Raw genomic sequence first — 115,343 nt, 5'->3', positions numbered from 1 at the left:
CCTTGGGGTCGATGCGCGGGAAGGCGTACAGGGCCCCCATTGGCTTCACACAGCTGACACCGGGAATATCGTTGAGCAACTCCCACGTTCGGTTGCGCTGCTCCAGCAGGCGTCCTGGCGGCAGCACCAGATCGTTAATGCTTTGGTAGCCGCCCAGAGCAGTCTGGATGGCATGCTGGCTCGGGACGTTCGCACACAGGCGCATGTTCGCCAGGATGTCGATGCCCTCTATATAGCTCTGAGCATTGTGTTTGGGTCCGGAAATCGCAATCCAGCCAGAGCGGAAGCCCGCCACGCGGTAGGACTTGGACAAGCCGTTGAAGGTCAGGCACAACAGGTCAGGCGCCAACGATGCGGTGCAGATGTGAACGGCGTCGTCGTACAGGATCTTGTCGTAGATTTCGTCGGAGAACACCACCAGATTGTGCTGGCGTGCCAGCTCCAGCATGCCCATCAGCACTTCGCGGGAGTAGACCGCGCCGGTGGGGTTGTTCGGGTTGATGATGACCATGGCTTTGGTGTTCGGGGTGATCTTGGCCTTCATGTCGGCAAGGTCAGGCCACCAGTTGGCTTGTTCATCACACAGATAATGCACCGGGTTGCCACCGGACAGGCTCACGGCGGCGGTCCACAGTGGGTAATCCGGCGCAGGGATCAGCACCTCGTCACCGTTGTTGAGCAGAGCCTGCATCGACATCACGATCAGTTCGGAAACGCCGTTGCCCAGGTAGATGTCTTCGATGCCGACACCTTCGACCTGCTTCTGCTGGTAATACTGCATTACCGCCTTGCGTGCGCTGAACAAACCTTTCGAGTCGCTGTAGCCTTGCGAGGTTGGCAGGTTGCGAATCACGTCCTGAAGGATTTCTTCCGGGGCTTCGAAACCGAACGGTGCCGGGTTGCCGATGTTCAGCTTGAGGATGCGATGGCCTTCCTCTTCCAGGCGCTTGGCGTGCTTGAGCACGGGCCCGCGAATGTCGTAACAGACATTGGCGAGCTTGTTGGATTTGCTGAACTGCATGGTGATTGATCCCGAAAATGGACGGCCCGGCACCGATGGTTGGCGTGGACCGCTGAGCATAACGCCATCAAAATGGGTTTGTATGCGTGAAACGCGGGTGACAGACTGGCGTTCTGACGAGGCGCAATCATACGTGCCACCCGATCCGTGGAAAAGGCACAGGTCGGGCTTTTTCAGTTGTGGAGGTGTACCTGTGGAAAAGCTTTCGAAGACTGTAGAAGAATGGAAAGAGATGCTGGACCCGGAGCAATACAATGTTTGCCGCTTGAAAGGCACCGAGCGACCTTTCAGCGGCAAGTACAACAGCACCAAGACCGATGGCGTCTATCACTGCATCTGCTGCAATGAGGCGCTGTTCGACTCTACCACCAAGTTCGATTCCGGCTGCGGCTGGCCAAGTTTCTACGCGCCGCTCGAAGGCAGCGCAGTGGTGGAGGTGCGAGATATCAGCCACGGCATGATTCGCACCGAAGTGGTCTGCGCCACCTGCGATGCCCACCTGGGTCATGTCTTCCCCGACGGTCCGCCGCCGACCGGCCTGCGTTACTGCATCAACTCGGTATGTCTGGACCTGGTGCCTCGTGCCTGAATGGGCGTGAACCTCCCTGGGTGAGCGCATGGATTCCTATCACGAACGTTGATCAGATGGCGCGCCAATCATTGGCGCGCTACGTTGATGGTTCTACCCACCTTGAGGCACTGCCATGAGCGACAACCTGCTGAGCATTCCCGTTCAGACCATCAAGGGCGAGCAGAAGACGCTTGCCGACTACGCGGGCAAGGCTGTTCTTGTCGTCAACACCGCAAGCAAGTGCGGCTTCACGCCCCAATACAAGGGGCTCGAGACGCTTTGGCAGCGCTACAAGGACCAGGGACTGGTGGTGTTGGGCTTTCCTTGCAATCAGTTTGGCAAGCAAGAACCCGGCAATGACGGAGCTATCTCGCAGTTCTGCGAATTGAACTACGGGGTCAGTTTCCCCATGTTCAAGAAGATCGACGTAAACGGCAGCGCCGCCCATCCGCTGTTCGTACGCTTGAAGAAGCAGGCGCCCGGGCTACTGGGCTCCGAACGCATCAAATGGAACTTCACCAAATTTCTCATTGGTCGGGACGGCAATCTGGTCAAACGCTACGCGCCGCTGACCAAGCCTGAAGACCTGACCGGTGATATCGAAGCATTGTTACGCGTCTGAAATACGTCCCAACGGCTCGCGATTGAGTCGTATGCAGGCAACTGCATTTATTGCGTCTGAGCCACCGGGATCCACTCATCAAGCAGGCTGAGCAGTTCTTCCCGGTGAAAGGGTTTGGCCAGGTAATCGCTCATGCCGGCGGCTTTGCAGTGCTCGCGCTCTTCGGGCATGGCGTTGGCGGTCAGGGCGATGATCGGCAGCTCAGCCCATTTTGGGTTCAGGCGAATCAATCGCGCCGCCTCGTACCCATTCATTACCGGCATGTTGCAATCCATCAGCACCAGGTCGAATTCATCGTGCGCCAGCGCCTCAAGTGCCTCGCCACCGTGCCCGCTGATGACTACCTCGCAGCCCAGTTTACCCAGCATGCCTTTGGCCACCAGTTGGTTAACGGGGTTGTCTTCCACCAGCAAAATGCGCGCGCGATGCTTCAGGTGTTGTTCACGCTGCAACCGATCGTTGTCGAGCTGGCTTTCGGGGCGCAAGATCCGCGACAGGGTCTGATGAAGGCTCAGGCGCCCCAGCGGCCTTGCTTGCTGGTGCAGCGGCGCCAGTGCGGTCACCTGTCCGCTGGCCATGAAGTTGCCGTACGCTGTGACTAGCAGGATCGGAACGGGTGTGGCATTACGCACATCGATCAGGCATTCGGGGCAGTCCGTGATCAACAGGTCTGCTGAGACTTCGGGCTGACCGTCAAGGGCGGCAACCAACTGATAATCGATGCCCCATGCCGGCAGCAATTGGTTTAACAGCTCAACCAGCCCGCTGTTGGCTTTGCTGACTACCACAATCCGGCCGTTCAACAATGGCCAGATCGGAGCCGCAGCATGGGCCGGCAAGGGCAGGTCAGCCATGAAGCGACTTCCTACGCCGCTTTGCGATTCGATGCTCAACCGGCCCTTCATTGCTTCGCACAGGTTGTGGGTGAGCGTCAGGCCGAGTCCGGTGCCGCCGAACTGCCGGGTGATGGCAGCCTCGGCCTGGGTAAAGGGCTGGAAAATTTTCGCCTGCGCGTCCTGAGCGATGCCGATACCGGTGTCGCACACTTCAATCCGCACGTTGCCCTCATGCTGGCTCAGCCGCATGTCCACACGACCGACCCGCGTGAACTTCAGGGCATTGGAGAGCAGGTTGCTGACGATCTGTCGTACACGCGTCGGGTCCCCGAGGACCATGGCAGGGAAGCGCGGGTCAATCAGGCATGTAAGCTCGACGCTCGGCGCTGCATTTTGTGACAGCAGGTTGGCGGTGTCCTCGATCAGTGTGCCGAGGTCGAATGGAATGCGTTCAAGCTCAAGCTGGCCGGCGTCGAATTTTGACAGGTCCAGAATGTCGTTGAGCAGTTCCACCAGTACCTTGCCCGAATCATGGGCAATCAACAGTTGTTGGCGTTGTTCGGCGCTCAAAGGGCCGTCGAGGGACAGCGCCAGCATGCCGAGCAGGCCGTTGAGCGGCGTGCGGATTTCGTGGCTCATGTGCGCCAGAAAGGCCGAGCGGGCGTTGGCCATGTCCAGCGCAGTGCTGCGCGCAATTTGCAGTTCTTCGTTGGACTGGCTCAGGCGGGTATTGCTGTTTTTGAGCTCAAGCGTGCGCGCGGACACGATGTTTTCGAGTTCATTAAGGTGCTCGGTGAGGCGATTTTCCGCATCACGGCGGCGCCCGAACTCAATGGCGACACTCTCGAACTGCCGATTGGCGACCGTCACCAGCACGCCGATTTCGTCTTTCTCATGACCGCGCGGGTAGGGCAGCGGCTGCTGCGTAGGGCTGCGAGGATCATTGGCGCTCAGCGCGCCGATTAACTTGGTCAGCGGTTTGGTCAGCGTGAAGTAAAACAGCGCCATGAGGATCGCGGCAAACAGCAGGCTGCGCACGAAGCCATTGAGCAGGGTGATCTCGGCACGTTGCAGGAAATGGCTGCCGAACGCGAAGGTGTCGACTTTGACGTGCAGGGTGCCGATGGTGTCGTTCGGCAAGTGGTCCAGAAACAACCGGTCCTCGAAGTCACGGCTGTTGCCAAACAGGAAATCACTGGCGATTCGATAGCGGCTTTGCGACACAGGCCTGGACACCGCCGCCAATACCACGTTGTTGTTGTCTACGAGTCTGGCGCCGACTACGGCAGGCGAATGCAGCAGGCCCGAGGTTAGTTCCTGAGCCAGTTCACCATCGATGTTGTACGCAATCCGCGAAGCAGGATTGTGGCTGATTTGCAGAAGAGAGTGAATTTCACGATCGATCGACGCGTCTTCGCTGGCATAATCGATCGCAATTTGTAACAGGCTGAGCGAGGAGCCCAGCACGAAGCCAATCAGCACAATCAAACGGGCTTGTTTGAACGACAGTCTGTTGGTGATCGCTATGTCCATAAAGTATTGCCACTTCTTGTGTCCGATCGCCGGGCAAGCATAGCCGATCAGACACCGCCTTTAATCAGTTAAATCAAGGAGACATTGTGGATTCTCGGTTGAACGCATTTCTGGAGCGCGCCGAATCCGTTCTGGCGCGGCTGGAACCCTTATTGCCGGCTGTCCGTGCGCCGGTGGACTGGAATACGTCGCTGGCCGCGCGCTGGGTTCATGAAGGGCGCGGCGGATACCTCATGCCCCTGGACGTCACCCTCGACATGCGCCTGTCTGACCTGATCGGCGTTGACCGCCAGTGCGATCAGTTGGGTCGTAACACGCAGCAGTTTATCGACGGTCTGCCCGCCAACCACGCGTTGCTCTGGGGCTCGCGCGGGACGGGCAAGTCCTCGTTGGTGAGGGCGTTGCTGGCCGAACACGCGCAGGCAGGTCTGCGCCTGATTGAGATCGAACGTGATCATCTGGGCGATTTGCCGAGAGTCGTCGAGCTATTGCAGAAGCTGCCGCAGCGGTTTGTGCTGTTCTGTGACGACTTGTCTTTCGAGTCGGGCGAAGGCGATTACCGTGTCTTGAAGAGCGTGCTGGATGGCTCGCTCGAACAGGCTCCCGATAACGTCCTGCTCTACGCCACGTCCAACCGCCGCCATCTGGTGCCGGAAAAGGAAAGCGACAACGAACACTGGAAGCGTGGCGAAGATGGCGAACTTCACCCCAGCGAGGCCGTGGAGGACAAGATCGCGCTCTCTGACCGTTTCGGCTTATGGTTGTCGTTCTACCCCTTTACCCAAGAGCACTTTCTGAACGTGGTCGAGCACTGGATCGGCGAATTGGCAAGCAAGTCGGGTCTGCGTTGGGAGCGTAATGAAGCGCTGGAAATTCTGGCTGTGCGTTGGGCAACCGGCCGTGGCAATCGCAACGGCCGCTGTGCTTATCAGTTCGCCCGGTACTGGGTAGGTTTGAAGATGCTGGAGCAACAACCATGATCGATTTGAATGAGGCCGGAAAGGGCCTGGATGGCTACCGTCTGTTGGCGGCGCAGCTGGAGTCTTTGTTGGCGGACGAGCATGATTTCATTGCCAATGCAGCGCAGTTTTCGGCTTTTTTGTTCAGTCAGCTGGATGACCTGAATTGGGCCGGCTTTTACCTGAACCGCAATGAGGAGTTGGTGCTCGGGCCGTTTCAGGGACAGATCGCCTGTGTGCGCATACCCTTTGGCAAAGGCGTTTGCGGCGCAGCAGCGCTAAGTCGTAGCACTCAGCGAGTTGAAGATGTGCACGCGTTCCCGGGTCATATTGCCTGCGACAGTGCTTCCAACAGTGAGTTGGTGGTGCCGTTGGTGAAGGATGGCAAGCTGATTGGCGTACTGGATCTGGACAGCCCGAGTGTCGGGCGTTTCAGCGAACATGATCAGGCGGGGATCGAGCAACTGGTGGCGATATTTTTGAAAGCGACGGATGTTTGAGGTGCAGTCTCAAGCTACAAGCTACAAGCTACAAGCTACAAGCTACAAGCTACAAGCTACAAGCGGGACAGCGGCGCTTGCATGATCAAGGCTTGTAGCTTAAAGCTTGCCGCTTTTGGCTAATCGTAGATCGCTTTTTTCTTCCATTCAGCATCGGCTTCAACGACTTTAAGCCCTTCGGTCAGCTCGTTGTTGTCGTCTTCAGCTGGCGCAATCGTGTCCAGCACCATCGCATTGGCACGCGCCAGTTGCCTCTCCATCGCGGCCAGGTGTGTCTTCCATGGTGCTGGCTCTGCCTGGTTGCGCAGATATTGCACGCCGCGCTCGAAAGCCAGACGTGCCTGACCTGGCTGTTCCGAGGTCATGGCGTGCTGGCCGAGATTGTTGAAGAACTCGATGTGTAGCAATACCAGCAGGTTGCGAATCTCGCGTATCCAGTGCTTGGCTTCGGTCGTTTGCAGAAAACCGTCATGGGCCGCGCGCGTCACCTGGCCGTGCATGGCTTCCAGCAGAAAGCGTACGTCTTTTGCTTTTGCTTCGGTCTGAATCGGTGCGGGCGGATTGCTGACGGTGATTTTGTCACCTTGGTCTACCAGCGCCTGCAGTTCGGTGTCGCGTTCCTGGAGACTAGGATTGCTGCGGCGCTCCAGCTCAATCAGGCGCCTGACCACGTTCAGCTCCAGGCGTACCAGAAGCAGCTTGAGGGCAGGGGTCATGAGCTGGCCGGGGAAGGTCTCTGATAACTCACTGCAACGGCGCAGACGGTCATTGAGTTCGACCATATTGCGGGCGCGCTCAACCTTCTTGTTCTCGTTTACGTGGTTCAGGTAGCCGATGGCAATCAGAAGTACGATGCCCGCTACAACCATCAGCGTGATAATCAGTGGTGTCACCGTATAAGCCTCGATCAAGTAATGTGTGCCGAGTGTAGTGGCTCTGCACTATTGCGGAAAGGTGCGGCGGTCAGCCTGCCTATAGAATGTGGCATCGGCTCAAGTTCCTGTATCGGCCGTCCGCCGGTTAAATAAAGGGCGAAGTCATTGATTTGAATAAATTTTCACATGGGGGTTGACGACCTATCAAAGCATCCATAGAATGCGCGCCACTTACAGCGTAAAGCACATCGCGAGACGCAGGAAGTAGTGAATGTTGTACGTGTGTCCCCTTCGTCTAGTGGCCTAGGACACCGCCCTTTCACGGCGGTAACAGGGGTTCGAGTCCCCTAGGGGACGCCATATTGCGGGAATAGCTCAGTTGGTAGAGCACGACCTTGCCAAGGTCGGGGTCGCGAGTTCGAGTCTCGTTTCCCGCTCCATTTTTAAGCAGTGTTGCCCTCGGGCGACATTGAGTGAAACCAGGACCAATCTTAGGATTAGGGTCTGGGCACTGAAATACACACCATGTGTTTCAGTAGCGTGTCCCCTTCGTCTAGTGGCCTAGGACACCGCCCTTTCACGGCGGTAACAGGGGTTCGAGTCCCCTAGGGGACGCCATTTGCGGGAATAGCTCAGTTGGTAGAGCACGACCTTGCCAAGGTCGGGGTCGCGAGTTCGAGTCTCGTTTCCCGCTCCAAATTCTCAAAAACGCCGCTCATATGAGCGGCGTTTTTGTTCGTGTGCGTTTTGACACCAAGCAAACGATGCCAACTGTGTCCTACCTCTTTCAATGCCTGCCTTCTTTCCGAAACCGGATGTCTGTGTGCGGTCCTGCATGACACCTGCAACTCCGAAAAGTCGTGACCCGAGGTCAAGCCTCTCCCCTGTACTTCCTAATATCCGGTATTGATAAAACGTCTGCCGTTGCATCGCCGCGCGCTGTTCATACTGGTGAAACCCCTGATGCAGAGCGGTTACAGCACCAACCCTAGATATAATTCATTTTGTATTTATCAAAAGTCTGTCAATGGTCTGAAGTGGGAAGTTTCCGAGGTGAAGTGAGAAACTTCCGAACATCACTTTGGGGGATGGAGTATCTCTCTTCGATAACCCACTATTGCTCCGCGGTTCAAGATAAGTGCTTGCGCCACTCATATGTTTAAATATTAAACGCGCAATAAACGCTCGCTATAAACACTGTTTAAACATTTTAAACAATGTGAGTTTTGAAGTGGCGGCAGGGTGTGCCGAATGAGCGGGTTTTCTGTTGCGCAGGTCAGGAGGATATATGGCTTCAAATAGCTTTCAGAATGAAGTGCCCAAGGCGCGGGTTAATATCAAACTGGACTTGCACACGGGGGGTGCACAGAAGAAGGTCGAATTGCCGCTGAAACTGATGGTGATGGGTGACTACAGCAACGGTCGGGAGCAGCGACCTTTATCTGAACGAAGCAAAGTCGATATCAACAAGAACAATTTCGACAATGTCCTTGCCGACTTCGCCCCGGAACTGAAGTTTGCCGTGGAAAACACCTTGCTCGGGGATGCCTCCGACACCCCGGTGGAGTTGAACTTCCAAAGCATGCGGGACTTTGAGCCCGAACAGGTCGCTCGGCAGATACCGCAACTGCGTGCGCTGCTGGCCATGAGAAATCTCCTTCGTGACTTGAAATCGAACCTGCTGGACAACGCAACCTTCCGCGTCGAACTCGAGCGCATCCTCAAAGATGACGATTTGAGTAACGAGTTGCGCGCCGAACTGGCTGCGCTGGCTCCACAAGAAGACCGCTAATTCATCTCGGTTCGCCCACAGGGAAGTTATCCAATGTCTGTAAAACAGTCGTCCGTTCAATCGCACGGTGCCAATGCACAGCTTGAAGACAGCCAAAGTGTCTACAGTGCGTTGTTCAGCAAGATAAACCTCAGTCCGGTCGCAGCCTTTGGCGCGCTCGATAATTTCCAGAGCAATGATGCGTTGTCCGATACCTCCATCGATGAGCGCGTGACCGCAGCGGTCAGTGTGTTTTTAAACTTGCTGAAACAAGCCTCTCGAAAAGTAGACCGGCTGGACAAGACATTACTGGATGACCACATCGCAGCGCTGGATGCACAGATCAGCAACCAGCTCGATGCAGTGATGCACCATCCGGACTTTCAGCGTGTCGAATCGACGTGGCGCGGCGTTAAGTCTTTGATTGATCAAACCGACTTTCGTCAGAACGTCAGAATTGAATTACTGGATATCAGTAAAGATCATCTGGTTCAGGACTTTGAGGACGCTCCCGAGATTGCTCAAAGCGGCTTATATGTACATGCCTACACTCAGGAATACGACACACCCGGTGGCGAGCCGATTGCTGCTGCCATCTCCAACTACGAATTCAACCGCGGTCCGCAAGACATCGCGCTGCTGCGCAGTATTTCAAAGGTCGCGGCGGCGGCGCACATGCCGTTCATTGGCTCTGTAGGGCCGGCGTTTTTTGGCAAGGAGTCCATGGAAGAGGTCGCCGCCATCAAGGACATCGGCAACTATTTCGACCGGGCCGAATACATCAAATGGAAGTCCTTTCGCGACAGTGACGATTCACGCTACATCGGCCTGACCATGCCGCGAGTGCTTGGGCGACTGCCTTACGGCCCCGACACCATTCCCGTGCGCAGCTTCAACTACGTCGAAAGCGTGAAGGGCCCGGACCATGGCAAGTACCTGTGGACCAATGCCTCCTTCGCCTTCGCGGCAAACATGGTCAAGAGCTTCATCACCAACGGCTGGTGTGTGCAGATCCGCGGCCCGCAATCGGGTGGCGCGGTCACGGACCTGCCGATTCATCTGTACGACCTCGGGACTGGCAATCAGGTCAAGATCCCGTCGGAGGTCATGATCCCCGAAACCCGCGAGTTCGAATTCGCCAATCTCGGGTTCATCCCGCTTTCTTACTACAAGAACCGGGACTACGCCTGTTTCTTCTCGGCCAATTCATCGCAGAAACCCGCGCTCTACGACACGGCCGATGCCACCGCCAACAGTCGCATCAATGCGCGGCTGCCCTACATCTTCCTGCTCTCGCGTATTGCTCACTACTTGAAGCTGATACAGCGCGAGAACATTGGCACCACCAAAGATCGCCGCATTCTCGAGCTTGAGCTTAACAAGTGGGTCGGCGGCCTGGTGACTGAAATGACCGATCCCGGCGACGACCTTCAGGCCTCTCATCCGCTGCGTGACGCAAGGGTCACGGTCGAGGACATTGAAGACAATCCGGGCTTCTTCCGCGTGAAGCTGTACGCCGTGCCCCACTTTCAGGTGGAAGGCATGGACGTCAACCTGTCGCTTGTTTCGCAAATGCCTAAAGCCAAAGCCTGATCCGCTCGTAGGGAAACGACGTCATGAAAATCGACCGCCCGCTTTGGGCCGCCGGAACGCTGCTCTCTGCGCAGCAGTTTCAACAACAGGCGCGCTGGGAAGCCTGGACCAACGAACGTATCGCCGCGCTGTCCCGGGTTCACCCTTGGGGTATTGAAGCGGTGGCATTTGATCCCGACGCGCTGCGACTGGGCAAGCTCAAGGCCACTCGACTCTGCCTGCGCATGCCCGATGGCACCTCAATTGACACTGATCGCATTGATCGTCTGCCCCCTGCGCTGGAGTTGGGCGCAATACTCGGTGAAGACATTCAGAGCGCGGTCCTGCTGCTTGCGTTGCCGCTCGAGCATGCCAACGGTGACAACTGTCTGTTCGATGAAACCCGCGCGGAACGTCCGGTGCGCTATCGGCGCGAATGGCGGCAGGTTCAGGATGCTTACGCGCAGGAGGAACAATCAATAGGCGTACTCGAACATGTGCTCAGTCTGCGCCTGGGCAGCGACGACAACGCCGATTTCCTGACCTGCCCGATTGCCCGATTGGTGCGGGACGGGCAGGGCGCCTGGAGCATAGACAGCGCGTACGTGCCGCCACTGCTGACCTTCGCCGCACATTCGGGGCTGCTGGCGCAGCTGGACAATCTGCTGACCCAATTGTCCGCCAAGCGGCAGCGGCTGATGGGTATGCGTCGGGAGAGTAATCAGCGGATGGCGGACTTTGCCGTCGCCGATGTGTCGCTGTTCTGGCTGCTCAATGCCCTGAATACCTATGAGCCGGTCCTCTCGGATCTGAAAATGCACCCTGCGCGACACCCGGAGCAGGTTTATCTGGAGTTGATAAAGCTGGCGGGAGGTTTGCTGACCTTCTCTCTGGACCACGACATCGATCAGATTCCTGCTTACCGACACGACCAGCTGGAGACGGTATTCGCGCCGTTGATGTGCACGATCTCGACGTTGCTCGAAGCCAGCCTGCCGTCGCGGGTCATCGTGCTGGACCTGCAAGAGGCCGGGGCCAACCGCTGGCAAGTCACGCTGAGCGACCCTCGTCTGCGCGAGCCCGACAGCGCCGACTTCTATCTGTCTGTCCGTTGCCGCCTGCCCGCTGCCCAATTGCAAACCCAGTTCCCCCAGCTGTGCAAGGCCGGCACGCCGGATGACGTTGATCGCCTGATCAACGCGGCCCTCGACGGTGTGCCGCTGTTGTCCCTGAGCCATGTCCCTGCGGCCATTCCGCTGCGTCTTGAAAATCAGTATTTCGCGCTCGACCTCAGTCATCCAAAGGGGCTCGCGGTGCTGGCCCAGGGTGTCTGCGCCTTCTACGTGCCGAGCACGCTGGCGGACGTCAAGCTTGAACTGTTTGCGGTACTTCGCTCATGAGCCGGCCGCCATCGAACAAGCACATCGCAGTCGCGACGGATATCGACGTGCTGATGCAGGACACCTATCTGTTGGTGGTCGAGTTGCAGTACGGCGCGACGGTCTCTGACAGTGCCCAGACCTATGCGCTTTGTGCAAGACAGGTCGAGCATGTTCGTCATCAACTGAAAAGTGCCGGGCTGAGCCAGCGCAACATCGACTACATCAGCCACGCCCAGTGCGCCTTGCTGGACGAAACCGTGCTGGGTTGCGCAAAAGAGGATGGCCATGCCCGATGGGCGGCCGAGCCCTTGCAGGCCAGGTTCTTCAACCGACATCAAGCCGGTGATTTCGTCTACGAAGAAATGCGCGAAGTCTTGAGTGAACCTGCGCCAGACCTGCGGGTACTGACAGTCTTCCAGCGGGTGCTGATGCTCGGATTCAAGGGCCGCTATCCGGATGCGAACGCGCCTGAGCGCTTACAGTTGATCGCAGCATTGAATGCCCAGGTGGAACCGCTGGCGGTCAGTGCCGGTGTCTCGACCCAGATCGAGTCTGGCCGGGGCTGGAACGCGCAGCACTGGTTGCATTCGCCCATGACCCATGTGTTGGCGGCCATTCTTCTACTGACGACGGTCTGGTGGGCGCTGGATCGATTATTGGGCGGACTTGTCGCCACGCTGATGCGGGGTGTGGCGTGAGGACCGGGCGATGACACTTAAACTCCGACGCGCACTTTTGCTGTGGGCAGGGGCGCTGACGCTTGCGCTTCTGATCGTCATCCCTCTCTCGGGCGGAACCCGTGCGATGGCGGCCCTGGCGGTCCTCTGTCTGGTGGGACTGGCGTGGTTGCGTGCTGATCGCAGGGCTGCGCATAGCGCTGCCGCGTACGGTCTGGGCGATATCGGTCAGTTGCCACCGCCGGGCTATCGTCATCCCGTTGTGCTGGTGTGTGGTGACGGCCTGCACGCGTTGTTCGGTGCGGTCATCGCCGAGCAGTGGAGGGTTCGCACGACTTCACAGGGTTGCTATGTCCGCGTGCCTGGCCTGGAGCAGTTGCCCGCCGTCGTTGCTGCGCTGGAAAACCTGCGTCCCGATTGGCACGGCCAGATCAGCGTCATGTTCATCGTAAACCCTGGAGCGCACACCGATAACGCCGCGCTTGCCGGGCGAGTGCGCGCCTTTTGTTATCAGGTGGCGTTACTGCGCAAACGTGGCATCGCGTTGCCACTCCTGCTTGTGAGTTACGTTCAGGCGTCTCAGGGTGACGGCCCCTGGTTTGACTGGGAGGGTGACCAGTCCGGTCTCGGTGTCCGCGAGAACGGTACCCATCTCAGCCTTGCCGATTGGCAGCGGCAGCCTGCGTGCCATCAAGACCAGGCGATGCGCGTGCGGACCAGCGTTCAATTGAACAGCGTGGCATCCTGGCTCACCGAGCGCGTGCTTCCCTATATTGTCCCCAGCGATTGCCCGCCACTTGCTTGCGCAATCAGCTTTGTCCCGACGCTGCCTGAAAACGTGCCAGATAATGTGTGGCGCCGATGGCTGAGCGACCGTACCGCCTTGGTCGAGCAGGGTGAGGTTGCGCCCGGCGACAGCGCACGCGTGCCGTTTCCTGATCCGCTGCTGGCGCTGCTGCCTACGCACTTTCGCAATGAGCCGATGATTCGTGCGGGGGTGGTTGCCCTCTGGATTTCAGCGGTCGCGGGAGTCATTGCGCTCACCAGCGCCGCCTGGGAGAACAAGCTCCTTGTGCGCCAGGTCACCGATGACCTGCGGCGTTACGCGGCCATTCCCCAGCCTGATAACCGCAACGAGCCTGATTTTGATCTGCGTGAAGACGCGGTCACTGCTCTGCGTCGGGATGCCATCAGGCTGGACAACTACTACCGGCAAGGTGAGCCGCTGGCGCTTGGGTTGGGCCTGTATCGCGGGGAGCATCTGCGTGTTCCGCTGCTGGACACGATTTCCCGGCATCGTTTGCCGCCGGAGCTGCTATCACGGGCGGCGACTGACAATCCCGTGCGCCTCGACAGCCTGTCGCTGTTCGCTGTCGGCAGCGCCAGGCTCAAACCTGACTCGACCAAAGTGCTGATTGATGCCCTGGTGGATATCAAGGCCCAGTCCGGCTGGCTGATTGTAATCACTGGCCATACCGACGCCACTGGCAACCCCGAACAGAACGTCTTGTTGTCCCGCGCCCGGGCAGCGGCGGTACGTGACTGGATGCAAGGCATGGGAAACATCCCCGGCAGCTGTTTCGCAGTACAGGGCCTGGGCGCGAATCAACCAATCGCCAGCAATGACACCGAAAACGGGCGCACGGCCAACCGTCGCGTCGATATCCGTCTGGTCCCGGAGGTCGGGGCGTGCGCGCCGCTGACTGCGGGGCCGGACCGACAACCCGTCGCATTCCGCGACATTCAATGACCGAGAAAGGAACCTCACATGGCAATTCCCGTTTACCTGTGGCTGAAAGACGATGGCGGCGCAGAAATCAAAGGCTCCGTGAACGTTCAAGAGCGCGAAGGCAGCATCGAGGTCGTCGCTCAGGATCACAGCCTCTACATCCCGACCGACAACAACACCGGCAAGTTGACCGGCGCGCGCATTCACACGCCGTTCCAGTTCACCAAAGAGATCGATGCCAGCAGCCCTTACCTCTACAAGGCGGTCAGCAGCGGCCAGACCCTCAAAAGTGCTGAGTTCAAGTGGTACCGCATCGACGACGCAGGCCAGGAAGTCGAGTACTTCAACACCCTGCTGGAGAACGTCAAGGTGGTGAAAGTCGCGCCGAAAATGCACGACATCAAAGACCCGGCCAAGGAAAAGCACAACCACCTTGAGTTGATTGAACTGCGTTACGAAAAGATCACCTGGACCTACAAGGACGGCAACATCATCCACTCGGATTCATGGAACGAGCGTCAGAGCGCTTGATATGAAAAGACCAGCAGGCGCCTGGCGCCCGCTGGTGCCTGGTGTGCAGGGTTGAGCGTCCGTGCGCGGACGCTCAGCCATTCACACCGAGTTTGATGCACGCGCCGGCAGCGTCGGCCATGCGTTCCGAATCCAGCACAAGGAAGTACCCGAATGGCCCAGAGTTCCTCGCGTTTGCTTCGCCGACTCAATCCCTATTGCGCCCAGGCATTGAGTGCTGCCGCCTCGCTGTGTCAAAGCCGTGGTCATGCGCAGATCAGCATCGAACACTGGCTGCTCAAGCTGCTGGGACAAGGCGGGGGCGACCTGCCCGTGATTGCACGCCGTTACGAGTGGAACGTTGATGCCATCTGGGAGGGACTGATCAGCCATCTCGATGCGCTTCCGCGCAGCGTGCAGAGCAAGCCGCAGCTGTGCGGCAAGTTGCAGCAACTGATCAAGAACGGCTGGTTGCGCGCCTCGCTGGATGACAACAACGACAGCCTGCGTTCGGTTCACTTGCTTGGTGCTTTGCTGGAAACCCCCGATCTGCTGGCCTGCGAGTCAGCCTGGCCGCTGCTCAGTCTGAGTGAGGTCCAACTTCAAAATCTGTTGCCTTTGCTTGATGTTCAGTCGGAAGAGCGGCCTCAGGCGGTACAGGAAACGTTCGGAAGTGAGGCCGGGGAGGCGGCGGAAGATTGCGCCAGTCCCGCGTCTATAGGCGCCAATCCTGCGCTGGAAAAATTCACCCAGGACATCACCGCCAAGGCGCGTAGCGGTCAGATCGATCCGGTTTTCGGGCGCGATGACGAGATTCGTCAGGTCATCGACATCCTCAGCCGCCGACGCAAGAACAATCCGATTCTGGTTGGCGAGCCGGGTGTCGGCAAGACAGCGCTGGTCGAAGGCCTGGCGCTGCGGATTGTCGAGGGCAACGTTCCGGACAGCCTCAAGCCCGTCAGCGTTCGGACCCTCGACATGGGTTTGTTGCAGGCGGGCGCCGGGGTGAAAGGCGAGTTCGAGCAGCGCCTGAAAAGCGTGATCGATGCGGTGCAGCAGGCCGATCACCCGGTGCTGCTGTTTATCGACGAGGCTCATACATTGATTGGTGCGGGTAATCAGGCGGGCGGCGCGGATGCCGCCAACTTGCTCAAACCCGCGCTGGCCCGTGGCGAGTTACGCACCATCGCCGCCACCACCTGGAGTGAGTACAAGCAATATTTCGAACGCGATGCCGCGCTGGAGCGGCGCTTCCAGATGGTCAAGATCGACGAGCCGGATGACGTCAGCGCAAGCCTTATGCTGCGCGGACTCAAGGCGCGATACGCCAGCCATCACGGCGTGCATATACGAGATGAGGCGATTCAGGCGGCGGTCAGTCTTTCGCGCCGTTATCTGACAGGGCGTCAACTGCCGGACAAGGCCGTTGACCTGCTCGACACAGCCAGCGCGCGGGTGCGCATGGGGCTCGATTGCGAGCCGCAGGCGTTGGTGCGCCTCAAGGCCGAGGAGGTCGCCCTGAAACTGGAGCGCGAGGCGCTCGACGAAGACGCGCGTCTGGGTGGCAGTGATTCAGATGAGCGTCTGGCACTGATCGCTGCGCGACGCGAGAGCCTGCGGCAGCAACGGGAGGTTTTGGAAACGCGTTTTCAGCACGAACGTAAACTCACGCAACGATTACTCATTGCGCGTCAGGCCGAATCGCCGCACACCGACACGTGTGCGCAACTGCAACGGCAATTAATTGATGCGCAGGGCAGTCAACCTCTGCTTTCTCTGGATGTGGATGCCCGTAGCGTCGCCGAAGTTATCGCCGACTGGACCGGCGTTCCGCTGGGCAGCCTGCTCAAGGATGAACACGCGAACTTGCTGGCGCTTGAGCAGCAACTGGGCGGACGGGTTGTCGGACAGGATCACGCGCTGAGCGCATTGGCCCAGCGTCTGCGGGCAGCCAAAACCGGGCTCACCGAAGAGAAGGCCCCGCTCGGTGTGTTTCTCTTGGTGGGCACCAGTGGCGTGGGCAAGACCGAAACTGCCCTTGCGTTGGCTGACAGCCTGTTCGGCGGCGAGAAATCCCTGATCACGCTCAACCTTTCCGAGTACCAGGAAGCGCACACCGTCAGCCAGCTCAAAGGCTCGCCCCCCGGTTACGTGGGTTATGGCCAGGGCGGCGTGCTGACCGAAGCGGTCCGGCAACGGCCTTACAGCGTGGTGCTGCTGGACGAGGTGGAAAAAGCTCATCGCGATGTTCTCAACCTGTTTTACCAAGTCTTTGATCGTGGCTGCATGCGCGACGGCGAAGGTCGTGAAATCGACTTCTGCAATACGGTCATTCTCATGACCTCCAACTTGGGGAGTGATCAGCTGCAAGCCTTCTTGCAGCAGCAACCCGATGCGCCGGAGAGTGCTTTGCATGAGCTGTTGCGGCCGATCCTGCGCGAGCATTTCCAGCCAGCGTTGTTGGCGCGCTTTCAGACACTGATCTATCGCCCGCTTCAGGCCGATGCGCTGAAAGCCATCGTCGCGCACAAGCTTGCACACGTCGGCAAACGGCTGCAGCGTCATTACGGCCTGGATTGCCAGGCTGATGAGCGACTGCACGAGGCGTTGGTCGCCGCCTGCCTGCTGCCGGACACCGGCGCACGCAATATCGACAGCCTGCTCAACCAGCAGATTTTGCCCGTCCTTAGCCAACAGTTGCTGCAACGCCAGGCGGCCCACCTGAAAACCTGCGGCGTGTTACTTGGCTTCAGCGACGAAGACGGCATCACCTTGCAGTTCAAAGACACTGAAACAAACACCCACAGCGCCAGGGAGGCCTGAGCATGCTCGATTCACTGCGCACGTTCTTCGACCACAGTCGGCACACACTCACCGTTCAGGCTCTCGATGCCGGGCTCGATGTGCTGGTGTTCGACGGCCTCGAACGGCTCAGCGAACCGTTCAACTACCGCATCGAGTTCACCTCCGGCGATCACGATATTGCTGCCAGGCAAATCCTCGGGCGCCGGGCGCATTTCAGCTTGCATGCCGTGCCGCAAAAGCTGCCCCGGATTCAGCTGGTTCAAGCGCCGGCTATCAAACCGTTACGCACGCTGCACGGGGTGATCACCGGCTTCAAACGCCTGTCCGACTCCCACGATGAAGCGCGTTATGAGGTGGTGTTGCAGCCGCGTCTGGCGTTGCTGGACCGAGGCCGGCAGTTTCGGATCTATCAGGATCAATCCGTCCCGCAGATCGTCGAGAGCATCCTGCGCAATCGCCACGAATTCGAGGGTCAGGACTTCCTGTTCAAGCTGGTCCGCGAATACCCCCGGCGCGAACAGGTCATGCAGTACGGCGAGAGCGATCTGGCGTTTATCAGCCGTTTACTGGCCCAGGTCGGCATCTGGTTTCGCATCACCAGCGATGACCGGCTGAGCATCGAAGTTGTTGAGTTTCACGACGATCAGCGTCATTACCAGTTCGATGTGGCTTTGCCGTTGCGCTCGCAATCCGGGCTCGGCAGCACCGGGCAGGACGCGGTCTGGCAGCTGCAAACCGAGCATCAGGTGGTGGAGCAGAGCGTTCATTTTCGCGCTTACGATTACCGAGATGCGCCGGCTTATCTTCAGGGCGACGTCGACCAGACCCGCGGCGCCGATGCCCTTTACGGCGAGGCCTATCACTACGCCGAACCCTACCGCGTACTGGGCGACGCCATTGATCGAGACGAAGATCTGCTCAGCGAAAGCGGCTTTTTTTATGCGCGCTTGCGGCACGAGCGGTACCTCAATCATCAGACTCGACTGACTGGCGCCAGCAGCAGCGCGACGTTGGCGCCGGGGCAGGTGCTGAACATTTCCGGCGGCGCGCCACAGGCCTTCGCGCCCGGCGCGGTCTTGGTCGAACTCAAAACACGAGCAGCCCGCGACAGCAGTTTCGAAGTCAGCTTCGAGGCAATGCCCTACAGCCTCGACGTCTGCTTCCGACCGCCACTGCTGGAAAAACCGCAGATCGCAGGTACCGTTCCCGCACGCATCACCAGCTCCAAAGCCAATGACCCGTACAGCTTCATCGACATGGAAGGGCGCTACAAAGTCAGCTTTTTGTTCGACCGCGACAGCTGGAAACCCGGCGCTGAAAGCCTCTGGCTGCGCCTCGCCCGACCTTACGCCGGCGACACCCACGGCCTGCACCTGCCGCTGATTGCCGGCACTGAAGTAGCGATTGCTTTCGAGCAAGGCGACCCTGACCGGCCCTACATCGCCCACGCCCTGCACGACAGCCGACACAAAGACCACGTCACCAAAGCCAGGCGTGACTGGACCCGCAACGTGCTGCGCACACCCGCCAACAACAAGCTGCGCATGGAGGACTTGCGCGGGCAGGAGCACATCAAACTCAGCACCGAGTACGGCGGCAAGAGCCAGCTGAACCTGGGGCATCTGGTGGATGCACAGAAGCAGAAACGCGGCGACGGATTTGAGCTGCGCACCGATGGCTGGGGTGCGATTCGGGGTGGGAAAGGGCTGTTTATCAGTGCTGATGAGCAGGGTAAGGCGCTGGGTTCGCAACTGGACATGCAAGCGGCCATTACCCAGCTGGAAAGCGCCTTGTTTCTGGCGCGCTCACTCGCCAATGCAGCCAAGAGTGCCGGGGTGGTACCGAGCGACACCGATAGCCAAACGGCCCTGAACAAGGCGCTGAACGGACTCGCAGAATCAGGCCTGTTGCTGCATGCGCCGGCGGGCATCGGCGTTGTCAGCCCGGAAGCGGTGTGTGTGGCCTCCGGCACCGAGAGCGTCGGCATCATGGCGGCGCATAACACTGATATCAGTGCAGGTCACGACATCACCGCCACTGCTGATAACGCGGTCAGCGTGTTGGCCGCACAGGGCGACCTGCAACTCCATGCCGCGAAGGGCAGGATCGAGCTGCATGCCTCAGGCAACAGCCTGCTGGCGACGGCCAAAAACGACATCAAAATCCAGAGCGTGGACGGCCGGGTAGAAATCAGTGCGCCGCAGGAGTTGGTGTTCAGTTGCGGCGGGGCGTTCATCCGCCTCAAAGACGGCGATATCGAAATCGGCGCGCCGGGCAACATTTACCACAAGGCAGCGGTGGTGCAGAAGTTGGGTGCAACCAGTCTCGACACACCGGTCACGCCGCTGCCTACCGGCTATGCAGCCCGTTACACGGTCAAGGACAAGATGCAGGCGCCGATGCCGTTCGTGCGTTATCAGGTCACGACGCAGCAGGGAGACGTGTTCGAGGGCGTGACGGATGAAGACGGCAAAACCATGAGCGTCCACACCCTGCTGCCGGGGGACTTGAAAATTGACTTTTTGAAAGATGATGACGAGGCGGGCCCTGGGCATTGGGTCACTGTTGATGACGACTATCAGGGCGTAAAGAACACCGTGGTCATGGCGCTCAACCGACTGACTTCAATAAGTGAAGAGGGACGGGTATTTGGCTCCGACGGCAAGGATTACAAGAACACCCAACGAGTAAAAATCCAGGAGTGGAAGCGTCTGCCTGATGGCATAGAAGATCGTGTCGTGCAGAACTCGGCAGTACATGACTACGGAACTCAGAGGCGTATCACCCAAGTGTTTTTAGAGGGCGATGACGAGTGGGCCGTGAGCGGCAGTAGCTGGTACTGGCGACCTGTCACTCCCGACGATGTATATGAAACAAAAATGGAGAGCGTATGAAAGCCAACTGGATCTTTCTGTTCTGGGGTGCGCTGGATCTTTTGTATGTTGGCAGATTCTCATATGTGAGTTATTCACAAGGGAAGATTCCAATCTACACCGACGTGCAATCCTTTATTCAATTAGCCGCTGAGCATGGGGGGCTGTCGGGTTTGATATTTGCGTTGTATCTTCTGCTCAATATGTCGATGCTGATATCTGCCGTGTTACTGCTCTGCAGGCACCGGGTCGCGCCCTGTCTTGTCTATATTCAGACACCATTGCGTCTGCTGTTGGCTGTGCCTTCGTTGTCATTTATACCTTTGTTAGTGCAAGGGATGGAGGTGAGGTCTGTTGATTTGATCGCAGGATTAGTGATCTTTTCCGAAGTCATCAAAGTGAGCTCGGTTTTGTTTAGAGGGAAGTTGGAGCGATGGCGGATTATTTTCAATAAATAATATTCGCAGCCTCCGATGGGGCGCTCGTCGTGCGCTTTTTGATCACTTGAGAGCAGCGCGACCTTAATTCTTCTGGATGACGCATGGAGATGTTGAGCCTGAGTCAAGGCCGGTCTTCGACCGAATATCTCCACAACGGCAACTAACAGCATCAAGGACCGATATGAACGACAGACTGCACCGCACCGACACGGTTAATCCGAACCAGGATGTTTATTGCCGTCCCCAATTATTGCAATGGGTCGAGTTTCAGTTGCTGGACGAGCAAGGCGAGCCGCTGGCTAACCTGCCATACAGGGCAACCAACAAAGCCACTTGTACAAAGCGTGTGCCTGAGTTCGCAGGCCAGAGCGACGCACAGGGCGTGATCCGGCTCGAAGGGGTTCACCCGCTCGCCGTGACGCTTCTGCTTGCCGCCGATCCGTTGGCCGAAGTGCTGCAAACGCGACGCTTACGGGCGAAGCGGGCTGAGCCGGCCCGGCCGCTTAATGGTGACAACACGCCGCTGTATGCCCCGCAGCGCTCGGGCTTTTCGCCTATTGAAGAGCAGTCATATGCGTCGGGTCATGCTTATCACTACCTGCGCATTGGTCAGGTATGCGACAGCCTGCCGACGTTCGAGCCCCCGCTTGCAGATTCCAAGCAACTGCCGCCGTATCACTTTCCAGATAAGAGTTTTAGTGGCTTCACTCTTGAGCACGACCAACTGGATTGCCGTCATGTGCTGGAAATCTGCCCGCTGCGCGCGTGGTCGCTGGTCTTGCATCATCAGCCCGAATACAGCCTGGTCAATGCTTACAACCTGGGGTTGATGAGTAACCTTGCGTACAGCACCAACGCGCCGGGGACGCGTGGTTCTGTTGTCGACTTTTTTGAGCGGCAATGCCTGGATCTGTCACGCACGCCCGAGATGTGGGACGGCAAGTCGCAGCCTTGTCTGGTGCACGACGTGCGGTTCGACGACCGCTACACAATGTTCAAGGAGTTGGATACCCGTGAAGCTGAACCGCCTGAGGGGGATACCCAGCTGTTTTACGCCATCAGCGCATCACAGGTGCTGGTGGCTTGGCGCGGCACTGAGATGGGGATGCCGGATTTACGGACAGACCTGACATTGCGTCCGGTAAGCACTGAAATACAGTCTGCGTGCCAGCCAAGTGTGGAATGTGCAGATCTGACGCCGCAGGGGAAAGTCCACTTGGGTTTTCGTGAGTCCTATGCGCTGGCGCGGCGGATTTATCCCGGAGATTTGGCGGAGATGATTCCTAAGCAGGCTGACAACAGAAGGCTTTTCATCTGTGGTCATAGCCTCGGCGGCGCTTTGGGCCTGATTCAGGCGGCAGCTCTAAAGCACCTTAATCCTGTGCTGTACACCTACGGCATGCCGCGCACCTTTACCCTCAAGGCCGTGAATAGCCTGAGCGACATAACGCATTTCCGGCACGTCAACGACATCGACACCGTCCCCAGCGTACCGCCCGAGGCGGAGCTGGATAACCATCTCTACAACCTCTACGGTCCATTGGGTACGACGCTTGGGTTTACTTGGTCACTGCTGCAATTGGCGACCAGCCCGCTGTTCAAGCAGACCGATCCCTACTGCCACCACGGAAAAATCGCCACCTTCCTGTTTACCGAGCAACACACCTGGGAGGCGAGGGGGTCTTCTTACGCCGCTTACCGCAGCAAGGATGGCCTCGGCGCGCCTTATTACAACTCCGTCACCTCGCGCTTGCCGCACGCGGCCAAGTTGTTTGTCGTTCCCAGCCTGAGTGAGGCCGCAGATCGGCAGGCCGAGCAGGGCCAGAAGGGTCTTACCCAGTCGCTGAGCGCTGAAAGCCGTGCATCGTTTTTCCCGCCTAATCGAAACCTGAAGAAAGGGCGCGTAATAGGGTTTACCAGGCATTTCATGGCGAACTATTACGCCTATCTTTTCCATCACCTGCTGCACTCCATAAATCCTGAACGTGTACCGATGTTGCAGTTGCAAGAGGACTCGCAGAAGTTTGAAAAACAGATGAACGTCCATTACGGCCGCATCCATGAGCAGGAATACAAGCTCACCTGTGAACTCCTCAAATTGCAAAAACAGTTGAGTGGCACCCTTCAAGTGACTTGGCAGAGCGAAGGCGGTAGCGACGCTTTGCTGCGTTTCGATGCCATGGCTGATCCCGACTCGGCCTTTCCAAGAACTTATGGATAAGTTTATGAGCTTTATCGAGGAAACTGTTGTGACAGTAAAGACCTCCGTTGGCCTGCTGGTTGCGCTTGTCAGTCTGACAGGCTGCGCCCAAGACCGCAGCTTCGCGCCACCGGTGGATAATCAGTACATTGCAGTGACTGTCAAAGTGCCCGATGAGTTGGTGGCGGAAACTATGAAGGTAATTTACCGCTCGCCAGTCTGTAAGTTCGTTACTTACGATGCTCGTGGTCGACGGGTAGAACTGGATGGTTATAAAGGCGTCGATATGCTACCTGAGCGTCAAGGTCAGAGTGATCTATATCAGGTAAAGCTACCTATTGATGGTGGTGGTACATGCAAGTGGCGTTTGAGTAATGTCACCTTTGGCGTCACTCACGGCAACCCTACTCGCTATGGAGAAAACGTAGTCTCCGGTGCAGGTGGTGGGGTCATAGTCATATTTGATGATAACGCTTCACCCCGTGGTGGCGCTGATGCTGAGGTGGATGGGGATTTAGTCATTCGCAGGGACTACTATCCTTGGATAAGTGAAAGCTTTTTAGGTGGTTATATAAAGAGGATAAGTATCGCCGGTGAAGGCTATTTTTATAAAACGTATAAAGCGACAACGGCCCGCGAGGTCTATTTCGAGCCGCAGTATCACTCAAAATTTGAGCTCCGTTCGGCGGGAGTGAAGGTTAAGAAGGAGGGTAATAACCCAGTCTATACTTATCCAGACGGCACTGTGTATGCCGATAAGCAATGGCACCCCAACTTCGCAAGGCTACAAGCCATCCGACTGAAAGCGGAGGGCAAGCAATGAAAGTCTTATTCTTCATCGCATTGGCCACTTCTGTCATCAACCTGACAGGCTGCGCCCAAGACCGCAGCTTCGCGCCACCGGTGGATAATCAGTACATTACAGTGATTGTCAAAGTGCCCGATGAGTTGGTAGCGGAAACTATGGATACAACGTACCGCTCAAAAGTTTGCAAATTTATTACCCGCGATGCTCGTGGTCAACGGGTAGAACTGGATGGTTATAAAGGCGTCGATATGCTACCTGAGCGTCAAGGTCAGAGTGATCTATATCAGGTAAAGCTGCCTATTGATGGTGGCGGTGCATGTAAGTGGCGTTTGAGTAATGTCACCTTCGGAGTCGCTCACGGCAATCCTGTTCGTTTCGGGAAAAGTGTGGTAGCCGGCGCGGGTAGCGGAGTTATAGTCATATTCGATACTAATGCTTCGCCTCGTGGTGCTGCCAACGTTGAGGTAGAAGGGGATCTGGCTGTTCGGAGAGACTATTATCCTTGGATAAAAGAGAATTTTTTGGACGGATATATTAAAAGGTTGAGCTTGGCAGGTGAGGGTTACAACTATGCGATATACAAAGCGACAACGGCCCGCGAGGTCTATTTCGAGCCACAGTATCACTCAAAATTCGAGCTCCATTCGGTGGGGGTAAAGGTTAAGAAGGAAGGTAATTACCCAGTCCATACCTATCCAGACGGCACTGTATATGCCGATAAACTATGGCACCCCAACTTCGCAAGGCTACAAGCCATCCGCCTGAAAGCGGAGGGCAAGCAATGAATGTCTTGTTCTTCATCGCATGGGTCACCTCTGTCATCAGCCTGACAGGCTGCGCTAAGGATCTTGGTCTTGATCCCCCAGTTGGCGGAGACTCTGTAAAGCTGACTGTGAAGGTGCCCGATCAACTGGTAGCAAGAACTGCACAAGTTATTTATCGATCCACGCTTTGTACTTTTACTGCCCATGACGGTAATGGAAGATCGTACAAGCGCGATGGGTATCAAAATATGGATCTGGAACTTTTACGCTCAGGATATTCCGATCTTTACGAGACAAGACTACCTATAGAAGGTGGTGGTGCATGCAAGTGGCGTTTGAGTAACGCCACATTCGGCGTCACCCACGGTGACCCCACTCGCTTTGGCAAAGGCGTAGTCTCCGGCGCCGGCGGCGGAGTCATAGTGATATTCGATAATAATGCCTCGCCCCGAGGTGGGGCCGATATACAAGTGGAGGGGGATTTGTTTATTCGGAGGGATTACTATCCTTGGATAAATGAAAGCTTTTTAGGTGGATATATAAAGAGAATAAGTATCGCTGGTGAAGGCTATATGTACACAATGTATAAGGCGACAACAGCTCGCGAGGTCTATTTCGAACCGCAGTACCACTCAAAATTCGAGCTTCGTTCAGTAGAGCCGAAAGTTAAGAAGGAAGGTAACTATATTTCGTATACCTATCCAGACGGCACTGTGTATGCCGATAAGCAATGGCACCCCAACTTCGCAAGGCTACAAGCCATCCGCCTGAAAGCGGAGGCCCAAAAATGAAGTCGCTGTTCTTTCAGGCTTCTGCGCGCTAAAACTAAAGCGAAACGCATTGACCATGCTCTCGACGATAAGAAAGTTGACGGTGTGCATTGATGCCCGCATTTAAAACAATGGAGTTTAATTTAATGTCCCAAGGATTCGTACTGCTGGGCGATAAAACAACTCACGGCGGAGCCGTCATCACCGCTTCCGCCACACAGAAAGTCAATGGCAAGCCTATCGCACTGATCGGTGATCTGGTCTGTTGCCCTATTCCTGGACACGGGGTGAACGCGATCATTGAGGGCTGCGCAGAGCATATCGAAGATGGCCGGCAACTGGTGATCAATGGCTGCCGGAGTGTGTGTGGCTGCGTATTGATTTCCAGCATTACCGATCACGTGGTGGGCTGAGCCATGGGTTGGGATCGTCGACCCGCCGCCGTGATGCCTGTACCAGCGCCGCCTAGATTGGGACGTTGGTTGATGGCAGCCGTGGGCGCAGCAGTTGTCGGGTTTCTGCTTATGCGGCTGCATGAATCGGAGCAGGTGCCGCAACTGCAAGACGTGAATGTCTGGGCATTGGCCGGTTGGCCTCTGCTGGCGTGGGCGTTGACGTTCGGCGCTCGTGCGTTTTCATATGGCGGAGCGCTCAACCAGCACCAGTTCACGGATAGAGAAGCGGACGCCGCGCAGCAGGCTTGGGAATCCTGGGCAAATCGTCATCTCGCGGTTTACGCCCACTGTGTGTTGTTGCCAGACGAGGTGTCTGCCGTTGCGCTCACGCAGTCACCCTCCACGTTGCCGCCACGCGCCGGGGAGGCCAGGCGGTTGAGGATGTTGTCAGGGGCAGAAGATCGTACGCAGGCTGCACTGGCCCTCGTGTTGCAGGCGCTCGCCTCCACGCTTCGACAGCTGCCGCCGACGCAAGCGCTGCGCGTCATGCTGCTCAGCGATGCTGGCCCCGAACATCACGAGACGCTGGGCACCGCATGGGCTGAGGCATGGGCGAGTGACCCCGGCCGCCCGCCAGTGGATGCCGTCAACCTGAAAGACAGTCTGTCGTACGGCTGGGTCGACGAGACGTTGAAATCGGCGAGCGCAGCTTTCGAATTGATCGTGGTCCTCCAGCTTCACGGCGATACCGCCTACTCGGATGGCGTGGCGGCAATGCTGCTGTCCCCGGATCGCCTGGGGCAGGCCAGTGCGTTGCCTGTGCTGGGGGCGCTGTGCCGACCCATGCCACTGGATATCGATGATCTGGAGAACGAATTACCGCACTTTTTACGCAATCAGACAGCCGCTGTATCAGCCGCGGGACTGCTGATTGACCGGATTGAGGGACAGGCGCAGCCCGGTGAAGTCATTGCTGCAATCAGCGGCCTGAGCGCAGCGCTTGAAGCGCAGCAGCAATGGGTCGCTGAGACGACATGCGGAAATGCAGGCCCGTTCGGGCACTGGTTGGTCACTGCCCTTGCAGTGGAAGTCGTACGTCATCGGCAGCACTCGCTGCTCGTGCTCGCCAAGGATGAATCCCACTGGATCAGCACAGTCACCACAGGAGCTGGACATGACAATCTCGAATAATGGATGGCGCCTCGTCGGCCGTACGCTGTTGCTGATCGCGTTGGCGACAGCGGTGGGATGGATAATTCATCGTTATGGTGAATCCATCGGGCTGGTCGAGGCGTATAAAAAGCTTGTCGCCTTTCTGCTGATTATCGCCATAGGGTGCATCGCATTTCTGGTGCCACAAGTCCTGACTCAGCTTCGTCACCAAAGCGAGCGTGAGCAGGCGCGCGCCGACAGAGTTTTCCCCGCAGCCGAAGGCGGTCTTGCGCAGCCCGAGCCTGTGGACTCGCGGATCGTAAAAATCCATGAACACCTGCGCCTGCAACACAGCCTCTTCTGGCGCCACAACACCCGCATCCTGCTCATCATCGGCGAACCCACCCAGATCGAAGCCATCGCTCCGGGCCTTGCCGCCAAAAAATGGCTCGTCACCCAAAACGCGCTTCTGCTCTGGGGCGGCAGCCCGCAAACAGACCTCGTCCAACCCTTCAAACAATGGCAAGGCCTGAGCCGCTGGCGAGCACTTGACGGCGTGGTCTGGGCACTGAGCAACACCCAAAGCGCCAACGCGACCGCCATGGCCACCGGCGTGCAGCACCTGCAAAAACTGGCGGGTGAACTGCACTGGCAGTTGCCGTTGCACCTGTGGCAAGTCTGCGACAGCCAGTGGCCGCAACCCGACCGCACCACCGATCCAGTGGGCTGCCTGTTGCCCGGTCGTGTCACACCAGCACAGCTGGAAGAGATGCTTGGCGCGCTGCAAGCTCCGTTGCAGGAACAAGGTCTGGCGCATATGCACACCGCCCCCTTCCATGACTTCCTGTTCCGGCTCTCCCGGGATTTACAGGTCGAAGGCGTCGCGCGCTGGCGTCAGGCGCTGGCACCTTTACTCGGCACGAAAACCCGTGGTGTGCCGTTGCGCGGCCTGTGGTTCAGCTTGCCGCTGCCCCCCGGTCGGGCCAACGACAATAACCTCTGGCCCGCGGAAACCCCTTGGCTCGGCGTGCTCAACGACACACGTCTCAAAGGCCGGCGGATCGGCTGGAATGCCCCGCGCCTGAGCCACGCGCTGATGCTAGGCGCGGCGGCAGTCTGGGGCGCCGGGATATTGATCTCGTTCACCAGCAACCGCACGCAGATCCTGCATGTGCAAAGCACACTGACCACCCTGCAGCAACCGCAGACCGGCGACGCGCAGCTGTTAGCGCTCAACGAATGGGTGCGCGAGCTGGCGCGTCTCGATCACCGCGCCGCCAACGGCACGCCGTGGTTTCAGCGGTTTGGCCTCAACTGGAATGACGCGGTGCTCGACGCTTTGTGGCCGCAATACATCGAGGCCAACAACCGGCTGATGCGCGACCCGGCCGCGGCCAGTCTCGAACGGCAACTGCGCGCCTTCGTGAAGCTGCCGGCGGGCAGCCCCGAGCGTCTGGAGCGGGCAGCACACACTTACGAGCTTCTGAAAACCTACCTGATGATGTGCCTCCCCGAAAAAGCCGATCCCACCTTTCTGGCGCAATCGCTCGCCAAGGCCGAGCCAATGCGCGAGGGGCTGAGCGATGGCGTCTGGCAAGGCCTGTCACCTGCGCTCTGGCAGTTCTACACCGGGCAACTCGCTGCTCATCCCGAATGGCGAATCACCCCGGATGCCGCGCTGGTGGCGCAGACCCGGCAGCTGCTGCTTGGCCAGCTCAGCCAACGCAACGCCGAAGCCACGCAGTACACCAACCTGCTCGACGCAGCTGCCGAGCAATACCCGGCGCTGTATCTGGCGCAAATGACGGGCGATACCGATGCCTTCGCGCTGTTCACCAGCAACGCCAGCGTGCCGGGCGTGTTCACCCGTCAGGCGTGGGAAGGGCAGATCCGGCCGGCCATCGACGACATCGCCCAAGCCCGCCGCGAGGTCATCGACTGGGTCTTGAGCGACTCGCCTCAAACCATCGCCACCGAACTCACCCCGGACCAGCTCAGACAGCGCCTTACCGACCGCTATTTCGAGGACTACAGCAGCGCCTGGCTCAGCTTCCTCAACAGCGTGCGCTGGAGGAAAGCCGACAGCCTCGACGAAGTCATCGACCAACTGACCTTGATGAGCGACACCCGCCAATCGCCGTTGATCAAGCTAATGGACACTTTGGCGTACCAGGGCCGGGCCGAACTCAAAAGCCCCGCGCTCGGTACGCCCCTGATCGATTCCGCGAAACAATTGATCGGCCAGCGCCAGAAAATGCCGGAAATCGACATCAACGGCGCCCCGAACATCAGCCCGCTGGACGCTACTTTCGGCCCGATCCTGGCACTCACCCATCAACAGCCTGACGGCCAGAACGGCGAAAATCGGCTCAGCCTGCAGACTTTTCTGACGCGCATCACACAGGTTCGGCTAAAGCTGCAACAGATCAGCAACGCCGCAGATCCGCAGGGCTCGACCCAGGCCCTGGCGCAAACCGTGTTTCAGGGCAAGAGCCTCGACCTGACCGACACCCGCAATTACGGCAACCTGATCGCCGCCAGCCTGGGTGCCGAATGGGCCGGAATCGGCCAGACGCTGTTCGTGCAGCCGCTGGAACAAGCCTGGCAGCGCGTGCTGCAACCGTCGGCAGCGGGCCTCAACGATCAATGGCAACGGGCAATCGTCAGTCAGTGGAACAACGCGTTCAACACCCGTTACCCCTTTGTCGCCAACGGCAGTGACGCCTCGCTGCCGCTGCTCGGCCAGATGATCCGGGCGGACTCCGGTCGCATTGAGCAATTTCTGCAGAAGGAACTCAGCGGCGTGCTGCGCAAGGAAGGCAATCGTTGGGTGGCTGACAGCGCGCACAGCCAGGGCCTGCGCATCAATCCGAAATTTCTTGTGGCGATCAATCAGCTCAGCCAGTTGGCCGATGTGGTGTACACCGACGGCGGCATGGGCCTGAGCTTCGAATTAAGCGGCAAAGCGGTACGCGACATCGTGCAGACCAGCTTCATCCTCAATGGCCAGCGTCATCACTATTTCAACCAGAAAGAAAGCTGGCAACGCTTTGGCTGGCCGGGCACCAGCGACCATCCCGGCGCCAGCCTGAGCTGGACCAGCGTCAATGCCGGGGAACGGCTGTTCGGTGATTATCAAGGGACCTGGGGCCTGATCCGCTTGCTGGAAACCGCGCAGATCACCCCGCTGGACGACGGCGACAGCCGCTACCGCATAGAGCTGAAAGCCCCGGACGGCCTGAACCTGACTTGGCACCTGCGCACCGAACTGGGCGCCGGCCCGATGGCGTTGTTTGTCTTGCGCGACTTCAAGTTGCCGCAGCAGATCTTCCTCGCGGCTAACCGGGCAACAGGCCCTTACGCCCAGAACGGGAGCTACGAATGAGCCTGCAAACACTGCTCGCCACCTGCCTGGGTGAGCGCGACGCATTGACCCTTGCCCGACAGCAGGCACCAGCCTGGGAGGGCTGGTTGCTGCCGGTCAGTACCCAGTCCCCGGCTGGACAGGATCCGGGGTATGACGACGACTTCCAGCGTATGCGCGAGGAGGTCAACAAGCTCTCCGGCGCGGATGTCGATAGGGTGATTCAGTTGGCGGAGAAGCTGCTCAAGCACACCTGCAAAGACCTGCGCGTGGTCACCTATTACCTATGGGCACGTTTGCAAAAGGACGGTGAAGCGGGGCTTGCCGACGGGCTCAACCTGTTGGCAGCTGTGGTCGAGCAATACGGTGTCGATGTCTTTCCCGCTCGGCCCAATAGCCGAAAAATGGCGCTGGAGTGGCTTGCCAGCAACAAGGTGCTGGACAGTCTGTCGCTCTACCCGGAAGTCGTCACGGCCGATGCCGAGCGAATCGTTGCCGCGCTGGCATGGCTTGCTCGCAGTCTTGACAACTGGCCCCAAGAGCAACGCCCGGAGCTGGGTGCCTTGTACACCGCGTTATCGGCGCGCCTGACGCTACCCGGCGGATCGCACACCCAGGCCCCACCGCACAACGCCAGTCATGAAATAAGCGGGCAGGCCGCTGCGCCTACTGTGGCCTCGGTCAAGTCTGCACGTGATCTGCTGGACAGCGGCCGTGCGCTTGCGAGCTACCTGCGTGAACAACCACAGGGCTGGCTGGCGGCTCATCGACTGATGAAGAGTCTGCGCTGGGACACCGTGCATCGAGCGCCACCGCAGGAGGCGGGTGGTAATACGCGCCTGATGCCACCGCGCGGCGATTACCGGGCGCACCTCAAACGGCTGCTTGTGCAACAAAGCTGGAGCGAATTGCTCGATCAGATCGAGCGCATGTATGCCGAGGGTGTGAACCATTTTTGGCTGGACCTGCAGTGGTATCTGTATCAGGCGCTGAGCAAACAACCGGCTCCGCTGGACCGGTGGGCTGATGTCGTCAAAAGCGATCTGGGCATTTTTCTGGCGCGCTTGCCGGGGCTGGAAGCGTTGTCCTGGAGCGACGGAACGCCGTTTGCGGACGAAACGACACGGGAGTGGATTGCCCAACATTTCAGTGGCAATCGCCTCGAACAGCGTACGCCCGAATCGGCCATGCTCTCGTCGACGGCCGACACAGACGTTGCCGCGCTGGAGGCCGAAGCCATGGTCAAGGCTGAGGGTGAAAGCGTCGAGCAAGCACTTGCCTGGCTGGCTTCACAGCCTGGCGCCGGCCACGGGCGGCAGCGCTGGTGGATTCGACTGCTGATGGCTCGGGTGGCCGAGCATCATGGCCGAAGCGATCTGGCCCTTCATCTGCTGACTGAACTCGACGGCACAGCCCACCAACAGACCCTGGCGCAGTGGGAGCCCGAGTTGAGTTTCGAGGTCAAGGCACGCCTGCTCAAGCTGCTGCGAATGAAATACCCGCGCAGTGACGCGGACAAACCCACGCTGGCGGGGCGGATGGAGACACTTCTGGCTGATCTGGTCGCTATCGATCCAGTGCGCGCGGTCGTGCTTTGCGCGTAACTCTCATTCAAAAGGATTTTGAGCATGGACAATCTGACACTGCGTTATTTCGACGCCGAGATGCGCTATCTGCGCGAGGCGGGCCATGAGTTCGCTCAAGCGTTTCCGGACCGCGCAGCGCAACTCAATCTGGACAAGCCAGGGGCGCAGGACCCCTACGTGGAGCGTCTTTTCGAGGGGTTCGCGTTTCTGATGGGGCGGTTGCGCGAGAAACTCGACGATGATCTGCCCGAACTGACCGAAGGCCTCGTCAGCCTGCTGTGGCCGCATTATCTGCGCACCATTCCCTCGCTTTCGATCGTTGAGCTGGCACCCGAGCCGGGCTCATTGAATAGCTGTCAGGTAATAGAAAAAGGCTTCGGCGTCTTGTCGCAACCGATTGGGCCGCAACACAGCCGCTGTCAGTACACCACCACTCAGGACCTGACGCTGTGGCCCCTGGCGGTGGAGTCCTTGCGCGCCGCTCACGAACCCGACGGTCGTTCGGTCCTGCGCCTGCGCTTCACGTGCAGCGCATTGACGGACTGGAGCGAGCTCGATTTGAGCCAGATCCCGCTTTACCTCAACGCCAACGCCTCGACTGCCAATGCGTTACACCAGGCACTGACGCTCAATGCTCAAGCACTGTACATACGCCTGCCGGGAGGTGCGGGGCGTCAGACGCTAAAAGGGCATTTCTCGCCCAAGGGCTTCGCCGACGAAGATCGCCTTTGGCCCAAAGGCGACAGCGCGTTCAGCGGTTATCAATTGCTGCTGGAGTACTTCACGTTTCGCGAGAAATTCATGTTTGTGACGCTCAACGGTCTGGAGCAAGTCAGCATCCCGGCCGGCAGCGCATGGTTCGAGCTCGAGGTGGTGTTGAGCGAGCCGTGGCCCCATGGTTTCGAACTCAATGCCGAGCACATTCGTCTGCACGCGGTGCCGGTGATCAACCTGTTTCAACTGGAAGCGGACCCGCTGATTCTTCAGCCGTTGCAGACCGACTACCTGCTGCGGCCCATGCGTCTGCAGGACGGCCACACCGAAATCTATTCGGTGGACCGGGTCACGGGCAGCAAAAACGCCGAGCGGTATGACTACGTGCCATTTACCAGCTTCCGGCACAAGGGCGGCATGCTGCGCGATGAAGCGCCCGAGCGTTACTTCCACACGCGTTTGAAGCGTGGTGTCAACGGGCTGCATGAAACATGGTTGATCCTGGGTGGCGAAGGTTTCGATGAAGATCAGTTGCATCGGCAGGAAAGCCTGTCTTTGCGCCTGACCGGGACCAACGGCCAGCTTCCGCGCAAGGCGCTGCAAAGCACTTTGCTGGACACCACCGTGCAAGCCGCGCAAGTGGACGTGCGAGTGCGCAATCTGTGTGCGCCGACGTTGCCGTGTTACCCGCCCAATCGGGATCGTTTTCACTGGCGATTGCTCAGTCACCTGGGCTCGAACTTTCTGCCCATGCTCGACAGCGCTGAAGTGCTCCGGGGCACTCTGGCGCTGTACGACTGGTCAGGCAGCGAGCTCAATCGGCGTCGTCTGGCGGCCATCGTGGAAGTCAGTCATCACCTGATCCAGCGTTTCGAAAAAGGCTTTCTGCTGCGGGGCGTGGACATCGAGGTGACGCTCGATACCAACGGTTTTTCGGGGGAGGGCGACATCAGTCTGTTTGGCGAAATGCTCAATCGCTTCTTCGCGCTGTACGCCGACATCCATCTGTTCAACCAGTTGACACTGGTCCTGCAACCCACCGGGAAGTGCCTGCAATGGAACGAGAACCACAATCAGCGGATTCCCGGTTGAACGCCGAGGCGCTGCTCAAAAGCCTGAAAGGGCGGGTGGCCGAAGCCAATGTGTATCGCTTCTGCCAGTTGCTGGAACAAGCGCTTCCGGGCCATCCGCCACTCGGCAGCACGGAGCGGGTGACCGACGATGCAGTACGTTTCAGGCCCGATCGCGGCATGGGCTTTCCCGCTGGCGAGTTCAAGAGTATTGACCTCGGCGAGGTGCACTCGATGCATCCGCCAACGGTCCGTACCCGGCTGCTGGGGCTATATGGCGTCGATTCGCCTCTGCCTACGGCTTTTCTCGACGACATCGCGCAGCGCAGGGAAGGGCATGAAGCGCTGGAGGCGTTTCTCGATATGTTCAACCATCGGATCTTCACCCAGTTTTACCGGGTGTGGCGCAAGTACAGCTATCCCGCCTCGTTCGAATCGGGCGGCAGCGATGCGACTTCGCAATGCCTGCTAGGGCTGATAGGCCTCGGAATCCCTGGTACTGCCCGACAAATCGCAACACCGATGTCGCGTTTTCTGGCGCTGTTGGGATTGATGCGTCTGCCCACCCGTAATGCTGAAGGCATCACCGCGCTGGTGAGGTTGCTCGCGCCCGATACGGTGGCAAAGGTGACCCCGCACTGGCCACAGAAAGTCACGCTGAAGCACCCGGCCAGTTTGTCTCTGGAGCGTCCGGTCAGCCTGGCCCAGGGAATGCCGCTCGGTCCTGTCGGACGCGACGCCAACAGCCAATTACGCCTTGGGCTGTTCACTGAGAACAGCGAGGAAGGACGCGGTTGGTTGCCGGGCGGTCAGCTGCATCAGGATTTGCTGGTGCTGCTGCGGGTTTATCTGGGATGGCGATGCACCGCCCGACTTCAGCTGTCATTGCCGCTGCGCTGCCTGCCACTGCCCAGGCTGGGCGACGCGTCGGTCTTGCTGGGCATGACCGCCGTGCTGGGGCTGGGCGACGACGCGTGGCACCTCGCAGACCGAGACACCATCACGATCAATCTGGGTCGCTACCAAGGCCTGCAAAACAACCCATGGAACAGGGAGATTCAGCATGTCGCGTATCGTTTTTAACCTATGGACGCTCATTGCACTGGTTGCGTCGCTAACAGGCTGCGGGTTGGTGCAAACCGTCTCCGATGCCACGGCATCCACAACTCAGGCGATTTTCTACAAGCAGATCAAAACCCTGCATCTGGATGTGAGCGCGCGGGCCGCCACCAATATTGAAACCAGCGAAATGCACGGTATGTCGGTGTCCACTCTGGTTCGGGTTTACCAACTGAGCGACAGCAAGCAGATGCAGCGGGCGACCTACGACAGCTTGCTCCACAGCGGCGAAAAAGTGCTCGGTGCCGACTTGCTCGATGAGCAGTCGGTGGTGGTCAAGCCGGGCGAGGGCGCACAAATGAGCGTGCCGCTTAACGAGGGTGCTAAGTTCGTTGCCATTGTCGGTTTGTTTCGTGAACCCGATAACAGCACCCCTAGCTGGCGGCTGATCCTGACGCGCGATGACCTGGACCCGGACCGGCCACGTGTCATCGAGCTCAGTGACAACCAGCTGTCCCTGCGGCCGCTGGTGGAGGGGTAAAGTGATGAGCGAACTGAATCCCTCTCTTTACGAGATGCTGCTGCAAAACTTCGATGGCGAACTGGACTTGCATCGGGTCGATGAGCAGGACCAGCACATCCTGTCGGTGATGGACAATCTGCAGCGCATTCTCAACAGTCGCGCCGGCACGCTCAGCCACTTGCCCGACTATGGCTTGCCGGACATGGGCGTGGTCTTGCAAGGCCTGCCCGCCACCGCCCACAACTTGATCAGTATCATGACCGCGACGTTGCTCAAGTACGAACCGCGACTGGCCGCCGTTAACATCCAGCTGTTACCGCAGACATTGCCCGGCCATCTCGAGTACGCCCTGGATGTGCAACTCAAGGGCGGCAGGTGGTCGACGTTCAACACGACGTTCGGGACCACGCTCGGCCCCGAAGGCAGGGCGCTGGTCCGGCATTTGAAGCGCCAGCATTACCTGTCGCCCGCCTGATGCCCCCGCCCGGAAGCGCTAACGGGAAACCTGGTTATCGTTATATGCAGCGCTGATAGCTGCGTTGCGCACGGCATTGAAACTGGCGTCTTAGCCTTGGGATACATCCACGTGGCGGATCAGAATGCCCTCGTGTTCGTAGATGTCAGCGGTTTTTTGCAGGCCCCGGATGACTGCGAGGCAGCACTTCATGCAGGTTCAGGAAGGGGCGGCGGTCCTGAAGGACCGCAGCGGCGTCAGTGTTTCTGCGCATCCTTGGCCATGGTCAGAAATTGCTTTTCCTGATTCCAGTCGAACGGTTCTTCGTTTTGTTCGGCTTCGTAACGACGCTCTTCAAGCGCCGTGTACAAATCGATTTCGTCATCGGGCATGAAGTGCAGGCAGTCGCCGCCGAAGTACCAGAGCAGGTCGCGTGGCACCAGATGGGCGATTTGCGGGTAGCGCTGAATGACCTGGCACAACAAGTCCTGGCCCAGGTATTGGCTTTCGATAGGTTCCTGCGGCAGAAGCGTCATCAGCTCGTCATAGCGCTCGATGAACAACTCATGACTTTCTTCAGGTACCTGCTCGGCTTCACCCAGCGCGACCAGGATGCCGCGCAGGTGCGTGAGCAGATTGAGAGTGTGGTCGAGATTGGCGTAGGCCATGATGAAGTCCTCAGAGGCAAAAACAGGCGCGAGAGTATAGAGCCCTCATCAGACCACCGATACCCCGGCCGGGACTGGTGGTATTGGTCGACTGCTTTTGCGTGTGATCGACGCTTCGCTCAGCGCACTCTCAGTGCCATAACCCCGACAGGTACATGTGGCCTGCCTCGGTCAGCCGCAAGTTGAAATTGTCGGTGCCGTGCGGCTCGCGGGCGACGAAGCCGACAAGCAGGAGTATTTGCAGGGTGGCGGTCGGTTTGCCGCGCTGGAGGGTTTGACCGGAGGCGATGTCAGTGAGCACGCTGCGATGGGTGATGCGTTGGTCGATCATGGTGCTTCCCCTAACGTGTTTCTTATTGTTGAGGGGAGTGTAGGACAATCTTTGACGTCAGGCTGAACCTCTTCGCCTTTAACGCTTGTGCTCTCGAATCCTTGGCAGCGAATTCATTCGCAAGACGGCTGAATTGTTTCAACGCCTGCCGACGCCTCGCCAACAAGTTTGCTCCTACAGAAGCGCGGACACCTTCTGGCTCTGTAGGCGCGAATTCATTCGCGAGACGTCAGTGCGTCAGGGTATTACGTTAACGCACCTTCTCTGGCGAGAGCGTCAACGCTTCCTTGTCGAAGTCGTCCACATCGATGACCTTGCGCCGCGCGGCTTCCGCGGCACGCAACGTCTGCGCTTCGCCAGGCTGCAACACGCCCGATGTCAGCGCTGCATCAATCAGGTGTTCGCCAGCAGCAGGCTTGACCTGACCGCCTTTGACGGCGTGATGCAATTTTCCGCGCAACGGCTTGCTCGCCACCAGCAAATCACTGGCGTGCTGCAAGGCGCCGACTGCATCGTCCGGTGAAGCAGGGCGGTAACAGCCGTCCAGCAGCGACTCCAGCGCCGGATCGCCTTTGGCGCGACCGAGAATTTCAGCGACCTCGGCATCGAGCACGTCCGAAGGGCCCTTGTGGCGACGGCCGAGCGGGAACACGACCGCACGCAGCAATCCGCCGAGCACCCGGTTTGGGAAATTGCTCAGCAGCTCATCGAGGGCACGCTCGGATTCGCCCAGCGCTTCCTCCATGGACCAGCGAAACAGCGAACTCAGGTGCTCCGGATAGTCCAGGTCGTGATAGCGCTTGAGCGCAGCCGAGGCCAGATACAAATGACTGAGCACGTCACCCAGACGGGCAGACAGACGCTCACGGCGTTTCAGTTCGCCGCCCAACAGCATCATGCTCAGATCAGCCAGCATGGCAAAGGCTGCTGCTTGGCGATTCAATGCTCGGAAATAACCCTGGCTCAGGCGATCCCCCGGCACCGACTCGAAGTGGCCGAACCCCAGATTGAGGATGAATGTGCTCGCCGCGTTGCCCACCGCAAAACCGATGTGCTGCAGCAACAGGGTGTCGAATTCGGCCACTGCCCGATCGTGATCTTCACGACCCACCAGCGCCATTTCCTTCAGCACGAACGGGTGGCAACGGATGGCGCCCTGACCAAAGATCATCAGGTTGCGCGAAAGAATGTTCGCGCCTTCTACCGTGATGAAGATCGGCGCACCTTGCCAGCTTCGGCCCAGGTAATTGTTGGGGCCCATGATGATGCCCTTGCCGCCATGCACGTCCATGGCGTGGGTGATGCACTCACGTCCGCGTTCGGTCAGGTGGTATTTGAGGATCGCTGAGAGCACGGAGGGTTTCTCGCCCAGATCCACCGCGTTTGCCGTGAGGATGCGAGCGCTGTCCATCAACCACGCGTTGCCGCCGATGCGGGCAAGCGATTCCTGAATGCCCTCGAACGCAGCCAGCGGCACGTTGAACTGCTCGCGGATTTGCGTGTACTGACCGGTCACCAGACTGGTGAATTTGGCCGCGCCTGTGCCGACGGCTGGCAACGAAATCGAACGCCCGACCGACAGGCAGTTCATCAGCATCATCCAGCCTTTGCCGAGCATCTCCTGACCACCGATCAAGTACTCCAGCGGGATGAACACATCCTTGCCGCTATTGGGGCCGTTCATGAACGCTGCACCGAGCGGCAGATGACGACGGCCGATCTCCACGCCCGGTGTGTCGGTCGGGATCAGTGCGAGGCTGATGCCCAGATCCTCTTCTTCGCCCAACAAATGCTCAGGGTCGTAAGCCTTGAAGGCCAGTCCCAGCAAGGTGGCGACAGGGCCCAGCGTGATGTAGCGCTTTTCCCAGTTCAGGCGCAGACCGATGACTTCCTGACCCTCCCACTGGCCTTTGCAAATGATGCCGGTGTCGGGCATTGCACCTGCGTCGGACCCAGCGAGCGGGCCCGTCAGTGCAAAACAAGGGATATCTTCGCCACGTGCCAGGCGAGGCAGGTAATGATTGCGTTGCGCATCGGTGCCGTAGTGCAGGAGCAGTTCAGCCGGACCGAGGGAGTTGGGAACCATCACCGTGGACGCCAGATCGCCGCTGCGGGTGGCGAGTTTCATGGCCACTTGCGAGTGGGCGTAGGCTGAGAAGCCTTTGCCGCCGTATTCTTTGGGGATGATCAGGGCGAAGAACCCGTGCTCCTTGATGTGTGCCCAGGCTTCGGGGGGCAAGTCCATGGCCTGACCGATTTCCCAGTCATTGACCATGGCGCACAGCTCTTCAGTCGGGCCATCAATAAAGGCTTGTTCCTCGGCGCTCAACTGACTTTTCGGATAGGCGAGCAACGTGTTCCAGTCAGGCCGCCCGCTGAACAGTTCGCCATCCCACCACACCGTGCCGGCATCAATGGCGTCGCGCTCTGTCTGAGACATCGGTGGCAGGACTTTCCTGAACCACTTGAACATTGGCGCGCTGAAATGGCGTCGACGCAGATCCGGCAGCGCCAAGGGCAGCATGACTGCCAGCCACAGCACCCAGAGAATCGTCATCAGCAGGCCGTGTCCGTGACTGAACATACCCATCGCCAGCAAGTAAACCGCCACTACTCCCAGCGCGGGCAACGGTGCGATACGACGGTGGGCCAGCCAGGCCACGCCGATCACCAAAATCGGAATCCACAACCACAACATAAAAGACGTCCTCCGTGATGACGGTGATATCGGATCACCCTCAGTTGCACAGCCAATGGCTCTGGCCCGCTTATCGATAATGACATCGGGCCATCCCCGTAGTTCGTGGGGTGGCCGATGCAGGCGAAGTTGTGGCTTGAACAGCGTCTTCTCACGCTAGACTGTTGCGCTTAACCGCCAATCTCATTCGGTCGTCCACCTTTTTTATCCAGCCAGGAGAACACTCAATGCTGAAAATCTGGGGTCGCAAGAACTCTTCCAACGTCAGAAAAGTATTGTGGATCGCCGAAGAACTCGGCCTGAGCTATGAATCGTTGAATGCCGGGGGCGCGTTCGGCATCAACGATCAGCCGGAGTACCTTGCGAAGAATCCAAACGGCGTGGTGCCCATGATCGAAGATGGCGACTTCGTGCTGTGGGAGTCCAATTCCATCGTGCGCTACCTCGCAGCGCAACATGCCCCTGATTCTGCCCTTTACCCCAGCGATCCCAAGGTGCGCGCCTCTGCCGAAAAATGGATGGACTGGACGACGTCGACCTTCGCCGGACCTTTCAGATCTGTTTTCTGGGGTGTGTTACGTACACCGGCCGAGCAGCAGGACTGGGTGCAGATCAATGGTGCGATCAAAACCGTGCAGCAGTTGTTGATCGTTGTCGACGACGCGCTGGCAGCGCAGCCTTACCTCTCCGGCGAGCAACTGGGCATGGGCGACATTCCGCTCGGAAGCTTTATTTACGCCTGGTTTGAAATGCCGATTGAACGCCCGGCCATGCATCACCTCCAAGCCTGGTATGAGCGCTTGAAGCAACGGCCTGCGTATCAGAAGACGGTCATGACCGCGCTGACCTGATCAGGGAACGCGTCGGGTTAATACCGACTATCAACGGATGTCGCTGTACTTGCGCGGCATCGGCAAGCAACATTGCCGCCGCGTGCGCCCTCTATCCGCGCGTGCGCCCTCTATCCGCTCGTTTGAAGAAAGGCGGCGTAGCGGCCAGCTTACTGGCCCATGTCCCGGTCGCGTCACTCGCGGCCTGATCTTTCTTTTTGTCCCTTTCCTTTATTTGGTGCTTTTACAGTCATGAGTTCTGCGCTTTCCATCAAGCAGCTAACCAAGACCTACGGCAACGGTTTCCAGGCCCTCAAGGGCATCGATCTGGACGTCGCCGAGGGTGATTTCTTCGCCTTGCTCGGCCCCAACGGTGCCGGCAAATCCACCACCATCGGGATCATCTCGACGCTGGTCAACAAGACCACCGGGACCGTCAACATTTTTGGTCACGATCTGGACCGCAACCCGGCGCAACTCAAGCGCTCGATTGGCGTTGTGCCCCAGGAATTCAATTTCAATCAGTTCGAAAAGACCTTCGACATCGTGGTCACGCAAGCGGGCTATTACGGCATACCGCCAAAGATTGCCAAGGCGCGAGCCGAGCAGTACCTGACCCAGTTGGGGCTTTGGGACAAGCGCGATACGCCGTCACGTTCGCTGTCGGGCGGCATGAAACGAAGGCTGATGATCGCTCGGGCGCTGATTCACGAGCCGCGCCTGTTGATTCTCGATGAGCCAACCGCCGGCGTGGACATCGAGCTGCGTCGCTCGATGTGGACGTTTCTCACCGAGCTGAACGAGAAAGGCATCACCATCATCCTCACTACGCATTATCTGGAGGAGGCTGAGCATCTCTGCCGCAACATCGGCATCATCGACCATGGCATCATCGTCGAAAACACCGGCATGAAGCAGTTGCTCAACACCATGACAGTCGAGACCTTCCTGCTTGATCTGCGGGACTCCATGACCACGCCTCCGCAGTTGACGGGTTACCCGGCAAAACTGGTGGACAGCCACACACTGGAGATCCAGGTCGACAAAACGGTCGGGATCAGCGCGCTGTTCGCTCAGTTGGCGGCGCAAAACATTCAGGTCTTGAGCCTTCGCAACAAAAGCAATCGTCTTGAGGAGTTGTTCGTGTCGCTGGTGGAAAAAAATCTGTCGAAGGTGGCGATATGAGCTCCGAGCTGCGCCCCAACCTGATCGCCCTGAACACCATCGTTTATCGCGAGATCCGGCGTTTCACCCGGATCTGGCCGCAGACGCTGCTTCCCCCGGCGATCACCATGGTTTTGTACTTCGTGATTTTCGGCAACCTGATCGGCCGGCAGATCGGCGACATGGGTGGCTTCACGTACATGCAGTACATCGTGCCGGGTCTGATCATGATGTCGGTGATCACCAACTCCTACGGCAACGTGGTTTCAAGCTTCTTCGGCGCTAAGTTTCAGCGCTCGGTCGAAGAGCTGATGGTGTCACCGGTTTCGCCCCACACCATCCTGATCGGCTACACCTTGGGCGGCGTGCTGCGCGGTCTGATGGTCGGGATCATCGTTACCATGCTGTCGATGTTCTTCACCGATCTGCAGGTGCATCACCTGGGGGTAACCGTTGTTGTGGTGGTGCTGACGGCGACGATCTTCTCGCTGCTGGGCTTCATCAACGCCGTCTTTGCGCGCAACTTCGATGACATCTCGATCATTCCGACGTTTGTACTGACACCCCTGACGTACTTGGGCGGGGTGTTTTACTCGATCAACTTGCTGCCGCCTTTCTGGCAGACCGTGTCGTTGGCCAACCCGGTCCTGCACATGGTCAACGCCTTCCGCTACGGGATTCTTGGCGTGTCAGACATCAAGATAAGCATCGCCCTGGCGTTCATGATCGTTGCGACCATCGTGCTGTATCTGGGCTGCGCGCGCCTCCTGGTGAGCGGCCGCGGTATGCGCCAGTAATGCTGGCCTTGTAGGAGCGCGTTTGCCCGCGATCGCGATGTGCCTGAACCATTTAGGTTGTCTGACACACCGTAATCGCGGGCACGCGCGCTACTACCTCCGATTACGCTTTTCCCGCCTCAATCTCCACTGCCGCCCGACCCACCAGCGCCAGTAGACCATCGTCAGACAATATCCCAGTAACCCAAGCAATACGCCCGCCACCACAGAACCCAGCAAAAACGGTTGCCACAGTGTTGTCAGCTGTCCGCTTATCCACTCCCACGTCAGCTCATCCGGGAAGTGCCTTGGCGGTAGCCCCATGAACAGGGCGCCAATCTTGTACGTGCAATAAAACACTGGAGGCATCGTCAGCGGATTGGTCAGCCACACTAGGCTCACCCCGATCGGCAGGTTGCCGCGCACCCAGATCACCAGCAGGGCGGCCAGCAGCATTTGCAGCGGAATCGGCATCAGGGCGGCGAACAAGCCCATGCCCATCGCGCGCGCAACCGACCGCCGATTGAGGTGCCACAGGTTCGGATCGTGGAGCAGGCGGCCAAAAAAACGTAAGGATTTGTGTTCCCTGATGCTGTTCGGATCGGGCATGTAACGCTTGATCAGGTGGCGTGGCATACAGTCATCCGGGTGGTGGGCAGTTGAGTCGCGGCAAAGTATGCACAGATACTGAACGCTGGAAATTCAGACTTTGTGACAATTAATAAAACCGTCACGCCGCAGTTGCGCTAAGCCGTGAGGAGGATTTTTCGCTAAACAGGGAAGGGACCATGCGCACAGGGATGCTTGCGCTTGCATTGGGGCTGTTGGCCCTGCGTTTTTTACCGACATTGCCGCCCGTCTGGTTATTGCTGTTAATGCCGGTGGTCGCGCTGATGTTGCTCCCGTTTCGTACGTACCCGTTGGCTTTTTTCCTGTTCGGACTTGCGTGGGCCTGCGCCTCGGCGCAGTGGGCGCTCGACGATCGCCTGGCCCCAAGGCTCGACGGGCAGACGCTCTGGTTGCAGGGCCAGATTGTCGGCCTGCCGCACAGTGGCGAAGAGGTTGTACGGTTTGAACTCGAAAACCCCCAGTCCCGTCGCACCCGGCTGCCACAGAAGATTCGTGTCGCCTGGTACGGCGGACCAGCGGTGCGCAGCGGCGAAACGTGGCGTCTGGCAGTCAAGCTCAAGGCCCCCGGCGGTCTGGTCAATCCCGACGCGTTCGATTACGAAGCGTGGCTGCTGGCCCAGCGGATTGGCGCGACGGGTACCGTGCTCGACGGGCAGTTACTGACCTCGGCTTCGCCGTCATGGCGCGATACGCTTCGGGAGCGCTTGCTTGCCGTGGATGCTCAAGGTCGTGAGGGCGGCTTGGCAGCGCTGGTGCTCGGCGACGATTCCGGGCTCAGCACGGCCGACTGGCAGGTGCTGCAAGACACCGGCACGGTTCACTTACTGGTGATTTCCGGCACTCACATCGGCTTGCTCAGCGGTCTGATCTACGGACTGGTCGCCGGACTGGCACGGTGGGGTGTGTGGCCGCGATTCATCCCATGGCTGCCTGCTGCGTGCCTTCTCGCGTTCATGGGTGCGCTGACTTACGGCTTTCTTGCGGGCTTCGAGGTGCCGGTCCGACGCGCCTGCGTGATGATCGGCATGGTGCTGGTGTGGCGACTGCGCTTTCGTCAGCTGGGCGTTAGTTGGCCGATGCTGGTGTCACTGAATCTGGTTCTTGTCTTCGAACCACTGGTCAGCCTTACGCCTGGTTTCTGGCTGTCGTTCAGCGCCGTCGGCGTGCTTATTCTGATGTTCAGCGCACGTTTGGGCGCCTGGCACTGGTTGCGAAGCTGGACGCGGGCGCAGTGGCTCATCGCCGTCGGCCTGCTGCCGATGCTCGTGGCACTCAATCTGCCTGTAAGCCTCAGCGGACCTGCTGCGAACCTGCTTGCGGTACCTTGGATCAGTCTGGTGACGTTGCCTCTTGCGCTGCTGGGTACCGGGCTTATCGCAGTGCCAACCGTGGGTGAGGGGTTATTGTGGCTGGCAGGCGGATCGATGGAGTGGCTATTTGGGCTGCTGGCGTGGGTCGCTCGCTTGATACCCGCCTGGACCGGTCCGTCTGTGCCGTTTTGGGCCTGGGGCGTCAGCATGATGGGGGCGGTCCTGCTGTTATTGCCCAGCGGTGTGCCGATGCGGCTGTTGGGCTGGCCGATGTTGTTGCTCTGTGTTTTCCCGCCGATCAAAAGCGTGCCGGAGGGGCATGTCGAGGTGCTGCAACTGGACGTAGGCCAGGGACTGGCAATTTTGCTGCGCACCCGGGAGCACAGCCTTCTGTATGACGCCGGTCCGCGCTTTGGCGAATTCGATATCGGACAGCGGGTGGTGCTTCCCGCCATCCGCAAAGCCGGGGTGACGGTGTTGGACGTGATGATGCTCAGCCACGCCGACGCCGACCATGCCGGAGGCGCCCCGGCCATTGTGCAGGCGCTGCAGGTGGATCGGGTGTTGGCAGGCGACGTGGCGAGGCTGCCGCCAGAGCTGGGCGCGCAAGCCTGTCGCAATGGAGAATCCTGGCGCTGGAACGAGGTGACGTTTTCGACCTGGATCTGGGACGCCGCCGCTGAAGGCAATCAGGCGTCTTGCGTGCTCAGTGTCGAGGCCAACGGTGAGCGTCTCTTGCTGACCGGGGATATCGACATCAAAGCCGAGCGTGCAATGCTCGATGACGGATTTGAAGTACGTGCCGACTGGCTACAGGCGCCACATCACGGCAGCCGCAGCTCATCGTCCCGGCCTTTCCTGCGCGGGGTGTCGCCACGCGGCGTGCTCATCTCCCGAGGGCGCAACAACAGCTTTGGCCACCCGCATCCGTTGGTGATGTCGCGCTACCGCTGGATGGACATCGACACCTACGACAGCGCAGAGCTTGGGGCCATCACGGTGCAATTGGGTGCCTTTGGCGAGCCTCGGGCCGAGCGAAGAAAGATGCGCTTCTGGCGTGAATGAAACGGCCGGTTATTCATCGCGAGCTTCGGCGCGCCGACGCCCCTATGTTAGAGTGGCGCCACTTTTTTTCTGGGGGTGGTCGCTGTGTGGGAACTGGTCAAATCTGGTGGCTGGATGATGCTACCGATCATTCTGAGTTCCATCGCCGCCGTCGGGATCATCATCGAACGTCTGTGGACCTTGCGTGCCAGCCGTATCACGCCGCCGCATTTGCTCGGTCAGGTGTGGCGCTGGATCAAAGACAAACAGCTCAATGGCGAAAAGCTCAAGGAGCTGCGCGCCGACTCACCGCTGGGTGAGATCCTGGCTGCGGGTCTGGCCAATTCCCGTCATGGTCGCGAAATCATGAAGGAATGCATTGAAGAGGCCGCAGCCCGCGTCATTCATGATCTCGAACGTTATCTGGCGACGCTGGGCACCATCGCTGCCATGGCGCCGTTGTTGGGGTTGTTGGGCACCGTGCTGGGCATGATCGACATTTTCAGTTCGTTTACCAGCTCTGGCATGACCGGAAACGCAGGCATGCTCGCAGGCGGTATCGCCAAGGCGCTGATCTGCACCGCGTCCGGCCTGACAGTCGCTATCCCGGCGATTTTCTTCCATCGCTACCTGCAAAGCCGTGTCGATGAGCTGGTCGTTGGCATGGAGCAGGAGGCGATCAAGCTGGTTGAAGTAGTGCAGGGTGATCGCGATGTGGATCTGGTCGAAGTCAACTTGCCAGACAAGCCCGCCGGCAAGGCCGAGGGCAAGAAGAAGTGAAATTCAGACGCCGCAAACCCCGTGAGACCATCGACATCAACCTGGTGTCGCTGATCGACGTGGTGTTCATTCTGCTTCTGTTCTTCGTGGTGACGACCACGTTCACGCGTGAAACCCAGATGCGCGTGGAGCTGCCCCAGGCGGTGACCGGTGCCTCGGCGGACGATGCGGACAAAAAACATGTCGACATCACGATCAATGCCGATGGCGTGTATTCAGTGAACAACACGCTGCTGCCGGACAGCCATCTGCAAACGCTGATCGATGCGTTGCAGAAGGAGTCAGCCGGCGACACCAGCCTGCCGCTGTCAATCAGCGCCGATGGCAAGACCCCGCATCAGGCCGTCATCACTGCGATGGACGCTGCCGGCAAGCTCGGCTTCGCCCACTTGCGCATGACCACTGTCGAGGCCGCATCGGCTAACTGATGGCCCTGACTGACAGACTGCTCAACGCCTGGTACACCGGCCATCCTGCCCTCGCATTGCTTCGCCCGCTGGAATGCCTGTACCGGCGTGTCGTCGATAAAAAGCGTGCGCGGTTCGTGGCGGGTGAGGGTGATATCTATAAAGCACCGGTCCCGGTGATTGTGGTGGGCAATATCACTGTCGGCGGCACCGGGAAAACACCCCTTATTCTGTGGATGATCGAGCACTGCCGACGCCGTGGCTTGCGCGTGGGCGTTGTCAGTCGCGGCTACGGCGCCCGGCCTGCCAGCTTTCCGTGGCGCGTTACGCCGGATCAGCGCGCCGATGAGGCAGGCGATGAGCCGCTATTGATCGTGCAGCGCACCGGCGTGCCGTTGGTGATTGATCCTGACCGCGCTCAAGCCGTTCGAGCGCTGCTGGAAGCGGGGCCCCTGGACCTGATCCTTTCCGACGACGGCCTGCAGCATTACCGCCTTGCCCGTGATCTGGAGCTGGTACTGATTGACGCCGCCAGAGGCCTGGGCAATCGCCGTTGCCTGCCTGCTGGTCCTTTGCGTGAACCGGTCGAGCGGCTGCAAAGCGTTGATGCGCTGCTGTACAACGGCGCGCCTGCTGACCGGGAAGACGGCTACGGCTTCCAGCTCCAGCCTTCGGCGCTGGTCAATCTGCTGACCGGCGAGCGCCGGTCCGTCGAACATTTTGCATCGGGACAAGCCGTGCATGCGGTCGCTGGCATCGGCAACCCGCAACGTTTCTTCAGCACCCTCGAAGGACTACACTGGCGGCCTGTGCCACACCCGTTTGCCGACCATGCGGTTTACAGCGCGCAAGCCTTGGCGTTCGAACCCCTGCTGCCACTGATCATGACCGAGAAGGACGCCGTGAAATGCCGCGCCTTTGCGGGCGATGACTGGTGGTATCTGGCGGTCGACGCTGTGCCTTCCGCAGCTTTTATTCAGTGGTTCGATTCGCAGCTACTTCGTCTTTTGCCATGACTCGCTCAGGATTACCTATGGACACCAAATTGCTCGACATCCTCGCTTGCCCGATCTGCAAAGGTCCGCTCAAGCTCAGCGCTGACAAAACCGAATTGATCAGTAAAGGCGCCGGTCTGGCTTACCCCATTCGCGACGGCATTCCGGTGATGCTCGAAACCGAAGCCCGCACACTGTCCACTGACGAGCGTCTGGATAAATGACCGCAGCCTTTACCGTCGTGATCCCGGCGCGTTACGGCTCCAGCCGGTTCCCTGGCAAGCCACTCAAAACCATCGCCGGAAAACCGATGATCCAGCACGTCTGGGAGCAGGCTCGCAAGAGCAGTGCCCAGCGCGTGGTGGTCGCTACCGACGACGCGCGTATCGTCGAAGCCTGCCATGCGTTCGGCGCCGAAGTGCTGCTAACCCGTGACGACCACAACTCCGGTACTGATCGTCTGGCGGAAGTGGCCCTGCAATTGGAGCTGACTGACGACGCCATTGTGGTCAACGTACAAGGTGATGAGCCCATGATCCCGCCGTCGGTGATCGATCAGGTCGCCGATAACCTGGCAGCGCACCCCGAGGCGCGAATGTCGACGTTGGCAGAGCCCATCGACGATGTGGCGGCGTTGTTCAATCCCAACGTGGTCAAGGTGGTATCGGATATCAACGGTCTGGCGCTGACGTTCAGCCGCGCGCCGTTGCCTTGGGCGCGTGATGCGCTGGCCAAGGATCGCGATCAGTTACCTGAGGGCGTGCCGTATCGCCGTCATATCGGGATTTATGCGTACCGTGCCGGTTTCCTGCATGACTTTGTCAGCTGGGGGCCATGCGGACTGGAAAACACTGAAAACCTGGAGCAGCTGCGTGCCTTGTGGCATGGCGTGCGGATCCACGTGGCTGATGCCCTTGAAGCGCCGCCTGCCGGTGTCGACACGGCCGAGGACCTGGAGCGCGTGCGGCGTTTGCTGGAGGTTTGATGTTGATTCGTAGCTTTCGCCTGCCCTCAACGATGCAGGCTCGCCCATGACGTTGCAGGTTCGAAACGACGTCTCCCTCAAGCCCTTCAACAGCTTTGGGGTGGATGTGCGGGCGCGGCTGTTTGCGCAAGCTCACAGCGATGACGATGTGCGTGAGGCGCTGGCCTACGCGCAACAGCATGACGTGCAGTTGTTGATCATCGGCGGGGGCAGCAACCTGCTGTTGACCGGCGATATCGACGCGCTGGTCGTGCGCATGTCGACCCTCGGCATTCGCATCCTCCATGAAGACTGCACGCATGCTTTAGTCGAGGCCGAAGCTGGGGAGCCTTGGCACCCGTTCGTGCAGGACATGCTGGCGCGCGGGATTGCCGGGCTTGAAAACCTCAGCCTGATTCCGGGGACCGTTGGCGCCGCGCCCATGCAAAACATCGGCGCTTACGGGGTCGAGATCAAGGACGTCTTCCACAGCCTGACCGCGATGGATCGCGAAACCGGGCAGTTGCGCGAGTTCTCGCTGGAAGACTGCGCGTTCGGCTACCGTGACAGCGTGTTCAAGCACGATGCAGGTCGCTGGCTGATCCTGAGAGTGCGGTTTCGCTTGAGCTACAGTGCTAACCTGAAACTCGACTACGGCCCGGTCCGGCAGCGTCTGGATGAGTTGGGTATCAAACAGCCAACGCCAATGGATGTCAGCCGCGCGATCTGCGCCATCCGTAGCGAAAAACTTCCGGACCCGGCCAAGCTGGGCAATGCTGGCAGTTTCTTCAAGAACCCGTTGGTATCGGCCGAGCGGGCGGCAAGCCTGAAAATCACCCATCCGTCTCTGGTCAGTTATCCACAGGCCGACGGCCGCGCGAAACTGGCCGCAGGATGGCTGATCGAGCAGGCCGGCTGGAAGGGCTTTCGCGACGGCGATGCAGGCGTTCATCGCTTGCAGTCACTGGTGCTGGTGAACTACGGCGCAGCCAGTGGTGCTGACTTACTCAAACTGGCCCGTGCCATTCAGGCTGACATCGTCGAGAAATTCGGGGTTGAACTTGAAATGGAACCCAATCTCTACTGAGTGAGCCGGATGGGCTTACCTGGGCTGTACCCCTCAAGACCCCATCTTCCCGCATAGGCCAAAAGAGAGGTCCCAGATGCCTGAAACCCTGTGCGCCATTGTCCTTGCCGCAGGTCGGGGCAGTCGCTATCGGCTGCTAGCGGGTGCCCATCGTAATAAGCTCCTGGCACAGTGCACCGGCCGCGACGGTATTGAGCGGTGCGTGCTCGAGCATGTATTGACCCGCGTCCGGGCGGTTGTGGATAAGTGCATTGTCATCACCCGGCCTGACTCTCCCGGCGTTGCCGAGTTGGGCCTGCTGTATGGCTGCGAAGTCGTGATCCTGGAATCCCCCGGCATGGGCGACAGCATCGCCGCCGCTGTTGCTGCGCAACCTGATCACCGTGGCTGGTTGATCATGTTGGGCGATATGCCGTTCATCCATCCTGATACGTTGAAACAGGTCGTCCAGTCCATGGATGCCGATACGATCACGGTGCCTGTCTACAAAGGGGAATATGGCCATCCCGTGGCGTTCGGTCGACAGTTTGGGCCTGATTTGATGACGCTGGCAGGAGAGAAGGGTGCCAAGCGATTGTTTCAGGGAGTACGAGTCAGTGACGTAGCCGTTGATGATCCCGGTGTTTTATGGGATGTCGACGTACCTGCTGCCCTCGAATTCAAACCCACCTGAGGCCAATCTACAGACGTAAAAAAGCCCCGCCTGCTCACACAGGTGGGGCTTTTTTATTCAGCGGGGATCAAGCGAGCGGTTTAGGCTCTTTGCTGTCTTCCAACTGGGTTGCCGGGTGATGCACAACTTCGTCAGCCGATTGCACGTTCTCGTCGATAGACGGTGCCGGCGCTGATTCTGCTGCTGGTGCCGCTTCTGCTTTATGGGCAGCGCTAGCGGTCACAGGGGCGGCGTTTTCAGCCTCCTTCTGCAGACGCTCGGCTTCCAGGCGACGACGACGCACTTCACGTGGGTCGTTCGGTGCACGACCGCTGCTGCTTACCGCAGGCGCTTCTTCAACAACCGCAACCGGCTCGATCACTGCCGGTTCGGCGATGACTGGAGTGGCAACGATTTCAGGCGCCGCCAAAGTGGCCGGAGCTTCGAAGGCAGGCTCGCTGATAGCTGTTTGCGCTTTGGCGGGTTCGGCGGCAGCAGGCTCGACAGGTGCTGACTCGGCAACGACCGGCTCAACCACTGGCGTTGCAGCAACGGCAGGCTGAGTAACAGTCGCAGGTGCCTCAACTGCAGGCGCCTCAACGACTGGGGTCTCGACCTTTTTCGGCGCTTCAGCCACCACTGGCGTTTCTACTGGCGCTGGCGCTGGCGTCGGAGCCGTGTCGAACAGTTCTGCCTGAGCAGCGGCCTTAACCTGACGTTCGAACGGAGCAAGTGTCGCGTCGAAAGGCTCGACCTCAACTTCCGGTGCAATCGAAGGCCTTGCAGCCATCGCAGCAACTGGCGCTTCGACCGCAGGGACTTCCACAGCTTCGGAGGCTTTGGCAGCAGGCGCCTGGACTGACGGTTCGGCCGATGGATCGATTGCAGCAGTGGCGCGCTCGGCTTCACGATGAGCCTGCGCTTCAGCGGGTGCGCTGATCACGCTGCCTGAAGCGGCTGCGGTAACCGCCAGGCCTGCATCGACGTCTGTAGAAGCGTTTTCCTGGCCCTCTTCGGCGCCTTCGGAACCCTCGATCACATCACCGTTGGCATCACGCTGACGCTCGCGACGGTTACTGCGGCGACGCTGACCACGGGACCGACGGCGAGGACGATCGCCTTCGGCGTGCTCCTGGTTGTCATCCTGTTGCTCTTCGTTCAACAGCACTTCTTCTTCGACTTCAGCAGCGACTGGCTGCTCGGCACGAGGTTGACGCTCTTCGCGCGGTGCACGCGGCTGACGCTCTTCACGTGGCGCGCGCTCAGGGCGCTCTTCATGCAGGACGTTTACGGCAACAGCGGTCGTAACGGCAGCAGCAGCCGGAGCAGCGTCCAGTGGTTCACGCAGTTCACGGACCGGACGATCTTCGCGGGACTTGCGGTCTTCACGCGGTGCGCGCGAGTTGCGCTCTTCGCGTGGGGCACGAGCCGGGCGCTCCTCACGAGCTGTAGTAGTAACGGTTTCTTCGCGGGCTTCACGAGGCTCGCGTGCAGGACGCTCTTCACGTGGGGCACGTTCCTCACGCGGTGCACGCTCTTCGCGGGCCTCACGAGGTGCGCGTTCTTCGCGTGGTTTGCGTTCTTCATCACGACGGCCGTTACGGCTGCGGCTCTGTTGACGGCCATTGCGACGCTCTTCGTTACGCGCGGGGCGCTCAACGACTGGTTTCTCGACGACGACCGGTGCAACCGGCTCTTCCTTGGTGGCGAACAGGCTCACCAGGGATTTCACCAGACCCTTGAACAGGCTTGGCTCGTGGGCAACCGGAGCAGCAACTGGAACCGGTGCAGCAACTTCGGCTGGAACCGGAGCATTGGCGCGGGCAGGGGCTGTCTTGACGGCAGCTTCCTGACGAACCAGCGTACGAGTGGCTGCGGCTGGCGGTGCAACTTCTTCGACTTCAGCAGCGGCTGCCGCGATTTCGTAGCTGGTTTGCAGGGTGTGCGCTTCCGGGCTGTCATCACGCAGGCGCTGCACTTCGAAGTGCGGCGTCTCGAGGTGATCGTTCGGCAGAATCACGATACGGGCGCGGGTACGCAGTTCGATCTTGGTGATCGAGTTACGTTTTTCGTTGAGCAGGAATGCCGCCACCGGGATCGGCACTTGAGCGCGAACTTCGGCGGTACGGTCTTTCAGGGCTTCTTCTTCGATCAGGCGCAGGATGGCCAGCGACAGCGATTCAACGTCACGGATGATGCCGGTGCCGTTGCAACGTGGGCAGACGATGCCGCTGCTTTCGCCCAGCGATGGACGCAGACGTTGGCGGGACATTTCCAGCAGGCCGAAACGCGAGATGCGACCCACTTGAACACGGGCGCGGTCGGCTTCCAGGCTTTCGCGGACTTTCTCTTCAACGGCGCGCTGGTTTTTGGCAGGCGTCATGTCGATGAAGTCGATGACGATCAGGCCACCGATGTCGCGCAGACGTAATTGACGGGCGATTTCTTCAGCCGCCTCAAGGTTGGTCTGCAGTGCGGTTTCTTCGATGTCGCTGCCTTTTGTGGCACGCGCCGAGTTGATGTCGATGGACACCAGTGCTTCGGTCGGATCTATCACGATCGAGCCGCCGGAAGGCAGTTCAACCACACGCTGGAAGGCGGTTTCGATTTGGCTTTCGATCTGGAAACGGTTGAACAGCGGGACGCTGTCTTCGTAAAGCTTGATCTTGCTGGCGTACTGCGGCATCACCTGACGAATGAAGGTGAGTGCCTCTTCCTGTGCTTCGACGCTGTCTATCAGCACTTCGCCGATATCCTGGCGCAGGTAGTCACGGATGGCGCGGATGATGACGTTGCTTTCCTGATAGATCAGGAACGGCGCGGAGCGATCCAGCGAAGCTTCTTTAATGGCGGTCCAGAGTTGCAGGAGGTAGTCGAGATCCCACTGCATTTCTTCGCTGCTGCGGCCAAGGCCGGCGGTGCGCACGATCAGGCCCATATCCGCCGGAGCGACCAGGCCGTTCAGTGCTTCACGCAGTTCGTTGCGCTCTTCGCCTTCGATGCGACGCGAGATACCACCCGCACGCGGGTTGTTCGGCATCAGTACCAGGTAACGCCCGGCCAGGCTGATAAACGTGGTCAGGGCTGCGCCCTTGTTGCCGCGTTCTTCTTTTTCGACCTGAACGATGACTTCCTGGCCTTCGCTCAGGACGTCCTTGATGTTGACGCGGCCTTCGGTGGCTTTCTTGAAGTATTCGCGGGAAATTTCTTTCAGCGGCAGGAAGCCGTGGCGCTCAGAGCCGAAATCGACGAAAGCAGCCTCAAGGCTTGGCTCGATACGAGTGATCCGGCCTTTGTAGATGTTGGCCTTTTTCTGCTCGCGGGCCCCGGACTCGATGTCCAGGTCATATAAGCGCTGGCCGTCTACCAGCGCAACACGCAACTCTTCGGGTTGAGTTGCGTTAATCAGCATTCTTTTCATGTAGTACCGTCGGTTTCCGGGCTGCCGGAAACGGCGTTCGGCACACACGACTTCTCACGGTCGGTGTCAGGGCACGTCAAGAGTGGTTGGACACTCCAGTGTCTAGCGAGCTTCAGCCAAAGGGGCCTGACTTGCGACGACGTTTCCTGCTTGCTGTGGTGACAAATGACACCCTGTCAGCAAAAGCTTTGTCAGGAGGAGGAATCAACGATTGGCTGCGGACGATATGAAGCGTCTTGGATAAAGCCTTGCTACGCAGTCCAACGGTTGTGCGTCTCCACCCCACACGTATCCCTGATAATTCGGGTGCTGCCGCGCGCTGAATCCGCAGCGGGTTTGCATTTACCGCGATCTTCGATGGGAAGTTCGCGCGTCATGGCTCAAATAAGGCATGGTTTCCGAAACATTCGCCCGGAGGTGTCTGTAAACGACTGCACTTTGTGAACTGGCCTTGAACATGGGCCTCGATGGCGAGTGATTCACTCTGCGATCGGGCTTGTTTCAGGCCTCATGTCACCTGCGCTTGTTACGCTCACAAACTTCCGTTGTCACCGAAAGCCTCGTAGGACGGCCTCGCGCCCTCGTGAATTGCGTTGGTCACGGCCGGCTGTCATACCGTTTATCCGCTGCCCAGGCCGCTTTTGGCGGCGTTCGCGACTATAGCAGCAATCATTAAGTGCTTCAAATCCATAAAAAATTGTTATGATTTGCGCCATGACGAATATTACCCCTCCAACCCCCAGCGTCCAGCTGGTTGAGGTTGCGCCGGAGCTTGCCGGTCAACGCATCGATAATTTCCTGATCACGTACCTCAAGGGCGTTCCCAAGACCTTGATTTACCGCATATTGCGCAAGGGCGAAGTGCGGGTAAACAAAGGCCGGATCAAGCCCGAATACAAGCTTCAGGCGGGTGACATCGTGCGTGTGCCGCCTGTGCGCGTACCTGAGCGCGACGAACCGGTGCCGGTCGCTCAAGGGTTGTTGCAGCGCCTTGAAGCCGCCATCGTTTATGAAGACAAAGCGCTGATTGTGCTCAATAAGCCCGCAGGCATAGCCGTGCACGGCGGCAGCGGTCTGAGCTTTGGTGTCATCGAGGCCTTTCGTCAACTGCGCCCGGATGCCAAGGAGCTTGAACTGGTTCACCGGCTCGATCGAGACACCTCCGGCCTGCTGATGATCGCGAAGAAACGCAGCATGCTCCGCCATTTGCACGAGCAGTTGCGCGGTGATGGCGTCGACAAGCGTTACATGGCGCTGGTCCGCGGTCACTGGGCAACTGCGGTCAAGCAAGTGCGTGCGCCGCTCATGAAAAGCAATTTGCGGTCTGGCGAGCGAATGGTTGAAGTCAACGAAGAGGGTAAAGAGGCGTTGACGTTGTTCAAAGTGCTCCGTCGCTTCGGCGAGTTCGCCACCCTGGTGGAGGCGCGCCCCATCACCGGCCGAACTCACCAGATCCGCGTGCATGCGCTGCACGCAGGTCATGAGATCGCCGGCGACACAAAATATGGCGATGAGGGCTTCAGCAAAGAGATTCGTGATCTCGGCGGCAAGCGTCTTTTTCTGCACGCCTATGCGCTGACTGTCCCGATGCAGGACGGCACAGCCCTGAAAGTTGAAGCGCCTGTCGACGAGATGTGGGCCAAGGCCGTGGAGCGATTGAGTGCCTCCTGATTATGAACTGCTGATTTTTGACTGGGACGGCACGCTGGCTGATTCCATTAGCCGCATCGTCGAGGCGATGCGCGACGCTACCCTAAAGTCGAACATGCCGATGCGAGATGATCTGGCGATCAAGGGCATCATTGGCTTGGGCTTGCCTGAGGCGATTCGGACCTTGTACCCCGACATTTCTGAGTCTGATCTGGTCAGTTTCCGTCAGCGATACGCGGATGCCTACATGGCGATGGACGTCGAGCCGTCGCAGCTGTTTGAGGATGTTCGTCTGTCGCTTGAGCATTTCCGTGCCCAGGGTTATCGGATGGCTGTGGCCACGGGCAAGGCGCGTCGAGGGCTGGATCGGGTGTTGAAAGCGCATGGTTTGCAAGACTACTTCGACATTACCCGTGCCGCCGACGAGACTGCGAGCAAGCCTGATCCGTTGATGCTGCAGGAAATTCTCGCGCATTGCGGGGTTGTACCTGAAAAAGCCTTGATGATCGGCGACTCTTCGTTTGATCTATTGATGGCACGCAATGCGGGTATGGATTCGGTTGCCGTCGGCTACGGGGCGCAATCGGTGGATTCGTTGCGGGCGTTCGAGCCTCGGCTGGCGATCCATCATTTTTCTGAGTTGCGTGCCTGGCTGGGTGCGCGCAGTCCTGAATCTTCGTTGTTGGAGTGATTGGTTTATGTCGGACGAATGGAAAGCAACCACCGCGCAAGGCAATGATGAGGTGGTTGAGAGCAAGGCTGAGGCGAAAAGCTGGAAGCTGCTGGAAACAACACTGCTGGCCGGTGTTCAGGAGCAGCGCCGGTCACGTCGGTGGGGCATCTTCTTCAAATCGCTGACCTTCCTTTATCTCTTCGCAGCGCTGTTGATTTTTTCGCCGTTGATGGACTTTGGGAAAGGGGCATCACGCAAAACCAGTCACACCGCCTTGATCGATGTCCAGGGCATGATCGCCGACAAGGAGGCCGCCAGTGCCGACAATATCGTCACCGCGTTGCGCGCAGCGTTCGATGACGAGAAAACCAAAGGCGTCATTCTGCGCATCAACAGTCCTGGGGGCAGCCCGGTTCAGTCCGGCTATATCTATGATGAAATTCGCCGTCTGCGTGCGCTCAAGCCGGATATCAAAGTGTATGCGGTCATTAGTGATCTGGGTGCTTCAGGTGCTTACTACATTGCCAGTGCTGCGGACCAGATCTATGCGGACAAGGCCAGTCTGGTGGGTTCGATTGGCGTGACTGCTGCAGGTTTCGGCTTTGTCGGCACCATGGAGAAGTTGGGTGTTGATCGTCGTACGTACACCTCGGGCGAACACAAGGCGTTTCTTGATCCGTTCCAGCCGCCCAAAGCCGATGAGACTGCCTTCTGGCAGGGTGTGCTCGACACCACTCACAACCAGTTCATTGCCAGCGTCAAGGCGGGTCGTGGCGACCGCTTGAAGGATAAAGAGCATCCGGAGCTATTTTCTGGTCTGGTCTGGACTGGAGAGCAAGCTGTTGCGCTGGGTCTGGTTGACGGGCTTGGCAGTTCCAGTTCGGTTGCGCGCGACGTGATCGGCGAGAAAGATATCGTTGATTACACTGTGCAGGAGTCCCCGTTTGACCGCTTCTCGAAAAAGCTTGGGGCCAGCATGGCCGAGCGGATTGCAATGTGGGCCGGCTTTGGCGGGCCGACCTTGCGTTGATCCTGTGTTGATCGGTATCCAGCCCGGCCATTGGTCGGGTTTGTTTCTTTGAAGGGGTCAGGGCAGGTCGATGCCTTCGTCCATCAGCATGTCCACCAGCCTTATTAACGGCAGGCCGATGAGGCTGGTAGCGTCCGGGCCTTCAGTGGCGCGGAACAGGCTCACTCCCAGTCCTTCGGCCTTGAAGCTGCCAGCGCAGTCGAGCGGCTGCTCTGCTTGCAGGTAGCGCTCGATGCGTTCAACGGTGAGTTCACGCATGTGAACCGTGAAACGAACACAGTCCACCTGGCAGTGATTGGTGTCAGTGTTGAGAAGTGCCAGCCCGGTAAGGAATGACACGCTTTTGCCGCTGCTCGCCAGCAGTTGCTGTCGTGCGCTCTCGAACGTGTGGGGCTTGCCAAGTATTTGCTGGTCAAGAACGGCGACCTGGTCGGAACCGATGATCAAATGGCCAGGGAAGCGGGCTGCGAGAGCTTGAGCTTTTTCTCGGGCGAGTCGCTGGACAAGATTTGTAGCTGTCTCTGAAGGTTGCGGGCTTTCGTCGATGTCAGGTGAGGCGCAGACGAACGGCAGTCGCAGGCGTTCAAGCAGTTCGCGGCGGTAAGGCGAGCTGGAGGCAAGGAGCAAAGGCAGCATGAAGTTCTCCATAACATGAAAGTCGAGTGTAATCAGTGCCTCGCGCTACGAACAGACAGGAATTTCCTTTGACACTTACAAGGCTCGTCCCTAGAATGCTGCGCCTATGTTGAATGACCCGATTCCACCTCACCTTGACCCGCGCAAATTAGCTGATCGTGGCACTACTCTTAAGGGAGAAATGCTGCTGGCTGATTTGGAGAGACTCTGCGACCCGCTTGCTGACAATCTCGGTACAGTGCAGGCGAAATTCGTTTTTGAACGAGACGAACGTCGGACTGTGGTTATCCACAGCGCCATCGACGTCGAAGTCAAAATGGTTTGCCAGCGTTGTCTTGAGCTGGTCACCCTGCCGATCCACAGCGAATGCAGTTACATCGTGGTGAAGGAGGGTGCAAACACCCAGTCGTTGCCGAAAGGCTATGACGTGCTGGAACTCGGCGAAGATCCATTGGATCTGTTGGCACTGATCGAGGAGGAGCTTCTGCTCGCCTTGCCCATTGTGCCGCTGCATGATCCGAAAGAATGCCAGCAGCCGGCGGGCCTTGATGAGCCCGAGCCGAGCGAGGACGAGGTAACGCGGTCCAACCCGTTCAGTGTATTGGCGCAGTTAAAGCGTGACCCAAACGTTTAGGAGTTAATCAATTATGGCTGTTCAGCAGAACAAAAAATCCCGCTCTGCCCGTGATATGCGTCGTTCGCACGACGCTCTTGAGGCAAGCACCTTGTCCGTGGAAAAGACCACTGGTGAAATTCACCTGCGTCACCACGTATCGCCAGAAGGCGTATACCGTGGTCGTAAAGTGATCGACAAGGGCGCTGACGAGTAATTTCTTGTCCGCTCCGGTCATCGCGATCGACGCAATGGGCGGGGACTTCGGTCCCCGCAGCATTGTCGAGGCCAGCCTTGCCTGTCTTCTTGCAAAACCCTCGCTCCACCTGACCCTCGTCGGTCAAGCCCCCCTTATTGAACAATTGATCGCCAGCAAGCCTGACGCGGATCGTTCGCGCCTGTCCGTCGTGAATGCTGAAGAGGTCATTACCATGGATGATCGTCCGGCGCTGGCCTTGCGGGGCAAGCCGGACTCGTCGATGCGCGTTGCTCTTCAGTTGGTAAAAAGTGGTCAGGCGCAGGCTTGCGTCAGTGCGGGTAATACCGGTGCGCTGATGGCTTTGTCTCGTTTTGTTCTCAAGACGCTGCCAGGCATTGATCGTCCTGCGATGGTCGCTGCCATGCCGACGCAGCGTGGCTATTGTCACTTGCTGGACCTGGGCGCGAATGTCGATTGCAGTGCGCAGCATCTGTATCAGTTCGCGGTGATGGGATCAGTGGCCGCAGAGGCGCTGGGCGTAGTTCGGCCCCGGGTTGCACTCCTCAATGTGGGTACTGAGGACATCAAGGGCAATCAGCAGGTGAAGCTCGCCGCCGCTTTGTTGCAGACTGCGCCGGGCCTCAACTATGTGGGGTTCATTGAGGGCGATGGGCTGTACCGGGGTGAGGCGGACGTGGTGGTATGTGACGGTTTTGTCGGCAATATCCTTCTCAAATCCAGTGAAGGCCTGGCAACGATGATTGGTGAGCGCATCGAAACCCTGTTTAGCGCAAATTTTCTGTCCAGAGCTGTTGGGGCATTGGCGATGCCGATGCTTAGGCGCTTGAAGGACGACCTTGCGCCAGCCAGGCACAATGGCGCGAGCTTTCTCGGGTTGCAGGGCATCGTGGTCAAGAGCCATGGTTCTGCAGGTGTGCAAGGCTTTCAAAGCGCAATCGCACGGGCGCTCATCGAGATTCAGGAGAACCTGCCAGAGCGCCTCAGCGGACGTCTGGAGAAGCTTCTGTAGGCCGGGAGGCCTGGCCTGGTCAGGGCTTGCGCTAAAATGTGACGCCAGTGACTGGCTGGTCATCCAAATGACCAACTGTTTCGCATAGACTTTCTCGCGCGCGGCGAAGCCGGGCGTTTATTTCGACGACACTCATCAGGGGCTTGTTTAATGTCTGCATCCCTCGCATTCGTCTTTCCCGGTCAGGGCTCGCAGTCACTCGGCATGCTGGCCGAGCTTGGCGCTCAGTACCCATTGATCCAGGAGACGTTCCAAGAAGCCTCCGATGCCTTGGGTTACGACCTCTGGGCGCTGACCCAGCAGGGGCCCGAAGCTCTGCTCAACGAAACGGATAAAACCCAGCCGGCAATCCTCACCGCATCCGTCGCGCTCTGGCGGGTATGGCTGGCCGAAGGCGGTGCGCTGCCTGCCTTCGTTGCGGGTCACAGTCTTGGCGAGTACAGCGCTTTGGTCGCCGCTGGCAGTTTGTCGCTGGCCGACGCAGTAAAGCTGGTGGAGCGTCGTGGTCAGTTGATGCAAGAAGCAGTGCCAGCAGGGCAGGGCGGTATGGCTGCCATTCTCGGGCTGGAAGATGCCGATGTCATCGCAGCCTGTGCCGAAGCAGCTCAGGGCGCCGTTGTCAGTGCGGTTAACTTCAACTCGCCCGGCCAGGTCGTCATTGCGGGTGCAAAGGCAGCGGTTGATCGCGCCATCGAGCTGTGCAAGGCCAAAGGCGCCAAGCGCGCGTTGCCGTTGCCGGTGAGCGTGCCCTCGCATTGCGAGCTCATGCGTCCGGCAGCCGAACGCTTCGCCGACTCGGTCGCCGCTATCGATTGGCAAGCTCCGAAAATTGCCTTGGTTCAGAACGTCAGCGCAAGCGTGGTTGCCGATCTCGACACGCTCAAGACTGATTTGCTGCAACAACTCTACAAACCTGTGCGCTGGGTTGAATCGATCCAGGCGCTGGCGGCCAACGGTGCGTTGCAACTGGTCGAATGCGGGCCGGGCAAAGTACTGGCCGGCCTTAACAAGCGCTGCGCCGATGGCGTGACGACTTACAACCTCAATACCCCCGACGCCTTCGCCGCCACCCGCGCGGCATTGGCCTGATAAGGAGACGCTTGCATGAGCCTGCAAGGTAAAGTTGCGCTGGTTACCGGCGCGAGTCGTGGCATCGGCCAAGCCATTGCGCTGGAATTGGGCCGTAATGGCGCTACAGTTGTTGGTACCGCGACGTCCGAAGCGGGTGCCGAGCGCATCACCGCAAGCTTCAAGGAACACGGTATCGAAGGCTTCGGTCTGGCGTTGGACGTTTGCAGCGATGAGTCGGTCAGCGCCACCCTTGCGCTGATTCAGGAGCGTGTCGGCGTACCATTGATCCTGGTCAATAATGCCGGTATTACTCGTGACAACCTGATGATGCGCATGAAAGATGACGAATGGCATGATGTCATCGACACCAACCTGACCAGCCTGTATCGCCTGTCCAAAGGCGTTTTGCGGGGCATGACCAAGGCTCGTTGGGGACGAATCATCAGTATTGGTTCGGTTGTAGGTGCCATGGGCAACGCAGGACAAGTAAACTATGCCGCCGCGAAAGCGGGGCTTGAAGGTTTTAGCCGCGCTCTGGCGCGTGAAGTGGGCTCACGGTCGGTTACTGTGAACTCGGTGACACCAGGTTTTATCGACACTGATATGACCCGTGAGCTGCCTCAGGCACAACGTGATTCCCTGACGAGCCAGATTCCTCTGGGTCGACTGGGGCAAGCAGAAGAGATCGCGCACGTGGTCGCTTTTCTTGCTTCGGAAGGTGCAGGCTACGTTACCGGGGCTACAATCCCCGTGAACGGCGGCATGTACATGTGATCTGTCGCTTCAAAAAAATGTAATACGATCTGTCTAAAATCCGTTATAAAGCTGAAATCTTTTAATGGGCAGGAGGCGATGGGCGTAGCGGGAATTGCGTTTAGCTTGAAATACGCAAAACCTCTTCTATACACTTACCCATCGGCCAGCTGCCTGAATTTGTCCACTAGGAGTTAACACACGGTATGAGCACCATCGAAGAACGCGTCAAGAAAATCGTTGCCGAACAACTTGGCGTCAAGGAAGAGGAAGTTGTAAACACTGCTTCCTTCGTTGAAGACTTGGGTGCCGACTCCCTTGACACCGTTGAGCTGGTAATGGCTCTGGAAGAGGAATTCGAGACCGAAATCCCTGACGAAGAAGCCGAGAAGATCACCACTGTTCAAGCTGCTATCGATTACGTTACCAAGCATCAGGCGTAACAGTTTGTAATCGTCGCTTGCTGTTGTGGAAAAACCGCACTGCCTTCCGGCGTGCGGTTTTTTCTTTAAGAAACGCTGCAGCGTGTCGTCATTTGAAAAAAGGAGAGTCCTGTGTCGCGTAGACGCGTCGTGGTCACCGGTATGGGTATGCTGACGCCATTGGGCACCGATGTGCCGAGCACCTGGCAAGGCATTCTGGCTGGTCACAGTGGCATTGGCCTAATCGAACACACGGATCTTTCGGCCTACAGCACTCGCTTCGGCGGCTCTGTCAAAGGCTTTGATGTCGAGCAATATCTCTCGCTCAAGGAAGCCCGCAAGCTTGACCTGTTCATTCAATACGGCCTGGCAGCCGGGTTTCAGGCTGTACGTAACGCCGGGCTTGAAGTCAACGATAGCAACCGCGAGCGCATCGGCGTGGCCATGGGTTCCGGGATTGGTGGTCTGACCAACATCGAGGACACCAGTCGTACCTTGCATCAGTCTGGCCCGCGGCGTATTTCACCGTTCTTCGTGCCGGGCTCGATCATCAACATGATTTCCGGTTTCCTGTCGATCCATCTAGGCGCACAGGGCCCCAATTACGCCATTGCTACGGCGTGTACCACTGGTACGCACTGCATCGGTATGGCTGCGCGCAACATTGCTTACGATGAAGCAGACGTGATGATTGCAGGCGGCGCCGAGATGGCAGCGTGTGGTCTGGGCATGGGTGGCTTCGGGGCGTCGCGTGCGTTGTCTACGCGCAACGATGATCCTGCCCGGGCGAGCCGTCCATGGGACAAGGGGCGCGATGGTTTCGTGCTGTCCGACGGTGCGGGTGCGCTGGTTCTCGAGGAACTGGAGCATGCCAAGGCGCGCGGTGCGACCATCTACGCCGAGCTTCTGGGCTTCGGCATGAGTGGCGATGCGTTTCACATGACCTCGCCGCCAGACGATGGGGCGGGCGCTGCACGCTGCATCACCAATGCGCTGCGTGACGCCAGGGTCAACGTCGAGCAAGTTCAATACATCAACGCACACGGCACCTCAACGCCCGCTGGCGATCTGGCTGAAGCCAACGCCATCAAGTCGGTGTTCGGCGATCACGCCTATAACTTGGCAGTGAGCTCAACCAAGTCCATGACCGGGCATTTGCTTGGCGCTGCGGGTGCTGTCGAAGCGATTTTCAGTGTCCTGGCGATCAACGCCCAGGCGGCGCCGCCAACCATTAACCTGGATGAGCCCGGTGAAGGCTGTGACCTGGACTTCGTTGCGCATGAGGCGCGCAATATGCCGATCGACGTGGTGCTGTCCAACTCGTTCGGCTTTGGCGGTACAAACGGCTCTCTGGTGTTTCGCCGGTTCGCGGAATGACATTGTGCTGGGTCGACGGCAGGCCCACCGAGGTTCTGGGGGTCAAGGATCGGGGGCTTGCCTACGGCGACGGCCTGTTCGAGACCGTGCTGGTCAAGTCAGGCCAGCCAACGCTGCTGGACCGTCACCTGCAACGTCTCGCGAGCGGCGGAAGTCGCCTTGCGATAAATCTTGATCTGAAGCTGTTGCGGGATGAGTGCAATGCCTTTGCCGCTCAAATGGGCGAAGGCGTACTCAAGCTGATCGTCACGCGCGGTGACGGTCAACGCGGTTATGCACCCGCACCCGATGCGACACCTCGCCGGATTCTTCAGAGCAGCGCGCTGCCGGTTTATCCCGCCGCTCATGCGGAGCAGGGGATCAGGCTTTTCCCCTGCCAGACACGCCTCGCCGAGCAACCTTTACTCGCTGGCCTCAAGCATCTGAACCGACTGGAACAAGTCATCGCGCGCGGTGAGTGGCGCGACGCCCTTCATGCTGAGGGGCTGATGCGTGACACATCCGGTCGTATTGTCGAGGGCGTGCACAGCAATCTGTTTTTGGTCGCGCAAGACGTGCTTTTTACCGCCGACCTGAGCCGCTGCGGTGTGGCCGGTGTTATGCGCGCCGAGTTGCTGGATCAGGCTCGTTCAACGGGTATTACCGTTCAGATAGCTGATCTTCAGATGACGCATCTGGCTCAGGCAGATGAAGTGTTTGTCTGCAACAGCGTTTACGGCATTTGGCCTGTCACGGGCTTCGAACGGCAGCACTGGTCGGTTGGGCCGCTCACCCGTAAACTGCAAAATCTTGCCTGCAGGCTTCTGGATATCTGATTCGTGATCCGAAAATTATTAGTCTTGCTGGAGACGGGTGTTGTTCTGGCGGGGTTGTCACTGGGGCTGGCTTTCTGGCAGCAGCACACTGCGCTGCAGCAACCGTTGAAGCTGACCCAGGAACAACTGGTGGACGTCCCGGCAGGTTCATCGCCCACCGGTGTGCTCAATCGTCTTCAGGCCGACGGCGTAATAAAGGGCGCTTTCTGGCTGCGTCTTTACTGGCGTTTCAATCTGGCTGAACAGTCGTTGCACAGCGGCGAATACCGCATGACGCCCGGCATGGATGCAAGATCGCTGCTGACCCAGTGGCAAAAGGGCGATGTCGTGCAGTACAGCCTGACGCTGGTTGAAGGCTGGAATTTTCGTCAGGTCCGCGCTGCGCTCGGCAAACAACCCAAGCTTGAGCAGACCCTTGCCAACCTCAGTGACAGCCAGTTAATGGCGCGGCTGGGGCATCCGGATGTCTTCCCGGAAGGGCGCTTCTTTCCCGACACCTACCGCTACGTGCGTGGCATGACTGACCTTGAGTTGCTCAAACAGGCCTACAACCGTCTGGATGAGGTACTTGAGGAAGAATGGGACAAGCGTGCGCCAGAAGCCCCCTATGCCGATCCCTATCAAGCGCTGATCATGGCGTCCCTTGTCGAGAAAGAGACCGGCGTGCCGCAAGAGCGCGGGCAGATCGCTGGCGTATTTGTCCGGCGATTGAAACTGGGGATGCTGTTGCAGACCGACCCGACCGTTATTTACGGTCTGGGCGAACGTTACACCGGCAAACTCACACGCGCTTTTCTCAAGGAAGCTACGCCTTACAACACGTACGTGATTTCAGGGATGCCGCCCACGCCGATTTCGATGGTGGGGCGTGAGGCGATTCATGCGGCGATGAACCCGGTGGCCGGCAACAGTCTGTATTTCGTCGCTCGGGGCGACGGCAGCCACGTATTCTCCGCCGATTTGGATGCGCACAATGCGGCCGTGAAAGAGTTCCAGTTAAAGCGCCGTTCAGACTACCGTTCCAGCCCGGCACCGGTTTTGATTCCGGCGCCCGCTGCCGATCCCGCAGCGCCTGCAGTGCTTGTGCCTGAAAAGGCCGCCGAGCCGTCTGCAAATGACAAGGCCGTCGACAAATCGACAGCGCCGGGCGAGTCGGCTGACACACCTGAAAAAAGCGGTGAGACGCCGCAATGAATCCATTTAAGGACCGCCTGTGACTGGTTTGTTTATTACCCTGGAAGGGCCGGAAGGCGCGGGCAAAAGCACCAATCGTGAATACCTCGCCGAGTGCCTGCGCAGTCATGGCGTCGATGTTGTGCTGACGCGTGAGCCGGGCGGAACGCCCTTGGCCGAGCGGATTCGCGAGTTGCTGCTTACCCCGAGCGACGAGTCTATGAACGCGGATACTGAGTTGCTGCTGGTGTTCGCGGCGCGTGCCCAGCATTTGGCTGAGGTGATTCGCCCGGCGCTGGCGCGTGGCGCGGTGGTGCTGTGCGACCGTTTTACCGATGCGACTTATGCTTACCAAGGCGCAGGCCGCGGCCTGTCCATCGAGCGCATCGCCACCCTTGAGGCCTTTGTCCAGGGCGCATTGCGTCCGGACATCACGCTGGTCTTTGACCTGCCAGTGGAAATCGGTTTGGCGCGGGCCACGGCGCGCGGCCGACTTGACCGCTTCGAGCAGGAGGGGCGAGCGTTTTTCGAGGCCGTCCGCAGTACGTATCTGAAGCGCGCAAGTGCTGCCCCCGAGCGCTATCGGCTGGTCAACGCTGCGCTGTCGTTGTCTGAAGTCCAGTCCTCTCTGAGCATCCTGATTCCTGAACTGCTGAGCCTGCTCGCGGACCGTCGACATGCCTGAAGCCTATCCCTGGCAGGACAGTCTCTGGCAGCAAATGGCTGGCCGTGCGCAGCATGCACACGCTTATCTGCTGCACGGCCCGGCGGGCATCGGCAAGCGCGCGTTGGCCGAGCGCCTGATGCACCGGCTGTTGTGCCAGCGACCTTTGGGGCTCGATGCATGCGGTGAGTGCAAATCCTGTGTGCTGCTCGCGGCTGGCAGCCATCCCGACAATTACGTGCTTGAACCCGAGGAAGCCGACAAGGCGATCAAGGTTGATCAAGTACGTGATCTGGTCAGCTTCGTGGTTCAGACCGCGCAGATGGGCGGTCGAAAAGTGGTGTTGATCGAGCCTGTCGAGTCGATGAACGTCAACGCCGCCAACGCCCTGCTAAAAAGTCTTGAAGAGCCCTCCGGCAATACCGTGTTGCTGTTGGTCAGCCACCAGCCCAGCCGTTTGCTGCCAACCGTCAAAAGTCGTTGCGTGCAGCAGGCGTGTCCGCTACCAGGCGAGGCCATGAGCCTGGCGTGGCTGGCACAGGCGTTGCCGGGCTCAAGCGAAGATGAGCGGGTCGAACTGCTGACGCTGGCGGCGGGTTCGCCACTGGCGGCGGTCAGCCTTCAGGCCCAAGGCGTTCGCGAGAAGCGCGCGCTTGTGGTCGAAGGCGTCAAGAAGCTGCTCAAGCAACAGGCGTCACCCACGCAATTGGCAGAAGGCTGGAAAGATGTGCCGTTGTTGTTGCTGTTTGACTGGTTCTGCGACTGGTCGCATTTGATCCTGCGCTATCAACTGACCGGGGATGAAGACGGGCTCGGGCTGGCAGACATGCGCAAAGTGATTCAGTATCTGGCGCAAAAAACCGCTAAAGGCAAAGTGCTGTCGATACAGGACTGGGTGCTGGCGCAGCGTCAGAAAGTCATGGCGAAAGCGAACTTGAACCGGGTGTTGCTGCTCGAAGCTTTATTGGTGCAGTGGGCAGAGCTGACCGGTCGAGGGTAGACTGGCCCGCGCTGCGCAAGAAATCAGAATCATCACCGGGGAGTCACGATGAGTTTGCCACTGAGTCCAGGTCCGCGTAACGGCATTCTGTCCCTGACCATCAAGGACAAGTCTGTCCTCTACGCGGCGTATATGCCATTCATCAAGAACGGCGGCTTGTTCATCCCGACCAGCAAAAGCTACAAGCTGGGAGACGAGGTGTTCATGCTGCTGAACCTGATGGACGAACCGGAGAAAATCCCGGTTGCCGGTAAAGTCACCTGGATCACACCCAAGGGTGCGCAGGGCAACCGGGCTGCCGGCGTCGGTGTGCAGTTCAATGATGGCGATAACACCGCACGCAACATGATCGAAAATTACCTGGCCGGTGCTCTCAAATCCGACCGTCCTACCCATACGATGTAAGTTGTCACGCCCCCATGCTCGTAGATTCTCATTGTCACCTTGACCGTCTTGACCTCACCGAACACGCAGGCTCCCTCGATGCAGCCCTCGACGCGGCGCGCAATCGGGGTGTCGGGCATTTTTTGTGCATCGGCGTCAGTGCTGATAACGCAGGTGCCGTGAAGGCCCTCGCAGGTCGGTACGATGACGTGGATTGCTCGGTCGGCATTCATCCGCTGGATCTCAAGCCTGGAGAAGAGCCTGCGCTTGAATGGCTGTTGAAAGAGCTCGATCACCCGCGAGTGGTTGCCATTGGCGAAACCGGACTGGATTACCACTACGAACCCGAAGCCGCCGAGTTACAGCAAGCATCCTTTCGCTTGCACCTTCAGGCCGCCAATATCACCGCAAAACCCGTGATCGTGCATACCCGAGGCGCACGTGCCGACACGTTGGCGCTGCTGCGTGAAGCGGCTTTGCCTCAAGGCGGCGTGTTGCACTGCTTCACCGAGGATTGGGAAATGGCCAAGGCCGCGCTCGATATCGGTTTCTATATTTCATTGTCGGGGATTGTCACGTTCCGCAACGCAGAGGCGCTGCGCGATGTGGCCAGCAAGGTGCCTGCAGACAGATTACTGGTTGAGACCGACTCGCCGTATCTGGCGCCGATCCCATACCGGGGCAAGCCCAACCTGCCGCAGTACGTGCGTGAAGTCGCTGAGTTTCTTGCCATGCTTCGTGGGGAAACCTACGAGCGATTCGCCGAGCAAACCACGGACAACTTTCGTCGTTTGTTCCCGCTGGCCCATGTCGGCTAGTTCGCCTTGAACGCCTGCCAGGAAAATCCCGGGTAAAAAAAACCCGGGTTCTGGGGGGGAATCCGGGTTAAGACCATTAGGAGTAAACAAAGACACTCGGTCCGTCGGTGCCTTTACTGACGCTGCAATTGGGGGAGATGCCTCGTCAGTGAATATAAGTATTGGTCAGAATCGGCAGGCGTCCAGCGGGGGGTTGTACATTTTTTAAACAGTTTTGGAATACTTGAGCGCTTACTGATACCTCAAAGCGCAGCAATCCTTGCCACTGCCTGCAAACTTTCCTCGATCACCTGTGAATGCGTATAGAAATGCGGGGAAAACCTGATCCCTGGGCCTCTTGGCAAACACACCACCTGTTGTTGCATCAGCAATGGCCACGCTTGCGTCGCAGGCATTGAGTCAATGCTGAACGACAAAATGCCCGCTCTGCGTTGCGGATCTCGAGCAGTGTGCAACCGCACTCCAGCAATCGTGCTCAGGCCTTCTTCCAGCCACAGCACGCGTTCAGCCAGCGCTTCGCCCACGCGCTGCATGCCCACTTCCTCCAGCAAAGACAGACTCGCATCCAGCGCCATGGCGCCCAAGGTATTCGGGCTGCCGCACTCAAAACGCCGCGCGCTGCTTGCCGGTTGCCATTCGCGGCGACTGTAATCACCCATGTGCTCAAGCATGTGCCAGCCGAACTCGCTGAGTTTGAGCTGCGGGCGCAACGCCGCGCGGCAATAGAACACGCCAAGTCCCTCGGGACCGCACATCCATTTGTGGCCGTCCGCCATGGCGAAGTCGCACTGGCTGGCCTGAACATCGAAGGGTAGGGCGCCCAACTGCTGAATGGCGTCGACGCAGAACAACACGCCGCGCTGTTTGCAGCCATGTCCCAGCCGGTCGAGGTCCAGCCGTATGCCAGTTGCGAATTGCACGGCGCTGATGGATAGCAACCGTGTACGCGGGCCGCAGGCCTGCAGCAACGCTTGCTCAGGGTCTTCGCTGGCCATGCTCACTTGAATGACCTCCACGCCCTGAGGTTTCAACGCTTCCCACACCACTCGGTTCGAGGGGAACTCTTCATCGCTGATGACGATTTGGTCACCCTCCCTCCAGTCGAGGCCAAAAGCGACAAATGAAAGGGCTTCAGAGGTGTTTTTGACCAAAGCAATGTCATCGGTCGACGGCGCATTCAGCAATCGCATCAGGCGTTCACGCAGGCGCTGCTCCACCTTCATCCATTCCGGGTAATCGCGTGCGCCGAGCAAAACGTTCTCTTGGGCAAAACTTGCGACCGCATCGGCAGCGCGTTTTGGCCAGGGACCGACTGCGGCATGGTTTAAATAGCGCAAGCCAGGCGCTTGGGCGAATTCGTCAAGTAACGTGAACATGGTCGGATGATCCGTGCAATTTGGCGCGAGTTAGGCATAATGTGCGGCTTCGATTTTGATCCCACAGCCCCTTCCTATGCACAAAGAACCTCGTAAGGTCCGTGAGTTTCGGCGCCGTGAACAAGAAATTCTCGACATCGCGCTCAAGCTGTTTCTCGAACAGGGTGAAGACAGCGTCACCGTCGAGATGATTGCTGATGCCGTGGGTATCGGCAAAGGTACTATCTACAAGCATTTCAAGTCCAAAGCGGAGATCTATCTGCGCTTGATGCTCGACTACGAGCGCGACTTGAACGAGCTCCTGCACTCTGCCGATGTCGACAAAGACAAAGAAGCCCTTTCCCGCGCCTATTTCGAGTTTCGCATGCGCGACCCTCAGAGGTACCGGTTGTTCGATCGGCTGGAAGAGAAGGTGGTCAAGGGCAATCAAGTCCCTGAGATGGTCGAGGAGCTGCATGCCATCCGCGCCTCCAATTTCGAGCACCTCACGCTGCTGATCAAGGGGCGCATTTCAGAAGGCAAACTTGAGGATGTCCCGCCTTATTTCCACTATTGCGCGGCATGGGCCTTGGTGCATGGGGCGGTTGCGCTGTATCACTCGCCGTTCTGGAGCAATGTGCTTGAGGATCAGGAAGGCTTTTTCCAGTTTCTGATGGACATCGGCGTACGCATGGGCAACAAACGCAAGCGCGACACCGATCCTGCTCACGATCCGAAGCCAGAAATCCCGGGCGCCTGACCGAAGTGGCGCAAAAGCTGCATTAGACGACCATTCGCCGGTTTTCCGTCGTCGGCCTTTGGAGAGAATAATGCGTAGCCTGGTGCTAATACTGGCGCTGTTGAGTTTGAGCGGGTGCATGCACGTCAGTGATTTGGCGCAAGGCGCGCATGACGAGCTCAGCGACGCTGGGCTGCTTGATCACAGCTCTACACGCCGCATCAACAATTTCCGTGTGCAACCCGATTCCTTCATCTATATCGCCCAAGGCGCATTCGTGCCGCCGGGCGGCGCTTATCCGCGGCCTAACGTAGTCGCTGAAGAGGCGTTCAAAGGTTTTGTCGAATACTTCCCGATGGTCCGCCGGGCGCGGGCTGCTGAAGGGCTGGACGAGGCGATGAACGAGGCGCGTGCCGCAGGCGCACACTATTTGCTGTACACCCGGTTCGCCCGCGCTGACGACCGCATTGGCACGTTCGATGATTGGTCAGACCAAGAGGCGCTGGACCGGTTGGGCGTCGACAGCGGGGTCATTCAGCTTATGCTGATCGAAACCAACACCCGCTATCTGATCGATTCTGCGCGGATTCACATTCGTGGTGGATTGCTGACGCTTTACGACACCAAGCCTGAAGATTTGCTTGGGCGGCCGATGGAAGACTACGCTCGTAGCTTGATTGGTGCAGAGCGTCGCTAAGGAGCAAGCATGAGTGGGCCGGGTAAAGCCAATGATTTACTGGCGCAGATCCCCAGTTTCGACAAAAGCGCGGGCAAGGGTTTGCCGCCGGTGCATCTATGGAATCCAGCGTTCTGTGGCGATATCGACATGCGTATCGCCCGCGATGGAACCTGGTATTACCTGGGCACGCCGATTGGCCGCAAGCCTATGGTTCGACTGTTTTCGACCATCATTCGCCGAGAAGGCGATGCCTACTTTCTGATCACTCCGGTGGAGAAGGTGGGCATCACTGTCGATGACGCGCCCTTTGTGGCCGTGTTGCTGGAAGTCGAGGGGGAGGGCGAGACGCAGGTGCTGCGTTTTACCACCAACGTCGATGACGTGGTTGAGGCCAGTACGGTGCATAGGCTTCGCGTCAGCGTCGATCCCGTCACGCAGACACCCGCGCCTTATTTGCATGTGCGCAGCAATCTCGAAGCACTGATCCACCGCAACGTGTTTTATCAATTGGTGGATCTGGCTGTCACTCGTGACATCGACGGCCAGCGTTGGCTGGGTGTGTGGAGCGGCGGTGAGTTCTTCACAATCGGCCTTGAGCCGTAGGCGCTCAAGCTGCTGCGTCACCGCTTCAATTGCCTGTCGTGTATTGGGCAGTTAAAGTGCCGCTCCCCGATTTTCCTGAGGTTTTTGCATGAGTCAGTCCTTTGATATCGCCGTTGTTGGCGCCACCGGTACTGTCGGCGAAACCATCGTCCAGATTCTAGAAGAATGCGACTTTCCCGTTGGGGCGCTTAATTTACTGGCGAGTGCCGAATCCGCCGGCCATTCAGTGCCGTTTCGCGGCAAGAATATGCGCGTGCGAGAAGTTGATGCGTTCGATTTTTCCAAGGCGCAGTTGGTCTTTTTCGCGGCAGGGCCTGCCATCACCCGCAGCTACTCGCCACGCGCCACCGCTGCCGGTTGCGCGGTGATCGATTTGTCTGCAGGCCTGCCAGTCGAGCAGGCACCCAACCTCATTCCTGAGATCAACGCTGAGCTGCTTGCCAGCCTGCCCAAGCCCTTCCAGGTCGCTTGCCCCAGCCCGAGCGCTGCGGCACTTGCGCTTGTTATCGCTCCGCTGCGCGCGGTGCTGGATATCAAGCGCGTCACCGTCACGGCGTGCCTTGCCGTGTCGAGCCAAGGCCGGGAGGGTGTTACCGAACTGGCTCGGCAAACCACTGAACTGCTAAACATTCGGCCGCTGGAGCCGAAAGTGTTTGATCGGCAAATGGCGTTCAACGTCCTGGCGCAAGTCGGTACTCCGGATGCAGAAGGCCATGTTGCATTGGAAAAACGTTTGGTCGCCGAGTTGCGCGAGTTGCTGGCACTGCCTTTACTGAACGTCTCGGCGACCTGCATTCAAGTGCCGGTGTTTTTTGGCGACAGTTTCAGCGTGTCGATACAAACCGCAGGGCCTGTGGATCTAAAAGCCGTCGGTAAGTTGCTGGACGATGCCGCGGGTATCGAGCTGGTCGATGCAGGCGATTACCCGACAGCGGTTGGCGATGCAGTGGGTCAGGATGCTGTTTATGTAGGGCGTTTGCGTCAGGGTATCGACGATACCGCTGAACTCAATTTGTGGGTGACTTCTGATAATGTGCGCAAAGGCGCGGCGCTCAATGCTGTGCAGGTCGCGCAGTTGTTGATAAAAGACGTTGTGTAAAAGATACTTGCCGACAATTCGAAGAATCATTCTAGCTGCGGCGTGACGACGCGCCCCAAGCCCTAACAGGCTTAATCTTCTCGGTTGCCGGGGAATTTATAAACAAGGGATGGGCTATGGTTCAGGTTCGTAAACTGGTATTAGCAATCGCTGCGGCTTCGGCGCTGTCATCGGGTATGGCAAATGCGCTCGGGCTTGGAGGTCTGACCGTCAAGTCGACGCTCAATCAGCCGCTGCTTGCCGAGATCGAGCTGACGCAAGTGCAGGACCTGAACGCTGCGCAAGTGGTGCCCAGCCTGGCAACCTCTGCGGAATTCGCTCAGGCTGGCGTAGGAAGGATGGCGATTCTTGACGATTTGACGTTCACGCCAATCATCAATGCCAGCGGTAAGAGCGTTCTGCGCATCACGTCGACCAAGCCTGTGCGTGATCCGTACGTGAAGTTCCTGGTACAGGTGCTTTGGCCGAACGGTCGTGCGTTGCGCGAATACAGCCTGTTGCTCGATCCGCCCAAATCCACGCCTGAGGCAGCACCGGCCGCTGCTCAATTACCTTCCACCGCACCGGCAACGGCGCCAGCACAGGCTCAGCCTGCGGGTCAGACACCGGCGCCCGCGCCCGCTGAGCCTGCCGCGCCCAAGTTCACCCAATACACCACCGCCAACAACGACACGCTCTGGGAGATCGCCGCGCGCGCGCGTAATGGCGGGACCGTGCAGCAAACCATGCTGGCAATTCAGGCCTTGAACCCTGATGCGTTCATTGCAGGCAATATCAACCGGCTGAAAAAAGGCCAGGTCTTGCGCCTGCCGAGTCCGGCAGAATCCACGGCAATGCCGCAGCCGCGCGCTATCGCTGAGGTCGCTGCACAGAACCAGGCGTGGCGTCAGGGTCGCCGGTTGCCAAGCGGCACGCGGCAGGTCGACGCCACCCGTCGGGATCGCGCAGGCGCTGCACCGTCGCAGATCGAAGCCCAGGACAACCTCAGCCTGGTGTCTGCCAACACCAGAGCCGGCGCTAATGGCGCTGCGGGTGATGCTGCGCTGTCCAATAAACTGGCAACTGCTCAGGAAAGTCTGGACAGCACACGCCGCGATAACGAAGAGCTCAAAAGCCGGATGGGCGACCTGCAAAGTCAGGTCGACAAGCTGCAGCGCCTGATCCAGCTGAAGAATGACCAGTTGGCGAAGATGCAGGCTGCTGGCGCCGTAGTTCCTCCACCCGTCAACGACCCCAACAGCACTGTCAGCCCCAACAGTGTGACCAATCCTAACAATGCGGCTAACCCTGCAGCCCCGGGTACTTCGGCGATGCCGGCCACCGTTGTGGCCAACCCTGCGGCGCCCAATGCCGCAGTGCCTGATACATCGGGCAAGGCGCTAAATGAAATCGCGCCAGAAGATGCGTTGCCCGTTGACGGCGCCGCAGTGACTGCAGCGACGCCGGATCAGCCGTTGGCTGTAACGCCCCCTGCCGACACCGCGACCGCTGAGTCGAACAATCCGTTTAACAACCTGCTGGGTAACCCGCTGTTGTTAGGTTTGATTGGCGGCGGTGCATTACTGATCCTGCTGTTGCTGCTGCTACTGCTGGCCCGTCGGCGCAACGCACTGGCCGAGGCCGAAAAGCACCGGAAAATGGCCAGGGCACTCGCCGAAGAGTCCGAGTTTGACTCCGACATGGATTTGTCCGACAACAGTTTCGAAGGCCTGGAGGTGCCCCCTCCTGTGGGAAAGACGCCGCCGGCGCAGACCGCAGTCGCAGAGCCGGTCCGCGAACATCCGGCTGATCCTCTCGTTCAGGCAGAAATCCATATCGCTTACGGCCGCACCCATCAGGCGGTTGCACTGCTGGAAGAAGCAATCAGCGAAGAACCTCAGCGCAGCGATCTGCGCCTCAAGCTGATGGAGCTTCACGCCCAGCAGGATAACCAGACAGGTTTCATCGCCCAGGAGCGCAAGCTGGCTGCCACCGGGAAGAACCACGCTGAAGTCGAAGAGCTGAAAAGTCGCTACCCGGCCATGGCGGCTGCGGCGGCCCTGGCCGCGGCAGCTGCAACGACAGCCATTCTGGCTTCCAGAAGCGACGAGAAATATGTCGAAGACCTGCTCAACGATCAATCCGTTGCCGATCCGGTAACGCCTGTTGCTCCGGCACCTTTGGCGCAAACCCCGGTTCAGGAACGGGACGATTTCGACGCTGCATTCGACCTGAGTCTGGACGAGCTGGAAGCGGCATCGCCCACCCATGTCGAGGATCGCACCGCAGGTTCGGACCTGAACGATCTGGACCTCGACGCGCCGCTGCCGGGCGCTACCCGAGACGATCTGGACTTTGATGCGATCCTGCGCGAGCAAACCGGCGCCGTCTCGGCCAAGCCTGATGAGCTTTCGGATTTCGATCTGGACCTCTCGGACGATCAGCCTGCCTTGAAGGCCGAGGATGATTATCTTCTGGGTCTGGAAGATGAGCTACGTGAGTTGCCAGCGTTTGAGGCTGAGCCAGAGCTGGGAGAGACCCGCTTGGGAGAAACCAAGCCTGCGTCCTTGGCTCAAGATGATCTGGACCTGCCAGCGGACTTTGATCTATCGCTGGCCGACGAAATCGAGACCGAGCAGGCGTCAGCGGCGTTTGCTTCAGAAATCGATGATGTCAACGCCGAACTTGAGCGCCTTTCGCAACGTCTGGAGCAGCCGCCGGTCGCCACGCCGTTCGACGGTGGACCGACCTTCACTGAAGACGATGCGCTGCTTGCCGATGACGAGCCCGAGTTCGACTTTCTGTCGGGCACCGATGAAGCTGCGACCAAGCTTGACCTGGCACGCGCCTACATTGAGATGGGCGATGCCGACGGCGCTCGCGACATCCTCGACGAGGTGGTGGCCGAGGGTGATGACGTGCAGATTACCGAAGCGCGGGAGATGCTTTCGCGCCTCGTCTGATCTGCTGGTTGTCTGAACTGTAAAACGACCGCTTCGGCGGTCGTTTGCTTTTGTGGACAAGCGCATGGCGTCTTTTTTTTGCAGCCGTATAATGGCCGCCCTTGCGCGCACCCACAGGCTTTAAGTACTTGGCAACCATAGACACCGAGGCACAGACCGCAGCCGCCGAGATGGCTGCACAAGGGTATTCCCGAATCGCACTGGGCGTTGAATACAAAGGGTCGCGCTACAGCGGCTGGCAGCGACAGGCGAGCGGCGTCACGACCGTGCAGGAAACCCTGGAAAACGCGCTGTCCAAAGTGGCTAATTCTCCGGTCAGCCTGATGTGCGCCGGTCGTACCGATGCGGGAGTCCACGCGTGCGGTCAGGTGGTGCATTTCGATACGCAAGCCGAACGCACGATGAAAGCCTGGACCATGGGTGCCAACATCAATTTGCCCCACGACATCAGCGTCACCTGGGCCAAAGTGATGCCAGCGCATTTCCATGCGCGCTTCAAAGCCATCGCCCGGCGTTACCGCTACGTCATCTATAACGATCAGATTCGCCCTGCGCATCTCAATCAGGAAATCACCTGGAACCACCGGCCACTGGACGTCGAACGCATGGCGCTGGCAGCCTCGTATCTGGTAGGTACGCACGACTTCAGCGCCTTTCGCGCCGGTCAGTGCCAGGCCAAGTCGCCGATCAAGCAGTTGCATCACCTGCGCGTCACCCGTCACGGCAAAATGATCGTGATCGACATCCGCGCCAACGCCTTTCTGCACCACATGGTGCGCAACATTGCGGGCGTGTTGATGACCATCGGGGCAGGTGAGCGGCCGGTGGAATGGGCCAGCGAAGTACTTGAAAGCCGGGTGCGGCGCACCGGTGGCGTGACGGCGCATCCATTCGGTCTGTATCTGGTTCAGGTTGAGTACCGCGACGAGTTTGCGCTGCCGGACCGCTTCATCGGCCCACACTTTCTGACGGGGTTCGCTGAACTTGGCGGCTGACGCCCGGAAAAGCATTTGTTAACATCCGGCACTTCACGAGAGACCTGAGGTTTTCACGATATGTCAGCCGTTCGCAGCAAGATCTGCGGGATTACCCGCATAGAAGATGCGCTGGCAGCCGTTGAAGCGGGCGCTGATGCCATTGGTTTCGTGTTTTATGCCAAAAGTCCTCGTGGGGTGACTGCTCAGCAAGCGAAGGCGATCATCGCCGCATTGCCGCCCTTCATTTCCACCGTCGGGTTATTCGTCAATGCCAGTGCTTGCGAGCTGAACGAGACACTCGACGCAGTACCGCTGGATCTGTTGCAGTTTCACGGCGATGAAACCCCCGAGCAGTGCGATGGCTATCATCGCCCCTTCATCAAGGCGCTTCGGGTCAAGGCAGGTGACGACATTGCGGCCGCTTGCAGGCAATACGCCAACGCCAGCGGCATCCTGTTGGATACTTATGTGGAAGGCGTGCCAGGCGGGACGGGCGAAACCTTCGACTGGGCGCTGATTCCAAAAGGGCTCAGCAAGCCGATCATCCTTGCAGGCGGACTGACCTCTGCAAACGTGTCCCAGGCCATCGCGCAGGTTCACCCTTATGCGGTCGATGTCAGCGGCGGGGTGGAGCAAGCCCGAGGCATCAAGGATCACGATAAGATTCGCGCGTTCATGAGCGCGGTGCACGGCGCTTCAGACCTGCGCAATTAATCGGTTTGGCTCCGGATGTGACGACGGTTACATGTTTGCCGTCCACTAGCCTGCTGCCGCAGTTTGCGGGCAGGTCAGATTTAACAACGTGAAGACGTCTTGCGTCTTGCGGCAAGAAACAGAGCGGGGCGAGGGGTAGCTGTCAGTGCGGCAGGTCAGGCATAAGGCCGATCGCTGCGGGGGCGTGCGATTTTCGCTTCACATGAATTAGCTTAAGGGCAGCGCATGGCACACAACGCCACTGCGTTCGAGCCATCGGTACTGGAGAAAGAAAGCATGAGCAACTGGTTGGTAGACAAACTGATCCCTTCGATCATGCGTTCCGAGGTCAAGAAGAGCTCGGTGCCTGAAGGCCTGTGGCACAAGTGCCCATCGTGCGAGGCGGTGCTGTATCGACCAGAGCTGGAAAAGACCCTGGACGTCTGCCCCAAGTGCAACCACCACATGCGTATCAATGCGCGCTCGCGCTTGAACATCTTCCTGGACACTGAAGGTCGCGACGAAATCGGTGCCGATCTGGAGCCGGTCGATCGGCTGAAGTTTCGGGACAGCAAAAAGTACAAAGACCGTCTGACCGCTGCGCAAAAGCAGACCGGCGAAAAAGACGCGCTGGTTTCCATGAGCGGTACATTGCTGGGCATGCCAGTGGTGGCGGTGGCCTTTGAGTTCTCTTTCATGGGCGGCTCGATGGGCGCTATCGTCGGTGAGCGCTTTGTCCAGGCTGCGAATTACGCGCTGGAAAAACGCTGCCCGATGATCTGCTTTGCGGCATCAGGTGGTGCGCGGATGCAGGAAGCGCTGATCTCGCTGATGCAAATGGCCAAGACCTCTGCGGTGCTGGCGCGTTTGCGTGAAGAAGGTCTGCCATTCATTTCCGTATTGACCGATCCGGTCTACGGCGGCGTTTCGGCGAGTCTGGCCATGTTGGGCGACGTGATCGTCGCCGAGCCAAAGGCGCTCATCGGCTTTGCAGGTCCTCGCGTCATCGAGCAGACCGTTCGGGAAAAGCTGCCCGAAGGCTTTCAGCGCAGTGAATTCCTGCTTGATCATGGCGCAATCGACATGATCATCCATCGCCAGGAACTGCGTCAGCGCCTGGGCAATGTACTTGCTCAAATGATGGGCCTGCCGACGCCCAAATTCATCGCACCCAAAATCGAACCTGTCATCGTTCCTCCGATTCCGGCCAACATATGACCCAACGCTCTCTGGCCGACTGGCTCGCGTACCTCGAGCAACTGCACCCTTCGGCCATTGACATGGGGCTGGAGCGCTCACGGCAAGTGGCGCTTCAGCTGGGTCTCGGTCGGCCTGCGCCGCGTGTGATCACGGTCACCGGCACCAACGGCAAAGGGTCCACCTGTGCCTTCGTCGCCCGGTTGCTGCAAGCCCAAGGTCTCAAAGTCGGCGTTTACAGCTCGCCGCATTTGCTGCACTACAACGAGCGCGTTCAACTGCAGGGCGTCGAAGCCAGCGACGCGCAGCTGTGTGAAGCCTTCGCTGCAGTGGAAGCGGCCCGCGCCGATATTTCCCTGACCTATTTTGAAATGGGCACGCTTGCAGCGTTTTGGCTGTTCGAGCAAGCGTCGCTTGATGCTGTGGTGCTTGAAGTTGGTCTGGGTGGGCGGCTTGATGCCGTGAACCTGATCGACGCCGATGTTGCACTGGTCACCAGCATTGGCGTCGATCACGCCGATTGGCTGGGCGATACGCGTGAATCGGTGGCGTTCGAAAAGGCCGGGATCTTTCGTCAAGGCCGACCGGCGTTGTGCGGTGATCCTGAGCCGCCTGCACCGCTGCTTGAACGTGCCGAAGCGCTCGACTGCCCGCTGTCGTTGCGCGGGCGCGATTTCGATCTGACTATCAGCGGCAATGACTGGAACTGGTTTGGCACCGACATCGATGGACAGCGTGTCGAACTATTGAACCTGCCGTTGCTCGACCTTCCGATGCAGAACGCAGCATTGGCGCTCCAGGCGTATCTGCTGCTGGGGATGCCGTGGGACGCCTCGCTGATCCGCAATGCTTTGCTGAACACCCGGGTGACCGGACGTCTGGATCGCCGTGCGTTGCAGTGGCAGGGTAAGGCGCTCACGGTGTTGATGGACGTTGGTCACAACCCCCATGCAGCAACCTTTCTGGCTGAGCGTCTGGCGCAACGGCCTGTCGCGGGTCAACGGCTGGCGGTGTTCGGTCTACTCAACGACAAAGACCTCGATGGCGTTCTCGCTCCGCTGATGACCAGCATCGCATCCTGGGCGGTGGCACCGTTGCCGACTGTCCGCAGCCGCAGTGCCGATGAGGTTGCAGGCGCCTTGCAGAACCTTGGCGCCCGCGTGACGTCCTATCCGAGTGTCGCTCTGGCGCTGCAAGCACAATGCGAACAGGCGACTGCCGACGACGAAATCGTGCTGTTCGGATCTTTTTATTGCGTTGCCGAAGGTCTTGAATGGCTGAGTCGGCACGCCACGGAGGAAGTGGCAAATGGCTTTGCTGGATAAGGCTTACAAACAGCGAATGGTCGGCGCATTGGTGCTGGTCGCTGTGGCAGTGATTTTTCTGCCCATGCTGTTCTCGCGTCAGGACGAGGCGCGTCATGTGCAAGTCGAAGCGCCCGCAGCGCCGCAAGCGTCAGCCATGTCTCAGGTCAAAGTTGATCCGGTCAGTGTCCCCGAGCAGCAGCCTTTGCCGCAGGAACCCGTGCCGACGGATGAGGATCTGACCCGCAGCTCGCAGCCGCCTTCCACCCCGATAGCGCCAGCACCGAGCAGGCCTGTCACGCAACAAACCGCGGCGGTCGCGAAGGCAGCACCTGCACCAGCAGCACCAGCTTCCACTCAGCCTGTAAAAAGTGCTCCTGCGACCCCTTCAGTGCCTGCTGCGGAAAGCCGAGTGGACGCCAATGGTCTTTCGGTCAGTTGGTCGGTCCAATTGGCGAGCATGTCCAATCGGGCGAATGCCGATAACCTCCAGAAAACCCTGCGCACTCAGGGGTACAACGCCTACATCCGCACCTCGGATGGCGTGAACCGGGTGTTTGTCGGTCCGCTGATCGAGCGCGCAGAAGCCGACCGTCTGCGTGACCAACTGGACAAGCAGCAGAAGCTCAAGGGCATCGTGGTGCGCTTCCAGCCTGAACGCCGATAAGTCTGCGCAATCCTGTAGGAGCGAATTTATTCGCGAGGCTTTATGCCCGCTGATGACTATTTTTCAGGGCAACACCGCTCGCGAATAAATTCGCGCCTACAGCTCCAGCGTCGTCTGACTGCCCAACGATTGATTGAGTTAATCAAACCCCACTGAAATCCCCGCTTACAGGCGGGCGAGCGCTCTGTTAAAATCCGCCGCCTTATCCGTCTGTAGGCGTGAACGTGTCATTTACCCCGGTTGACTGGGCGATCCTCGCGATTGTCGCCATCTCCGCTTTGATCAGTCTCAAGCGCGGCTTCGTAAAGGAAGCATTGTCCTTGTTGACCTGGATCATCGCCGGCGCGGTTGCCTGGATGTTTGGCGGGTCGCTTTCGCAGTATCTGGTCAATTACATCGAGACACCTTCGGCGCGCGTCATTGCGGGCTGTACCATTCTTTTTGTCGCCACCTTGCTGGTCGGCGCCATGGTCAACTTTCTTATTGGGGAACTGATACGCGTCACCGGGCTGTCCGGGACCGATCGTTTTCTGGGTATGGTCTTCGGCGCGGCGCGCGGAGGCCTGCTGGTTGTAGTGGCAGTCGGGCTATTAAGCCTGGGGCCGGTGCAGCAGGATCAATGGTGGCAGCAATCGAAGCTGTTGCCGCAATTTGTCATGGTTGCTGACTGGTCGAAAAACCTGATTCTCGGGATGTCCAGCAAGTGGCTAGCCAGCGGAATCAGCGTACCTGTTGATATTCCGTTCAAGGATCATCTTCTGCCGCCTATAACGCCGCAGGAAGTGCTCGGTAAATCCAGTTCCACTAAGTAGGGGTTGTGTCGCATGTGTGGCATCGTCGGTATCGTCGGCAAGTCGAACGTCAATCAGGCGCTGTATGACGCGCTCACCGTCCTCCAGCACCGCGGCCAGGACGCTGCCGGTATCGTGACCAGCCACGACGGCCGGTTGTTTCTGCGCAAGGATAACGGCCTGGTCCGTGACGTGTTTCATCAGCGCCATATGCAGCGTCTGGTCGGCCACATGGGTATCGGCCACGTGCGCTACCCCACCGCAGGCAGCTCGACGTCCGCTGAAGCCCAGCCGTTTTACGTCAACTCGCCGTATGGCATCACCCTGGCGCACAACGGCAACTTGACCAACGTTGAACAGTTGGCCAAGGAGATTTACGAATCCGATCTGCGCCACGTCAACACCAATTCCGACTCGGAAGTGCTGCTCAACGTGTTCGCTCATGAGCTGGCGGTACGTGGCAAGTTGCAACCGACCGAAGAAGACATCTTCGCCGCCGTGACCGACGTGCATAAACGCTGCCGCGGTGGCTATGCGGTCGTGGCAATGATCACCGGTTATGGCATTGTCGGCTTCCGCGATCCGGACGCCATTCGCCCTATCGTGTTCGGCCAGCGTCACACCGACGAAGGCGTCGAATACATGATCGCCTCCGAAAGCGTTGCTCTCGACGTGCTCGGTTTCTCGCTGATCCGTGACCTTGCACCCGGCGAAGCGGTTTACATCACTGAAGACGGCAAGCTGCACACCCGACAGTGCGCACCGAATCCAAAATACGCGCCGTGCATTTTCGAACATGTTTATCTGGCCCGTCCGGATTCGATCATCGACGGCATCTCGGTCTACAAGGCGCGTCTGCGCATGGGCGAGAAGCTGGGTGACAAGATCCTGCGCGAGCGTCCGGATCACGACATCGACGTGGTCATTCCGATTCCGGACACCAGCCGTACCGCCGCCCTCGAGCTGGCCAATCACCTGGGCGTCAAGTTTCGCGAAGGCTTCGTGAAAAACCGCTACATCGGCCGCACGTTCATCATGCCGGGGCAGGCAGCACGGAAAAAATCCGTACGTCAGAAGCTCAACGCCATTGAACTGGAATTCCGCGGCAAGAACGTGATGCTGGTGGACGACTCCATCGTGCGCGGTACCACGTGCAAGCAGATCATTCAGATGGCCCGCGAAGCTGGCGCCAAGAATGTCTACTTCTGTTCTGCGGCCCCGGCCGTACGCTTCCCTAACGTCTACGGCATCGACATGCCGAGTGCCCACGAGCTGATCGCTCACAACCGCACCACCCAGGACGTGGCCGACCTCATCGGTGCCGACTGGTTGATCTATCAGGACCTCAACGACCTGATCGAGGCTGTAAGCGGCAGCAAAAAGATCAAGATCGACAACTTCGATTGCTCGGTCTTTGACGGCAAGTACGTGACCGGTGATATCGACGAGCATTATCTGAACAAGATCGAGCAGGCGCGTAACGACGCCTCCAAAGTCAAAACCCAGGCTGTGAGCGCGATCATCGATCTGTACAACAACTAATTCAGACTAGGAGTAGACCGCATGACTCAGGAATGGGATGCCGGTCGACTGGACAGCGACCTTGAAGGCGTGGGTTTTGACACCCTCGCTGTTCGCGCTGGTCAGCACCGCACGCCGGAAGCCGAGCACAGCGATCCGTTGTTCTTCACTTCCAGCTACGTGTTTCGCACAGCGGCGGACGCGGCAGCCACGTTTGCCGGCGACAAGCCGGGCAACGTCTATTCGCGCTACACCAACCCGACTGTGCACTCGTTCGAAGAGCGCATGGCCGCTTTGGAAGGTGGCGAGCAGGCGGTCGGAACATCGACCGGGATGTCCGCCATTCTCGCCACGGTCATGGCCCTATGCAGTGCTGGCGATCACGTGCTGGTCTCCAAGAGCGTGTTCGGTTCGACCATCAGCCTGTTCGAGAAGTACTTCAAGCGCTTCGGCGTGGAAGTCGACTATGTGCCGCTGACCGAGTTGTCGGGCTGGGACGCGGCGATCAAGTCGAACACCAAGCTGCTGTTCGTCGAGTCGCCGTCCAATCCGCTGGCCGAACTGGTCGACATCGCCGCACTGGCCGAAGTCGCTCACGCCAAGGGCGCGCTGCTGGTGGTGGACAATTGCTTCTGCACCCCGGCGTTACAACGTCCGTTGCTGATGGGCGCAGACGTGGTTACACATTCGGCGACCAAATTCATCGACGGCCAGGGCCGGGCGATGGGCGGTGTGGTAGTGGGGCGTGCCGAGTTGATGAAGGAAGTGGTCGGTTTCCTGCGCACCGCAGGGCCGAGCCTGAGTCCTTTCAACGCCTGGCTATTCCTCAAGGGCCTCGAAACACTGACTATCCGCATGCGTGCCCATTGCCAGAGCGCGCTGGAGCTGGCGCAGTGGCTTGAGCAACAGGACGGTATCGAGAAAGTGCATTACGCCGGTCTCGAGAGCCATCCCCAGCACGAACTGGCCAAGCGTCAGCAAAAGGCTTTTGGGGCGGTCGTGAGTTTTGAAGTCAAAGGCGGTAAAGACGGCGCCTGGCGTTTCATTGATGCCACGCGGTTGATTTCCATTACGGCCAACCTGGGCGACACCAAGACCACCATCACTCATCCGAGCACGACCTCCCACGGTCGTTTATCGCCGCAGGAGCGCGAAGCGGCGGGGATCCTGGACAGCCTGATTCGCGTGGCTGTTGGTCTGGAAGACGTGGCCGACCTTAAAGCCGATCTGGCGCGTGGTCTGGCGGCGTTGTGAATGCTGATGGCGGATGTTTGCGGTGAGTGACTATGTGATGGAGGCGGCCTCGGTCCATAACGGTCGTGTCGCGCTGGTTACGGGCGCTGCACGCGGCATTGGTCTGGGCATCGCTGCATGGCTGCTCACCGAAGGTTGGCAAGTGGTGCTCGCGGATATTGATCGTCAGCGCGGGCTGCTCGTTGCCGAGGTGCTCGGTGAGAACGCCTCGTTCGTAGTTATGGACGTCGCCAGCGAAGACCAGGTGGCGGCCGGTGTGGCGCATGTGCTTGGGCTGTTTGGTCGTCTTGATGCGCTAGTGTGCAATGCGGCGGTTGCTGATCCGCATAACACCGTGCTTGAAAGCCTTGATCTGACCGAATGGAACCGCGTGCTGGCGGTAAACCTCGGCGGGCCCATGCTTCTGGCCAAGCACTGCGCGCCGTACTTGCGCGCGCACTGCGGCAGCATCGTCAACATCAGCTCAGCGCGCGCGCATCAGTCAGAGGCGGACACAGAAGCCTATGCCGCCAGCAAAGGTGGTGTGCTGGCCTTGACCCATGCGCTCGCGATCAGCTTGGGGCCCGAAGTGAGGGTTAACGCGGTCAGTCCGGGCTGGATCGACGCGCGTGATCCTTATGTGCGTCGTACCGAGCCTTTGTCGGATGCCGATCATGCTCAGCATCCGGCCGGCAGGGTAGGGACGGTGGAAGATGTCGCCTCGTTGGTGGCCTGGTTGCTGTCACGCAATGCCGGGTTCGTTACCGGGCAAGAGTTTGTGGTGGACGGCGGCATGAGTCGCAAGATGGTCTATTCGTAGAAGCAGCTGCAAGCTAGAAGTTTCAAGCTGCAAGTCAGATCAAAAGCGAGTCCGTGCGGCTCGTTTTTTTGCTTTTGGCTTGCAGCTTGAAACGTGCCGCTTGCAGCTGATGTAAAAAAAACTTCAAGCGGGCTATTGACTTAGCTTCGTCACCTGCGTAAATTTCGCGGCCTCAACGAAGCAAAGGGTGATTAGCTCAGCTGGGAGAGCAGCTGCCTTACAAGCAGCGGGTCGGCGGTTCGATCCCGTCATCACCCACCATCGTTGAGAGATACAGGTTGAAGCTTTCGGGTTTCAGCAGGACGAAAGTCCACCGACGCGCAGCGGTAGTTCAGTCGGTTAGAATACCGGCCTGTCACGCCGGGGGTCGCGGGTTCGAGTCCCGTCCGCTGCGCCATATTGTCAAGATCGGGTTTTCCGGGTCTTCGATTGAAAGCTTCAGGCTTTCGATCAGGGTTACAAGAAACAGGCGCTCGAAGCCGGTTTCAACGATTCAAACGGACGCAAGTCCGAGCGATACGCAGCGGTAGTTCAGTCGGTTAGAATACCGGCCTGTCACGCCGGGGGTCGCGGGTTCGAGTCCCGTCCGCTGCGCCATATACTGCTTCACGGCCTTGAACTCCTTGAAGCGACAAAGAAAGCGACCTTCTGGTCGCTTTTTTTGTGCCTGTAGTTTGGGGTGCCGGCGTGTGCAGCCGATGCAATGCTGCAGATCCTCTCAAGAAGTGACATTATTGCCGGCTTCTTATTAGCGGCTCGGCACGCTGCCTGATTTTCGTTTTTTGGAGAGCTGGACAATGGGCATGAACCAAACCATCACTGTTATTCCTCCAGGCGTACCCTTGACCGGGCATGTGTCGCCCCCAGGCTCGAAATCGATCACCAACCGCGCGCTGCTGCTGGCCGCGCTGGCAAAGGGCACCAGCCATCTTCGTGGTGCGCTGAAAAGCGATGACACCCGGCACATGTCCAACGCCCTGCGGCAGATGGGTGTGACCATTGATGAGCCGGACGACACCAGCTTTGTGGTCACCAGCACCGGTCAATTGCAGGTACCTGAAGGCCCTCTGTTTCTTGGCAATGCTGGCACTGCTGTGCGTTTTCTCACGGCGGCGGTCTGCACTGTCAACGGCAGCGTCACGCTGGACGGCGACCATTACATGCAGAAGCGTCCGATCGGTCCGCTGCTGGAGGCTCTGCTCAAGGGCGGTCTGGATGCACAAAGTGCCACTGGTTGCCCGCCCGTGGTTGTCCAGGGCGCTGGCTCGATCAAGGCCACGCGTTTCGAAATCGACGGCGGACTGTCCAGCCAGTACGTATCTGCGTTGTTGATGGTCGCAGCCTGTGGTGATGCGCCGATCGAAGTGGCGCTCACCGGCAAGGAAATCGGCGCCCGTGGCTACATTGATCTGACCCTCGCGTGCATGCGCGCTTTTGGTGCCGAAATCGAGTGCGTGGATGACGCGTTGTGGCGCGTATTGCCAACCGGTTACACCGCCTGCGATTACCACATCGAACCTGACGCCTCCGCCGCGACTTACCTCTGGGCTGCCGAAGCCTTGACCGGCGGCAAGATTGATCTGGGCGTAGCGGCAGACGCCTTCACTCAGCCCGACGCCAAAGCCATGGAAGTCATTGCTCAGTTCCCGCGTATGCCCGCCGTGATTAACGGCTCACAGATGCAGGACGCCATTCCTACGCTCGCGGTGCTGGCTGCTTTCAACGAAACGCCGGTGCGCTTCGTTGATCTTGCCAACCTGCGGGTCAAGGAGTGCGACCGGGTTCAGGCACTGCACGATGGCCTCAATCAGATACGTTCCGGTCTTGCCAGCGTTGAAGGCGATGACCTGCTCGTGGCGGCGGATCCTGGGCTGGCTGGCACTAATAGCCATGCGCTGATCAACACCCACTCCGATCACCGTATCGCCATGTGCTTTGCGTTGGCAGGTCTGAAAGTGTCTGGCATCAGGATTCAAGACCCTGATTGCGTGGGCAAGACCTACCCCGGTTACTGGCGAGCGCTTGAGTTTCTTGGTGTGCGGATGGAGCATGGCAATATTTGACCGATCAGAGGTCTGACTCCCAACGCAGGTCAGCGTCACCGCTGAACTGCCGCCCATGTTGTATCCGGATGGTTGCAAACTGTGCGTTGATCCTTCGCCATCGATGTTGCAGACTTACCCGCGTTTCCTATGTTCGGCAGTTCTGCCGACCGTTTCCTCCCAGGATGTTCGATGTCTAAATTACTGAGCTTTCGTACCGCATGCTGGGCGATTGCCTTGCTGGCCGCCGCAGGCTGCTCGTCCAAGAAGCCGACCGTTTACGAGCATGAAAATTTTGACGATGCCGGGACATTCTCGCGCAAATACCCAGTTGCCGACTCGGCCACCTGCGAGGCCGCCCGCCGTGCGCTGCTAAGTCAGGGTTACATCATCACCAGCAGCGATCCCAAGATCATCAGCGGCCATAAAAGCTTCCAGCAAACCGGCGAAACCCACATGGAGATCAGCTTTAACGTGGTGTGCGCAGCCGACGGCAACGAAAACAGTGCCACGATGTTCGCCAACGCCTTGCAGGACCGTTACGCACTGAAGAAGGTCAACAACTCGGCCAGTCTGGGCGTGGGCGTGCTGGGTTCGGTGTCGATGCCGATCGGTTCGACGGATGATTCAATGGTCAAGGTCGCGAGCGAAACCGTAGCGTCCCCCAAGTTTTATGACCGCTTCTTCGCGTTGGTGGAGAACTTCCTGCCACCCGAAGTGAAGAAAGCCGCGCACATCGAAGAGAAGCCCAAGACTGATCTGGGCATGCCCGAAGCGCCTGTTCAGGCACCAAAGCCTGCTGCGTTGACCGAGCAAAAGCCAGCAGCGGCGGCGCCTGCGACAACTGAGCCTGCGCCCGCGGCCCAGCCAGCGAGCAACGCTTCAACGCAGGCACCTGCTGCTACCGAGCCAACCCCGCCAGCCACTCCAGCGCCATTGGCTACGCCTGCCACTGAGACATCGCCTGACGCTTATAAGGGCAGCGAACCATTGCCTGCTCCGAGCGAGTCAGAAGCGTTCAAGGCGGAGGCGGCGCAAATGGAGGCAACGCCTGCTTCCGGGCCCGCAACTGCTCCGGCGACTGATACGCAAGCAACGCCCGCTCAGTAGATACGCTGCTGCATTCGCCGCGACGTTCGCGGCGAATGCTCAGGCGCGAGTTCATTAGCGCGGCATTGGGTCCTACCGGGCCTCAATTTGTAGGAGCTGAAGAGTTTACGAAGGCTGCGATGCGGTCAACCTGACGCACACCAATCGCGGCCTCGCTACGGCTCGTCAACGCCTACAGGTTTTGCATCAGCCCAAAAACAGCTTGTACGCAGGGTTATGGGTTTCATCCCAATACGGATACCCAATCTCCGCCAGCGCCGCCGGCACCAGATGCCGCTCATCCTCTGGCACCACCAACCCGGCCACTACCCGCCCATCTGCCGCGCCATGGTTGCGGTAGTGGAACATCGAAATATTCCACTGACCGCCCAGCTTGTTAAGAAAGTTGAACAGCGCGCCGGGCCGCTCCGGGAACTCGAAGCGGAACCACCTCATCGCTGACCCGCTCCGAATGCCCGCCGACCATGTGCCGCAAATGCAGCTTGGCCAGTTCGTTGTCGGTCAGGTCCAGCACCGGAAAGCCCTGCTCGGTGAGGCTTGAGATCAGCGCTTTGCGCGGGTCGGTCTCGGGATGGGTCTGCACGCCAACGAAGATGTGCGCCTCGCGGTCGGTGTGGTAGCGGTAGTTGAACTCAGTGATCTGGCGTTTGCCGATGGCTTCGCAAAACGCTTTGAAGCTGCCCGGTTTCTCGGGGATGGTCACGGCGATCACTGCTTCGCGGCCTTCGCCCAGTTCGGCACGCTCGGCCACATGGCGCAAGCGGTCGAAGTTGACGTTGGCACCGGAATCAATCGCCACGAACGTCTGCCCGGTCACGCCGTATTGTTCGGTGTACTTTTTGATCCCGGCCACACCCAGCGCGCCGGAAGGCTCGGTGATCGAGCGGGTATCGTCGTAGATGTCCTTGATTGCGGCGCAGATTTCATCGGTGCTGACGGTGATTACTTCATCGACGTAATGCTGGCAGATGTCGAACGTGTGCTTGCCGATCTGCGCCACCGCGACGCCGTCCGCGAACAACCCGACTTGCTGCAACACCACGCGCTCGCCATAGGCCATGGCTTGTTGCAGGCAATTGGAATCGTCCGGCTCGACGCCGATGACTTTGATTTCAGGGCGCAGGTATTTGACGTACGCCGCGATGCCGGCGATCAAACCGCCGCCTCCGACAGGTACGAAGATCGCATCCAGTGGCCCCGGGTGCTGACGCAATATTTCCATCGCCACCGTGCCTTGCCCGGCGATGGTGTCCGGGTCGTCGTACGGGTGAACGTAGACGTAGCCTTTTTCCTCAACCAGCTTCAGGGAATACGCCAGCGCCTCGGGGAAAGAGTCGCCGTGGAGCACGACAATGCCGCCTCGGGAGCGTACGCCCTCGACCTTGATCTCCGGGGTGGTCTTGGGCATGACGATGGTGGCTTTGACGCCAAGGGTCTTGGCGGCGAGCGCCAGGCCTTGCGCGTGATTGCCTGCCGAGGCCGTGACCACGCCGCACGCGAGATCTTCCGGGCTCAGTTGCGCGAGCTTGTTGTACGCGCCGCGAATCTTGAACGAGAACACCGGCTGCAAGTCTTCGCGCTTGAGCAGCACCTGATTGCCAAGGCGCTCGGACAACCGGCGCGCGCCGTGCAGCGGGGTTTCCACGGCGACGTCATACACGCGGGAGGTGAGGATCTTCTTGACGTAGCGGTTGAGCAGGTCGCCATCGACCAGAGGGTTAGCCAGCCGTTGGTTCATGGTGTCGGACTCGTCAGCAGGTTCTGGACGATGCGTATGGAGGAGGTGGCAACAAGGAAAAGGCGGATAAAGATCATGTCTGGCTCCTGATTTCAGCTATTTGGCCCAGGAGACAGAAAGAAAAAACCCGCCTCTAGGGCGGGTTGTGTGCAAACGTCGGCTAACCCGCCATGACTGGAATGGCGGTAATAATTATCTGGCCGAGGAAATGCTTGGTTACGTTCATGGCAAGAAGACTATGGCGGGCAGGTCCGCGCCGTCAAGTGGCATGAATGGGTGTCACCTGCCTGATACGACATCACTACCGCCGCGTGAATGAGTTCGGGGCTACGGGGCAAGTCGGCTTTAAGGATGAATGGTCACTTCCCACAGATTTGTGACTGGCGGTGTCAGATGATTCCTGATCACTTGCGCGAACTTTCTTCATCGGCTAGATATTCGTTTAACTGACTACGCCAGAAACCTTCATTTTTTCGTCATGACGGCACTTTAAGGTGAGGGCCGTGGTCAGTGATTCACTCGCTGAAAACAGCAGTGCACGACAACCGAAACGAAGAAACCAGCCACGAGGGCATGCGTTATGGACGACTATCAAGAAGAGCTTCTGGAATACAAAGCGTACGAACTAGACCCTGTAGAACCCGCTGACGACGCAACCGAGCTGTAGGACGTTGCGTTATGCGGTATGACGTTGGCTACGGCGGAACTCCCCGGGAGTCTGACCGTTCCAGCGTTTGAAGGCGCGTTGAAAGGCTTCGGCCGACGCGAAACCCAGTAGATAAGCGATCTCGCCAAAGGCCAGTTCCGTGTCACGGATGTAAGTCATTGCCAGATCGCGGCGCGTGTCATTGAGGATCGACCTGAAACGTGTGCCTTCGTCGGCCAGTTTGCGGCGCAGGGTCCAGGTCGGCAGCTTCAATCGCGACGCCACTTCTTCCAGATCGGGCTCTCGCCCACCATTCAATAACGGTCCAAGCAACTGAGTGATTTTTTCACCCAGGCTGCGGGTCCGTGTCAGCTGCTCCAGCTCCCGTTCACACAACGTCAGTAAATGCTGCCAGGTGCTGGGGCAGTGATCCGGGTTGCGCAGCCCGAGACTGTGCTGGCTGAGGCGCAACTGGTTGACGCCAGCGTCAAACAGCGGCGGATGCTCGCTTAAATCTGCATACCGAGCGGCGTAGGGCGGCGCGTCGAACTCGATCTCCAGCTTTTCTGCGCGCAACGTCGTGCCCGCCAAAATCGACAATTGATGCAGCCAGCCGCTGAGAATCGAGTCCACCACAAATCGGTTGTAGGCGTTGTAGGGGCTGATCGAATAAAAGCGCAGCCACGCACCGCTGGCGTCCTCATGAAAGCTCGACTGCCCGCGATAATTGGAGCCGTACAGCGCTTCAAAACGAATCAGTGTCCGCGCAGCTTCCCGAACGGTTGGCGCTTGCGCCGCAGTCACGCCGGCCATTCCGGACTGGCTGAGCCGACTCAACTGCCCCATGCGCAAACCCAGCCACGGCGCGTTACACAGTTCAATCGCCGAATGCCCCAGACGCATATAGCGCGCAATCGATAGTCGCGCGCCGGCTTCGCCCAGCCTTGCTGCGTCCAGACCATACTGCTCAAACAGCGGCGCGGGGTCATGACCGACACTGCGCACCGCGTCCGCGAGGCTGTGAACAAATCCCACGGATAAATCACCGAGCCGTACACGAGGTGTCGGCATGTTCATAGCCACAGGTTAATCAGGCGCGCGCCATGTCCAGGCTTCATGCCTTTGGGCGTTACGCCGGGAGGCGGTTCAGGGATATGTTGACCGCTTCGGCTGGCGAAACTGTCCCCCGCGCTGCCTTGATCCCAGAACTGCCCTCGCATGAATACGCTGATGCCTGCGCGGGCGGAGCGGGTGGGGGCCAGTGTCAGGCGTTTCCAGGCCTCGCCTTCGGTGAGGGGGCCGGGCTCGACGTGCAGTTCGTCAGGCAGTTTTTCTGCGCGCCATGGCCGTGACCAGGCGCCATTGCCAGCGACAAACGCCGGAACCGCAATCAGCTCAGCACCTTTTTCATCCAGGCGCGCGTAATTGCGCGGGTACCAGCTGTCGCTGCCGATCAACGTGCCGAGGCGACCTGCCGGCGTATCAATGACATTGAGCGGCGCATCCTTGCCCGCACGGATATAGCTGCTCAGGTACCAGGCCGGGAACAGTTGCCGTTGCGGTTGCCCCATCGGCCGGCCGTCCCGACCGAACACCACACTGCAGTTGTAGAGCGCGCCGTTGCCCGCCTGCAGTTGACCGTCTTCTACAGACGGCCCCGGCAGCACGATCGAGCCTGCCACCAGCGTGACCCCGAATTCTTTTGCCAACCCACCAAACACCGTTTGATAGTCACGGGCCATGCTGCTGGCTTTCATACGGATGTGGGCATCATCGACGCGACTTTCTCCCTTGGCGCGAAGCATGGCATTGGCAAATTGCATCGGGTTGCTCACCGCAAGCCAGTTCATGGCCTCTTCGATGGTGGTGGCTTGGTAGAACTGGGACTTTTCGTTTACCGCAAACAACCAGGTGCCGATATGTTCGGGCAGCACGACGATGGTTTTGTCGTTGATAAACCCTTGGTCGCGGGCCTGTTGAAGGTAGGCGGCGAGCTTGCGGTGCAGGCGCTCCGGGCTGGAATAATCGGCGGGGAACAGTTCCGGCTGAATGCCCAGAAGATTGCCACGCCCCCCCGGTTTGCCGTCGTTGAGCACAACCTGGATGCGCAAGTCGCTTAGGTAGTGACCGGCGTGCCGTTTGCTCGTCCACAGGCTGTAGCTGACGAAGATGATCACCAGCAGCAACGCGGTGGAGAGGCCAAGAATTTTGCGCATGAAGAGATGGACACTGCCGTCGAGGTGACTGATCGCACAAGGGTAGGGCGCCGCTGATGACTTGCCAACCCTCGTTGCGCATTTGGATCAATAAGTTGTCACTTTCAGTCATTGAGGGTGACCGAAGCGCTGTTTACTGTTTGCGGCATGAACAGCGGGCTATCGTCAGTGTCGATGGTCACGCCGCTTACTTTGACGAGTGCCTTAAGAGTGCTCGCACCACGTGATGATGCTTGATGGAGTTTCCAATGACCGCCGCCCACTACCCGCACCTGCTGGCCCCGTTGGACCTGGGTTTCACGACGCTGCGCAATCGGGCGTTGATGGGTTCGATGCACACCGGGCTCGAAGAAAAGCCCGGAGGGTTCGAGCGTATGGCGGCGTACTTTGCCGAGCGTGCCCGCGGCGGTGTCGGCCTGATGGTCACGGGCGGTATCGCGCCCAATGTCGAGGGCGGCGTGTATTCCGGCGCGGCCAAACTCACCACCCCGCAAGAAGCCGAACACCATCGCATCGTCACCAAAGCCGTGCATGAGGCGGGCGGCAAGATCTGTATGCAGATTCTGCACGCCGGTCGTTATGCCTATAGCCCGAAACAGGTCGCACCCAGCGCCATCCAGGCGCCCATCAATCCGTTCAAGCCTAAAGAGCTGGACGAAGAAGGCATCGAAAAACAGATTCAGGACTTCGTGACCTGTTCTTTGCTGGCCCAGACTGCCGACTATGACGGCGTCGAAATCATGGGCTCGGAAGGGTATTTCATTAACCAGTTCCTGGCCGCTCACACCAACCACCGCACGGACCGCTGGGGCGGCAGCTATGAAAACCGCATGCGCTTGCCGGTGGAGATCGTACGCCGGGTGCGCGAGGCCGTCGGCGCGCAATTCATCATCATTTACCGGCTGTCGATGCTCGACCTGATCGAGGGCGGCAGCACGTGGGAGGAGGCGGTCATCCTGGCGCAGGCGATTGAAAAAGCCGGTGCCACGCTGATTAATACCGGTATCGGCTGGCATGAAGCGCGCATTCCGACCATCGCCACCAAAGTGCCGCGCGCAGCATTCGCCAAAGTAACGGCCAAGATGCGCGGTTCAGTGTCGATTCCGCTGATCACCACCAATCGCATCAACACGCCGGAAATCGCTGAGCAGATCCTGGCCGAAGGGGATGCCGACATGGTGTCCATGGCGCGGCCGTTTCTGGCTGACCCGGACTTCGTCAACAAGGCGGCTGCCGGTCGCGGTGATGAAATCAATACCTGCATCGGCTGTAATCAGGCCTGCCTGGACCACACGTTTGGCGGCAAGCTCACCAGTTGCCTGGTCAACCCGCGTGCCTGTCACGAAACCGAACTCAACTACTTGCCGGTCACTCAGCTGAAGAAGATCGCCGTGGTGGGCGCCGGACCTGCGGGTCTGGCGGCTGCCACTGTTGCGGCCCAGCGCGGGCATCACGTCACGCTATTTGACTCGGCCAGTGAGATTGGTGGTCAGTTCAATATCGCCAAGCGCGTTCCGGGCAAGGAAGAGTTCTTTGAAACGCTGCGTTATTTCGGCCGCAAGCTGCAAACAACCGGCGTCGATGTGCGCCTGAATACGCGTGTGTCTGTGGACGAGTTGAAAGGCGCCGGTTACGACGAAATCATCCTGGCGACCGGCGTTGAGCCGCGCACGCCGGCGATTCCGGGCATCGACAACGCCATGGTGCTGAGTTATCTGGACGTGATTCTGGAGCGCAAGCCGGTGGGCAAGCGCGTGGCGGTGATCGGCGCCGGCGGTATCGGTTTCGATGTGTCCGAGTTTCTGGTGCATCAAGGTGTGTCGACCAGCCTCGACCGCGCGGCCTTCTGGGACGAGTGGGGCATTGATGAGACGCTTGAGGCTCGCGGCGGTGTGGCCGGCATTACTGCGCACCCACACGCTCCGGCGCGTCAGGTGTTTCTGTTGCAGCGCAAGGCCACCAAAGTCGGCGACGGCCTGGGCAAAACCACTGGCTGGATTCACCGCACAGGCTTGAAGAACAAACAGGTGCAGATGCTCAACAGCGTTGATTACCTGAAGATCGACGACGCCGGTTTACACATTCGCATCGGTGACGGCGAAGAGAAACTGCTCGCAGTGGACAACGTGGTGATATGCGCCGGGCAGGATCCGCTGCGAGAACTCTACGATGATCTGAAGGACGCAGGTCAAAGCGTGCACCTGATCGGCGGCGCCGACGTCGCGGCAGAGCTGGACGCCAAGCGTGCAATCGATCAGGGCTCGCGGTTGGCGGCTGAGTTGTAAGCCCCTTCATGAAAACCCCCTCGATTCCCGGTGTTGGAACAGTTGTCCTCGAGACCCACACCGCTTCAGCGGCCTACGAGGAACCCGTTGGCGCAAGGCTTGCCCGCGAAGCTTTCTGACGCGCATTACCGCCGGGCATGATCCCGTGGGAGGGCGCTTACTCGCGATGACTTTCGCCCAAGCACCGAACAAGGCCAATGCTAAACTGCGGCCTTCTTCGCTTGCCGATCACCTCCATGCTCCCCGCAGACCAAACCTTGCCGTCCGCCCCCCTGCAACGTCTCGATCTGCCTTGGCTGATCGAGGCGGGCGTTGAGGTCGCCATCCTGCGTCTGGACCTCATCGATCCGCTGATCAGCGGCAACAAGTGGTTCAAGCTCATTTATCACCTGAAGGCGGCCCAAACGGCCGGTGCCGCAGGGTTGATCACTCTTGGCGGGGCGCATTCCAATCACCTTCACGCACTGGCTGCTGCCGGTAAGCGCTTTGGTTTCCAGACGGTTGGGCTATTGCGCGGGCATCCGCAGCAGACGCCTACCATCGAAGACTTGCAGGCATTTGGCATGCAGCTGCATTGGCTGGGTTACGCCGGTTATCGGGCGCGGCACGAAGCGGATTTCTGGCTGCCGTGGCGCGAGCTATACCCGCATCTTCATGGCGTGCCTGAGGGCGGCGGGGGGCTGGAAGGCGCGCTGGGCTGTGCTGAAATCGTGCGTCAGGGGCGTTCGCAGCTAGACGCGGTGGGTTGGACCGACTATGACGGATGGTGGCTGGCATCCGGAACGGGCACAACCCTCGCCGGGCTGGCGCTGTTCGAAGAGGGGGTTCGCACGATCCATGGCGCCATGGCGGTGCCACAAGGGCACGGCGTGCCTGAGAATGTGGCGGCGATTATTCACAAACACTGTAGAAGCGCGCTTGCCCGCGAAAGCGGCGTGTCAGGCGACGACAAAGCTGCAGACCAAAACCCATCGCGGGCAAGCGCGCTCCTAAGACGCTGTCATGTGTTGGACGCCAGTCGTGGCGGGTTTGCTAAAACCGATCCGCATCTGCTCGCCTTTATCGATAACTGCGAACTGCAGACCGGTATCCCTCTGGAACCGCTGTACACCGGCAAAGCGCTGCTGGCGTTGCACGACGAAGTGCGGGCGGGACGCTTGCCCGGCGGTACGCGGCTGATCTTCGTGCATACCGGCGGTTTGCAGGGCAAGCGGGCGATCTAGGCGCGCGCTCCTATCGCTGGCATGAATCATGCGGCCCAGACGTATCGATGCGTCGGTTCTGGGTACGTAAACGGCACTTCTGGAGTCAACCGTTCGCGCCTGTGTCCTGATAATCGTCCCATCCCATATGCGCCGAGGTTTTCATGACTACTGCAGCCATAGAGCAGGTCCACCCTGCCACTTTGAGAAAAGTCATCGTCGCAGCGGCTATCGGTAATTTTGTCGAATGGTTCGACTTCGCCGTGTATGGCTTTCTCGCCACCACCATCGCTCAGCAGTTTTTCCCCAGCGGTGATGCCAGTGCGGCACTGCTCAAGACCTTTGCGGTGTTCGCCGTGGCCTTCGCCTTTCGGCCGCTGGGCGGGATCTTCTTCGGGATGCTGGGCGACCGCATCGGCCGCAAACGCACGTTGGCATTCACCATTCTGCTGATGGCAGGTGCGACCACGATCATCGGATTGCTGCCGACGTACGCGGCGATTGGCGTCATGGCGCCGATTCTGTTGACGCTCATTCGCTGCGCACAAGGCTTCTCGGCCGGGGGCGAATACGCTGGGGCGTGTGCCTACTTGATGGAACACGCGCCGCGCAATCAGCGCGCCTGGTATGGCAGCTACGTTCCGGTGTCGACGTTCTCGGCGTTTGCGGCAGCGGCGATGATCGCTTATGGGCTTGAGTCCTCGCTGTCCGCAGAAGCAATGGGCAGTTGGGGCTGGCGCTTGCCGTTTCTGATCGCCGCGCCACTGGGTCTGGTGGGTTTGTATCTGCGCTGGAAACTGGATGAAACCCCGGCGTTCCAGGCTGTGACGCAGGAGCACGCCGTTGCCCATTCGCCGCTCAAGGAAACCCTTCGCCATCATGGCGCCGCGATTTGCTGCCTGGGTGCGTTCGTTTCCCTCACGGCGCTGTCGTTCTATATGTTCACCACCTATTTTGCGACCTACCTGCAAGTGGCAGGCGGTTTGACCCGCGCTAACTCGCTGCTGATTTCGTTGATCGCGCTGGTATTCGCCGCTGCAATCTGCCCGCTGGCAGGCGCATTTTCCGATCGTGTCGGGCGGCGGATGACGGTCCTCACGGCCGGTGTCCTGCTGATCGTGGTGGTCTATCCCTCGTTCCTGATGGCCAGTTCCGGGTCGTTCGTGGCCTCGATCATCGGCGTCATGCTGCTGGCCGTCGGTGCCGTGCTGTGCGGCGTGGTCACGGCAGCGTTGCTCTCAGAGACGTTTCCTACACGCACGCGTTACACCGCTTCGGCGATCACCTACAACATGGCTTACACCATTTTCGGCGGGACGGCGCCGCTGATGGCGACCTGGCTGATCGGCATGACCGGCAGCAATTTGTCACCGGCGTTCTACCTGATGGCGATTGCCTTGTTGGCGCTTGCGGGTGGGTTGGCGTTGCCGGAGACGTCGAAGGTGTCGCTGCACGAAGTGGAAGGCTCGCTGACCCAGCGCTCTGCGGTGGGATCTATCGCCTGACGCAGAACCGTTGTAGGGGCGCGCTTGCCCGCGATAGGGTCGTGTCAGACACAAGAATGGCGCAGACATCATCCCATCGCGGGCAAGCGCGCTCCTACACGGATCTTCATCATGTCTTGGCAACAAAACGTGGCACTCACGCCCCAATAAATGGCACATTGGCGCCGCCCGCGCCGATGAAACATTTAGCAACCTCCCAATGGCGCTCATCACTCACGTTTTGATGGATGCCCTTCATGGCTGTCAGCAGTACGCCTTCGAGTGCGGTTTCGCCCGCCGCCGTTCCGCAATCAAGCCCGCTGGTTATGCGGATCATCGGCGCGGTGGCGCTGGCGCACTTACTCAACGACCTGATCCAGGCGATCCTGCCGTCGATCTACCCGATGCTCAAAGCCAACTATGACCTGAGCTTCACGCAGGTCGGCCTGATCACCCTGACATTCCAGATTACTGCGTCGCTGCTTCAGCCCTGGGTCGGTTACTACACCGACCGCCACCCTAATCCGTTGGTCCTGCCGTTGGGCTCGCTGTGCATCCTTGCGGGTGTGCTGATGCTGTCCACGGCGGGCAGTTTTGAACTCATTCTGTTAGCGGCAGGCTTGATCGGTGTGGGTTCGTCGACCTTCCATCCCGAGGCCTCACGCATCGCTCGCCTGGCCTCGGGCGGGCGCTTCGGGTTGGCGCAATCGACGTTCCAGGTGGGTGGCAACACCGGGCAAGCCTTCGGTCCGTTATTGGCGGCCGCGATAATCATTCCGTTCGGGCAGGGCAATATCGCCTGGTTCGGGCTGGTCGCGTTGTTCTCGGTCGGCTTGCTGTACGCCATCAGCCGCTGGTACAAAACCCACCTGAGCCTGTTCAAGCTCAAACGAGGCGGCGTTGCCACTCACGGCCTGTCGAAAGGGCGCGTGAGGGGAGCGCTGGTGGTGCTGGCGCTGCTGGTGTTCTCCAAATACTTCTACATGGCCAGTTTCACCAGCTACTTCACCTTTTTCCTGATCGAAAAATTCGACGTCTCGGTGGCCAGCTCGCAGCTGCACCTGTTCATGTTCCTGGCAGCAGTGGCGGCGGGGACGTTCTTTGGCGGGCCGATAGGCGACAAGATCGGCCGCAAGGCGGTGATCTGGTTCTCGATCCTGGGCGTTGCGCCGTTCACCGTCGCGCTGCCTTACGCTGACCTTTTCTGGACCAGCGTGCTCAGTGTGATCATCGGTTTCATCCTCGCCTCGGCGTTCTCGGCCATCGTGGTGTACGCGCAGGAACTGGTGCCGGGCAACGTCGGCATGATCGCCGGTATCTTCTTCGGCCTGATGTTCGGTTTTGGTGGGATTGCCGCTGCCTTGCTCGGGCATCTCGCGGACCTTCACGGCATCGTTTATGTCTACACGATCTGCTCGTTCCTGCCCCTGCTGGGCATCCTTGCGATCCTGTTGCCGAGAACCAAACGCTGATGCTGACCGCCGCGCTGATTTTCCTGTTCACCATCACCCTGGTCATCTGGCAACCCAAAGGCCTTGGCGTCGGCTGGAGTGCCACACTGGGCGCCGTGCTGGCGCTGCTGTCGGGAGTGGTGCATCTGTCTGACATCCCACAGGTGTGGCACATCATCTGGAACGCCACCGGGACTTTCATTGCGCTGATCATCATCAGCCTGTTGCTGGACGAGGCCGGATTCTTCGCCTGGGCCGCGCTGCACGTCGCGCGTTGGGGCAAGGGCCGCGGACGGCTGTTGTTCGCCCTGATCGTGTTGCTTGGGGCGCTGGTCTCGGCGCTGTTTGCCAACGACGGCGCGGCGCTGATTCTCACGCCGATCGTGATGTCGATGCTGCTGGCGTTGCGCTTTTCTCCGGCGACCACGCTGGCATTCGTCATGGCGGCAGGCTTCATCGCGGACACCGCGAGCCTGCCGCTGGTGGTATCGAATCTGGTCAACATCGTGTCGGCGGACTACTTCGGCATTAGCTTTAACCGCTACGCCTCGGTGATGGTGCCGGTGAACTTCGTCAGTGTGGCGGCAACCCTGCTGATGTTGCTGCTGTTCTTTCGCAGGGACATCCCCAAGACGTTCGACGGCTCGAAACTGAATGATCCAGCCACGGCCATCAAGGACCGCGCCACGTTTATCGCCGGCTGGTGGGTGTTGTTGATTCTGCTGGTGGGGTGTTTCGCGCTGGAGCCGTTGGGTATTCCCATCAGCGCGATTTCCGCCGTCTGCGCGGCGATCCTGCTGGGCATCGCTGCCAAAGGGCACAAGATACGCACCGTCAAGGTGATGAAAGAAGCCCCGTGGCAGATCGTGATTTTCTCGCTGGGCATGTACCTGGTGGTCTACGGATTGCGCAACGAAGGGCTGACCACCTGGCTGGCGACGTTGCTTGACCGCTTTGCCGAACACGGCTTGTGGGGCGCGGCGATGGGCACTGGCGTGCTGACGGCGCTGCTGTCGTCGGTGATGAACAACCTGCCGACGGTGCTGATCGGGCTGTTGTCCATCGATGCCAGCCAGGCTACCGGCCCGCTGCAAGAGGCGATGATTTACGCCAACGTCATCGGCAGCGACCTGGGTCCGAAAATCACCCCGATCGGCAGCCTCGCGACCTTATTGTGGTTGCACGTGCTGGCGAAGAAAGGCGTGACCATCGGCTGGGGGTATTACTTCCGGGTCGGCATTGTGCTGACGGTGCCGGTGTTGCTGGTCACGCTGGCGGCGCTGGTGGTGCGTTTGAGCTGGTAGTTTTTTTACCAGGTTCGCGGGCGTCTGGCAGATGGGGCCATGGGTCCGGCACCAGAAATACCCGCTCGGCCTCATGCCATGCGCCATCGGCAGATTGCGTCAGCCGAACCAGCAACTGAGCCGGGGCCAGTGGTTCAAGTTCACTGATCCAGCCGCTCAGTTGTTGCTCGGTCCACGGGTCGTCATAACAGGCCGGTGCAAGCCAGGCGTGGCGGGGCAGCGGCTGCCAGTGCCCCACTGGACATTGCGCGATGTAGGCGGGCCAGTCGCGCTGGTGCAACCATCTCCCCCTTAGATGATCAGGGTGCACGCCGGCCGGTGAACGGCTGGTCCCAGGCCAGGGATAGAACAGATAACCGCCCATCCACAACTCGGCGCTCAGTGCATCGACCCCCAACGCAGCCAGTGCCTGGCGGCTCTGCGTGCGTGTCGAAATCGGCAGTTGATGTTCGCTCATGTGGTCGAGCTTGAGGCTCAGCCGGTCATGGCAACCCGGCCCGAGCCACTGAGCTGGATCAGCGCCGTCACCGTGTTTAGGCCCCAGGTAGAGCTTTATGGCCAATTCCACATGGTGAACGCCTTCGCGATCACGCAGCAGCAAGTCCAGCTCGCCCAGCGTCTGGCCGTTGTCGCGAATCGGCAGATTGGCGGCGATGATCTCAACGCCGGGCGCATGCTCGATCGCGAATTGCCAGAGACGCTCGTAGTAACGGCCCAGGCGTCGGTTGACGGGCGCCGATAGCCACTCGGTCAATGCACGGCTTTCAGCGTCGAGGGCGAGCAGAAAGTCAGCCAGCGATTGTGGATCTGCCGCCCAATCGCTGACCCTGAGCGGATGGCGCTGCGGCCAGGGGTTTTCAGCGAGCATCGGTGGCGAAAGAATCGCCCATGCCAGATCGCGCACCTGAGGATGGCGAAGGTGGCGGGGCAGGTCGGTGAGGGTGGTGAATAGTGTCATGGGCAGAGAATAGCAGCCTCACTCGCCGACCCAACGCGGAACCCGTGTAGGTTTCGCGGCGAATCGGCCGATTAAGCACGGTGAGGAACCTGTAGGAGGGAGCTTGCTAGCGACTCGGTTGTTTGCTCGCGGAAAGTCGTTTGGATGCACCGGACTCGTCGCGAGCAAGCTCCCTCCCACCCGTTTTTCATGCGCGCTATGCCATCGCTTATTTGCCGCCGCTTGAGCCTTTCGCCCATAATCACTTTCTTTGCACGCGCCCGACCCGCAGGAGCCCCATGGAGCAGTTTCGTAATATCGGCATCATCGGTCGCCTCGGCAGCTCTCAGGTGGTCGATACCGTTCGCCGACTCAAGAAATTCCTGATGTCGCGGCACTTGCACGTGATCCTCGAAGACACCATCGCCGAAGTCCTCCCAGGGCACGGCATGCAGACCTCTTCGCGGAAAATGCTCGGCGAAGTCTGTGACATGGTCATCGTGGTCGGCGGCGATGGCAGTCTGCTCGGCGCCGCTCGCGCGCTGGCCAAACACAACGTCCCGGTGCTCGGGATCAACCGGGGCAGCCTGGGCTTTCTGACCGACATCCGCCCCGACGAACTTGAAGTGAAAGTCGCCGAAGTCCTCGACGGCCACTATCTGGTGGAAAACCGCTTCCTGTTGCAGGCCGAAGTCCGCCGTCATGGCGAGGCCATTGGCCAGGGCGATGCGCTCAACGACGTGGTGCTGCACCCCGGCAAGTCCACGCGGATGATCGAGTTCGAAATCTACATTGATGGTCAGTTCGTCTGCAGCCAGAAGGCCGACGGACTCATCGTCGCCACGCCGACAGGTTCTACGGCCTACGCGCTCTCGGCGGGCGGTCCGATCATGCACCCCAAGCTCGACGCCATCGTCATCGTGCCGATGTACCCGCACACCTTGTCCGGACGACCAATTGTGGTGGACGGCAACAGTGAGCTGAAAATCGTTGTCTCAAAAGACATGACCATCTATCCGCAAGTCTCCTGCGACGGGCAAAATCACTTCACCTGCGCACCGGGCGACACGGTTACCGTGAAGAAAAAGCCGCAGAAACTGCGCCTGATCCACCCACTGGACCACAACTACTACGAGGTCTGCCGCACCAAGCTGGGTTGGGGCAGTCGGCTCGGCGGTGGAGGCGACTGATGCTCGATCCCGCGCGTGGCTACGATCTGATCGGTGACGTGCATGGTTGTGCCCAGACCCTTGAGCACTTGCTCGACACCCTCGGTTACCGTTTTCAGGCTGGCGTCTGGCGCCACCCCGAACGCATGGCGTTGTTTCTGGGCGACATCATCGACCGCGGCCCGCGCATACGCGAGGCGCTGCATATCGTGCGTGACATGGTCGAAGCCGGTCAGGCGTTCTGCATCATGGGCAATCACGAGTTCAACGCGCTGGGCTGGATCACCCCTGCGCCAGCGGAGACCGGTCAGCAGTTCGTGCGCGAACACACGCCGCGTCACTCCCGCTTGCTGGGCGAAACCCTGGCGCAGTTCGAGCAGCACCCCGGCGACTGGCATGATTTCACTCAGTGGTTTTACCAACTGCCGCTGTTCATTGACGCCGAGCGTTTCCGTCTGGTGCATGCCTGCTGGGACACCAGCCTGATCGAACCGCTGCGAAGCGTGCATGGCGACGGCCGCATCGATCAGCGTTTTGTGCAGGACTCGGCCGTCCCAGGCAGCTTTGCAGCAGCGGTGTTCGACCGCCTGCTGCGCGGCACCGACATGCGTTTGCCCCATGGCATGACCCTGACCGGTGGCGATGGCCTGACCCGAGGGTCGTTTCGCACCAAGTTCTGGGAAGACGACCCGCAAACCTACGGCGACGTGGTGTTTCAACCTGATGCCCTGCCGGAACCGGTCGCCAAGCGTCCGTTGTCCGACACCGAAAAGAACGCGTTGCTGCGCTATGGGAGCGACGAGCCATTGCTGTTCGTCGGCCACTACTGGCGCAGCGGCATTCCCGCAGCCATTCGGCCAAACCTGGCGTGTCTGGATTACAGCGCGGTGCTGTACGGCAAACTGGTTGCCTACCGGCTCGATCAGGAAACACAGATCGATCCGGCTAAATTTGTCTGGGTCGACGTCAAGCGACCCGAGAGTGCTGCATGAGCCCTGTCGCTGTTTTACGTTTGCCGCTGACCACTGACCTGAGCGGTTTTGTCGATCTGCTCACCCGCCTGAACGTACCGCATCGGGTCAGCGAGGAAGCTGGCGAGCAGGTGCTTTGGGTGCCTGGCGCAACGCAATTGGCCGAGGATGTGCGGAACCTGTATCAGCGCTACCCCGAAGGTGATCCGACCGCTCAGTTGCAGCCCGGCCAGCAAGTTTCTACGCTCAAGCGTCCGAGCGCATTGGCCAATACGTTGCAGCAGTTGCGCAGCAGTCCCGTTACCGCGCTGATTCTGTTGCTGTCGGCGATCGTCGCTGGCCTGACATTACTGGGTGACAACCTCGACACCCTGAGCTGGTTCACCTTCAACGACTTCCGCATCAGCGGCGATTACGCGCTGTTCACACCGTTGCAGGACACGCTGGCGGCAGGGCAGTGGTGGCGTATCGTCTCGCCGATGCTGATTCACTTCGGCCTGCTGCACCTGGCGATGAACGCCATGTGGTACTGGGAACTGGGCAAACGCATCGAGCTGCGCCAGTGCGGCTGGATGTTGCTGGGCCTGACGCTGTTGTTCAGCGCCGTGTCCAACTACGTTCAATATCTGTGGAGCGGCCCGAGCCTGTTCGGCGGCCTGTCCGGCGTGCTGTATGGTTTGCTCGGCCATTGCTGGATTTTCCAATTGCTGGCGCCCAACCCCATGTACCGTTTACCGCGCGGCGTTTTGATCATGATGCTGGTCTGGCTCGCGGTGTGCCTGACCGGCGTGGTCAGCCTGCTGGGCTTCGGCGAAATCGCTAACGGCGCGCATGTCGGCGGTCTGATCATCGGTTGTGTTACAGGTCTGTTGGGCGGTGCATTGGCACGCCGTAAACATTAAAATCGCCGGCTAAATTCTGGGAGAAGCCCATGTCCACGTTCAACGAAATGATCGAAAACATCACCCCGGACGTCTACGAGAGCCTGAAACTGGCCGTGGAAATCGGTAAATGGTCGGACGGCCGCAAGCTGACGCAAGAGCAGCGCGAGTTGTCGCTGCAGGCGCTGATCGCCTGGGAAGTGCGCAACGTGCCCGAAGACCAGCGCATCGGTTACATGGGCCCTCAGGAATGCGCGTCCAAGTCCGCGCCGGTGCCCAACATCCTGTTCAAGTCGGATGCCATCCATTGATCGAGATTGGCCGTGGTGCAGTCAACAAAATGTCGGCGCGTATCGAAGCGTCGCGTGTTGAGTACAATTTCCGCCTGGGCGATGTCGAGATCCCGGTCAATCCGTTGATCGGCAAGACCGTCCGCCTGGAATACCTGGGCGCCATTCATTGCAGTCATTGCGGGCGCCGGACCAAAACCAGTTTCAGCCAGGGTTATTGCTACCCGTGCATGCAGAAACTCGCACAGTGCGACATCTGCATCATGAGCCCGGAAAAATGTCACCACGAGCACGGCACCTGTCGTGATCCTGCGTGGGGCCAGCAGTTTTGCATGACCGACCACGTGGTTTACCTCGCCAACTCCTCAGGCGTGAAAGTCGGCATCACCCGCGCCACGCAACTGCCAACCCGCTGGCTGGATCAGGGCGCGAGCCAGGCGCTGCCGATTTTGCGGGTCGCCACGCGCCAGCAGTCTGGCTTTGTCGAAGATTTGCTGCGCAGTCAGGTGGCCGACCGTACCAATTGGCGTGCCCTGCTCAAGGGCGACGCGCCAGCTGTGGATCTGAAGGCCATTCGGCAGCAACTGTTCGAGTCCTGCGCGGAAGGCCTGTCTGCTTTGCAAGAGCGTTTCGGCCTGCAAGCCATCCAAATGCTTCACGACGTCGAGCCGCTCGAGATGATTTACCCGGTCGAGGCGTACCCGACCAAGATCGTCAGTTTCAACCTGGACAAGGACCCGATCGCCGAAGGCACGTTGATGGGGATCAAGGGCCAGTACCTGATCTTCGACACCGGCGTGATCAACATTCGCAAGTACACGGCGTATCAACTCGCCGTGCATCAGTAATAAGGAATCATCATGCGCACCGACCAGCCGAAAATGATCTACCTGAAGGATTATCAGGCGCCTGAGTACCTCATTGACGAGACGCACCTGACGTTCGAACTGTTCGATGACCACTCGCTGGTCCATGCGCAGTTGGTGATGCGCCGCAATCCCGAGCGGGGCGCGGGCTTGCCTCCGCTGGTACTGGACGGTCAATTGCTCGAATTGCAGTCGATCAAGCTGGCCGATGTCGACCTCACCGAAGCCGACTACCTGCTGACCGAAGACAGCCTGACCGTGCACCCCAAGAGCGACAGCTTCACGCTCGACACCACGGTCAAGATTCATCCGGAAACCAACACCGCGCTGGAAGGCCTGTACAAGTCCAGCGGCATGTTCTGCACCCAGTGCGAGGCCGAGGGCTTTCGCAAGATCACCTATTACCTCGACCGCCCGGACGTGATGAGCAAGTTCACCACCACGGTCAGCGCGGGCAAGCATGACTTCCCGGTGCTGCTGTCAAACGGCAACCTGGTGGCCCAAGGGCCTGGCGATGACGGCCGGCACTGGGCGACCTGGGAAGACCCGTTCAAAAAGCCGGCGTACCTGTTCGCGCTGGTGGCCGGCGACCTGTGGTGCATCGAAGACACCTTCATCACCATGACCGACCGCAAGGTCACGCTGCGCATCTTCGTCGAGCCGGAAAACGTCGATAAATGCCAGCACGCCATGGACAGCCTGAAAAAGTCCATGCGCTGGGACGAAGAAGCCTATGGCCGTGAATACGATCTGGACATCTTCATGATCGTGGCGGTCAACGACTTCAACATGGGCGCCATGGAGAACAAAGGCCTCAACATCTTCAACTCCAGCGCCGTGCTGGCCCGCGCTGAAACCGCCACCGACGCCGCTCACCAGCGCGTCGAGGCCATCGTCGCCCACGAATACTTCCACAACTGGTCGGGCAACCGCGTGACCTGCCGCGACTGGTTCCAGTTGTCGCTGAAAGAAGGCTTCACGGTGTACCGCGATTCCGGGTTCTCGGCAGACATGAACTCGGCCACGGTCAAGCGCATCCAGGACGTCGCGTTCCTGCGCACCCACCAGTTCGCGGAAGACGCAGGCCCGATGGCGCATGCGGTGCGCCCGGACAGCTTCATCGAGATTTCCAACTTCTACACCCTGACTGTGTACGAAAAGGGCTCGGAAGTCGTCGGCATGATCCACACCTTGCTGGGCGCCGACGGTTTCCGCAAAGGCAGCGATCTGTATTTTGAACGCCACGACGGTCAGGCCGTGACCTGCGATGACTTCATCAAGGCCATGGAAGATAGCAACGGCGTGGATCTGACCCAGTTCAAGCGCTGGTATTCACAGGCCGGGACGCCACGTCTGGCGGTGACCGATGCTTATGACGCCGCCGCCAAGACTTACAGCCTGACATTCCGTCAAACCGCGCCGACCACCCCCGGCCAGCCAGGCAACGAGAAAAAGCCGTTCGTGATCCCGGTGTCGCTTGGGTTGCTGGATCCCGAGGGCACTGAGTTGCCGTTGCGTTTGCAGGGCGAAGAAGCGGCGGTCAATACCTCCCGCGTGCTGTCGGTGATCGATGCCGAGCAGACGTTCACGTTTGTCGACATCGCTGAAAAGCCTTTGCCTTCGCTGCTGCGCGGGTTCTCGGCGCCGGTGAAACTGAGTTTTCCGTACAATCGCGATCAGCTGATGTTTCTGATGCAGCACGACACCGACGGCTTCAATCGTTGGGATGCCGGTCAGCAGTTGTCGGTGCAGGTGCTGCAAGATTTGATCAAGCAGCATCAGGCGGGTGAACCGCTGCAGATGGATGAGCGTCTGGTGACGGCGCTAAACACGCTGCTGAACGATGAAAGCCTCGATCAGGCGATGGTCGCGGAAATGCTCTCACTGCCGGGTGAGGCGTATCTGACCGAGATCAGCGAAGTGGCTGACGTCGATGCGATCCACGCTGCCCGTGAGTTTGCCCGCATGCAGCTGGCTGAAAAACTCGCGGATGGCCTGTTGAAGCGCTATCAGGCCAACCGCGCCTTGTCCAAGGCCACGCCTTATGTGGCCGAGGCCGAGCACTTTGCACGCCGTGCGCTGCAGAACATTGCGTTGTCTTACCTGATGCTGGTCGGCAAGCCAGAGGTGCTGGCAGCGACCAACGAACAATTCGAAACCGCGGACAACATGACTGAGCGCCTGACGGCGTTGGCGGTCTTGGTCAACTCCCCGTTTACCGAAGACAAAGACAAGGCATTGTCAGAATTCGCCGAGAGCTTCAAGGACAACCCGTTGGTCATGGACCAGTGGTTCAGCGTGCAGGCGGGCAGCCCGTTACCAGGTGGTCTGGAGCGGGTGAAGGCATTGATGCAGCACCCAGCGTTCACGATGAAGAATCCGAACAAGGTGCGTGCGCTGATCGGTGCGTTTGCCGGGCAGAACCTGATCAACTTCCATGCGGCAGACGGTTCGGGGTATCGCTTCCTGGCCGAACTGGTGATCGAGCTGAACGGCTTCAATCCGCAGATCGCCTCCCGCCAACTGGCGCCGTTGACCCGCTGGCGCAAATACGACGACAAACGTCAGGCCTTGATGAAAGGCGAGCTGGAACGCATTCGTGCGTCCGGTCAGTTGTCCAGCGACGTGTACGAAGTGGTGAGCAAAAGCCTGGCTGAGTGATCGACCGGCTTCATCCAGAAACGCCATCCCGTTAATCACGGGATGGCGTTTTTTTGTGGCCTCGCAGTACCGTGCGTGGCTTGAGCTGTAGGCGCGAATTCATTCGCGCGGCGGCAATTCTGATCAACTCGCAGGGCCCTCAACGACTTTGCTGCCGGTGCCCGCAGATCGTCCGAGTGCGGCCCGGAGACAAGCCACGCTCCTACGCCCCTCGGACAAGCACCAGTTATCACCAGACAGCCCATCCCAAGCGCTAAAGTCTCCATCAGCCCCAGTGATAACACGCCAATCACCGGCCGTTTGCTTAACAAAAGATAACGTCATGTCGATTGTCAGACGTTTCCAAAGCTGGATAGGATGGGGTCGCTCCGCAAGGCACCTCGGTACGCAGGCTAGAGCGTCTGCTGACTGACGCGGCACCTCGCGCAGAACCTAATAAAAATAAAGGAAGGGGAAGCTTCATGCGTGAGCCAGTCAATCGGCGCACTCGGTCCGTTGTGCTTGCGGGTGATCGCAGCCCTCGGGCGTTTCAGCCGGGCAAGCCCCTTAATGCACTGTTGTCTTTGATCATCTCGCTGACGCTGTCCGGCGCGGCGATACCCGCACTCGCAGCCGAATCATCCCCTGCAGATGCACCCGCCAGCGCGGGCGATTCAGCTGTCTACGCCATCGAATCGAACAAGGCGTCCCGTGGTTTGCTGCTGGACGTGACCCATGCCGGGAAACGCATGGTGGTGGTCGGTGATCGCGGCCATATCCTTTATTCCGATGACCAGGGCAAGACCTGGACCCAGGCAAAAGTGCCCTCCCGGCAACTGCTCACCTCCGTGTACTTCGTCGACGATCAACACGGCTGGGCGGTGGGCCACGACGCCCAGATCCTCGCCAGCAGCGACGGCGGCGTGACGTGGGTCAAGCAATTTGAAGACCTCAAGCGCGAGGCGCCGCTGCTGGACGTCTGGTTCAAGGACACGCAAACCGGTATTGCCGTGGGTGCCTACGGCGCATTGCTGGAAACCACCGACGGCGGCCAGCACTGGGAGGACATCAGCGAACGCATCGACAACGAAGACCAGTACCACCTCAACGGCATCGCCCAGGTGAAAGACGCCGGGCTGTTCATCGTCGGCGAAATGGGCAGCATGTTCCGCTCCTCCGATGACGGCCAGACCTGGGAAAAACTCGAAGGTCCTTATCAGGGCTCGCTGTTTGGCGTGGTCGGCACGGCGCAAGCCAACACGCTCCTGGCCTACGGGCTGCGCGGCAATCTGTTTCGCTCTACGGATTTCGGCACAACCTGGGAACCCATCGCGCTCCAAGGGGAGCGCGGGCCGCTGGAGTTCAGCCTGTCGAACGCGTCATTACTGGCAGACGGCTCGTTGGTGCTGGTCGGCAACGGCGGCAGTGTCATGCGCAGCACCGACGACGGCCTGACGTTCGACGTGTCCAACCGCGCCGACCGCATCTCGCTAAGCGGCGTAACCGGGGACGATAAGGGCGATTTGATTCTGGTAGGACAGGGTGGCGTTCACGTCGCCTCGCCAACGGGCGCCGATGCAGCCCAACAATAAGAACTGAAGGCGAGGACGTTTTCCCATGACAAATCTTCAACAGCCCCCTGAAAAGTCGACATTTCTTGAGCGATTGATCTTCAACAACCGCCCGGTGGTGATTGGCATCTGTCTGGTGGTCAGCATTTTCCTCTTCTGGCAGGCGACGTTGGTTCGTCCTTCCACCAGCTTCGAAAAAATGATCCCGCTGGGCCATCCGTTCATTCAAAAGATGATGGAACACCGCAACGACCTGGCGAACCTGGGCAACACGGTGCGAATTTCCGTTGAGGCCAAGCAAGGCGACATCTTTTCCAAGGCGTACATGGAAACCCTGCGGCAGATCAACGACGAGGTGTTTTACATCTCTGGTGTTGATCGTTCCGGCCTCAAATCGCTCTGGAGCCCGAGCGTTCGCTGGACGGAGGTAACGGAGGAGGGTTTTGCCGGCGGCGAAGTCATCCCGCAGAGCTACGACGGCTCACAGGACAGTCTGGATAAGCTGCGCAACAACGTGCTCAAGTCCGGGCAGGTGGGGCGATTGGTGGCCAACAACTTCAAATCCAGCATCGTCGATGTGCCCTTGCAGGAGTTCTACCCGGACCCTGCAGACCAGAGCAAACTGCTGCCGCTGGACTACCGCCAGTTTTCCCACCAGCTCGAAGAAAAGATTCGCGACAAATACGAAGTGCAGAACCCCAACGTCGAGATTCACATCGTCGGGTTCGCCAAGAAAGTCGGCGACCTCATAGACGGCCTGATCATGGTAGTGCTGTTCTTCGGTGTCGCCTTTTTGATCACGCTGGTGCTGCTGATCTGGTTCACGCGGTGCATCCGCAGCACGGTCGCTGTGTTGAGCACCACATTGATCGCAGTGATCTGGCAGCTGGGGCTGATGCATGTAGTGGGTTTTGGGCTTGATCCTTACTCGATGCTGGTGCCGTTTCTGATCTTCGCCATCGGGATTTCCCACGGCGTGCAGAAAATCAACGGCATCGCCCTGCAATCCAGTGACGCCGATAGCGCGTTGCTCGCCGCCAAGCGCACGTTTCGTCAATTATTCCTGCCGGGGATGATCGCGATTCTGGCCGATGCCGTGGGCTTCATCACGCTATTGATCATCGACATCGGGGTGATTCGCGAGCTGGCGATCGGTGCCTCCATTGGTGTTGCCGTCATTGTGTTCACCAACCTGATTCTGTTGCCGGTGGCGATCTCCTACGTCGGCATCAGCAAAAAGGCTGTGGTGCGAAGTAAACAGGATGCCGTGCGCGAGCATCCGTTCTGGCGCCTGCTGTCGAACTTTGCCAGCGCCAAAGTCGCCCCGGTGTCCATCGTGCTGGCGATCCTGGCCATGGGCGGCGGGCTTTGGTACGGCCAGCACCTGAAGATCGGCGACCTGGACCAAGGCGCGCCTGAACTGCGTCCGGACTCGCGCTACAACCAGGACAACAAATTCATCATCAACAACTATTCCACCAGCTCGGATGTGCTGGTGGTGATGGTCAAGACGCCGCCCGAGGGCTGCTCGGCGTATCAGACATTGTCGGCGATCAACGAACTGTCCTGGAAGATGGAGAACACGCCCGGCGTGCAGTCGGCGATCTCGCTGGTGACCGTGTCCAAGCAGGTGATCAAGGGCATGAACGAGGGCAACCTGAAATGGGAATCCCTGTCGCGCAACAAGGACGTGCTCAACAGCTCCATCGCCCGGGCAGACGGCTTGTACAACAACACCTGCTCGCTGGCGCCGCTGTTGATCTTCCTCAACGACCACAAGGCCGAAACCCTGGATCGGGCTGTGCATGTGGTGCAGACATTCGCCGACGAGAACAACAAGGACGGGCTGGAGTTTCTGCTCGCGGCGGGTAATGCGGGGATCGAGGCGGCGACCAACGAGGTGATCAAGTCGGCCGAGCTTACTATTCTGGCGCTGGTGTATCTGTGCGTGGCGGTGATGTGCATGATCACTTTCCGCTCGTGGGCGGCCACCTTGTGCATTGTGCTGCCGCTGGTGCTGACCTCGGTGCTGGGCAACGCGCTGATGGCGTTCATGGGCATCGGCGTAAAAGTCGCGACCTTGCCGGTTGTGGCGTTGGGCGTGGGTATCGGTGTCGATTACGGGATTTACATCTATAGCCGTCTGGAGAGCTTCTTGCGTGCCGGATTGCCACTCCAGGAAGCGTATTACGAGACGTTGAAGTCCACCGGCAAGGCGGTGCTGTTCACCGGGCTGTGCCTGGCGATTGGTGTGTGCACGTGGATTTTCTCGGCGATCAAGTTCCAGGCTGACATGGGCCTGATGCTGACCTTCATGCTGCTGTGGAACATGTTCGGCGCGCTGTGGCTGTTACCGGCGCTGGCGCGGTTCTTGATCAAGCCCGAGAAGATGGCGGGGAAGGTGGGGAATTCATTGTTTTCGCATTGACCGGGTGTACGCGGACCCTTTTAGCTGACGAGCCCGAGCGAGGCTGCGAAGCGGTGTGTCAGGCAAATATGTAGAGCCTGATCCACCGCAATCGCAGCCTCGCTCGGGCTCGTCAGCTCCTAAAGTTCCTGCGGTGTTTTTAGGATTTCGGGTGTAGTGGTCTTTACTGGCACGGGTTGGACAAGCATCGAGAGAAATTAACGATGCTTGCGTGGAAATACGCATGTGATGAGGTATTGGCGCAGATGAAGAAGGCTATCTAGCTTGTGGTATCGGCGTCGCATCCGATGGACGGGCTGAAGCTGCGCAGTATGCAGACGACACACTGATACAACTAAGAGGTGTCCAATGATTCTGCGCAAACTCAATCTCGCCCCGCGATCCGCGGTTAGCTTCGGTTTTTTCTGCTTGATGATCATCGGGCTGGGGCTGGTTGCTCTCAACCAGGCATCGAGTTTAAACGAGGCAGAGAAGTTTGTAGAAAACAACGTGGTGCCCAGCATTTCTCTGCTTGGCAAAATGGACCGCGAGTTTCTAAGCATCAGAAATAATAATTCGAGACTCCGCAACCCCATTGAGCCTGCCGAGCGCAGAGCTCAAGCGCTGACAGAGGTCCAAAAATCGCGAGGGAATTTTCAGGACACAGTCGGGAAGCTCCAGCCTTTAATTGTGACACCTAAGGGCAAAGAGCTTTTGGGGGAACTGACCAAAGCCTATGGCATTTATGAGGTCGCCCAGGATCAGTACCTAACCTTTATAAGCGCCGGAAAATTCGAAGATGCGGTCAAGCATTACCGTCCCGGTAAATCGGTCACTAGCAATCGCTGAGCGGATTGCAAAAAATGACCTCAGCGAAGTGATTGATGTACAAGGCACTGATGAAGTGGCGCGACTCATGCGTGCTCTGAAATCCATGCAGGGTAGCTTGCGAACCACACTCGTATCGATATCTGATTCGTCCAACCAACTGGCGTCCACCTCCGAGGAAATGCATGCCGTAACCGAAAATGCTAATACAGGCATGCAGCAACAGAGCCACGAAGTAGAGATGGCTGCTACGGCTGTCAACGAGATGAGCGCTGCAGTTGAAGAAGTCGCTCGGAATGCCTCTGCAGCGTCTGAGGCGGCTACGCGGTCCAATTCAGCAGCTATAGCAGGTCGTGCACGTGTTGAAGAAACCGTCGAAGCGATCAGGCTGATGGTTTCAAGCGTCGGTACCGCTTCAAACGAGGTTCAAGGGCTTGCCGTGATGGCAACCGACATCAGCAAGGTGCTGGACGTCATCAGGGCCATCGCTGAACAGACTAATTTGCTGGCGCTCAACGCTGCAATCGAGGCTGCCCGGGCAGGAGAAGCAGGTCGCGGCTTTGCTGTGGTTGCCGATGAGGTCAGAGCTCTGGCGCACAGGACACAGACCTCGACGAGCGAGATTGAACAAATGATCACCTCCATCCAAAAAGGCACCAGTGCCGCCGTTTCTGCAATGACTAATACCAACACACAAGCGCAAAAAACACTTGATACAGCTCGAGGTGCTGGGTCGGCGTTGGTCGAAATTACCGAATCCATTGACGACATCACGGAACGGAATGTCCTGATTGCGACAGCGTCTGAGGAGCAAGCTCAGGTAGCTCGAGAAGTGGACCGAAGCTTGGTTAGTATCCGGGATTTGTCGAGCCAGGCGTCTGGCGGATCTAACCAGACGGCTGTAGCCACCTCGGAGCTTTCAAAGTTGGCGGTGGAGCTGAACCTTATGGTTAATCAGTTCCGCCTATAGCCAACCGCAGCTTGAAGAAGCCCTGCTACTTAGTCGGCTGCTCACATTATGGTGAATGTAAAGAGCGATGGGCACGTGCGGAGAACCGCAAGCGGCTCATCAAGCAAGCTTGCCGGGTCTTAATATCATAAACCGCGTTGTTGGCAAGGGTTGCCCATGCATTACTGCCACGTTAATGCATGGGCACGGCCATAGAGCAGGTTACATGCATTCGGTATGAACGACTCTAGGAGAGGTAGCTCATATAAAAATGAATGAGCATAATGCGCGGCCGGCGGATACTCCCCTAGTCCTAGTTGTTGAAGACGACTGGGTCATCAATGGATTGCTCCACGACATCCTGGAATTTGAAGGCTTTCAGGTGGTTGCGGTCGAAACTGCAGATGAAGCCTGGCGAATTTTGGTTGAAGGCACCTGTAAGGTCGATCTCATTTTCGCCGATATTCATTTACCGGGTCCGCTAAACGGAATTGACCTTGCGAACTTGGCTCACAAACGGTGGCCTCGTCTACCCATCATCCTATCCTCAGGAAGTCTTGGTCAGCAGCCGCTGGAACCTGGCTGCACTCCGATATTTGTAGCCAAACCATGGCACTCGCTGGACATAGGCGCCGTGTGCCGACGTGCATTGGCGACTGGAATACTTGAGTGCAGTGAGAAGGACGTGGGTATACGGAAGCAGTAGATCTTCCGCTCGAATCACTCGGCACCCTATGTGCTATGAAACACATGCTCAAGCGTGCCACACAGCTTCGCGGGCAAGCCTTGCTCCAACAGGATATTTATCAGCCCGCACTGGCGAGGCGTCACAGCTTCAGGCTTTTGCCCAGCACTACGCTCAGTGCGTTGCGGGCATCGTCCAGTTGCACCAGCGTTGCGTGGTGGGCGCCGAGTGCGTCGCGGTTTTCGATAGCCGTAAGGATGGCCTTGTGGCGTGGTAGCGCGAGTTCATGGAGGTTGGGACGCTGGTTGGAGTGCTTCAACGCTTCACGCAGCGCCAGCGAGAGCATGTTGCAGAGGTGGGCGAGCAGGTCGTTGTGGGTGGCGTCGGCGATCCGGCTATGAAAATCCAGATCCGGTTGCAGCACATCGTCAACCGTCTTCGCGCCTTCCATGCGGGTGTAGGCCTCGTTGATCGAGGCAATGTCTTCGGCGCTCGCGTGTTGCGCCGCGAGGGCGGCAGCGGCCGGTTCGATGATGGCGCGCACGCTCGTCAGCAGGGTGAAAAACTCATTCTGCGGCGAGCTTTGCATCAACCAGTGCAGCACATCGGGATCAAGGATATGCCATTCGCGGCGCGGCTTGACTACGGTGCCCACGCGCGGACGCGAATACACCAGACCCTTTGCTACCAGCACCCGGGTTGCCTCACGCAGGACCGGCCGGCTGACCGCGTACTCTTCACACAACAGCGCCTCTGGCGGCAACTTGTCGTCGGGCTTGAAACGGCCAGAGACAATCTGCATGCCGATTTCCTGGACAATGCGCGAGTGCATGCTTTTGCGTTCGGACGGCTTACGGTAATCCATGGGGCGCGGGGTGATCCTGAGCAATGAATGCGGCGCATCATAGCATTGGGGCGATGTGTCTGGACCAACGCAGTCCGTTGCAGGAGCGCGCTTGCCCGCGAAAGCGTTGGGTCAGAAACCGGAATGGGGTCTGACACACCGCACATCGCGGGCAAGCGCGCTCCTACAGGGTTTGCCGCCAATCAATGCGAATGCCGAGGCACTTCCGAGCCGCGCATGCCGACCAGGAAGTCGAAATCGCAACCCTGATCCGCTTGCATCACATGGTCGATATAGAGCTGACGATAGCCGCCCACCAACAGCTGCGGCGGCGCTTGCCAGTCGGCCAGACGCGCTGCCAGTTCCGCCTCCGGAATGTCCAGGTGCAAACGGCCGGTCGCGCAATCGAGCTCGATGAAGTCACCTTCCTGCACCACCGCCAACGGCCCACCGGCGGCCGCTTCCGGTGCCACGTGCAAGACCACCGTGCCGTACGCCGTGCCACTCATGCGCGCATCGGAAATTCGCACCATGTCGGTCACGCCCTGGGCCAGCAACTTGGCAGGCAGCCCCATGTTGCCCACTTCAGCCATGCCCGGATAACCTT

97 protein-coding genes, 7 tRNA genes and 2 pseudogenes (2 of these 106 cut by a window edge) are annotated in these 115,343 nt (G+C 59.1%); 90 read left to right on the top strand and 16 right to left on the bottom strand.

The genetic code is table 11. From position 1 onward, the window contains the following. Positions 1-1,021, bottom strand: the 5' portion of a protein-coding gene (locus OYW20_RS17985; RefSeq protein ID WP_268797285.1) for a pyridoxal phosphate-dependent aminotransferase. It extends 191 nt beyond the left edge of the window; 1,021 of the gene's 1,212 nt are visible here — the first part of the coding sequence; its start codon is at positions 1,019-1,021; its stop codon lies beyond the left edge, outside the window. A 193-nt stretch (positions 1,022-1,214) separates the two neighbouring features. Here OYW20_RS17985 and msrB point away from each other — a divergent pair, with 193 nt between their 5' ends. Next, entirely contained in the window at positions 1,215-1,610 is a 396-nt protein-coding gene (msrB, locus tag OYW20_RS17980; RefSeq protein WP_268797284.1) for a peptide-methionine (R)-S-oxide reductase MsrB, read from the top strand. 115 nt (positions 1,611-1,725) lie between these two features. Continuing rightward, positions 1,726-2,214 carry a glutathione peroxidase gene (locus OYW20_RS17975; protein ID WP_268797283.1) on the top strand — a complete coding sequence of 163 codons (489 nt, stop codon included), beginning with the start codon at positions 1,726-1,728 and terminating at the stop codon, positions 2,212-2,214. 47 nt (positions 2,215-2,261) lie between these two features. Here the strand turns inward: OYW20_RS17975 and OYW20_RS17970 are convergent, their stop codons facing one another. Beyond that, positions 2,262-4,583 carry a hybrid sensor histidine kinase/response regulator gene (locus OYW20_RS17970; RefSeq protein ID WP_268797282.1) on the bottom strand — a complete coding sequence of 774 codons (2,322 nt, stop codon included), beginning with the start codon at positions 4,581-4,583 and terminating at the stop codon, positions 2,262-2,264. Positions 4,584-4,669: 86 nt separating this feature from the next. Here OYW20_RS17970 and OYW20_RS17965 point away from each other — a divergent pair, with 86 nt between their 5' ends. Then, positions 4,670-5,563 (top strand): ATP-binding protein, encoded by an 894-nt coding sequence (locus tag OYW20_RS17965; protein WP_268797281.1) that lies wholly within the window; start codon positions 4,670-4,672, stop codon positions 5,561-5,563. Further along, positions 5,560-6,042 (top strand): GAF domain-containing protein, encoded by a 483-nt coding sequence (locus tag OYW20_RS17960; RefSeq protein ID WP_268797280.1) that lies wholly within the window; start codon positions 5,560-5,562, stop codon positions 6,040-6,042. Before OYW20_RS17965 ends, OYW20_RS17960 begins: the two co-directional genes overlap by 4 nt. A 119-nt stretch (positions 6,043-6,161) precedes the next feature. Here the strand turns inward: OYW20_RS17960 and OYW20_RS17955 are convergent, their stop codons facing one another. After that, positions 6,162-6,935 carry a hypothetical protein gene (locus OYW20_RS17955; protein ID WP_268797279.1) on the bottom strand — a complete coding sequence of 258 codons (774 nt, stop codon included), beginning with the start codon at positions 6,933-6,935 and terminating at the stop codon, positions 6,162-6,164. A gap of 266 nt (positions 6,936-7,201) precedes the next feature. Here OYW20_RS17955 and OYW20_RS17950 point away from each other — a divergent pair. From OYW20_RS17950 to tssE, 25 genes are all read left to right on the top strand, one after another. Next, positions 7,202-7,277, top strand: a tRNA-Glu gene (locus OYW20_RS17950). 4 nt (positions 7,278-7,281) lie between these two features. Next, positions 7,282-7,357, top strand: a tRNA-Gly gene (locus OYW20_RS17945). A 102-nt stretch (positions 7,358-7,459) separates the two neighbouring features. After that, positions 7,460-7,535 (top strand) — tRNA-Glu (locus tag OYW20_RS17940). 3 nt (positions 7,536-7,538) lie between these two features. Continuing rightward, positions 7,539-7,614, top strand: a tRNA-Gly gene (locus tag OYW20_RS17935). Positions 7,615-8,205: 591 nt separating this feature from the next. Next, positions 8,206-8,709 carry a type VI secretion system contractile sheath small subunit gene (gene tssB / locus OYW20_RS17930; RefSeq protein WP_268797278.1) on the top strand — a complete coding sequence of 168 codons (504 nt, stop codon included), beginning with the start codon at positions 8,206-8,208 and terminating at the stop codon, positions 8,707-8,709. A 33-nt stretch (positions 8,710-8,742) separates the two neighbouring features. Beyond that, the gene (gene tssC / locus OYW20_RS17925) at positions 8,743-10,281 is read left to right on the top strand and encodes a type VI secretion system contractile sheath large subunit (RefSeq protein ID WP_268797277.1); all 1,539 of its coding nucleotides are present in this window, start codon (positions 8,743-8,745) and stop codon (positions 10,279-10,281) included. A 23-nt stretch (positions 10,282-10,304) separates the two neighbouring features. Further along, positions 10,305-11,660 carry a type VI secretion system baseplate subunit TssK gene (tssK, locus tag OYW20_RS17920; protein ID WP_268797276.1) on the top strand — a complete coding sequence of 452 codons (1,356 nt, stop codon included), beginning with the start codon at positions 10,305-10,307 and terminating at the stop codon, positions 11,658-11,660. After that, complete coding sequence (gene tssL, locus OYW20_RS17915) at positions 11,657-12,340, top strand: type VI secretion system protein TssL, short form (protein ID WP_268797275.1); 684 nt, start codon at positions 11,657-11,659, stop codon at positions 12,338-12,340. The genes tssK and tssL overlap by 4 nt, the downstream gene beginning before the upstream one ends. A 10-nt stretch (positions 12,341-12,350) precedes the next feature. Continuing rightward, positions 12,351-14,069 carry an OmpA family protein gene (locus OYW20_RS17910; protein WP_268797274.1) on the top strand — a complete coding sequence of 573 codons (1,719 nt, stop codon included), beginning with the start codon at positions 12,351-12,353 and terminating at the stop codon, positions 14,067-14,069. 18 nt (positions 14,070-14,087) lie between these two features. Continuing rightward, complete coding sequence (locus OYW20_RS17905) at positions 14,088-14,579, top strand: Hcp family type VI secretion system effector (RefSeq protein WP_268797273.1); 492 nt, start codon at positions 14,088-14,090, stop codon at positions 14,577-14,579. Between the two features lie 153 nt (positions 14,580-14,732). Further along, the gene (tssH, locus tag OYW20_RS17900) at positions 14,733-17,381 is read left to right on the top strand and encodes a type VI secretion system ATPase TssH (protein WP_268797272.1); all 2,649 of its coding nucleotides are present in this window, start codon (positions 14,733-14,735) and stop codon (positions 17,379-17,381) included. Between the two features lie 2 nt (positions 17,382-17,383). Continuing rightward, positions 17,384-20,257 carry a type VI secretion system Vgr family protein gene (locus OYW20_RS17895; RefSeq protein ID WP_268797271.1) on the top strand — a complete coding sequence of 958 codons (2,874 nt, stop codon included), beginning with the start codon at positions 17,384-17,386 and terminating at the stop codon, positions 20,255-20,257. Beyond that, a complete protein-coding gene (locus OYW20_RS17890) occupies positions 20,254-20,694 on the top strand; it encodes a hypothetical protein (RefSeq protein WP_268797270.1) in 441 nt (146 codons plus the stop codon). The genes OYW20_RS17895 and OYW20_RS17890 overlap by 4 nt, the downstream gene beginning before the upstream one ends. 163 nt (positions 20,695-20,857) lie before the next feature. Next, positions 20,858-22,897, top strand: a complete 2,040-nt coding sequence (locus OYW20_RS17885) for a lipase family protein (RefSeq protein ID WP_268797269.1) — start codon at positions 20,858-20,860, stop codon at positions 22,895-22,897. Positions 22,898-22,901: 4 nt separating this feature from the next. Continuing rightward, positions 22,902-23,699 carry a hypothetical protein gene (locus tag OYW20_RS17880; protein WP_268797268.1) on the top strand — a complete coding sequence of 266 codons (798 nt, stop codon included), beginning with the start codon at positions 22,902-22,904 and terminating at the stop codon, positions 23,697-23,699. Continuing rightward, the gene (locus OYW20_RS17875; protein ID WP_268797267.1) at positions 23,696-24,469 is read left to right on the top strand and encodes a hypothetical protein; all 774 of its coding nucleotides are present in this window, start codon (positions 23,696-23,698) and stop codon (positions 24,467-24,469) included. Before OYW20_RS17880 ends, OYW20_RS17875 begins: the two co-directional genes overlap by 4 nt. Continuing rightward, positions 24,466-25,239, top strand: a complete 774-nt coding sequence (locus tag OYW20_RS17870; protein ID WP_268797266.1) for a hypothetical protein — start codon at positions 24,466-24,468, stop codon at positions 25,237-25,239. Before OYW20_RS17875 ends, OYW20_RS17870 begins: the two co-directional genes overlap by 4 nt. A gap of 125 nt (positions 25,240-25,364) precedes the next feature. Next, the gene (locus OYW20_RS17865) at positions 25,365-25,631 is read left to right on the top strand and encodes a PAAR domain-containing protein (protein ID WP_268797265.1); all 267 of its coding nucleotides are present in this window, start codon (positions 25,365-25,367) and stop codon (positions 25,629-25,631) included. A gap of 111 nt (positions 25,632-25,742) precedes the next feature. Continuing rightward, positions 25,743-26,804, top strand: coding sequence for a hypothetical protein (locus tag OYW20_RS17860; RefSeq protein ID WP_268797264.1), 1,062 nt, complete (start codon positions 25,743-25,745; stop codon positions 26,802-26,804). Beyond that, positions 26,788-30,150 carry an ImcF-related family protein gene (locus OYW20_RS17855; RefSeq protein ID WP_268797263.1) on the top strand — a complete coding sequence of 1,121 codons (3,363 nt, stop codon included), beginning with the start codon at positions 26,788-26,790 and terminating at the stop codon, positions 30,148-30,150. The genes OYW20_RS17860 and OYW20_RS17855 overlap by 17 nt, the downstream gene beginning before the upstream one ends. Next, positions 30,147-31,733: a type VI secretion system protein TssA gene (gene tssA, locus OYW20_RS17850; RefSeq protein ID WP_268797262.1), complete on the top strand. Its 1,587-nt coding sequence runs from the start codon at positions 30,147-30,149 to the stop codon at positions 31,731-31,733. The genes OYW20_RS17855 and tssA overlap by 4 nt, the downstream gene beginning before the upstream one ends. Positions 31,734-31,751: 18 nt before the next feature. After that, positions 31,752-33,521, top strand: a complete 1,770-nt coding sequence (tssF, locus tag OYW20_RS17845; protein ID WP_268797261.1) for a type VI secretion system baseplate subunit TssF — start codon at positions 31,752-31,754, stop codon at positions 33,519-33,521. Continuing rightward, positions 33,485-34,582, top strand: coding sequence for a type VI secretion system baseplate subunit TssG (gene tssG, locus OYW20_RS17840; protein WP_268797260.1), 1,098 nt, complete (start codon positions 33,485-33,487; stop codon positions 34,580-34,582). Before tssF ends, tssG begins: the two co-directional genes overlap by 37 nt. After that, positions 34,563-35,099, top strand: coding sequence for a type VI secretion system lipoprotein TssJ (tssJ, locus tag OYW20_RS17835; RefSeq protein WP_268797259.1), 537 nt, complete (start codon positions 34,563-34,565; stop codon positions 35,097-35,099). The genes tssG and tssJ overlap by 20 nt, the downstream gene beginning before the upstream one ends. A 4-nt stretch (positions 35,100-35,103) precedes the next feature. Continuing rightward, positions 35,104-35,556, top strand: coding sequence for a type VI secretion system baseplate subunit TssE (tssE, locus tag OYW20_RS17830; RefSeq protein WP_268797258.1), 453 nt, complete (start codon positions 35,104-35,106; stop codon positions 35,554-35,556). A 236-nt stretch (positions 35,557-35,792) separates the two neighbouring features. Here tssE and OYW20_RS17825 read toward each other — a convergent pair whose 3' ends face one another. The 3 genes from OYW20_RS17825 to OYW20_RS17815 all read right to left on the bottom strand — a co-directional run bounded on the left by OYW20_RS17825 (position 35,793) and on the right by OYW20_RS17815 (position 39,232). Further along, positions 35,793-36,203 (bottom strand): PA2817 family protein, encoded by a 411-nt coding sequence (locus tag OYW20_RS17825; RefSeq protein ID WP_268797257.1) that lies wholly within the window; start codon positions 36,201-36,203, stop codon positions 35,793-35,795. 130 nt (positions 36,204-36,333) lie between these two features. Further along, complete coding sequence (locus OYW20_RS17820; protein ID WP_268797256.1) at positions 36,334-36,534, bottom strand: hypothetical protein; 201 nt, start codon at positions 36,532-36,534, stop codon at positions 36,334-36,336. Between the two features lie 250 nt (positions 36,535-36,784). Then, on the bottom strand, positions 36,785-39,232 hold the full coding sequence (locus OYW20_RS17815) for an acyl-CoA dehydrogenase (protein ID WP_268797255.1): 2,448 nt from the start codon (positions 39,230-39,232) through the stop codon (positions 36,785-36,787). Positions 39,233-39,459: 227 nt separating this feature from the next. Here OYW20_RS17815 and OYW20_RS17810 point away from each other — a divergent pair, with 227 nt between their 5' ends. The 3 genes from OYW20_RS17810 to OYW20_RS17800 all read left to right on the top strand — a co-directional run bounded on the left by OYW20_RS17810 (position 39,460) and on the right by OYW20_RS17800 (position 42,023). After that, entirely contained in the window at positions 39,460-40,083 is a 624-nt protein-coding gene (locus OYW20_RS17810) for a glutathione S-transferase family protein (RefSeq protein ID WP_268797254.1), read from the top strand. 231 nt (positions 40,084-40,314) lie between these two features. Then, positions 40,315-41,247, top strand: a complete 933-nt coding sequence (locus tag OYW20_RS17805) for an ABC transporter ATP-binding protein (protein WP_268797253.1) — start codon at positions 40,315-40,317, stop codon at positions 41,245-41,247. After that, entirely contained in the window at positions 41,244-42,023 is a 780-nt protein-coding gene (locus tag OYW20_RS17800) for an ABC transporter permease (RefSeq protein WP_268797252.1), read from the top strand. Before OYW20_RS17805 ends, OYW20_RS17800 begins: the two co-directional genes overlap by 4 nt. Before the next feature lie 93 nt (positions 42,024-42,116). Here the strand turns inward: OYW20_RS17800 and OYW20_RS17795 are convergent, their stop codons facing one another. After that, a complete protein-coding gene (locus OYW20_RS17795) occupies positions 42,117-42,638 on the bottom strand; it encodes a DUF2062 domain-containing protein (protein WP_268797251.1) in 522 nt (173 codons plus the stop codon). 152 nt (positions 42,639-42,790) lie between these two features. Between OYW20_RS17795 and OYW20_RS17790 the strand changes: the two genes are divergently transcribed. The 8 genes from OYW20_RS17790 to OYW20_RS17755 all read left to right on the top strand — a co-directional run bounded on the left by OYW20_RS17790 (position 42,791) and on the right by OYW20_RS17755 (position 49,892). Next, a complete protein-coding gene (locus tag OYW20_RS17790; protein ID WP_268797250.1) occupies positions 42,791-45,007 on the top strand; it encodes a DNA internalization-related competence protein ComEC/Rec2 in 2,217 nt (738 codons plus the stop codon). A gap of 84 nt (positions 45,008-45,091) precedes the next feature. Next, entirely contained in the window at positions 45,092-45,766 is a 675-nt protein-coding gene (locus tag OYW20_RS17785; protein ID WP_268797249.1) for a MotA/TolQ/ExbB proton channel family protein, read from the top strand. Next, positions 45,763-46,194 carry an ExbD/TolR family protein gene (locus OYW20_RS17780; RefSeq protein WP_268797248.1) on the top strand — a complete coding sequence of 144 codons (432 nt, stop codon included), beginning with the start codon at positions 45,763-45,765 and terminating at the stop codon, positions 46,192-46,194. Before OYW20_RS17785 ends, OYW20_RS17780 begins: the two co-directional genes overlap by 4 nt. Then, a complete protein-coding gene (lpxK, locus tag OYW20_RS17775; RefSeq protein WP_268797247.1) occupies positions 46,194-47,189 on the top strand; it encodes a tetraacyldisaccharide 4'-kinase in 996 nt (331 codons plus the stop codon). Before OYW20_RS17780 ends, lpxK begins: the two co-directional genes overlap by 1 nt. Before the next feature lie 17 nt (positions 47,190-47,206). Further along, a complete protein-coding gene (locus OYW20_RS17770) occupies positions 47,207-47,392 on the top strand; it encodes a Trm112 family protein (protein WP_268797246.1) in 186 nt (61 codons plus the stop codon). Continuing rightward, positions 47,389-48,153 (top strand): 3-deoxy-manno-octulosonate cytidylyltransferase, encoded by a 765-nt coding sequence (gene kdsB / locus OYW20_RS17765; protein WP_268797245.1) that lies wholly within the window; start codon positions 47,389-47,391, stop codon positions 48,151-48,153. Before OYW20_RS17770 ends, kdsB begins: the two co-directional genes overlap by 4 nt. 46 nt (positions 48,154-48,199) lie before the next feature. After that, the gene (gene murB, locus OYW20_RS17760; RefSeq protein WP_268797244.1) at positions 48,200-49,219 is read left to right on the top strand and encodes a UDP-N-acetylmuramate dehydrogenase; all 1,020 of its coding nucleotides are present in this window, start codon (positions 48,200-48,202) and stop codon (positions 49,217-49,219) included. A gap of 76 nt (positions 49,220-49,295) precedes the next feature. Continuing rightward, complete coding sequence (locus OYW20_RS17755; protein WP_268797243.1) at positions 49,296-49,892, top strand: nucleotidyltransferase family protein; 597 nt, start codon at positions 49,296-49,298, stop codon at positions 49,890-49,892. A 67-nt stretch (positions 49,893-49,959) separates the two neighbouring features. On the opposite strand, the gene rne is transcribed toward OYW20_RS17755, so the two are convergent. Then, positions 49,960-53,292: a ribonuclease E gene (rne, locus tag OYW20_RS17750; RefSeq protein WP_408005422.1), complete on the bottom strand. Its 3,333-nt coding sequence runs from the start codon at positions 53,290-53,292 to the stop codon at positions 49,960-49,962. A 714-nt stretch (positions 53,293-54,006) separates the two neighbouring features. On the opposite strand from rne, the gene rluC reads away from it, so the two are divergent. Genes rluC through OYW20_RS17735 form a run of 3 tightly spaced genes read left to right on the top strand, consistent with a single transcriptional unit; the run spans position 54,007 to position 56,645 of the window. Further along, positions 54,007-54,963 (top strand): 23S rRNA pseudouridine(955/2504/2580) synthase RluC, encoded by a 957-nt coding sequence (rluC, locus tag OYW20_RS17745; protein ID WP_268797241.1) that lies wholly within the window; start codon positions 54,007-54,009, stop codon positions 54,961-54,963. After that, a complete protein-coding gene (locus tag OYW20_RS17740; RefSeq protein WP_268797240.1) occupies positions 54,953-55,633 on the top strand; it encodes an HAD-IA family hydrolase in 681 nt (226 codons plus the stop codon). Before rluC ends, OYW20_RS17740 begins: the two co-directional genes overlap by 11 nt. 7 nt (positions 55,634-55,640) lie before the next feature. Next, entirely contained in the window at positions 55,641-56,645 is a 1,005-nt protein-coding gene (locus tag OYW20_RS17735; RefSeq protein ID WP_268797239.1) for a S49 family peptidase, read from the top strand. 57 nt (positions 56,646-56,702) lie between these two features. Here the strand turns inward: OYW20_RS17735 and OYW20_RS17730 are convergent, their stop codons facing one another. Continuing rightward, entirely contained in the window at positions 56,703-57,281 is a 579-nt protein-coding gene (locus OYW20_RS17730; protein ID WP_268797238.1) for a Maf family protein, read from the bottom strand. A 106-nt stretch (positions 57,282-57,387) separates the two neighbouring features. Between OYW20_RS17730 and OYW20_RS17725 the strand changes: the two genes are divergently transcribed. The 13 genes from OYW20_RS17725 (at position 57,388) to OYW20_RS17665 (ending at position 67,600) form a co-directional block, all read left to right on the top strand. Then, on the top strand, positions 57,388-57,915 hold the full coding sequence (locus tag OYW20_RS17725) for a YceD family protein (RefSeq protein ID WP_268797237.1): 528 nt from the start codon (positions 57,388-57,390) through the stop codon (positions 57,913-57,915). A gap of 13 nt (positions 57,916-57,928) precedes the next feature. Continuing rightward, entirely contained in the window at positions 57,929-58,111 is a 183-nt protein-coding gene (rpmF, locus tag OYW20_RS17720; protein WP_002552688.1) for a 50S ribosomal protein L32, read from the top strand. A 4-nt stretch (positions 58,112-58,115) separates the two neighbouring features. Continuing rightward, complete coding sequence (plsX, locus tag OYW20_RS17715) at positions 58,116-59,123, top strand: phosphate acyltransferase PlsX (RefSeq protein WP_268797236.1); 1,008 nt, start codon at positions 58,116-58,118, stop codon at positions 59,121-59,123. Positions 59,124-59,273: 150 nt separating this feature from the next. Next, positions 59,274-60,212 (top strand): ACP S-malonyltransferase, encoded by a 939-nt coding sequence (gene fabD / locus OYW20_RS17710; protein WP_268797235.1) that lies wholly within the window; start codon positions 59,274-59,276, stop codon positions 60,210-60,212. Between the two features lie 15 nt (positions 60,213-60,227). Next, positions 60,228-60,968, top strand: coding sequence for a 3-oxoacyl-ACP reductase FabG (gene fabG / locus OYW20_RS17705; RefSeq protein ID WP_268797234.1), 741 nt, complete (start codon positions 60,228-60,230; stop codon positions 60,966-60,968). A 185-nt stretch (positions 60,969-61,153) separates the two neighbouring features. Continuing rightward, positions 61,154-61,390 carry an acyl carrier protein gene (acpP, locus tag OYW20_RS17700; protein ID WP_008375095.1) on the top strand — a complete coding sequence of 79 codons (237 nt, stop codon included), beginning with the start codon at positions 61,154-61,156 and terminating at the stop codon, positions 61,388-61,390. A 111-nt stretch (positions 61,391-61,501) separates the two neighbouring features. Then, positions 61,502-62,746 (top strand): beta-ketoacyl-ACP synthase II, encoded by a 1,245-nt coding sequence (gene fabF / locus OYW20_RS17695; RefSeq protein ID WP_268797233.1) that lies wholly within the window; start codon positions 61,502-61,504, stop codon positions 62,744-62,746. After that, complete coding sequence (gene pabC, locus OYW20_RS17690; RefSeq protein WP_268797232.1) at positions 62,743-63,561, top strand: aminodeoxychorismate lyase; 819 nt, start codon at positions 62,743-62,745, stop codon at positions 63,559-63,561. The genes fabF and pabC overlap by 4 nt, the downstream gene beginning before the upstream one ends. Positions 63,562-63,564: 3 nt before the next feature. After that, positions 63,565-64,755, top strand: a complete 1,191-nt coding sequence (gene mltG, locus OYW20_RS17685) for an endolytic transglycosylase MltG (RefSeq protein ID WP_268797231.1) — start codon at positions 63,565-63,567, stop codon at positions 64,753-64,755. A 19-nt stretch (positions 64,756-64,774) separates the two neighbouring features. Further along, a complete protein-coding gene (tmk, locus tag OYW20_RS17680; protein ID WP_268797230.1) occupies positions 64,775-65,419 on the top strand; it encodes a dTMP kinase in 645 nt (214 codons plus the stop codon). Next, complete coding sequence (locus OYW20_RS17675; protein WP_268797229.1) at positions 65,412-66,398, top strand: DNA polymerase III subunit delta'; 987 nt, start codon at positions 65,412-65,414, stop codon at positions 66,396-66,398. The genes tmk and OYW20_RS17675 overlap by 8 nt, the downstream gene beginning before the upstream one ends. A 48-nt stretch (positions 66,399-66,446) precedes the next feature. Continuing rightward, a complete protein-coding gene (locus OYW20_RS17670) occupies positions 66,447-66,803 on the top strand; it encodes a PilZ domain-containing protein (protein ID WP_268797228.1) in 357 nt (118 codons plus the stop codon). 14 nt (positions 66,804-66,817) lie between these two features. Further along, entirely contained in the window at positions 66,818-67,600 is a 783-nt protein-coding gene (locus OYW20_RS17665; protein ID WP_268797227.1) for a TatD family hydrolase, read from the top strand. Between the two features lie 242 nt (positions 67,601-67,842). Here the strand turns inward: OYW20_RS17665 and OYW20_RS17660 are convergent, their stop codons facing one another. Continuing rightward, complete coding sequence (locus tag OYW20_RS17660) at positions 67,843-68,976, bottom strand: aminotransferase class V-fold PLP-dependent enzyme (RefSeq protein WP_268797226.1); 1,134 nt, start codon at positions 68,974-68,976, stop codon at positions 67,843-67,845. 76 nt (positions 68,977-69,052) lie between these two features. Between OYW20_RS17660 and OYW20_RS17655 the strand changes: the two genes are divergently transcribed. The 19 genes from OYW20_RS17655 (at position 69,053) to OYW20_RS17565 (ending at position 87,372) form a co-directional block, all read left to right on the top strand. Then, positions 69,053-69,715 carry a TetR/AcrR family transcriptional regulator gene (locus tag OYW20_RS17655; protein ID WP_268797225.1) on the top strand — a complete coding sequence of 221 codons (663 nt, stop codon included), beginning with the start codon at positions 69,053-69,055 and terminating at the stop codon, positions 69,713-69,715. A 70-nt stretch (positions 69,716-69,785) separates the two neighbouring features. Further along, positions 69,786-70,391 carry a DUF4823 domain-containing protein gene (locus OYW20_RS17650; RefSeq protein WP_268797224.1) on the top strand — a complete coding sequence of 202 codons (606 nt, stop codon included), beginning with the start codon at positions 69,786-69,788 and terminating at the stop codon, positions 70,389-70,391. 9 nt (positions 70,392-70,400) lie between these two features. Continuing rightward, positions 70,401-70,976, top strand: coding sequence for a DUF1285 domain-containing protein (locus OYW20_RS17645; protein WP_268797223.1), 576 nt, complete (start codon positions 70,401-70,403; stop codon positions 70,974-70,976). 88 nt (positions 70,977-71,064) lie between these two features. Then, positions 71,065-72,075: an aspartate-semialdehyde dehydrogenase gene (locus OYW20_RS17640; protein ID WP_268797222.1), complete on the top strand. Its 1,011-nt coding sequence runs from the start codon at positions 71,065-71,067 to the stop codon at positions 72,073-72,075. 116 nt (positions 72,076-72,191) lie between these two features. Next, positions 72,192-75,017 carry a FimV/HubP family polar landmark protein gene (locus tag OYW20_RS17635; RefSeq protein WP_268797221.1) on the top strand — a complete coding sequence of 942 codons (2,826 nt, stop codon included), beginning with the start codon at positions 72,192-72,194 and terminating at the stop codon, positions 75,015-75,017. A gap of 170 nt (positions 75,018-75,187) precedes the next feature. Then, the gene (gene truA / locus OYW20_RS17630; RefSeq protein WP_268801174.1) at positions 75,188-76,012 is read left to right on the top strand and encodes a tRNA pseudouridine(38-40) synthase TruA; all 825 of its coding nucleotides are present in this window, start codon (positions 75,188-75,190) and stop codon (positions 76,010-76,012) included. A gap of 60 nt (positions 76,013-76,072) precedes the next feature. Then, on the top strand, positions 76,073-76,708 hold the full coding sequence (locus OYW20_RS17625; RefSeq protein WP_268797220.1) for a phosphoribosylanthranilate isomerase: 636 nt from the start codon (positions 76,073-76,075) through the stop codon (positions 76,706-76,708). A 276-nt stretch (positions 76,709-76,984) separates the two neighbouring features. Then, positions 76,985-77,905 carry an acetyl-CoA carboxylase, carboxyltransferase subunit beta gene (gene accD / locus OYW20_RS17620; RefSeq protein WP_268801173.1) on the top strand — a complete coding sequence of 307 codons (921 nt, stop codon included), beginning with the start codon at positions 76,985-76,987 and terminating at the stop codon, positions 77,903-77,905. Then, the gene (gene folC, locus OYW20_RS17615; RefSeq protein WP_268797219.1) at positions 77,902-79,209 is read left to right on the top strand and encodes a bifunctional tetrahydrofolate synthase/dihydrofolate synthase; all 1,308 of its coding nucleotides are present in this window, start codon (positions 77,902-77,904) and stop codon (positions 79,207-79,209) included. Before accD ends, folC begins: the two co-directional genes overlap by 4 nt. Continuing rightward, positions 79,193-79,855, top strand: coding sequence for an SPOR domain-containing protein (locus OYW20_RS17610; RefSeq protein ID WP_268797218.1), 663 nt, complete (start codon positions 79,193-79,195; stop codon positions 79,853-79,855). The genes folC and OYW20_RS17610 overlap by 17 nt, the downstream gene beginning before the upstream one ends. Before the next feature lie 224 nt (positions 79,856-80,079). After that, a complete protein-coding gene (locus OYW20_RS17605; protein ID WP_268797217.1) occupies positions 80,080-80,667 on the top strand; it encodes a CvpA family protein in 588 nt (195 codons plus the stop codon). 12 nt (positions 80,668-80,679) lie between these two features. After that, on the top strand, positions 80,680-82,188 hold the full coding sequence (gene purF, locus OYW20_RS17600) for an amidophosphoribosyltransferase (RefSeq protein ID WP_268797215.1): 1,509 nt from the start codon (positions 80,680-80,682) through the stop codon (positions 82,186-82,188). Between the two features lie 21 nt (positions 82,189-82,209). Next, on the top strand, positions 82,210-83,421 hold the full coding sequence (locus OYW20_RS17595; RefSeq protein WP_268797213.1) for an O-succinylhomoserine sulfhydrylase: 1,212 nt from the start codon (positions 82,210-82,212) through the stop codon (positions 83,419-83,421). 37 nt (positions 83,422-83,458) lie between these two features. Then, positions 83,459-84,220 (top strand): SDR family oxidoreductase, encoded by a 762-nt coding sequence (locus tag OYW20_RS17590; RefSeq protein ID WP_268801172.1) that lies wholly within the window; start codon positions 83,459-83,461, stop codon positions 84,218-84,220. 185 nt (positions 84,221-84,405) lie between these two features. Beyond that, a tRNA-Val gene (locus OYW20_RS17585) sits at positions 84,406-84,481 on the top strand. 59 nt (positions 84,482-84,540) lie between these two features. Continuing rightward, positions 84,541-84,617: transfer RNA gene (locus tag OYW20_RS17580), tRNA-Asp, on the top strand. 123 nt (positions 84,618-84,740) lie between these two features. Beyond that, positions 84,741-84,817 (top strand) — tRNA-Asp (locus tag OYW20_RS17575). Between the two features lie 200 nt (positions 84,818-85,017). Then, positions 85,018-86,283 (top strand): 3-phosphoshikimate 1-carboxyvinyltransferase, encoded by a 1,266-nt coding sequence (locus OYW20_RS17570; RefSeq protein WP_268797211.1) that lies wholly within the window; start codon positions 85,018-85,020, stop codon positions 86,281-86,283. Between the two features lie 171 nt (positions 86,284-86,454). Further along, complete coding sequence (locus OYW20_RS17565; RefSeq protein WP_268797210.1) at positions 86,455-87,372, top strand: DUF2242 domain-containing protein; 918 nt, start codon at positions 86,455-86,457, stop codon at positions 87,370-87,372. A gap of 186 nt (positions 87,373-87,558) precedes the next feature. Here OYW20_RS17565 and ilvA read toward each other — a convergent pair. The 3 genes and pseudogenes from ilvA to OYW20_RS17550 all read right to left on the bottom strand — a co-directional run bounded on the left by ilvA (position 87,559) and on the right by OYW20_RS17550 (position 91,972). Then, positions 87,559-89,071 (bottom strand): annotated as a pseudogene (gene ilvA / locus OYW20_RS17560) (threonine ammonia-lyase, biosynthetic). A 715-nt stretch (positions 89,072-89,786) separates the two neighbouring features. Beyond that, positions 89,787-90,827 (bottom strand): AraC family transcriptional regulator, encoded by a 1,041-nt coding sequence (locus OYW20_RS17555; RefSeq protein ID WP_268797209.1) that lies wholly within the window; start codon positions 90,825-90,827, stop codon positions 89,787-89,789. A 2-nt stretch (positions 90,828-90,829) separates the two neighbouring features. Then, positions 90,830-91,972, bottom strand: a complete 1,143-nt coding sequence (locus OYW20_RS17550) for a nitrilase-related carbon-nitrogen hydrolase (RefSeq protein ID WP_268797207.1) — start codon at positions 91,970-91,972, stop codon at positions 90,830-90,832. 248 nt (positions 91,973-92,220) lie between these two features. Here OYW20_RS17550 and OYW20_RS17545 point away from each other — a divergent pair, with 248 nt between their 5' ends. The 5 genes from OYW20_RS17545 to OYW20_RS17525 all read left to right on the top strand — a co-directional run bounded on the left by OYW20_RS17545 (position 92,221) and on the right by OYW20_RS17525 (position 99,698). Further along, positions 92,221-94,257 carry an NADPH-dependent 2,4-dienoyl-CoA reductase gene (locus OYW20_RS17545; protein ID WP_268797206.1) on the top strand — a complete coding sequence of 679 codons (2,037 nt, stop codon included), beginning with the start codon at positions 92,221-92,223 and terminating at the stop codon, positions 94,255-94,257. Between the two features lie 236 nt (positions 94,258-94,493). Continuing rightward, positions 94,494-95,480, top strand: a complete 987-nt coding sequence (locus tag OYW20_RS17540) for a 1-aminocyclopropane-1-carboxylate deaminase/D-cysteine desulfhydrase (RefSeq protein WP_268797205.1) — start codon at positions 94,494-94,496, stop codon at positions 95,478-95,480. 143 nt (positions 95,481-95,623) lie between these two features. Then, positions 95,624-96,964: an MFS transporter gene (locus OYW20_RS17535; protein WP_268797204.1), complete on the top strand. Its 1,341-nt coding sequence runs from the start codon at positions 95,624-95,626 to the stop codon at positions 96,962-96,964. Between the two features lie 236 nt (positions 96,965-97,200). Beyond that, positions 97,201-98,415, top strand: a complete 1,215-nt coding sequence (locus tag OYW20_RS17530; protein ID WP_268797203.1) for an MFS transporter — start codon at positions 97,201-97,203, stop codon at positions 98,413-98,415. Continuing rightward, positions 98,415-99,698, top strand: a complete 1,284-nt coding sequence (locus tag OYW20_RS17525) for an arsenic transporter (protein WP_268797202.1) — start codon at positions 98,415-98,417, stop codon at positions 99,696-99,698. The genes OYW20_RS17530 and OYW20_RS17525 overlap by 1 nt, the downstream gene beginning before the upstream one ends. Here the strand turns inward: OYW20_RS17525 and OYW20_RS17520 are convergent. Next, complete coding sequence (locus OYW20_RS17520; protein ID WP_268797201.1) at positions 99,661-100,656, bottom strand: DUF1853 family protein; 996 nt, start codon at positions 100,654-100,656, stop codon at positions 99,661-99,663. The two genes, OYW20_RS17525 and OYW20_RS17520, sit on opposite strands and share 38 nt — an antisense overlap. 278 nt (positions 100,657-100,934) lie before the next feature. Between OYW20_RS17520 and OYW20_RS17515 the strand changes: the two genes are divergently transcribed. The 10 genes and pseudogenes from OYW20_RS17515 (at position 100,935) to OYW20_RS26365 (ending at position 113,913) form a co-directional block, all read left to right on the top strand. Beyond that, the gene (locus OYW20_RS17515; protein ID WP_268797200.1) at positions 100,935-101,825 is read left to right on the top strand and encodes an NAD(+) kinase; all 891 of its coding nucleotides are present in this window, start codon (positions 100,935-100,937) and stop codon (positions 101,823-101,825) included. After that, a complete protein-coding gene (locus tag OYW20_RS17510; RefSeq protein ID WP_268797199.1) occupies positions 101,825-102,796 on the top strand; it encodes a metallophosphoesterase in 972 nt (323 codons plus the stop codon). The genes OYW20_RS17515 and OYW20_RS17510 overlap by 1 nt, the downstream gene beginning before the upstream one ends. Further along, a complete protein-coding gene (locus tag OYW20_RS17505) occupies positions 102,793-103,677 on the top strand; it encodes a rhomboid family intramembrane serine protease (protein WP_268797198.1) in 885 nt (294 codons plus the stop codon). Before OYW20_RS17510 ends, OYW20_RS17505 begins: the two co-directional genes overlap by 4 nt. Positions 103,678-103,706: 29 nt before the next feature. Continuing rightward, positions 103,707-103,967, top strand: a complete 261-nt coding sequence (locus OYW20_RS17500; RefSeq protein ID WP_268797197.1) for a YeaC family protein — start codon at positions 103,707-103,709, stop codon at positions 103,965-103,967. Beyond that, positions 103,964-104,794: a DUF2797 domain-containing protein gene (locus OYW20_RS17495; protein ID WP_268797196.1), complete on the top strand. Its 831-nt coding sequence runs from the start codon at positions 103,964-103,966 to the stop codon at positions 104,792-104,794. Before OYW20_RS17500 ends, OYW20_RS17495 begins: the two co-directional genes overlap by 4 nt. 12 nt (positions 104,795-104,806) lie before the next feature. Further along, positions 104,807-107,473, top strand: a complete 2,667-nt coding sequence (pepN, locus tag OYW20_RS17490) for an aminopeptidase N (protein WP_268797195.1) — start codon at positions 104,807-104,809, stop codon at positions 107,471-107,473. A gap of 461 nt (positions 107,474-107,934) precedes the next feature. Then, positions 107,935-109,044: a WD40/YVTN/BNR-like repeat-containing protein gene (locus OYW20_RS17485; RefSeq protein ID WP_268797194.1), complete on the top strand. Its 1,110-nt coding sequence runs from the start codon at positions 107,935-107,937 to the stop codon at positions 109,042-109,044. A 25-nt stretch (positions 109,045-109,069) separates the two neighbouring features. After that, positions 109,070-111,451, top strand: coding sequence for an efflux RND transporter permease subunit (locus OYW20_RS17480; RefSeq protein WP_268797193.1), 2,382 nt, complete (start codon positions 109,070-109,072; stop codon positions 111,449-111,451). Positions 111,452-111,799: 348 nt separating this feature from the next. Continuing rightward, positions 111,800-113,228 (top strand): annotated as a pseudogene (locus OYW20_RS17475) (methyl-accepting chemotaxis protein). A 250-nt stretch (positions 113,229-113,478) separates the two neighbouring features. Next, positions 113,479-113,913 (top strand): response regulator, encoded by a 435-nt coding sequence (locus OYW20_RS26365; RefSeq protein WP_408005421.1) that lies wholly within the window; start codon positions 113,479-113,481, stop codon positions 113,911-113,913. 121 nt (positions 113,914-114,034) lie between these two features. Here the strand turns inward: OYW20_RS26365 and OYW20_RS17465 are convergent, their stop codons facing one another. Both OYW20_RS17465 and OYW20_RS17460 read right to left on the bottom strand, forming a co-directional pair. Then, positions 114,035-114,757 (bottom strand): FadR/GntR family transcriptional regulator, encoded by a 723-nt coding sequence (locus OYW20_RS17465; RefSeq protein ID WP_268797191.1) that lies wholly within the window; start codon positions 114,755-114,757, stop codon positions 114,035-114,037. Positions 114,758-114,939: 182 nt separating this feature from the next. Next, positions 114,940-115,343 carry the end of an IlvD/Edd family dehydratase gene (locus tag OYW20_RS17460; protein ID WP_268797190.1) on the bottom strand. It continues 1,336 nt past the right edge of the window, so the window shows 404 of its 1,740 coding nt (coding positions 1,337-1,740); its start codon lies off the right edge, out of view; its stop codon occupies positions 114,940-114,942.

It is taken from the genome of Pseudomonas sp. BSw22131 (assembly GCF_026810445.1).
Taxonomy (GTDB): Bacteria; Pseudomonadota; Gammaproteobacteria; order Pseudomonadales; family Pseudomonadaceae; genus Aquipseudomonas; species Aquipseudomonas huanghezhanensis.
Note: the sequence above shows the minus strand (reverse complement) of the source record. Positions and strands in the feature narration are given on the sequence as shown.

Excerpts from the sequence above, each read along its gene's own strand:
- OYW20_RS17725 (WP_268797237.1), top strand. The coding sequence starts at position 57,388 with ATGTTGAATGACCCGATTCCACCTCACCTTGACCCGCGCAAATTAGCT.
- OYW20_RS17465 (WP_268797191.1), bottom strand. The coding sequence starts at position 114,757 with ATGGATTACCGTAAGCCGTCCGAACGCAAAAGCATGCACTCGCGCATT.
- OYW20_RS17550 (WP_268797207.1), bottom strand. The coding sequence starts at position 91,972 with ATGCGCAAAATTCTTGGCCTCTCCACCGCGTTGCTGCTGGTGATCATC.
- OYW20_RS17885 (WP_268797269.1), top strand. The coding sequence starts at position 20,858 with ATGAACGACAGACTGCACCGCACCGACACGGTTAATCCGAACCAGGAT.
- OYW20_RS17650 (WP_268797224.1), top strand. The coding sequence starts at position 69,786 with ATGCGTAGCCTGGTGCTAATACTGGCGCTGTTGAGTTTGAGCGGGTGC.
- OYW20_RS17480 (WP_268797193.1), top strand. The coding sequence starts at position 109,070 with ATGACAAATCTTCAACAGCCCCCTGAAAAGTCGACATTTCTTGAGCGA.
- OYW20_RS26365 (WP_408005421.1), top strand. The coding sequence starts at position 113,479 with ATGAATGAGCATAATGCGCGGCCGGCGGATACTCCCCTAGTCCTAGTT.
- OYW20_RS17795 (WP_268797251.1), bottom strand. The coding sequence starts at position 42,638 with ATGCCACGCCACCTGATCAAGCGTTACATGCCCGATCCGAACAGCATC.
- OYW20_RS17540 (WP_268797205.1), top strand. The coding sequence starts at position 94,494 with ATGCTCCCCGCAGACCAAACCTTGCCGTCCGCCCCCCTGCAACGTCTC.
- rne (WP_408005422.1), bottom strand. The coding sequence starts at position 53,292 with ATGAAAAGAATGCTGATTAACGCAACTCAACCCGAAGAGTTGCGTGTT.
- OYW20_RS17730 (WP_268797238.1), bottom strand. The coding sequence starts at position 57,281 with ATGCTGCCTTTGCTCCTTGCCTCCAGCTCGCCTTACCGCCGCGAACTG.
- OYW20_RS17735 (WP_268797239.1), top strand. The coding sequence starts at position 55,641 with ATGTCGGACGAATGGAAAGCAACCACCGCGCAAGGCAATGATGAGGTG.
- OYW20_RS17880 (WP_268797268.1), top strand. The coding sequence starts at position 22,902 with ATGAGCTTTATCGAGGAAACTGTTGTGACAGTAAAGACCTCCGTTGGC.
- OYW20_RS17805 (WP_268797253.1), top strand. The coding sequence starts at position 40,315 with ATGAGTTCTGCGCTTTCCATCAAGCAGCTAACCAAGACCTACGGCAAC.
- OYW20_RS17670 (WP_268797228.1), top strand. The coding sequence starts at position 66,447 with ATGAGTTTGCCACTGAGTCCAGGTCCGCGTAACGGCATTCTGTCCCTG.
- purF (WP_268797215.1), top strand. The coding sequence starts at position 80,680 with ATGTGTGGCATCGTCGGTATCGTCGGCAAGTCGAACGTCAATCAGGCG.
- OYW20_RS17590 (WP_268801172.1), top strand. The coding sequence starts at position 83,459 with ATGGAGGCGGCCTCGGTCCATAACGGTCGTGTCGCGCTGGTTACGGGC.
- OYW20_RS17870 (WP_268797266.1), top strand. The coding sequence starts at position 24,466 with ATGAATGTCTTGTTCTTCATCGCATGGGTCACCTCTGTCATCAGCCTG.
- tssE (WP_268797258.1), top strand. The coding sequence starts at position 35,104 with ATGAGCGAACTGAATCCCTCTCTTTACGAGATGCTGCTGCAAAACTTC.
- fabG (WP_268797234.1), top strand. The coding sequence starts at position 60,228 with ATGAGCCTGCAAGGTAAAGTTGCGCTGGTTACCGGCGCGAGTCGTGGC.
- OYW20_RS17565 (WP_268797210.1), top strand. The coding sequence starts at position 86,455 with ATGTCTAAATTACTGAGCTTTCGTACCGCATGCTGGGCGATTGCCTTG.
- rluC (WP_268797241.1), top strand. The coding sequence starts at position 54,007 with ATGACGAATATTACCCCTCCAACCCCCAGCGTCCAGCTGGTTGAGGTT.
- OYW20_RS17530 (WP_268797203.1), top strand. The coding sequence starts at position 97,201 with ATGGCTGTCAGCAGTACGCCTTCGAGTGCGGTTTCGCCCGCCGCCGTT.
- accD (WP_268801173.1), top strand. The coding sequence starts at position 76,985 with ATGAGCAACTGGTTGGTAGACAAACTGATCCCTTCGATCATGCGTTCC.
- OYW20_RS17570 (WP_268797211.1), top strand. The coding sequence starts at position 85,018 with ATGGGCATGAACCAAACCATCACTGTTATTCCTCCAGGCGTACCCTTG.
- OYW20_RS17610 (WP_268797218.1), top strand. The coding sequence starts at position 79,193 with ATGGCTTTGCTGGATAAGGCTTACAAACAGCGAATGGTCGGCGCATTG.
- OYW20_RS17790 (WP_268797250.1), top strand. The coding sequence starts at position 42,791 with ATGCGCACAGGGATGCTTGCGCTTGCATTGGGGCTGTTGGCCCTGCGT.
- tssL (WP_268797275.1), top strand. The coding sequence starts at position 11,657 with ATGAGCCGGCCGCCATCGAACAAGCACATCGCAGTCGCGACGGATATC.
- OYW20_RS17625 (WP_268797220.1), top strand. The coding sequence starts at position 76,073 with ATGTCAGCCGTTCGCAGCAAGATCTGCGGGATTACCCGCATAGAAGAT.
- OYW20_RS17820 (WP_268797256.1), bottom strand. The coding sequence starts at position 36,534 with ATGATCGACCAACGCATCACCCATCGCAGCGTGCTCACTGACATCGCC.
- OYW20_RS17855 (WP_268797263.1), top strand. The coding sequence starts at position 26,788 with ATGACAATCTCGAATAATGGATGGCGCCTCGTCGGCCGTACGCTGTTG.
- rpmF (WP_002552688.1), top strand. The coding sequence starts at position 57,929 with ATGGCTGTTCAGCAGAACAAAAAATCCCGCTCTGCCCGTGATATGCGT.
- OYW20_RS17755 (WP_268797243.1), top strand. The coding sequence starts at position 49,296 with ATGCCTGAAACCCTGTGCGCCATTGTCCTTGCCGCAGGTCGGGGCAGT.
- OYW20_RS17815 (WP_268797255.1), bottom strand. The coding sequence starts at position 39,232 with ATGTTGTGGTTGTGGATTCCGATTTTGGTGATCGGCGTGGCCTGGCTG.
- OYW20_RS17520 (WP_268797201.1), bottom strand. The coding sequence starts at position 100,656 with ATGACACTATTCACCACCCTCACCGACCTGCCCCGCCACCTTCGCCAT.
- lpxK (WP_268797247.1), top strand. The coding sequence starts at position 46,194 with ATGGCCCTGACTGACAGACTGCTCAACGCCTGGTACACCGGCCATCCT.
- tssG (WP_268797260.1), top strand. The coding sequence starts at position 33,485 with ATGGAACGAGAACCACAATCAGCGGATTCCCGGTTGAACGCCGAGGCG.
- OYW20_RS17875 (WP_268797267.1), top strand. The coding sequence starts at position 23,696 with ATGAAAGTCTTATTCTTCATCGCATTGGCCACTTCTGTCATCAACCTG.
- tssC (WP_268797277.1), top strand. The coding sequence starts at position 8,743 with ATGTCTGTAAAACAGTCGTCCGTTCAATCGCACGGTGCCAATGCACAG.
- OYW20_RS17865 (WP_268797265.1), top strand. The coding sequence starts at position 25,365 with ATGTCCCAAGGATTCGTACTGCTGGGCGATAAAACAACTCACGGCGGA.
- tssJ (WP_268797259.1), top strand. The coding sequence starts at position 34,563 with ATGTCGCGTATCGTTTTTAACCTATGGACGCTCATTGCACTGGTTGCG.
- pepN (WP_268797195.1), top strand. The coding sequence starts at position 104,807 with ATGCGCACCGACCAGCCGAAAATGATCTACCTGAAGGATTATCAGGCG.
- OYW20_RS17960 (WP_268797280.1), top strand. The coding sequence starts at position 5,560 with ATGATCGATTTGAATGAGGCCGGAAAGGGCCTGGATGGCTACCGTCTG.
- tssB (WP_268797278.1), top strand. The coding sequence starts at position 8,206 with ATGGCTTCAAATAGCTTTCAGAATGAAGTGCCCAAGGCGCGGGTTAAT.
- OYW20_RS17770 (WP_268797246.1), top strand. The coding sequence starts at position 47,207 with ATGGACACCAAATTGCTCGACATCCTCGCTTGCCCGATCTGCAAAGGT.
- OYW20_RS17905 (WP_268797273.1), top strand. The coding sequence starts at position 14,088 with ATGGCAATTCCCGTTTACCTGTGGCTGAAAGACGATGGCGGCGCAGAA.
- OYW20_RS17645 (WP_268797223.1), top strand. The coding sequence starts at position 70,401 with ATGAGTGGGCCGGGTAAAGCCAATGATTTACTGGCGCAGATCCCCAGT.
- OYW20_RS17825 (WP_268797257.1), bottom strand. The coding sequence starts at position 36,203 with ATGGCCTACGCCAATCTCGACCACACTCTCAATCTGCTCACGCACCTG.
- tssA (WP_268797262.1), top strand. The coding sequence starts at position 30,147 with ATGAGCCTGCAAACACTGCTCGCCACCTGCCTGGGTGAGCGCGACGCA.
- OYW20_RS17810 (WP_268797254.1), top strand. The coding sequence starts at position 39,460 with ATGCTGAAAATCTGGGGTCGCAAGAACTCTTCCAACGTCAGAAAAGTA.
- pabC (WP_268797232.1), top strand. The coding sequence starts at position 62,743 with ATGACATTGTGCTGGGTCGACGGCAGGCCCACCGAGGTTCTGGGGGTC.
- truA (WP_268801174.1), top strand. The coding sequence starts at position 75,188 with ATGGCTGCACAAGGGTATTCCCGAATCGCACTGGGCGTTGAATACAAA.
- OYW20_RS17675 (WP_268797229.1), top strand. The coding sequence starts at position 65,412 with ATGCCTGAAGCCTATCCCTGGCAGGACAGTCTCTGGCAGCAAATGGCT.
- OYW20_RS17505 (WP_268797198.1), top strand. The coding sequence starts at position 102,793 with ATGAGCCCTGTCGCTGTTTTACGTTTGCCGCTGACCACTGACCTGAGC.
- OYW20_RS17635 (WP_268797221.1), top strand. The coding sequence starts at position 72,192 with ATGGTTCAGGTTCGTAAACTGGTATTAGCAATCGCTGCGGCTTCGGCG.
- OYW20_RS17975 (WP_268797283.1), top strand. The coding sequence starts at position 1,726 with ATGAGCGACAACCTGCTGAGCATTCCCGTTCAGACCATCAAGGGCGAG.
- OYW20_RS17890 (WP_268797270.1), top strand. The coding sequence starts at position 20,254 with ATGAAAGCCAACTGGATCTTTCTGTTCTGGGGTGCGCTGGATCTTTTG.
- OYW20_RS17535 (WP_268797204.1), top strand. The coding sequence starts at position 95,624 with ATGACTACTGCAGCCATAGAGCAGGTCCACCCTGCCACTTTGAGAAAA.
- OYW20_RS17640 (WP_268797222.1), top strand. The coding sequence starts at position 71,065 with ATGAGTCAGTCCTTTGATATCGCCGTTGTTGGCGCCACCGGTACTGTC.
- OYW20_RS17910 (WP_268797274.1), top strand. The coding sequence starts at position 12,351 with ATGACACTTAAACTCCGACGCGCACTTTTGCTGTGGGCAGGGGCGCTG.
- OYW20_RS17515 (WP_268797200.1), top strand. The coding sequence starts at position 100,935 with ATGGAGCAGTTTCGTAATATCGGCATCATCGGTCGCCTCGGCAGCTCT.
- OYW20_RS17860 (WP_268797264.1), top strand. The coding sequence starts at position 25,743 with ATGCGGCTGCATGAATCGGAGCAGGTGCCGCAACTGCAAGACGTGAAT.
- murB (WP_268797244.1), top strand. The coding sequence starts at position 48,200 with ATGACGTTGCAGGTTCGAAACGACGTCTCCCTCAAGCCCTTCAACAGC.
- folC (WP_268797219.1), top strand. The coding sequence starts at position 77,902 with ATGACCCAACGCTCTCTGGCCGACTGGCTCGCGTACCTCGAGCAACTG.
- OYW20_RS17485 (WP_268797194.1), top strand. The coding sequence starts at position 107,935 with ATGCGTGAGCCAGTCAATCGGCGCACTCGGTCCGTTGTGCTTGCGGGT.
- OYW20_RS17500 (WP_268797197.1), top strand. The coding sequence starts at position 103,707 with ATGTCCACGTTCAACGAAATGATCGAAAACATCACCCCGGACGTCTAC.
- kdsB (WP_268797245.1), top strand. The coding sequence starts at position 47,389 with ATGACCGCAGCCTTTACCGTCGTGATCCCGGCGCGTTACGGCTCCAGC.
- OYW20_RS17510 (WP_268797199.1), top strand. The coding sequence starts at position 101,825 with ATGCTCGATCCCGCGCGTGGCTACGATCTGATCGGTGACGTGCATGGT.
- OYW20_RS17655 (WP_268797225.1), top strand. The coding sequence starts at position 69,053 with ATGCACAAAGAACCTCGTAAGGTCCGTGAGTTTCGGCGCCGTGAACAA.
- tssH (WP_268797272.1), top strand. The coding sequence starts at position 14,733 with ATGGCCCAGAGTTCCTCGCGTTTGCTTCGCCGACTCAATCCCTATTGC.
- OYW20_RS17895 (WP_268797271.1), top strand. The coding sequence starts at position 17,384 with ATGCTCGATTCACTGCGCACGTTCTTCGACCACAGTCGGCACACACTC.
- OYW20_RS17595 (WP_268797213.1), top strand. The coding sequence starts at position 82,210 with ATGACTCAGGAATGGGATGCCGGTCGACTGGACAGCGACCTTGAAGGC.
- acpP (WP_008375095.1), top strand. The coding sequence starts at position 61,154 with ATGAGCACCATCGAAGAACGCGTCAAGAAAATCGTTGCCGAACAACTT.
- OYW20_RS17660 (WP_268797226.1), bottom strand. The coding sequence starts at position 68,976 with ATGTTCACGTTACTTGACGAATTCGCCCAAGCGCCTGGCTTGCGCTAT.
- OYW20_RS17545 (WP_268797206.1), top strand. The coding sequence starts at position 92,221 with ATGACCGCCGCCCACTACCCGCACCTGCTGGCCCCGTTGGACCTGGGT.
- OYW20_RS17800 (WP_268797252.1), top strand. The coding sequence starts at position 41,244 with ATGAGCTCCGAGCTGCGCCCCAACCTGATCGCCCTGAACACCATCGTT.
- tssK (WP_268797276.1), top strand. The coding sequence starts at position 10,305 with ATGAAAATCGACCGCCCGCTTTGGGCCGCCGGAACGCTGCTCTCTGCG.
- OYW20_RS17525 (WP_268797202.1), top strand. The coding sequence starts at position 98,415 with ATGCTGACCGCCGCGCTGATTTTCCTGTTCACCATCACCCTGGTCATC.
- OYW20_RS17970 (WP_268797282.1), bottom strand. The coding sequence starts at position 4,583 with ATGGACATAGCGATCACCAACAGACTGTCGTTCAAACAAGCCCGTTTG.
- OYW20_RS17665 (WP_268797227.1), top strand. The coding sequence starts at position 66,818 with ATGCTCGTAGATTCTCATTGTCACCTTGACCGTCTTGACCTCACCGAA.
- fabD (WP_268797235.1), top strand. The coding sequence starts at position 59,274 with ATGTCTGCATCCCTCGCATTCGTCTTTCCCGGTCAGGGCTCGCAGTCA.
- OYW20_RS17555 (WP_268797209.1), bottom strand. The coding sequence starts at position 90,827 with ATGCCGACACCTCGTGTACGGCTCGGTGATTTATCCGTGGGATTTGTT.